This is a genomic window from Deltaproteobacteria bacterium (genome assembly GCA_019912665.1).
In the GTDB taxonomy this organism is placed as follows: domain Bacteria; phylum Desulfobacterota; class GWC2-55-46; order GWC2-55-46; family GWC2-55-46; genus UBA5799.
Window position 1 is genome coordinate 403,373 of record JAIOIE010000006.1, and the last position, 98,008, is coordinate 501,380.

Sequence of the window (98,008 nt, forward strand, 5' to 3'; positions counted from 1 at the left end):
TCCTCAGGAACGACAGCTCCATCCGCTCGCTTGAAGGCCTGCCCCTTGAGAAGAAGGTATTGAAGGGCTCTATCGACCCCCTGCCGAGGCTCGAAGAGGACGGGGCCGTGCTCGAAGTGGACCCCATGTCAGGGCAGAAGACCGGTTTTTTCCTCGACCAGGCCGAGAACAGAAGATCCTTCGCTTCTTTCGCCACCGAAGGCGACGGGCTCGATCTCTTCTGCTACACCGGGGCCTGGAGCATTTCGCTCGCGGGGTCGGGCATGAGGATGAGGGGTGTAGATTCCTCCGATTACGCAATAGGCCAAGCCAGGAGAAACGCCGCCCTCTCGGGTCTGACTGAGAGGTGCGAGTTCATAAAGGCCGATGTCTTCGAGTTCATGAAAGAGGAGGCCGAAGCGCAGAAGAGATACGACTGCATAGTGCTCGACCCCCCGGCCTTCGTCAAGTCAAAGGCACGGACAGCCGAAGGGCTGAAGGCCTACACGGATACGAACGCCGCGTGCATGAGGCTACTACGGCCGGGCGGCCTCTTCGCCACGTCCTCGTGCTCTTACCATGTGGACAGGGCCATGTTCCTGGAGATGCTACGCGCGGCAGGGAAAAAGGCAGGCAGGCAGGCCCGTATAATCGAGATACGCTCGCAGGCAAAGGACCACCCGGTCTCGCTCGCGGTCCCCGAGACCGAGTACCTGAAATGCGTGCTGATGGAAGTGATTTGAGGTAAATTGCGCGTAAGCGTCGTAATAAACGCCGGAGCATGGAATGACGTCAAAAAAAACAAGTCAAAAACCCTGGATTGCAATCGTTTGGTTTGGGTTATGGGGCATTTTTCAAACCTATGTTGTCTTTTCGGTGATCAATGGGAGTTGGGAAAGGCCGGCCGCTTTTCCCGAAGAGGCGTACAATGCCATTATCTACCCCGATATGTTCTTCATACCTCTTTATCTGATCGCTTCCATACTGTTGTTCCGTGGACATTTCATGGGAAATATAATCGGTTTGATAGCGGGCGGCGCGGTAATCTATATAATGATTTATCTGATCGCGCTATCAGGCCTGAAGGGAATTGAAAACCTTTTTTTCGACACTCTCTTCCTGGTTGCCAATCTTTTGGCGATATTGCAAATCATGAGAATGGCCCTTATGACAAGACCGGGACAAGAATGAAATAGACCTCCGGCTGCGGCATACTGAAACGAAAACGGAGGTGCAAGGCAGCAGATTCAACTCAAGATCAAGACTCACGTATCTGCCGGAATAGCTTAACCCTGCTGCGCCTCTGTCTTCTTTCTCGGCCTGCCGCGCCTCTTTGCGGGCCTCGTCTCCTTTACCTCGCTCTGGAGTATCCTTATCGCGATATCCAGGTTGTCTCTTCTTTCCTTAAGCTCCTGAAGAACCTTCTCGATATTCTTGCTCATCCAAGACCCCATCCGATTTTTTGTACTCACAATATCCGAAAAAAGGATTTTGTCAAGCTGGTATATGAAGGATAAGCTCGAAATACGCCCAGTAGACGGCGGTGTTGGCGATTGTAAGCGGCACGCCCACCCTGGCAAAATCGAGAAAGGATAGGCCTTCAACACCGTTCTTCTCGGAATTCTGGATAACTATGATATTGCTCGCCGCGCCGAGTACGAGGAGGTTCCCTGCTATGGTGCTCCCGGCGGCAAGGGCCATGAGGTCGGTTAAGGCCCCCCCTGCCACGTCGAGCACAGGTAGGTAAAGCGCGACAAAGGGCACGTTCGAGAGTAGCTGGCTTAGTAGGACGCTCAGGGCCAGTATCGAGACGTGCGACCCGGCCCCGGACCATCCGGCCGCAAGCCGCTGTATGAGCCCCGAATCCCAGACGCTCGCCATGAGGACGAACATGGACGCGAAAAAGAAGAGGGTGTGCCAGTCTATTTTCCTTAGTATATCGAGGCGCCTTGGGCTTGAGATCATGACCGGGGCGGCGGCAGCCAAGGCTATGTAGGTGAGCTTCAGCCCGAAATCAAACTCCAGGAACACAGAGCCGACCTTTATTGCGACCATTATGAGGATCACCGCAATAGAGAGCCTGCAAAGCCAGGCAAGCGCCCTGTCGCTCACCTCCTCCGCGGGGTGCAGCAGCCTTACGGCATGGAACTCCTCCCTGAAAAATATTCTCAGGACGAAAAACGTCAGGAAGAGGTTGATAATTGTCGGCACTGCCAGATATTTGAAGAATGTAACAAAGGGATTCGCGATGCCGCCGTGGAGCGCGATAAGGAGGTTCTGCGGGTTCCCGATGGGGCTTACTACGCTTCCTATGGTTATCGCGAAACAGAGCGTTAGCAGCAAAAGCTTATGCTTGATGCCGTGCTTTTTCGCGAACGAGAGCATAAGAGGCGTGCCTATAATGGCGACCGTATCGTTCATGAGGACCGCCGAAAAAAAGGCCATTATGAAGAGTATGTAGAGTACGAGCGCGCTCGCGCTCCTTGCGCTCCTGAAGAGCCTGTCGGCAATATGGTGAAGGTATCTGCTCTCGACCATGGCCTCTCCGACCACGAACATGCCGAAAAGGAAGACCATTACGTCGATATCTATGGAGGAGAGAGCGCGTGAAGGGCCTATCGAGCCTGAAAGGAGGGCGGCAAGCGCGCCGCCGAGCATTATCTGCCAGATGGCGAGCCTCAGTGTGCCCACCTGCCTTACGGCGATGAGCGCGAAGACGGCTAGAAGAATTATCCCCGGCACGGGGTCGAATGGAGGCATAAATAATGGGCAGCGGCATTTAAGCCGCTGCCCCCATGATAAGCTATCTTGAAGCTACCCCGAAGAATCAGTACGAAAGGAGCGAGAATACCGGGTGCGGGGCGAGCTTCTCCCTTCCCTTGAGCTCGTCGAGCTCGACTATGAAAGAGCACTCTACTATGTTGGCCCCCATGCTCTTAACAAGCCCTGCGACGGCCGCCGCCGTCCCGCCGGTAGCAAGGAGGTCGTCGGCTATTATTACGTTCTGGCCCGGCTCGATAGCGTCCTGGTGTATCTCAAGGCTGTCAGTGCCGTACTCGAGCGCGTAGCTCGCCTTGTGGGTCTTGTGCGGGAGCTTCCCGGGCTTCCTGACAAGTATTACCCCTGCCCCGAGCTTGTAAGCGAGGGCGGCGCCCACTACGAACCCCCTCGCCTCTATGCCTACGACGAGGTCTATGCGTTTCCCGACGTACCTGTGGCCCATGAGATCCACCATGCGCTGGAAAGACGAGGCGTCCTTGCAGAGGGTAGTTATGTCCTTGAAGAGTATCCCCTTCTTCGGGAAATCAGGAACGTCGCGGATGGCCTGCTTGAGCTGGTCTACCATTCTCGTCTCCTTGGAGTTGTTTAGGTCGCGAAACCGGGACATTTTAGCACAAAAGCTCAGAGCGCATCAAGGGAAGCGACCTTGTCCCTGTCCCTGGCTAGGCTCTTAAGTTTCCCCAATGCCTTTACCTCTATCTGGCGCACCCTCTCCCTCGTAACTCCGAAGGCCTTGCCTATTGCTTCGAGGGTCTCCGGGCCGCCGTTCCCTATGCCGAACCTGAGCTTTATGACGCTCCGTTCGTTCTCTTCGAGGGTGGCGAGCCAGGCGTTCACCCTTTCGGCCTTGCGCTTACAGTCGAGAAGGTCTACCTGGGGGAGCGTTGCCTGGTCCTCGAGCCTGTCGAGGAGCGACTGCTCGCTTCCGTCCGGGAGGAACGCTTCAAGAGAGTAGCTCTTTTTTCCTATTGAGTCGAGCTTCTTGACATAGCGCCCGGAAAAACCGGTCCTCTCGGCAAGCTCGCTCCAGTCGGGCTCCCTGCTTAAGGCCATCGTAAGCTCCCTTGTTGCCCTGCAGAGCTTCGAGATATCTGCGGTGACATGTATGGGGAGCCTTACGACATTGGCCTGGTTGGCGATGGCCCTCTCGATGGACTGCTTAATCCAGTAGGTCGCGTAGGTTGAGAATTTGCAGCCCTTGGAGGCCCTGAACCTTTCGACGGACTTTATAAGCCCGATATTGCCCTCCTCGATAAGGTCCTGCAGCGGGAAGCCCCTGTTCATGTACTTCTTCGCGATATTGACCACGAGCCGGAGGTTCGCCTCTATCATTCGGCGCCTTGCCTCCTGGTCGCCCTTCATTATCCTTTTCGCGAGGAGCTTCTCTTCGGCGGGTTTTAGGAGCGGGAACTTCTTGATGGTATTGAAGTAGAACTTTACAGAATCTGTTGAAAAGCCATCAGAACCTTCGCTGCCGTTCCGGGCGTGCTTCCTGATGAAATTGCCCGGATTTGACCCATCATGCTTCTCCATACGGCCTCTACCCCTTCCCTAAGGATTAGTCCGGGACAAAGAAGCATTATCAGGTCGCGTTTCCGGTTTTAAACCTTTTACAACAATTCTCGGGTCATGGCAAGAAAAAAAGCGGGTTCCTTACGGTCTTCCCCTGGCGGATCTCGAAATGGAGGTGCGGCGTTGAAGCGTTCCCGGAACGCCCGACGGTCGCTATCCGGGCGCCTTTTTCCACCTTTTCACCGTGGTTTACAAGGTTTTCCCTGTTATGCGCATAGACGGAATAAAAATCATCCGCGTGCCTTAGTATGATTATCCTCCCGTACCCGCGCATGCTAGTATCGACGAAGACGACCTCGCCCGCATCCGCGGCGAAGACAGACGCCCCCTCCTCTGCCTTTATGTCCATGCCGCCGTGCCGCACACCGTTCCTCATGCCGAAATGCGAGATGACACTCCCTTTAACGGGCCATATGAACCGCCCCTTTTCCACTACTATGCGTCCGGTCTCTTCCTTTGCGCCGGAAGCCGGCGGCGAATAGGGCTTGACCTTTCTTACTTTCGATACTCCGGGAATGAATATCTTCGCGCCTGCCTTGATATCCGTGGGGTCTTTGATATTATTTATCTCGGCGACCTCCTGTAGCTCCACCCCGTAAGTCTTCGATATCCTCCAGAGGGTCTCTCCCCTGTTAACGGTGTGATATACGCCCGGACCGGCGCAGCCTTGAATGGAGAGAAGCGCGAAAGAAAAAAGGAGAAGCAGTGAAACGATTCTGTGGAAGGGAGTGCTCAAAAAAAACATCAGGACTCTTTTTTCTAAAAGTTGCTGAAAAACTAAAAATCTTATCAGGCCGCTCAAAAAGCTAAAGTTGCAAGGAGTCGAAAAATGAGGATGAGGCGTACTTTGTTTGTACGCCGGATTGTCCAATTTTGAAGACGACGCAGCAGATTGGGTTTTTTCAGCAGCCTGGCTAAAAGCCGCCCGCCTTAAGCGCGAGCCTAACAGCCTCGACCGGGCTTTCCGTTTTAATCACTTCGGCGGATACGTCCCACGTCTTTATGCCAATGACCTGCTTCCCGGACTTTAGCGCAAGGGCTATCTCCGAAAGTGTGCCGTAGCCCCCGCCTATTGCTATGAGCGCCGAGGCCGCCCTTACTATAAGCGCGTTCCTCATCTCGCCCATGCCAGTTGATACAGGAATGTCTATGTATTCGTTGGCCTCGCCCGGGTCGAGCCCCGGGAGTATGCCGACCGTGAGCCCTCCCTTTGACCTGCAGCCCCTTGCCGAGGCCCTCATGACGCCTCCGAGGCCGCCGTTCACAAGAACGCACCCGGCTTCGGCTATTAGCGCCCCGGTCTTCTCGGCGAGCTCGTTCAGAGCCTCATCCTCAAGCCCGTAGCCGATGACCCCTATGACCAGCCTTCTTGCCGGACGGTCAGGCACGGTCCTTCTCTTCCCTCCAGCCGGCCTTGCCTATGAGCTTTACGAACCTGCACGCGCCGAGCGTCTCCGTTGCCGCGCCCCCGGCCTTTCTGGTGATCCTCAGTAGTTTCTGGGAGTCCTCCCCCCCGACCGGGATTATGAGCCTTCCGCCGGGCTTGAGCTGGTCTACGAGGGCCTGCGGCACCTCGGGCGAGCCCGCTGCGACGACGACGGCATCGAACGGGGCCTCGTCAGGCCAGCCCATTGTGCCGTCGCCTACCCTTATGACGACGTTACGGCAAAGGAGGCTATCAAGGAGTTTCCGCGCCCTGTCGGCGATCTTGGATATCCGCTCTACCGAATATACCTTCCCGGCAAGTAGCGAAAGGACGGCCGCCTGGTAGCCGGAGCCGGTCCCAATCTCGAGCACCCTCTCGGTCCCGGCAAGCCCGAGCGACTCGGCCATGAAGGCGACCATGTAGGGCTGGGATATCGTCTGCTTCTCTCCTATGGGGAGCGGGTAGTCGGAGTATGCCTGCGAATGGAGGGCCTCGTCCACGAAGAGGTGTCTCGGGACGGCCAGCATGGCGTCAAGCACCGCGCTGGACCTTATGCCGCGCGGTATGAGCTGGGTATCGAGCATGTGCCGCCTCGACCGCTCGTATATGTCCCTCTTTATCCTCAGCGCCGCCTGTCCGGCCCCGGCCTTTTTCATCTTATCTTCCAGCCCCGAAGCTCCGTGAGGGAACGGTAGTTGGTCATGTCGAGGTGTATGGGCGTTATGGAGACATAGCCGTCATGCACGGCCCTGAAGTCGGCGTCCGCGCCCCCTTCCCACCTTTCGAGGTCGCCGCCTATCCAGTAGTATTTCTTGCCCCTGGGGTCCACCTTCTCGACCACGGCGTCGCTGAAGAACCTCTTCCCCTGCGTCGTAATCCTGTATCCCTTGGGAGCCTCGGCCGGGACATTGACATTAAGTAGCGTGTCCCTGGGCATCCCTTGCTTGATCACGTGCCTTGCAAGCCTCGCGGCAAAGGCCGCGGCATACCCGAAGTCGTAGCCGTCCTTCTCAAGGAGCGATACGGCTATCGACGGGATCCCGAGAAGGGTCCCCTCCATTGCGGCGGAGACCGTTCCGGAATAGGATACGTCCTCGCCCATGTTGCCGCCCTTGTTTATGCCCGATACGACGATATCGGGCCTCTCGGGGAGAATGCCGTTCACGGCAAGCGTAACGCAGTCGGTAGGGGTGCCGTCGACCGCGAACATCCGCGTCCCCGCCCCCTCTACCCTCAACGGCCTGTGGAGCGTAAGGGAATGGCTTGCCGCGCTCTTTTCCCTGTCCGGGGCGACCACATATACAGTCCCCACGCGCCGTAGCGCCGAGGCTAGCTTAAGTATCCCTTCAGAGCGTATGCCGTCGTCATTCGAGACCAGGATGACCTTCTTTTTCATTTCTGCCATTATACAATTTTAGCAGGGGCATGGGCGCCCCGTCCTCTCTTTCGGGGATTGTAGCGGATAAAAAAATATAATGTAAACTGCCCATGATTTCAACAGTATATTGGGCGGCCCCGGAGCCTCTAAAAAGGCGATCAGACTAAATATCCTCAAAGCGCACTGAAATGTGCTATATTAATCATGGCGCGGGCGCGGGTATTTTGATGATGACCCTTCAGTCCCGGACTTTACTTTTTTCAATGCTGAAATCAAAAAAGTCAGTCTGTTCAAAAAGCTCAAAATGCAATGAGTTCGAAAAATGAGGACGAGGCGTACTTCTGTAGTACGTCGGAGTGTCCAATTTTGAAGACGACGCAGCAGATTGGGCTTTTTCAGCGGCCTGACAGGGGGTAGCTGGTTCATGAACGGGGTAACATTTCCTCTCGTATTTCACGACGCAAGCCACGTAACCGACCACGACATATATTTCTTCAAGGAAGGGAACCATTACAAGCTATATAACAAGCTCGGCGCTCACCTCTCCGAGGTCAACGGCGTAAAGGGCGTCCACTTCGCGGTCTGGGCGCCTAACGCCGAGTCCGTTTCTGTAATGGGGGACTTTAACGGCTGGAACACCGAGACGCACCGGCTCAAGGTCCGCGACGACTGGTCGGGAGTCTGGGAGGGCTTCGTCCCCGGAATAGGCCATTCAACCCTATATAAGTACTTCATCAAATCGAGATTTCACGGCTACAGGGTGCAGAAGGGCGACCCCTTCGCCTTCCACTGGGAATGCCCGCCCAAGACCGCCTCTGTAGTATGGGACCTCTCCTACGAATGGGGCGACCAGGAATGGATGCTGAAGAGGAGGGAGCGTAACGCCCTGGACAAGCCCATCTCGATTTACGAGGTGCACCTGGGCTCGTGGAGAAAGGTCCCGGAGGAGGGCGGCCGGTCCTTGAGCTACCGCGAAATGGCGGTCCAGCTCGCCGATTATGTAAAGGAGATGGGCTTTACGCATGTCGAGTTCCTCCCGATCATGGAGCACCCGTTCTATGGCTCATGGGGTTACCAGACCCTCGGCTACTTCGCGCCGACCAGCAGGTTCGGCACGCCTCAGGATTTCATGTACCTCGTCGACTATCTACACCAGAACGACATCGGGGTCATACTCGACTGGGTGCCCTCGCATTTCCCCGGCGACGAATACGGCCTCTCTTACTTCGACGGCACGCACCTTTTCGAGCATTCCGACCCGAGGAAGGGCTTTCACCCGGACTGGGCGAGCTACATATTCAACTATGGACGTCACGAGGTGCGCTCATTCCTCATAAGCTCAGCGCTCTTCTGGCTCGACAAGTACCACGTGGACGGAATAAGGGTGGACGCCGTCGCGTCCATGCTCTACCTGGACTATTCGCGGGAGGAAGGAGAGTGGGTCCCCAACGAGCACGGCGGCAGGGAGAACATCGAGGCCATAGGGTTTTTGAAGCGCCTTAACGAGGCCGTATACCACGAGTTTCCCGACGTGCAGACCTTCGCGGAGGAGTCGACCGCATGGCCCATGGTCTCGAAACCCACATGGCTCGGCGGCCTGGGTTTCGGCATGAAATGGAACATGGGATGGATGCACGACACGCTAAAATATTTCTCAAAGGACCCGGTCTTCAGGAAGTACTACCATAACCAGCTCACCTTCAGCATCTGGTACGCCTTTACCGAGAATTTCATGCTGCCGCTCTCCCACGATGAGGTCGTGCACGGCAAGGGCTCGCTTATCGGGAAGATGCCCGGAGACGAGTGGCAGAAGCACGCGAACCTCCGGCTCCTTTACGGCTACATGTACGGGCACCCCGGGAAAAAGCTCCTCTTCATGGGCGGGGAGTTCGGGCAGGTAAGGGAATGGACTCACGACGAGAGCCTGGAATGGCACGTGCTTGCATACGGCTGCCACGCGGGCGTAAAGAGGTGGGTAGCGGATTTGAATCGCCTCTACCGGACCGATCCGGCCCTTCACGAGCTCGACTTCTCGGACGAGGGGTTCGAGTGGGTGGACTTCCACGACTGGGAAAACAGCGTGATAAGCTTCCTCCGTAAAGGCAGGGACCTTAAAGATACAGTGCTTGTCGTCTGCAATCTTACCCCGGTCTACCGGGAGCGGTACAGGATAGGCGTGCCCGAAGGCGGGTGGTGGCAGGAGATACTGAACAGCGATTCGGAAATTTACGGCGGTAGCGGAAAGGGGAACCTCGGCGGCGTGGACGCGGAAGAAATCACGTCGCACAAAAGGCCCTTCTCGCTCGATATTAGCCTCCCTCCCCTATCGGCTGTCTTTTTCAAGAGGAAGGGTTAATGCAAGTCAGGGTTTTGGCTTGTATGTTATCCTGTACACCGCCCCTGCCCTGTCGTCTGACACATAAAGCGCGCCGTCTTTGCCCACTACCGCGTCTACCGGCCTTCCCCATGCCTCACCTTCCACGAGCCAGCCGGTCACGACATCGAACGGAGCGCCGGAAGGTTTTCCCTTCGTAAAAGGTATTGCCGATAGCTTATAGCCGGTCGGAACTTCCCTGTCCCATGAGCCGTGGAAGGCTACATAAAGGGCATTTCTAAGCCTATTCGGGAAATCCAGGCCATAGCCGAAGGCAATCCCCAGGGGAGCGGAATGGGCCTGCATCTCAACAACCGGGGGTATGGTATCCTTGCACCGCTCAGGGCTCCCCAGCTCCGGGTCAGGCACCCGGCTCCCATAGCAGAAAGGCCAGCCGTAATCCCCGCCTTTCCTTATGAGGTTAAGCTCCTCGGGCGGGATGTCGTCTCCGATGCTGTCCCTCCCGTTATCCACGCCCCAGAGCTCGCCCGTTTCCGGGTGGAACATGATACCTACGCTATTTCGGAGACCGGTCGCGAATATCTCCGCTTTCGAATCCGTAAACCTCAGGACCGCCGCCCGCCTTTTGTCCGCCTCCATGCAGGCATTGCAGCTCGATCCGGCTGACACATAGAGCGAGTTGTCAGGCCCGGCCACGACGGTCCGCGTCCAGTGGCCGCCGCCCGCGGGCACGTCCTGGCTGAGTATCCTTTTCACATCGGCTTTTAGGTCGCCTGAAGCGTCCTCAAGGGCTATGAGACTCCCGGTCTCGGCGACTATGAGCGTGCCGTCCCTGAAGGCAAGGCCGTGCGGCCTCTTGAGGTTCCTGGCGAACACTATGATTTCGTCCGCCACGCCGTCTCGGTCTTTGTCAGGCAGCGCCAGGACGTTGCCTTCCGAAGGGGAGCTAAGGAATATCACTCCGTCGGTCCTTACTGCCATGAACCGGGCTCCTGGAACCCCGGCCGCATATACCGAGACCTTTAGCCCCGGAACGGCCTCAAGGGTCCTTTCAGTGGTGAATATGCCCTTTCTGAACTTCTCAGGGACTTCGAGACGGACAGGAGCGAGTGTTTCCCCGAAAAGGGATGAAGGGAGGAGGGCCGCCAAAAGGAGGACTGATATGTGGGCAAGCTTAAGCATCTTTTTCCTTACAAAAAAAAGGTGCGGTGCCGACAGGCTCTCTAACGAACATTCTACTTTGAAAAGCGGCCAGCCGCAACTCTTTACGGCCGTTTTGACTGAATTGGATTGGAATGCGAGGGACTGGCACTTACGGGAAGGCGTTATCTTGACAAGGGCTTTAAATATTTCTTAAACCATCTGGCAGCGAGGCTTGCGACCTCCTCCAGAGCGCCGGGTTCCTCGAAAAGGTGGGTAGCGCCGGGGACAATGACCATCTCCTTTTCCGCGGCTATCTTCTCGTAGGCCTTCCTGTTGAGCTCTATCACGATATCGTCCCTTCCGCCTACGATGAGTAGCGTCGGGGATTTGACCATTTGCAGGGCGTCCATCGCGAGGTCGGGCCGGCCTCCCCTGGAGACGACCGCGCCTATGGCGTCTCCGGTCCTTGCGGCACTCCGGAGTGCCGCGGCAGCGCCGGTGCTCGCGCCGAAGTACCCTATCCTCAGGCTTTTTGTCGCGTCCTCTTCGGCGAGCCAGGTTGTAGCCGCGTCTAGCCTTTCCGCAAGGAGGCCGATATCGAACCGGGTCTCGTAGTCGATGTCCTCATCCCTCGTAAGTAGGTCCATGAGGAGTGTCCCGAGCCCGGCTTTCCTCAGGACCCCGGCCACGTAGTTGTTCCTCGGGCTGTGGCGTGAGCTGCCGCTCCCGTGCGCGAAAAGGACTATGCCTTCCGCGCCGTCGGGGACGGCAAGCGCGCCCTCGAGTCTTACCCTGCCGGACGGTATGTATACTAGAGATCCGGAATCGCTCACAAGCCTCATTCAGCACCGTTTTTTTTACAAGTCAGGACGGATTTTCCCTATTTGTAAGTATTGCCGCAGGGCCGGGACATGTCAAGAAAAGGCAGGGCCGGAATCTCCCCCTCAGAGCTTATTCAGGCCGTTCAGGGCAGCCTCCTTGTAGGCGTCCGAAAGGGTCGGATAATTGAAAACCGCGTCCTTGAAGTAATCTATGGGCCCGCCGTAGCACATGACCGCCTGGCCGAGGTGTATGAGCTCGCTTGCGCGCTCGCCGACGATATGGACCCCGAGGAGCCGCCTCGTATCCCTGTCGAAGATGAGCTTGAGCATGCCGTGGGTGTCGCCTATTATCTGCCCCCTCGCGACCTCGTGGAAGTACGCGGAGCCGGTCTCGTAGGGTACTCCCTTCAGCATCAGGCTCTCCTCCGTCTCCCCGACCATGGCTATCTCGGGTATGGTGTAGATGCCGTAAGGCAGAAGGCCGGGAAGCTCGCAGGTGATCCCCTCCTTGTGGAAGGCGTGGCAGACTGCCCTCCTACCCTGCTCCATCGAGGTAGAGGCGAGCGACGGGAAGCCTATTACGTCCCCTATGGCGTAGATGTGCGGGACGGTCGTCTGAAAGTCCTCGTTAACGGATATGAGCCCCCTTGAGTCGGCCTTGAGCCCTGCAGCGCCGAGGTTCAGGGTATCGGAATTACCGGTCCTCCCCATTGTGTAAAGGAGCTTTTCCGAGGCGAGCATCTTTCCGCTCTTAAGGCGCGTCACCACCCTTCCCGGGCTTTCCACCACGATGTCCACCACCTCTTCATCCAGCCTCATTGTCACGCCCGAGTGCCTCATCCTGTAGGTAAGGTTCTCAGCCACCTCCTCGTCCACGAAATTGAGGAGCCTCTTCCTTTTCTCGACGAGGTTCACTTTAACTCCGAGCGCAGCGAAGATGCACGCGTACTCGCAGCCGATTACGCCGCCGCCGACGATCGTGAGGTTCCTGGGGATCCTGTCGAGCTTCAAGATGGTGTCGCTGTCGTAGATGTGGCCGGAGTCGAAGGGTATTTCAGGCGGGCGCGCGGGCCTTGAGCCGGGGGCGAGCATTATGACTCCGGCCTTGAAGACCTCCCAGCCTCCCCCTTCTCCTCTCGCCTCAAGCGTATGGCTGTCCAGGAAGGATGCTGTCCCGTAAGCTATCGCGACCCTGTTCCGGCTGAACTGGTCCATTACCACTTCGAGCTGACGACGTATGACCTCGGTCTTACGGTGGAGTATCTCGTTCAGGGTCAAATCCCTGTCCATTATGAGCTGGAGGCCGAATATGGCCCGCTCCCTGAAACCCGAATAGAGTAGCGCCATCTCCCGGAGCGTCTTGCTCGGGAGCGTCCCGGTGTGTATACCGGCCCCGCCGAGATACGGGCTCCTCTCTACTATCACGACCCTTTTCCCGAGCTTCGCGGCCTGCAGCGCCGCCTTCTGCCCCCCCGGGCCCGAGCCCACGACTAGGACGTCGTATTCCCTCATGAACGCACCCCTGGATTAGACGATTAGACTAGCCTTGATTATACACTGGATACGCCGAAACAACGCGAAACTCTTCTTTAGAACTGCCTTCTTGACAGGAAGCTTATGTCAAAATCTGCGAGTGTTCTATTTTATTAAAATGATAGCCCTTCCTGCTATGTATTGCGCTTAAATTTTTTCTTGCAAATCCAAAAACCTCTGATATATTGATTTTTAGGGGCTCACGGATGAAACAACTTGCGCCAACTATGCACAAGCCATGCTTACACCTTGAAAGCACCAGTTGAGTTCCCTTCTAAAAAATTTAAATATTTTTTAAGCCAGCCGAAATAATATCGATACTAATCAAGTATCCTACTATTTTTCCTGCAATTTTCCCGCTTTTTCTTTATACGCTAGGAGCTCTGCCTATTTTATGAAAGAGCTGGACCATATACTTTTTCGAATTGTGACAATTCGAAAGGTGAAGGGGTATTCTCAGGCGGATGTGGCGGAAAAGCTGGGGATTGAGCGCTCTACCTATGCCCGTAAAGAAACGGGACATATACCGCTTACTTTGAACGATTTGCTATTAATAATGCAAGTTTTAGACATCAGACCTGAGGCCCTCTTCAGGTCTGATTACCAAAGTAATAGAAAACCTTAATGAGCCTCCTGGAGCCCATGCTCCCTCATTTTGTTTAATAACGTATTCCTGTGAAGCCCCATTTTTTTAGAAGCTTCCGTTCTGTTCCAATTGGTTTCCTGCAGAACCTTTATCAGGTACTCCTTTTCAAAGGCTTTCATTGCATCTTCATAGGTGACAGCAGGCTTGTTTACATTTGATTTGAAAAGTGTTTCAGGCAAAAAATCTGCGTCTATTATACTATCCTCAGCCGCCAGGACGACAAGCATCTCTGAGAGGTTCTGCAGTTCGCGCACATTCCCAAACCATGAATATTTTGTCAGAATATCCAGTGCCCTGTCTGTAATCCCGCCAATCCTTTTGTTGTATTTTTTACCGTATTCCGAAAGATAGTGCTGGACAAGCAAGGGGATGTCTTCCCTTCTATCCCTCAGCGGCGGGATATCTATCGGCAGTACATTCAGTCTGTAGTAAAGGTCCTCCCTGAAACGCCCCTCCTTGACTTCATTAAGCAGATTGACATTTGCGGCGGCTATGAATCTCACGTCTACCTTGACGGAAATAAGCGAGCCCACAGGCTCAAAAGACTTTTCCTGTATAACACGGAGCAACTTGACTTGCAGATGCGGTGGAAGTGTCGCTATTTCATCGAGGAATATGGTTCCACCATTGGCGAATTCTAATTTACCTATCGCCTTCTGGTTTGCCCCTGTAAAAGAGCCCTTTTCATGTCCAAACAGCTCCCTTTCCATCAAGTCAGAAGGGATTGCGCCGCAGTTGATGGCAACGAAAGGCTTTTGTGAGCGCGTACTGGTGTGATGTATCGCCTGGGCTACGAGTTCCTTGCCTGTTCCAGTCTCTCCAGTCAAGAGCACAGTTGTTGATGTTTTTGAAATAGCTTCCATAATTTGAAAGACGTGTTTCATCTTCGGGGACTCAGTTATTATCCCGTACTGATACATCGGACTCCTATTTAAGGTATGGGATAAGCTATAACAATCATAACCGATTTTACTGTGCGCTACAAGCACTTTGTAACTTTTTCTTTTAGCAGATTCAATAACGAAGTCCAACCTACTGCAGTGGGTTAATTGGAGAGGAACAATAATTTTCCTTATAAGCCTTTAAATTGTAATCGAATAACGATTCTCGATAGGAAGAATAATTGGCATTCCAAGGGAGCATGTTTTTTAACGGGAATCTCACGAGGACAGATGGCCGATAGGTGTTAATCAAATTCCACCTTTTCGCTTCTTCTTCGATATCAAGTTGCCAGTTGTCGTCCCGATGCAGCATTACACCAAAACTCTTATCATTCCTTTCCGACTCTCTTTTAAACTCACGAATATAAAATTCAAGGTTTGCCTTTATCGGAGGATAAGTCTCGCAGACAACCGTTTTGATATGTGGCGAAGCGCTCATTTTTTCCAAATCAACGCCGCGCTGTCTACCCCAAGCACCCCATCTATGGATTTCAGGCACTGTAAAATTCTTGTCCTTAATAATCTCGAAAGGCAGGCTCCAGTGATGTAGGCCGAAATATTTAACTCCTCTCCATTCCGTGGAACTATCTTCATTAACCTTGTTTGCAAGCTCGGCTATCTGATCGATCCAGATGGATTGAAATCGCTCTGTAACGAAGTCATCCCAATGTTTCCACACCCCTTCTGCCTTTGGAAGCTGGCTAAACGACTGGCCTGGATAGATAACCTCCGGGACGTTGTAGCCGGGGAAATACTCTGTCAACCCTCCTCCGTTAGCAGCCATCTCAGGCGTATGGACAGGGAAGCTATTTACGATTTTCCCATCATGAATAATCATATTTGCCTTACAATATTCTCGCCAGGCCTTTAAGACGGCGGGGCTGAAAGTCGGGTTGTTCCAATAGTCATATCTGTTATTGTTCCCTTTTCTTTCTCCAAAATAAGCCAGGACATCCTCGTTGAAGAAGTACCCGCTTAGTAATCCTTTAAACGGCTCAAGATATTTCTCCCTGTATTCTTTCAGGAACCAAGCCATAGCCTCCCCGTTCAACACGTCAAAAAGCGGCTTTCCATCGACTTCTGCCAGGATTATTGTCCCATCCGGCAGCATTCTATACGCCTGGTATTCTACTGGTATCTTGCCAAATGACCTTATTCGGTCCCTGAGCCTCCATGAGGTTGCCCATAGCTCTATCCCGTACCTCTTTGCGGTTTCAGCTATCTTATGATGCACTTTCAAATCCTCGTCATTATAGTATAACGTTTCGAACTCGAGGCCATGGACGCGATCCTTTATTTCCTCAAAAATTCTTTCAGCTTCCTCGACCGTGCTTATGGCACCAAAACTGCTGGTGTTGTACGTACTGAGAGATTGAACCAGCAGGTAAACGCTCTCAGTGCAGGCGGGTTTCTCTATCGGAGCATTATTCGATACTTTATTATTTGGTGTGTCCGGAGGCCTTGAGTCGAGAATGGATATCGCTAGCATTTTCCCCTTAGCCTCTATGTGAGCCGTGCCATCACCTATTTGTTTGAGTATGCCGAGGCCAAAAACATTTTCGCCAACGGTGAAACTTCTCTGTTCGTTAAATTTCTGGCTCTCAAAAACAATATAGCTCTGGCCACTACTGGTTGTAACTGTGCCGACCAGGGCAACGTTGTCAGCAAGATTGGGCGAACCAAATTGCTCGCTAGCAAATGGATGTGAAATACTTTCTTTAACAGGACCTTCGCCCTCCGAGAAATAATTGACTGGAACAAGAGGAATTAATTTGACTGGCTCAGATTTAAGGGGCTGTGCGGTATTAGTATTTACTTCAAAAGAAGGCCCATATTTCCAGGCTATAGCCTCCCTTAAGAGACTTACAAAAAAGACGGTTATTATAGCCCCTACGATGAATTTTTTAGAGGCAATGACTCTCATATTTTCGCTTTCCTGACGCCTTATTCCCTTGAATGGCTCAGCTGCGAAAACTAGCGATACTCTCAGGCTTTCAAATGGGATGGATTAATACAGCGCAAAGGTGGTCTTCTCTTAAAAGCGGGGAGGCAAATTCAAGGTGCAGTAAAAATCGGCAGCTAGGAGTTGTCGGCTTATTCTGCTATAAGTCTTCGGCTTATGTCCTTCGGACAGCCGCTCCATCCATCATACGGGAGCTGGTGTTATATGCGGCAAATAATCTTGAAGGACTGAAAAAAAGTGTTGACTAGCTTATCTCGCCGATTATCCTTGCGAGCTTCTCGTGCATCTCTTTGGCGATTATCGCGAGCGCCGGGTTCTCTATCATGGACATGACCACGACAGGGTCGACGGCCGCAACAGTGGCCCCGCCCTCGTCGTTCTCGTATATTATGACATGGAACGGGAGGAGGAGCCCCGCCTCGGTCTCAACCGTCACGGCCTTGTGCACGAGCTGCGCGTGGCAGACCGAGAGGACCCTGTACTTCCGGAATTCCTTCCCGAGCCTCTGCCTGAAGAGGCCCGCCATGTCGAGCTCGTCCATTACCCCGAAGCAGTCCGTCTCAAGGGCCGCGCGCACGCTCTCGACCGCCAGGTCGAAATCCGAACCGAGCTTCTTGGATATGGAATACTTGCCCATGGCCTCTCTTCGAAGTGATTCACGGGCTTTTTCATGGGGTCCACCCGCGTCCAGCCGTCTTACAGACACGCCTGCTTTATTCCAGTTACCTCTGTCGTTTATATAGAGAGGTCAATCCAGAGAGAAGAAATCCGGCGGAAACTCCGGGTCAACGACCAGGCCGTCCATCCGGACGCGCTCGACGAGTTTGCCGCCTGCGTCGTAGGCCTCTACCTTGACAGGGAGGCGGGTCTCCTGGTCGAGCCATAGCCGGTACATGTTTATCCCGTCCACCTCGCGGCCGTCCCGGCCTTCGACCTCGACGAGCAGGGCCTTTTTCCCGTCAACGTCCTCTTCGCCCAGGACTTCGAGGGAACCGTCTTCCTTGAGCTCGCTTACATTTTCGAGGAGCGTCCCTATTGAAGACTCATCGACAGTGTGCCCGCGCGAGCTCCTTATAAGCCTGTCTTCCGGTTCAAGCCGCATCTTGAACGACTGGAGGAACCTGAACGGACGGAGGAGCACTTCCCTCTCGAGCGGGTCATAGATGAGGACCGCCCCCCTGTGCGGCTCTTCGAACTCCATCCTGATATATCCGGGCTTTTTGTAGAAATACCTGATGACTTCGGTCCTGTCGGACTCGGCCCTGAGCGTGACGCTATAGGCCTCAAGACGCCGGAAGCTTTCAAGGGCGGCATCGACCGGGTCTCCGGCCGAGAGAGCTATGGAAACGGCAAGCAGTCCAAAAAGCATCCGGTGCCCTCGTTTTGGGCGCTACGGGACGATTCCGTTCTCTTTGGATTATAGCCGCAACCGTGCGGATTGCAAGGCAGGCTCAGCCCTTCTCGCGTTCAAGGACCGGGTAGGCGACGTTTGTTATATAGGAATTTATCCTCTTGAGGTTCGTAAGGACGTCAAGATGTATGGCGCTCGTGTCAATGGATTCCCTGAAACCCTTGTGGAGCCTGTCTATGTGGTTCTGCCTTAAATCCCTTTCGAGCTCGGAAAGCCTCTGCTTGTGCGTTATAAGCCTCCTTGCGAGCTCGAGGTCGCTCCCGGCAAAAGCGGCTACTCCCATCTCGAAGTCCTCGACCACCCTCCTGTGGAGTTCCTTGATCTCCCTCATTCCGTCAGCCGAGAAGGAGAGGCCGCCCTTTATCTTCTTCCGCGCAAGCTCCATGAGGTTCTTGTCTATGACGTCGCCGATGTTCTCGATGTTGTCGGAGAAGAGCATTATCTCGATCTCCCGTTTTGCCTGCTCCTCGGTGAGGCTTTCCCTCGAAAGCTTCGTTAAGAAGAGCTTCACCTCCCTGTCGAGTAGGTCGACGTCGTCGTCCTTCTCCTGTATCTCTTCGAGGAGGTCCTGGTCGTCATATTCGAAGACCCTGATCGATTTTTCGAGCATCTCCTGGACTATGTCCGCGGCCCGGAGAGACTCCCTGGAAGCCTGCACGAGCGCTAGCGTCGGGGATGAAAGGACTATGGGGTCAAGGTACTTGGCCCCGAACTTGGCCGGGGCCTTGGATTCAGGCATGAGCCTGGTCACGAGCCGTGTGAACGGGCCTGTAAAGGGGAGGAAGATGGCCGCTATACCAATATTAAAGAAGGTGTGCGCGTTCGCCACCTGCCTGGCCGGGTCGGCAGTCGAGGCCCCGACTAGCATGGCGAAATAGTCGAGAAAAGGGAGGACTATGACGACGCCGAGCGCCTTAAAGAGCGTGTGCGCGAGCGCGACCCTTTTTGCCTCAACGCCCGCCCCTATGGAGGAGATGACGGCCGTGAAGGTCGTGCCTATGTTCGCGCCGAGGACAATGGGGACGGCTGCCTCGAGTGAAAGAAGCCCCGAGAGAGCGGCAGTGAGCGCGATGCCGAGGGTGGCGGCGCTGCTCTGGAAAAGCGCGGTAAGGAGCGCGGAGACGATTATCCCGGCAAAGGGGTCCTTGCTCAAGCCCACCAGGAACTCCCTGAAGAGCGGGTTAGCCGATACCGGCTCGAAGGTCTCTATGAGAATCTTCAGGGCGAAAAAGACCAGGCCGAAGCCCAGCACGGCCTGGCCGACGTCCTTCCATCTCCCCCTGCCGAGCGAGATCATGACCACGCCGAGCCCTATTACGCCTATGGCGTAATCGTACACCTTGAACGCTATCACCTGGACGGTAATGGTCGTCCCGATGTCGGCGCCGAGGATGACGCCCATGGTCTGGCCGAGGGTCATCAGGCCCGAGCCCACGAACCCGACGAGCATGACGGTCGTAGCGCTCGAGCTCTGGAGGAGGGCCGTTATTGCCGCGCCGACCCCGACGCCCTTAAGTCGGTTGTCGGTGGCCGTCAGGAGAAAGCCCCTGAGCTTCGCTCCGGCGGTCCTCTGGAGCCCGTCACCGGCAAGCCTCATCCCGAAAAGGACGAGAGCTACGCCGCCGAACAGGCTGAGTATAAGTATTGTGGTCACGTTATAAATTAACCTTTTGAAAAATGGCGGGTTTTGTGAAACCAGGGCTACACAATCTTATCGCCCTGCGGGCGCGGGCGCAAGGGTTTTCCCCTTGTCCGGAGGCGTGCGGGGCCGGATTTGCCTTGCAATTTTTCAAACTAAAAGTATAATTACGGCACGCTTGGATGGGCTATGAAGCATATATCCGCCTTACTCGGGCCCTGAAAATCCGCGCGGAGCACCGCGCCAAAATATTGCTCTGGAGGAATGATGACCAACATAATCGACGTTATCGCGAGGGAGATACTCGATTCGAGGGGGAACCCGACCGTGGAGGTCGAGGTCACCCTTGACGGAGGATTCAAGGGCAGGGCCGCTGTCCCGTCCGGCGCATCGACCGGCAAGTTCGAGGCGGTGGAGCTAAGGGACAACGACAAGAAGAGGTATCTCGGGAAAGGCGTACTCAAGGCCGTAAGGAACGTAAACGAGAAGATATCGAAGGAGATACGCGGACTGGACGCCTCCGACCAGCCCTTGATAGACCGGACCCTCATAGCCCTCGACGGGACCGATAACAAAAAGAGGCTCGGCGCGAACGCCATGCTCGGCGTCTCCATGGCGGTCGCGAAGGCGTCAGCAGCAGCCTCCATGCTCCCACTGTACAGGTACATAGGCGGGGCGAACGCCAGGGTCCTCCCGGTCCCCATGATGAACATCATAAACGGAGGGGCGCACGCGGACAATAACCTCGACATACAGGAATTCATGGTCGTTCCAGCGGGTTTTAGCTCCTTCAGGGAAGCGCTTCGGGCCGGGGTCGAGGTCTTCCACAGCTTGAAATCCATACTCAAGAAAAAGGGGCTTTCGACTGCCGTGGGCGACGAGGGCGGCTTCGCCCCGGCGCTCGGAAGCAACAGGGAGGCGCTGGAGGTCATTATCCAGGCGATAGAGAAGGCGGGCTACAAGGCCGGGCAGGATGTCATGCTGGCCCTGGACTGCGCGTCGAGCGAGATGTACAAGGACGCGGCCTACATGCTCGAAGGCCAGGAGCTTTCGGCAGACGAGATGGTCGACTATCTCGCAGGCCTTGTGAAGGATTTCCCAGTGATATCTATTGAAGACGGCGTTTCGGAGGACGACTGGAAAGGCTGGGCTCTACTTACGAAGAAGCTCGGCGAAAGGGTCCAGCTCGTGGGCGACGACCTCTTCGTAACGAACGTAGCGAGGCTCAGGCGCGGCATAGACGAAGGCATAGCGAACTCCATCCTCGTCAAGGTGAACCAGATAGGCACACTTACCGAAACCCTGGAGGCCGTGCAGATGGCCGTCAGGGCCGGGTACACGGCAGTCATCTCTCACAGGAGCGGGGAGACGGAGGACGCGACCATCGCCGATATAAGTGTAGCCACGAACGCCGGGCAGATAAAGACCGGCTCCGCTTCCAGGACCGACAGGACCGCCAAATACAACCAGCTTCTCAGGATAGAGGAAGAGCTAGGGACCGAGGCCGTATTTCCCGGCATGGACGCCTTCAAGGTAAAGAGGGCGCACTTATTATAAATCGGAAAACAGGCGGGGGCCGGGCAGAACAGGCCCGCTCCGCCTTATTTCCCGTTTTCCCCGGCATTATGTTATAATTTCAGACGGCCCGGATAGCCCCCCGTTATCCTGCCGTTTTTTCCACGAAACCTTGGAATGAGTCCCATCCTGCCAAGGCCCGTAACCGCGAAAAAAGTCCCGCGGGTTCCCAGGATAACCCGCTTTCCCGTCAGGTGTTACACTCGACTGCCGGCGTCTTTTTTCGTCAACCCTCAAACTGGAGGTTTTGTGTCGTTCGAAGGCCTTGTGATCGAGGCGATAATAATCCTGGCGCTTATAATCTTTAACGGCTTCTTCTCAAGCGCCGAGATAGCCATAATATCCGCAAAAAGAAGCATAATCGAAAAACTCGCCAAGGACGGGAACCTTTCAGCCGAAATCGTGAGCCGGATGAAGGAAAACCCGGACAGGTTCCTGGCTACCGTCCAGGTAGGAGTGACGGTCGTAGGCACCACCGCCTCGGTCATAGGGGGCGTCATAGCATCGGAGCACTTCAAGCCCCTCCTCCAGTCTATTCCGGTAATACCCCAGCAGGTGGCAAGCCTCCTTGCGCTCGGCGCGGTAGTAGCCGTAATCTCCTATGTTAGCCTCGTAGTCGGCGAGCTAGTGCCCAAGCACCTTGCATTGAGGTACGCCGAGAAGATAGCTCTTTTCTCCGCCAAGCCGCTCGACTTCATATCGAGGCTCACGGACGTGCCCGTAAGGCTCCTTACCGGCTCCACCTCGGCGGTCATGAGGATGCTCGGCGTAAAGGACACGGCCAAGCAGGTGTTCATATCCGAGGAGGAGATAAAATACTTCATCAAGGAAGGCCGCGCGACCGGCATATTCGAGGAGACCGAGGCCCAGCTCCTCCACGGCATATTCGAGTTCGCGGACAAGACCGTGAGGGAGGTCATGGTCCCCAAGCACAAGATAAGCGGGATAGAAATAAACACGCCTCCCGACGAGGTACTGAAGTTCATATCCGAGTCCGGGTTCTCGAGATATCCGGTCTACCGCGACAGCATAGACAGGATTGTGGGAGTGCTTTTCAACAAGGACGTATTCAGCTCCCTGGAGAAGGGCAGGACTCTGGATTTGAAGTCCATCATACGGACGCCTTATTTCGTCCCCAACTCCATAATGATCAGCAAGCTCCTCCGCGAGCTCCAGAGGCGGAAGTTCCACATGGCAATTGTCGTCGACGAGCACGGCGATATCGACGGGCTTGTAACAATCGAAGACATACTTGAGGAGATAGTCGGGGAGATCGAAGACGAGTATGACGTGGGCGCGGGCGGCCCCGTCGAGAAGCTACGGGACGGCACCATGATAATAGACGCCTCTGCGTCGCTAGGCGACCTCTCGAACCTCGGCATCGAGATAGAGGAAGAGGCAGAGGAGTACAATACCCTCGCCGGCTTCATGCTCGCGAAGCTCCAGAGAGTGCCGAGAGGCGGGGAGTTCGTCATCCACAAGGACATGCGGCTTACCGTGGTGGACGTCGAGCAGAACCGCATAATAAAGGTAAAAGTCGAGCCGCTTGAGGCCGGGAAAAGGAAAAAGGCCTGACTTCATCTATAAGAGCGGCCGGGGCTTTCTCCCCTGCCGCTCTCATTTCATCCTGCTTACGCCTGCCGCTTCAAAACCTTCATAAGCTCCTTCAAGGGCCTCGCGTTGAGGACGTCTTTCTTCTCAAGCCAGCCCCTTCGGGCCGTGTGTATTCCGTAGACGATATTTTCGAGGTGGTGTATGGAGTGCGAGTCGGTCGAGACGGCCACCATCACGCCCTTCTGTCTCGCGAGCAGGCAGTGGACGTCGTTAAGGTCCAGCCTGTCCGGGTAGGCGTTTAGCTCCATTGCGACGCCGTGCCCCTTTGCCTCGTCCATGACCTTCTCGAGGTCTATCTGGTATGGCTCCCTCTCGCCTATGAGCCTTCCGGTCGGATGCCCTATTATGTTCACGAGTCCCGTACGGATAGCCTTTATGACACGGGTAGTCATCTCCTTCATCTCCATGCGGAAACCCGAATGGACCGAGGCGACGACGCAGTCGAGCTTCCTTAACGCCCTTTCCGGGTGGTCTAGCGAGCCGTCAGCCCGTATGTCCACTTCCGTTGCCTTCAATGCCCTGAACTTCTTCCGCTGTCTTTTCATCCTGTCGTTGAACTCGTCCACTGCCCTCAACTGGGCGTTGAGGCGCGCCTCGTCGAGCCCCCTTGCTATGCCCACCGCCTTCGAGTGGTCGGTGACGGCCATGTACTCGTAGCCCATCTTCATGGCGGCCTCGGCCATCTGGTCGAGCGTGTACGTGCCGTCGCTCTCCTTCGTATGCACGTGGAGGTCGCCTTTAATGTCGGTCCTCTCTATAAGCCTGGGAAGGCTACCCTCCTCTGCCGCCTCTATCTCGCCCCTGTTTTCGCGTAGCTCCGGCGGTATCCACGGGAGCCCCACGGCCCTGTACACGTCCTCCTCCCTCTCGCCCGCCACCCATACCTCGCCCTTTTCCCTGAAGACCCCGTACTCGCTTATCTTGAGGCCCATCCTCCTGGCCCTCTCCCTCAAGGCCACGTTGTGCGCCTTGGAGCCGGTAAAATACTGGAGCGCCGAGCCGAAGGAGCGCTTATCGAGCACCCTTATATCCACCTGGAGCCCGGAGGCGAGCACCACCGTTGATTTGGTCTCCCCTTTTGACACCACCTCGGCTATGTCCGGGTGTTTCACGAAGTGGTCCATTACGGCGCGCGCATCCGAGCAGGTGACAAGGATATCGAGGTCTCCTACGGTCTCCTTCCACCTCCGGTAGCTCCCGGAGGGGGCTACCTCCATGATGCCCGGGACCTCGCTCATGTATTTCGTGAAGGACCGTTCGTAGGGCACTACCGCGGATAGCTTGAACTGCCGGGACCTGGTCTTCATCTCCCTTATGCCGCGGAGTATCTTCTGCTCGGTTACCTCCCCGAAGCCGCGTATCCCCCGTATGTGCCCGGCCTCTGCCGCCCGCTCGAGCCCCTCGAGGCCGCTTATGCCGAGTTCCTTATGGAGGACCGCGGCCTTTTTCGGCCCGAGGCCGGATACCTTTATCATCTCGAGCATCCCGTGTGGCATCTCTCCAAGGAGCTCGCGGTGGTAAGCGCACCTGCCGGTCGTAAGGAGCTCGATTATTTTATTCCTCGTGCTCTCCCCTATGCCCGGGATTCCCTTAAGGCCGTCCTCTCCACCTTCGGCGTAAAGGGTCTTAAGGCTCTCGGGCAGACCCTCCACCACCATCCCCGCGTTCCTGTACGAGCGGATCCTGAAGGTATCGCCCCCTTTTATTTCAAGGAGGTCCGCTATCTCGAAAAAGACCTTGGCAATCTCGCCGTTCTCCAATTTTCCCTCGGTAAGGTCAAGTATTTTGTGTCAAGCAGGCAATTAGCCGGCTTCCATAAAAACGTACCAGGCGAATTTACCCGTTCGGCGAGGACCCCAGCCTCCTTTCAAACTGTAGCGGCATATTATATAATATACAATGTTCCGCACGGGCAGGCCAGCCGAACGGAATCCGGCCTCGCCAAATTTGGAATTGACACAGGGGGCCGCTTTACCTAAACTTAGCAGGACACAGGGGTTTCAAAGACGTAGGATCGGAAGGCCGTATACAAATGAAGCGCAACCCAATAGGCGTATTCGACTCAGGAATAGGAGGGCTTACGGTCCTTCGCGAGATAACCTCGCTCCTGCCGAACGAGTGCACGGTCTATTTCGGGGACACCGCCAGGGTGCCTTACGGCAGCAAGTCGCGTGAGACTATCGAAAGGTACTCCTTCGAGATAGCGGCTTTTCTCGCAAAACATAATATCAAGCTGCTGGTAGCCGCCTGCAATACCGCCTCGGCCTTCGCGGTCCCGAGGCTTGCAAGGGAGCTTGCCATTCCGGTCCTGGGCGTCATCCTACCCGGAGCGCGCGCGGCAGCGGCCGCGACACGGACCGGCAGGGTCGGGGTCATAGGGACCGAGGGCACCATAAGGAGCGGCGCCTACGTCTCGGCTATAAAGGCCGAGAACCCGGCGGTGTCGGCCTTCGTAAAAGCCTGCCCCCTCTTCGTGCCGCTCGTTGAAGAGGGCTGGGCCGAGGACGAAATAACTGTAAAGGTCGCAGAGCGTTATCTTTCCGGGCTCAAGGAGGCCTCCATAGACACCCTGGTGCTCGGCTGCACGCACTACCCGCTCCTTAAAAGGACCATCGCTTCGGTCATGGGCGAAGGCGTTACGCTCATAGACTCGGCTGCCTCGACAGCCGCTGAGGTAAAGAGGACGCTTGCGGAAAGAGGGCTGCTGAACGATTGCGTGGGTGCGGCGTCACTCAGGTTTTTCGTTACCGACTCGCCCGAGAGGTTCATGGTCGTCGGCAAAAAATTCTTCGGCGACAGGCTCTCCGATGCGGAACTTGCCGTCCTTACAGAGGCTCAGGATGCCCAGAAGACGTAAAGGCGGTAAAAACACCCTTCTTATAACTGCCGCGGCCGCTGTAACGGTCGTTATCGGCGTTTTAATCCTCGTCTGGCTTTCCGGAAAACCTCCAAAGGACACGCGGGAGATAGACGTCTACTTCAGCGACGAGGAAGGGCTTTACCTAAAGGCCGAGAAGCGGAGCATAGATAAGGGCCCACTCCTCGCGGAGGCCAGGGAGGCGCTCGGAGAGCTTATAGAGGGGCCTGAGAGCGCTCAATTCGCCTCGGCCCTGCCGAGCGGAACGAAGCTCCTTGGCCTTAGAATAGATGACAAGACCGCAACCGTCGATCTCAGTAGAGAAGTCGTCGAGAACCATCCCGGCGGCTCGTCTTTCGAGATACAGACGGTTTATTCTGTAGTGAATACTCTCGCGCTCAATTTCCCCGAAATAGAAGACGTACAGATCCTCGTGGAAGGCAAAAAGACCGACACCATTGCCGGCCATATCGACGTGACCCTGCCGCTCGGGCCGGATCATAAAATAATCAGGAACTGACCAGAATGCCCGGAGAACGGACTTTCAGGCTGGAGAGGGATTCCCTGGGAGAAAGGGAAGTGCCCAAGGGAGCCTACTACGGCATACAGACGCTACGCGCCTCGGAGAACTTCCGGATAAGCGGCTTGAGGGCCCCCCGCGCCTTCATCAGAGCGACCGGGATCGTGAAGCTTGCCGCCTGCCGGGCAAACTTAAGCCTCGGCCTCCTTGAAAAGAGACTTGCCCGCGTCATTGAGAAGGCGGCGGAGGAGGTCATCGATGGCGGGCTCGATGGCGAGTTCATAGTGGACGTCTTTCAGGCCGGGGCAGGCACATCCCATAACATGAACGCCAACGAAGTCATAGCGAACAGGGCCATAGAAATCCTTGGCGGGAAGAAGGGCGACTACAGGCTCGTCCACCCGAACGACCACGTGAACATGAGCCAGTCCACGAATGACGCCATGCCCACGGCCCTCCGCATAGCCGCCCTTTCAGAATCTAACAGGCTCGTAGAGGCCCTCGGCGGCCTTGAGGCCGCGCTTAGGGCAAAGGCCAGAGAGTTTAGAGATGTAATCAAGTCCGGGAGGACGCATCTCCAGGACGCTGTGCCCATTACTCTCGGGCAGGAGTTCGGCTCATGGGCATCCGCCGTGAAAAGCTCGATCGAGAGAATAGCGCAGGCAAGGGAGCGGCTTAAGAGGATAGGGCTCGGCGGGACCGCCGTGGGGACCGGCATAAACACGCACCCGAGATACAGGGACACGGCACTTCGCGAGCTCTCAAAGGCGAGCGGGATAAAGGGGCTCAGGAAGGCTGAGGACTTTTTCGAGGCGCTAAGTAGCTTTACCGACTTTTCTTCCTTTTCCGGCGCGCTCAGGGACGCGGCGCTCGACCTCATACGGATAGCGAACGACTTGAGGCTCCTCTCTTCCGGGCCCATGACAGGGCTGGCTGAGATAAGGCTTCCGCCTGTGCAGCCAGGGTCGTCGATAATGCCTGGAAAGGTCAATCCCGTGATGGCCGAGATGGTGGACATGGTCGGCTTCCAGGTAATCGGCGCGGATGCTGCCATAGCCGCCGCAGCGCAGGAGGGCCAGCTTGAGCTTAATGTCATGCTCCCTGTCATAGGCCATAACCTGCTCCAATCCATAGACATACTGACAAATGCGGCCCTCGCCTTTTCCGAGCGGTGCGTAAAGGGCATAAAGGCGGACCCTGAGCGCTGCAGGCGGTATTTCGAGGCCTCTGAGGGGTTGGCGACCGCGCTAAATACCATTATAGGATACGAGAGGGCAGCCGAGGTGGTTAAGGAATCCATGAAGACCGGAAAGACGATAAAAGAGACTGTGCTGGGAAAAGGGATCCTCACCGGGACGGAGTGGGACCGTCTCCTGGACCCCAGTAGGATAACCAGCTCTGCGAAAACCTCCATCCCGAAAAAAGGGAGGCCGGGCAGATGACGTCCTGGTTCTTTCTCTTCATGGCCGGTTTTTTCGAGGTCGTCTGGGCAGTGGAACTCAAGCTCTCGCAGGGCTTCACCAGGACCGTCCCGACCATAGCTACCATAGCCGCCCTTGGCCTCAGCATGGGCTGCATGGCCCTTGCGTTGAAGACCATACCGATGGGCACCGCCTATGCCATATGGACCGGCATCGGCGCGGTCGGGACCGTGATAATCGGCATGACCCTCTTCGGCGAGCCACGGGAGGCGCTGAGGATAGCCTGCATCGGCCTAATCGTAATCGGCATAGCCGGACTTAAGCTGACCTCATAAAAACGGACTCACGCGAAAGGAAAAAGAGATGAGCGGAACGGACGACGCCATCGAGACATGGGAGATATCGGAGGGGGATTTCCCTTCCGGCGGGTCCATGCGGGAGAGACTCTCCTTCCTGGTGAACTACGCCGTTCTTGCGCCGTCGAGCCACAATACCCAGCCCTGGCTTTTCAGCATCGGGGAGGCCGGTGTGGACCTCCTCGCGGACAGGACGCGCGCCCTTCCAATAGCAGACCCTGACGACAGGTCCCTGACCATAAGCTGCGGCGCGGCCCTCTTTAATCTTTTTATCGCAGCGCGGCATTTCGGGCTTGATGTCTCAACTACGCTCCTTCCCGATGAAGCCACACCGGACCTTCTCGCAAGTATCTCGGTCAGGGGGAGGAAAGCTCCAACTGACGAGGAGAGCAGGCTCTTCGGCGCGATAAAGGCGAGAAGGACCAATAGGATGCCTTTTGATAAGAAAGCGGTCAGAAAGGACCTCATAGAGAAGCTCAAGAAGGCGGCAAGGTCGGCGGGGGCATGGCTCCATATCGCCGAGAGCATGGATGAGAAGGAGAGGATAGCCGCGCTCGTCGCCGAGGGGGACAGGATACAGGCGGCCAACAGGCAGTTCCGGCGGGAGCTTGCCGCGTGGATACACCCGAACCGGAGCCGGAGCAGGGACGGCATGCCTGGGTACGCCTTCGGCATGGGCGACCTCGCGTCAAGCGCCGGTCCCTTTCTCATCCGCACCTTCGACTGGGGCAAGGGCCGCGCGGCAAAGGATAAGCAGCTAGCATCGGGCTCCCCTCTCCTGGCTGTCCTCGGCACAAAGGGAGACTCTGCGGGGGACTGGCTCGTTGCCGGCATGGCGCTTTCGAGGGTCCTCCTCCTTGCCCGGTCCGAAGGCGTCTGGGGCTCGTATCTCAACCAGCCCATAGAGGTGGCCGAATTGAGGCCCAGGCTCGGCGAGCTTGTCGGAGAGGGATTTCCGCAGCTCCTCATGAGAATGGGCTACGGCCCCGGAGTGCTCCCTACCCCCAGACGCCCCGCAAACGAAGTGATCCTTTGATATTCACGGCCAGCGGTCGGCATATCTCCCAACCTCCCCTTTTCTGGCATACTCTAATCATGGATGCCATTCGTACACCTTGAATCCTAAGGGGGGATAAAATGGGTCTATTAAGGCTTGAGCGGACAAAAAACCTTTTAAGGGAGATTTCCGGGACGCTCAAATCGAGCGCCACTGTCCGGGCGGCTTACGGAAAACCGGTGAGGACCCCGGACCGGACGATAATACCGGTTGCGAAGGTCACTTACGGCTTCGGCGGCGGGGGCGAGGCGGAAAAAGGAGTTGAGAAAGGCAACAGGAAGGCCGAACGGGAAGAAGGCGGAGGAGGCGGGATGATGGTAAGGCCAGTCGGGGTCATCGAGGTCACCGGCAAAAAGACCCGCTACATACCCATCGGCTTCAGGGCGAGGCTACTCTTCTTCCTGGCCGCCGGTTTCCTTTCGGGCTGGGCCTTCTCGCAGAGGCATCACGCACACCAGGCACACGCGGAGAGGTAGGCTACTTCCAAGCTCGCGCATCGGGCCCCGGCCCGATGCGCTTTTTTCTCTTTTGGAGCCTTCGACCTACTTTTCAGAAATTTCTATCATATCTATTTCGGTAGAACCCGCGCCCTTTTCCTTTATCTCTTTGAGCGCGCGCTCGGAATCGCCCGGCTCAAGGTCCACTCCCTTGACCGCGTCCAGAAGGACCGTGACCTTGAACTTCATCCCGAGGGCGTCGAGCGTGGTCTGCCTCACGCAGTAGTCCGTCGCAAGACCCCCGACGTAAATCTCGGTTACTCCATCGTCTTCGAGGATTTCCACAAGGCGCCTTCCCTTCTCGTCATGGCCGTCAAACGCAGAGTAATTGTCCGCATTCGGCGTATCGCCTTTTGAGAGGACCAGTGCGTCTTCAGGGACTTCCAGGTCAGGATGGAATTCCGCGCCCTTTGTGCCCATCACGCAATGGGGCGGCCATGTGCCGCCGAATTCCTTGAAGTGGATGGTCACGGGCGGGTGCCAGTCGCGTGTTATGTAGACTGGGAGCCCGGCTGACTTGAAGAGCCTTATGTACCTGTTTACGACAGGGACTATCCTGTCCCCCTCTGGCACGGCGAGGGCGCCAGATGGGCAGAAATCGTTCTGCACATCGGCTATGACAAGCGCCTTTTTTCCGCGTCTTTTTTCCTGCATAAAGAGAGAATAACAGGTTATGGGGCGGTGTCAAGGAAGCGAAGCTCTTGACTTTTCGAGCTTTTTTGCCGCATGGGGGTTGCAAAAACATCGCTTTTGTTTTATTCTTTTCTATGCGTCCGGGGCTTCTCTCCGCCGGGGGCGCAAGCCAATGGACATAAGGAGGCCTTGATGGTCGTAAAAAGGATACATGCCCTTCTACTCGCTTTCGCCGTCCTCTTCACCATGCTCGCTGGCGCCGCATCCGCAGAGCCGTCCAAGCTCTACAAGCACGAGCTCGATAACGGGCTTACCGTGATAATAGAGGAAGAGCACTCGGCCCCGGTAGTCTCGATTCAGATGTGGGTGCGGGTCGGGAGCGCGGACGAGCCGGACCGCTTAGCCGGTATCTCCCACGTATTCGAGCACATGCTCTTCAAGGGCACGGAGAAGAGAAAGGTCGGCGAGATAGCCGGGATAATCGAATCCGTGGGCGGCGACATAAACGCGTATACCTCATTCGACAACACCGTCTACCACCTGACAGTCCCGAGCCGCCATTTCCCGACCGGGCTTGACGTCATAAGCGACGCTATACAGCGCTCTGCCCTGGACGAGGGGGAGCTCGCGAAGGAGCTCGAGGTCGTCCTCGAAGAGATACGGATGAACGAGGACAATCCCGGCAGGAGGCTCTTCAAGTCGGTCCTCGGCACCGCCTTCGAGGTCCACCCGTACGGGAGGCCGGTCATCGGCTCAATCGAGACCGTAAAAGGCCTTACGAGGAAGGACATGGTCGAGTTCTTCGGGAAATGGTACGTCCCGAAGAACATGGTGCTCGTCATAGTCGGCGACGTCGACCATGGCGAGGCGCTCAAGGAAGTGAAGGCCGCCTTCAAGGATATGAAGAAGAAGTCGCCGCCAAAGCGGAAGAGGCCGGCTGAACCCGCGCAGAAGGGGCTTCGGACTGACGTCTTCACAATGCAGGTCCAGGACGCACGGGTCGGCATGGCATTTCACATCCCGCCCGTAAAGGACGAGGACACCTATGCTATAGACGTCTTCCAGATGGTACTCTCCGGGGGCGAGACATCGAGGCTCTACAGGAAGCTCAAGATAGAAGACGAGCTCGTTCACAGCGTCTCAGGCTACGCCATGTCTCTTAGGGACCCTGGCATATTCTTCATCACATCCGTACTTGAGCCGGAGAAGGCCGAGAAGGCCGTCGGCGAAACCCTGGACATAGTCGAGAAGCTCACTTCCGAGGGGCCGGACCACCAGGAGCTCCAGAAGGCCAAGTTCAATCTCGAGAGCGACTTCGTCTACTCGCGCGAAACGATGGACGGGCTCGCAGGAAAGCTCGGCTACTTCGAGGCGACGCTCGGCGACCTCGATTACGAGAAGAAATACATTGAAGGCATAAGGAAGGTGTCGGCCGAGGACGTAAAGAGGGTTGCGCGGGAGTATTTCACGCCCGGCAACATGACGGTAACCGCCCTCCTTCCTGCCGCAAAGAAGGACGCGCTTACGAATGAAATGATCGCCGCCTCGGTGAGCGCCGCGGCTGAAAGGGCGAAAGCCGAGGCCGCGCGCGAAATAAGGAAAGAGGAGCGGACCACCCGCTTCGAGCTTGAGAACGGCATAACATTGATAATAAAGGAAGTCCACTCGAACCCGACGGTCGCCTTTTACGCGGCCTTCCCCGGCGGCCTGAGGTTCGAGGATGAGGCCAAAAACGGCATCGGGAACTTCACGGCCGGGATGCTTACCATGGGAACGGTAAAGAGGACCAGGGAAGAGCTATCGCGCGAGATGGAGGAGATGGCAGGAGGCGTGGGCGGCTTCTCTGGCTGGAACTCGACCGGAGCATCCGGCAAGTTCCTCTCGATCTTCTTCGACAAGGGTCTGGGAATGCTCGCGGACGTGCTCCTCAACCCGACGTTCCCGGAAAAAGAGATAGAGAAGCTAAGGGCAGACACCCTTGCCGCCATACAGAGGCAGGAGGACAACCTGCCCGGCTATACCTTCAAGCTCCTTTACCGCGAGCTCTTTTCCGCCCACCCCTACGGCCTGCCGGTCATAGGCACGAAAGAATCGGTAAGCTCGATTAAGAGGGATGACCTCGTAAGGCACCACATGGAGTTCTTCGCGCCAGGGCGCATGGTGCTTACGATCGTCGGAGACGTGGATACCGGCCAGGCCCACGAGAAGGTCAAGGCCCTTTTCGGGGGATTCAGGAACGATGCGCCTCCCCTGCCCGCGCCTCCTGAAGAGCCAGCAAGGAAGTCGATTGAGTCGACCGGGGCCGTAAAGGAGAAGGAGCAGGCCCATGTCGGGATAGGCTTCCTCGGAACCACCATAACCGGCGAGGACAGCTACCCTCTCCGGGTAATGACGGAGGTGCTCTCCGGGCAGGGCGGCAGGCTCTTTGTCGAGCTAAGGGACAGGAAATCGCTCGCGTACAGCGTGAGCGCCTTCTCGAGGGAGGGCGTAGACCGCGGCATCATCGGGGCGTATATAGCGACAGCGCCGGACAAGAAGGACGAGGCCCTGAAGGGCATACTGGCCGAGTTTGAGAGGATAAAGACGGAGCCGGTCACGAATGAGGAGCTTAACAGGGCGAAGCGCTCGATAATCGGGAGCTACGAGATAGGCCTCCAGTCCGTATCGAACCAGGCCTCGGACATGGCAAACAACGAGCTCTACGGCCTCGGATACGATTTCCACAAGGAATTTCCCGGAAAGATAGAGGCCGTAACAGCCGAGGACGTAATGAGGGTTGCGAAAAAATACCTGGACCTCGATTCCTACGCCATATCGGTCGTGGGGCCGGAAGCGGCGGTAAAGGATTGAGAAAGGTGGGCGCGGAGTGATACGCCGCGCCACAGTTCCTGTTTTGTTTCGAAAAACACGGGGCATAAGGCGTTGCGAGCATAAGGCTGGGGGAAGGGCGAGCGCGGCGAGGGAGAGGAACTCAACCAAGGGCCGAGCGAGGAGGATGGGGGAGGGTAGCGAGAGCCTTATGCCCAAAAAAGCGCGGCAGCGCGCAAAAGGCCTTTCACGACGGAGCTTGCATACGAGATTCTTCGCCGCTTAGCTCCCTCAGAATGACAGAACACCGAACATTATCGGTTCCCCAAAGAAAGCCCGGCATTTTTGCCGGGCTTTCTTTTTAAGTACGATTGCAGTAGCTTCAGGGCATCCATACGTACATGAACTCCATGCCGAACCTTCTGGTAAGCCCTGTATCGATGTTCACTATGCTTATCCCTGCCTTCGGCGGCTCGGCAAGGGAGTAGATGTTGTGCTTATACGCCCTCGGCGCGGCGTAAGTTACGACCTTTGCCTCTTTTATGCCGGCGGCCTCCTTTGCGGCCTCTATCGCGTCATCGAGATAGCCTATCGAATCGACGAGCTTATGCTCGAGCGCCTGTGACGCGGTCAGTATCCGCCCGTCCGAGATGGCCCGGAGCTCCTCGCGGGTGAACCTTCCGGGCCTGCCCTCGATGACCTGGTCGAGGAACCTCTCGAAGAGGCCGTCTATGACCGCCTGCAGGACCCTCCTCTCCTCCACTGTCATGGGGCGTATGGGCGAGCCCAGGTCCTTCATATCGCCCGATTTAACGGTCTGGTTTGTTATGCCGAGCTTCTCCATGAGCCCGCTCGCGTTGACGCTCAGAGCGACTACTCCTATGCTCCCGGTTACTGCCGTGGGCTGGGCGATTATCCTGTCCGCCGACGAGGCGATGTAATAGCCTCCCGAGGTCGCGAGGTCCATGAGGCCGGCAACGATCGGCACCTTCTTCTTCTCCTTAAACCTCTTTATCTCGTGGGCGATGATATCGCTCGTCGTAACCGAGCCGCCGGGGGTATTTATCCGGAGCACGACGGCCTTTACCCTTGGGTCCGCAGCCGCGAGCTCAAGCTCCTCCCTTATCCGGGCCGTGAGGTTGGGTTCGGTCTCAAATCCCAGCACCCCTCCGGGCTTCTCGTCCGTGAGCATCCCCGATATGTCGAGGAGGAGGACCTTGTCGTCGCCCTTCCCTCCGACGACCTTCTCGGAAAGGGGGCCGGGCCCCGGAAGCGTAATGAAGACGCACCCCGGCACGAGAATGAGAAGGAATACGAGAAAAAGGAATGACCGCTTCGGCATCGGCGCGCCCCACATAGCGTTGTAAATACTCTGGATAGTATATCGGTACATCAAAAGAGGTCAAGGAAGAGAAATGTAAACGGCTATGGAGGCAGCGCGGGAAGCCGACCTTATAATCCCGGAATCCCGCAAAAGGTTGCGGAAAACTGCAATATTCTCTTAGGCTGCTCAAAAAGCTCCAGAGCGGAGCATATTTGATAAATATGTGAGCATTTTTATTACCGGACTGACACGGAGTCCGGGGAAAAGATCAATTTTTAGAGATTGCCTCAGGTCATCTTGCCCATCTTGGTAAGGAAATGCCCGACAGCTACCCTGAGCATGGCGCTCAAGTCCCAGTCCTGGCCGAGCTTTTCCCTGTACTCGGCGGCCATCTCCTCGAGGGCCTCTATCTGCTCCTCTTCGAGGGTGACCGTCACCTCCCGGAGCTCCTCCTCATGGCCGTGGCCCCCGCCGTGTCCGTGCTTATGGTCGTGTCCAGAACCCATATCAATTCTCCTTAAGGCACCGGCTTCCTGTTCTTTACCTTGCTCAAGCCCTCTTCCTTCTCGGATGCCTTTGAGCTCTTTATGAGCTTCATCTTTTTCGCCATGTGCCTGTTTATGATGGCGAGGACCTCTTTCGGGTCGTCGGTTATGTCGATGTAGTCCAGGTCCTCGGGGTCGATGGTCTTGTGCTTGAGCATCGTGCTCTTTATGAAGTCCATCAGGGGCTCCCAATACTCCCTGCCGAAGAGTATGAGGGGAAAGGGGTATATCTTGTGGGTCTGGATGAGGGTGAGCGCCTCGAAAAGCTCGTCAAGAGTACCGAAGCCGCCGGGCATACAGACGTACCCGATGGCGTACTTCACGAACATGACCTTCCTTGCGAAGAAGTATTTGAAGTGGAGGGCCCGGTTCTGGTACCTGTTCGGCTTCTGCTCCCTCGGTAGCGTAATATTGAGCCCTATCGAGAGGCCGCCGTCCTGGGCCGCGCCCTTGTTGGCCGCCTCCATTATGCCGGGGCCGCCGCCGGTTATGACCGCGTAGCCGTTCTTCGAGAGGAGCCTTGAGACCTCAACGCACTGCTTGTAATATTTCTTGTTGTTCTCAATCCTCGCCGAGCCGAATATGGATACCGCCGGGCCGACGTCCGAGAGCTCGTCGAACCCCTCGATGAACTCGCTCATGATCCGGAAAACTCGCCACGTCTCCTTGCCCTTGAGGTCCTCTACCATTCCCGGCTACTCCCATTCGATGGTTGATGGAGGCTTGGAGCTTATGTCGTAGACGACGCGGTTTACGCCCCTCACCTCGTTTATTATCCTTCCGGATACGCGCTCAAGGACGCCGTACGGGAGCCTCACCCAGTCCGCGGTCATGCCGTCCACGCTCTCTACCGCCCGGAGGGCCACGGTGTTCTCGTAGGTCCTCTCGTCGCCCATTACGCCCACGGTCCGCACGGGCAGAAGCACTGCAAACGACTGCCACATCCTAGCGTAGAGGCCCGCCTTTTTTATCTCCTCGAGCACTATGGCGTCCGCTTCCCGGAGTATGCCGCACCTTTTTTTCGTGACCTCGCCGAGTATCCTTATGGCGAGCCCGGGGCCGGGAAAGGGCTGGCGATTCACTATCTCCTCTGGCATGCCGAGCTCTTTTCCCAGGAGCCGCACCTCGTCCTTGAAAAGCTCCCGGAGCGGCTCGACGAGCCCGAGCTTCATCTTCTTAAGGAGACCGCCGACGTTGTGGTGGCTCTTTATGGTGGCGGAGGGGCCCTTGAACGAGACGCTCTCTATGACGTCCGGGTAGAGCGTGCCCTGCGCGAGGAACTTTACATTCCTAATCCCCTTGGCCTCCGCCTCGAAGACCCTCACGAACTCGCCGCCTATTATCTTCCTCTTCCTCTCGGGTTCGGTTACGCCCTTGAGTTTCTTAAGGAAACGCTCGGAGGCGTCCACCCTCCTGATGTTCATGTGGAAACTCTTCTTGAGGGTCGCCTCGACCTTGTCTGCCTCGCCTTTCCTGAGCACGCCGTTATCCACGAATATGCATACGAGGCGGCTCCCTATGGCCCTGTGGACGAGGAGCGCGGCCACGGCAGAGTCAACTCCGCCGCTTATGCCGCAGACCACCTTTGCGTCCCCGACCTTCTCGCGTATCTCCCTGACAGCGCCTTCTATGAAGGAACTCATGGTCCAGACGGGCTTGCAGCCGCATACCTTGAGGACGAAATTCTTTAATATGGCCTCGCCCTTCGGCGTATGCGCTACCTCGGGGTGGAACTGGACCCCGTAGATAAGCCCTTTGCTATCGCGCATGGCGCAGATGCCGGAGTTGCCGCTTGCGCCTATGGAGACGAAACCGGGCGGGAGCTTCCTTACCTTGTCGCCGTGGCTCATCCATACCCGGACAGGGCCCTTGCCGAGCCCCCTGAAGATGGCGTCGGGCTTTTTAATCTCAAGGTCTGCTGCGCCGTACTCCCTTTTCCCGGACCTCTCGACCTCGCCGCCCAAAGCCTTCGCGGTAAGCTGCATCCCGTAGCAGATGCCGAGAAGGGGGACCTTTAGTCCGACGAAAAAAGACTTGGGGAGGACGGGCGCGCCCTTGTCATACACGCTCGAAGGGCCGCCGGAGAGGATTATGCCCCTGGGATTGAACTTCCTTATGAAATCCGGGCCGCAGTTATAGGGGTGTATCTCGCAGTAGACCTTTGCCTCCCTAACCCTCCTCGCTATGAGCTGGGTGTACTGGGAGCCGAAATCGAGTATCAGTATCTTCTGGGAATGTATGTCCATTTTCAATTACAGGCCGATAACGACCCGAGCCAGCCTGGGAACGGCAAGGGGCGACGGCTTTAGACCTCCTGCTTGTAGTTTGGGGCCTCTTTGGTGATGGTCACGTCATGCACGTGGCTCTCCCTCAAGCCCGAGGGGGTTATCTTCACGAAACGCGCCTTCCTGTGGAGCTCTGCAATGGTCTTTGCCCCGCAGTAGCCCATGCCGGCCCGTAAGCCGCCCACGAGCTGGAAGATGGTGGCGGCAATGGGCCCCTTGTGGGGGACCCTGCCCTCAATGCCCTCGGGAACGAGCTTAAGGTCGCTCTCAACATCTTCCTGGAAGTATCTGTCCTTGCTGCCTTTTTTCATAGCCTCAATCGAGCCCATGCCCCTGTAGAGCTTGAAGGTCCGGCCCTGGTAAAGGATGGTCTCGCCGGGGCTTTCATCGGTCCCGGCAAAGAGGCCGCCTATCATGATCGAGTCCGCTCCTGCTGCCATGGCCTTGGTGACGTCCCCGGAATACTTTATGCCGCCGTCAGATATGACGGGTATGCCTTTTTTCCTCGCGACCTTAACAACGTCCGCGACCGCCGTTATCTGGGGGACTCCTATGCCGGTGACTACCCTTGTCGTGCAGATGGACCCCGGCCCCACGCCGACCTTTATGGCGTCGACCCCGGCCTTTATGAGGGCCTCGGCGGCCTCGGCTGTCGCCACGTTACCGGCTATGAGCTGGCAATTGAAGCTCTTCTTGGTGGACCTTACGGCGTCGAGAACGCCCTTACTGTGGCCGTGCGCGGTATCGATTACTATAACGTCCACGCCTGATTTCAGGAGGGCGTCTATCCTTGCTTCCCTGTCAAACGAGACCCCGACGGCAGCGCCGACCCTGAGCCTGCCCTGCCCGTCCTTGCAGGAATTGGGGAACTTCTCCCGCTTAACGATGTCGGTGACGGTAATGAGGCCCTTGAGCCGCCTTTTGGAATCCACTACCGGGAGCTTCTCTATCCTGTGCTTGTGGAGTATGGCCTTGGCCTTTTCTATGGCGATGCCGTAGGGCGCGGTTATGACGTCCTTCGTCATTATCTCGGATATCTTCCGGGACGGGTTCGTCTCGAAGCGGAGGTCCCTGTTCGTGAGTATGCCCACGAGCACGTCGTCCTTCACGATCGGGAATCCGGAGATGTTCTCCTTTTTCATTATCTCGAGGGCGTCGGCGACGAGCTGGTCAGGGCTAAGCGTGAGCGGCTTTGTGATGACGACCGACTCGTATTTCTTTACCTTGTCGACCATCGCCGACTGCTCGTCTATAGAAAGGTTCTTGTGTATCATGCCTATGCCGCCTTCGAGCGCTATGGCTATGGCCATCCTCCACTCGGTCACGGTGTCCATTGCCGCGCTTATGAGGGGCATGTTGAGCTTAATTTCGCCCGTAAGCCTCGTCGAGATGTCGACGTCCCGCGGGAGCACCTGCGAGAAAGCCGGCTCCAGGAGCACGTCGTCAAATGTAAGGGCAGTCCTTACCTTGATTGATTCCATCTATTTAAAACCTCCTCCCATTTCATAAGGAAGCCGAAAGCTCCCTTACTGATACTTTATGGAACTTACGCCGGGCTTGAGCCTGTCGATGATGATGCCTTCGAGGAGTCCGGCGTCGCTTACCCTCGCCTCGTTGAAACCGAACGCCCCCATTACAAGGAGGGTTATCGCGGTCCCGGGTATTATAAGGTCCTCCCTCCCCTTCTCAAGCGAGAGTACCTCTTCGCGCTCTTTAAGCCGGAGGCCCGAAAGCCTTCTCAGGATTTCGGCAACCCTCTCTTTTTTGAGCGTGTGCCTGTTTATCCTGGACCTGTCGTATTCCTTGAGGTCCTGGTCTATGGAAGCCAGGGTGGTTATGGTGCCTGCGGTGCCCACGAACTCGGCCCCGCTTCTACCCGAATACTCCCCGGGGTCGACTCCGTCCGCCCTCATGCGGGCCTTGAGGTCGTTTATCGTCTTAAGGGCCTCCCCTGCGACGAGCGCAAGCTCGCTTTCAGCAGGAGGATCGCTCTTAAGATACTTTTCGGTTAAATGGACGACCCCAAGCTCCATCGACCACGCGCCTATTTCGACCCCGTCAGACGAGGCAATGAACTCGGTCGAGCCGCCGCCTATATCCATAACGAGCTTCCTGCCATTGGTCCCGTCCAGGACCGAAAGCACTCCCAGGAGAGAGAGGCGCGCTTCCTCGTTCCCTGATATGACGGTCACGTCGATCCCCGTCCGCCTCTTTGTCTCGTCGATAAACCAGCCGCGGTTCACCGCCCTCCTTACAACGCTCGTTGCGAAGGCCATTACGGCTGAGACGCCTTTTGAGTCTATCTCGTCCTTAAACTCCTTGAGGGCCGAGAAAGTCCTCTCGGCGGAGGCGGCGTTTATCCCTGATTCTTCCTTATATCCGCCGCCGAGCCTCGTTATTTTCCTTTTGTAGACCAGAGGCCGGAGGTCCCTGCCGGAAGGCTCCGCTATAAGGAGCCTAAGGGTATTCGTCCCTATATCAATGGAGGCGTATCTCATGGACGTCAGCGCCTGTCCTGTTCCGTTGCTATTGAGAGCCTTTCCGCTCCGGCTTGCCTCGCGTTATCGAGGACGTTCACCACGACACCGTGCCTTACGCCTCTGTCGGCCCTTACTATCACAGTCCTTTCGCTATCGTGGCCGAATGCGGCCTTGAGGGCATCTTGAAGGCCGTCCATCCCAACGGCCCTGCCGTTTAATGTAATCTCCCCGATTTCGCTCACGGCCACAACCGCCCCCTTGCCCGGTTCGGCTTCAGAGCTTATTGCCCTCGGGAGCTTCACCTTGAACGAGTCGGTCATGATGAGCGGGGTCGTGACCATGAATATGACGAGGAGCACGAGCATCACGTCCGCAAGAGGCGTGATGTTTATCTCCGAGATGGTCCTCTCGTTACCTTGCCTCAGTTTCCAGCCCATGCCTGCCTATGGGGTCCGCGAACTCCGAGGCGCACGACTCGAGGTCGAGCATGCGCCTGGAGGCTGACCTGACGAAAAGATTATACGCAACCACCGCCGGGACGGCCACGAAAAGCCCCGCAGCGGTCGCTACCAGCGCCTCGGCTATGCCGTCGGCGACGGCCGCCGGACCAGCGCCGTCCGTTACTGCAAGATCGCTGAAGGCGTGAATTATGCCGAGGACCGTTCCGAAAAGGCCTATGAATGGGGCGGTAGAACCTATAGTGCCGAGGATTCCCAGATAGCGTTCAAGCCGTGAGAGCTCCCTCCTTCCGGCAAGCTCCATTGCCTCCGCGACCTCCTCCTTCCCTTTCCCCGACCTCTCGAAGCCGGAAAGGAGTACCGGGGCAAGCGGCGAGCTATTAGCCTTGCACATCTGGTAGACAGCGGATATGCCGCTTTCACGGGCCGCCCTCTTGAGGGCAGGGAAGAACTCCTCGACGCCCCTTGAGAACTTCCTGTGCGCCCAGGCGCGCTCTAATATTATGGCTATGGAAAGGACGGAAAGGAGCGCCAGGACGGCTACGGTCATTCCGCCCTTTTGCATGAGGCCGATGAATGAGAGGTCTTCGAACACTTGGTAAGTTATCTCTCCGAACGCGTCTTTTCGGCCTGAGGCGCACTCTCTAGCGCGTCCGGGCCAACATAGTTCCTGGTGTATTCGATATAGTTCTTAGCCGACCTCAATATCCGGGCTTTTTCCTCGGGCTTAAGCTCCCTCACGACCTTCGCTGGCATCCCGAGAACGAGCGAGCCTGGAGGGACTTTCGTCCCCTCGGTAACGAGCGCCCCGGCGCCGACGATACAGTCCTCCCCTATCTCGGCCCTGTCGAGCACTATCGCGCCCATGCCGATAAGGCACCTGTCCTTTACGGTGCAGCCGTGGAGCACCACGCTATGTCCGATAGTGATGTCGCTTCCGATTATGAGCGGGCAGGTGTCCTTGGTGACGTGGAGGGTGGAGTTGTCCTGGACGTTGGTCCTGTCGCCGATCCTGATATAATTGACGTCGCCCCGGACCACGGCATTAAACCAGATGCTCGAGCCCTCGCCTATCCACACGTCCCCTATGACCTGGGCGCTCTCCTCCACGAATACGCTTTCATGGAGTCTGGGCCATATCCCCTTGTAAGGCTTGAGCATTTCCAACCCCGCGGAAAAAAGCCTGGTAAATTCTATTAATATACCAAAAAAGACCGGGAACCACAAAGGGAAAATGGGTCCTCGCCGGACTGGCAATTGCACCTGCACGCTTTATTGTAGCCGGAGCCGCTGCCTTCCGTACGTAAACATATCGACATTACCCTGTTCAGGCCGGTATGAACTCTACCCTCAGGGCCCTAAGCGCACCCTTTTCGACCCTGTAGAGGCAGGATCGCCTCAAGCCCGCGACCCAGACGATATCGCTACCGGCCAGGACAATGGGCGTCCGCCGCCTCTCTCCAGGCGGGATTTTCATGTCTATGAAGAGGTCCTTAAGTTTCCTTCGCCCCTTCATGCCGAATGGCACGAGCCTGTCCCCCGGGCGCGCCTGCCTCGCTACGAGGGGTCCTCCGGAGAGCACCTTGGGGTCGAACCAGGCCACAGCCTCGCCTTCCTTAAAGTCCCCTGCCGGAGGCTTTTTCAGTTCGGCCCTGAACTCTCCAATTCCCTCGATAACGGTACTTCCAGGGACATTGATGGCCGTCTCGAAAGCAGGCGCTTCCGGGGCCTCCTCGACGGTCACGACTACCCTGTCATATACGCGCTCCGCCCGTATCCCGCCAGGCAGCGAAATAGAGGCGTTCGGCTTTTTTCCCCTCGCCATCTCCGTGAAGGCCTCGACATGGGCGCTCCCGAGCTCAAGGCCGTCTTTCCCGAGAGTTCTTCCGGCAAGGAGAAAGACCCTGGCGATTATCGCCCCGTGGGCTCTCAGAAGTTTAAGCCTATCTAGCGTTATTGAACCGGTGCGCACCTCAATAGAGACGGAGCTAAAGGCCTTGGCCGCAGCCTTTTCGATGTACTCGTCATCGGTTCGCAAGAGCGCGGCTGTCCGCGATAGCGTATCCTTGATATTGGGGTTATATTCCCGCTCAAGTCCGGGGATGAGGTCGAGACGTATGCGGTTCCTGAGATATTTGCGTTCGAGGTTGGTAGAGTCGGTGACGAATGAAAGGGCCTCAGCCGAGGCGTATCCCTCGATCTCTTTCCTGCTAACGGAAAGGAGCGGCCTTATGTATTTATCCCTCTTCGCCGGGATCCCCGCGAGGCCTGAAAGGGATGCGCCCTTCAGAAGGCGCATAAGGACCGTCTCGGCCTGGTCGTCGAGGGTATGACCGAGCGCTATCTTTCCTGCCTTGTGGAGCGAAGCGACCCTTTCAAGAAACTCGTATCTCATCGTCCTCGCGGCCTCCTGGGGCGAGCCCGGAACCTTCTTAAGCTCTCCTGGTTTCAGTCTCCCGCCCTCGAACTGCAGGCCGAGGCTTTTCGCAAACCTTTCCGTGAAAAGGTAGTCCCTCCTGGATTCGGGGCCTCTTAGCCCGTGGTCAAGGTGGGCGACGATTATACTGAGCCGGTATTCCTTACTCATACTCCATAGGAGATGGAGCATGACTACCGAATCGGCCCCGCCTGAAACGGCTGCGACAATGGTATCGCGAGGCGAAAGCATCCGGCTTCGCCTTATCTCTTCCCTTAATCGGATGAGAAGATCGGACATTCTTTTTAGCCTTAAATGAATGAGTGCCGGTTCCGGCATCTTTGTGTAATACCGGAAGCCTGTCTGATTATACTTTCATGGAGGTGCTTAAGACAAGGGAATCCCTGAGGTGAAATGGAATCGAGCCGGGGCAGATGAAACTCCCCGGCCTCGATCGCAAAAGCGCACTGGGCAAAGACCTTTTAATCAGCCCTTCAGCCGGTCTGCCGGCTGGGCCCTTAGGCCAAGGACGAATCCTCGCCTTACCCTTCCTTGTCGCACCCGGTCGAGCAGCCCTGGCAATGGCCCTTCTTTTTCCAGAGCGAGCGGTAGAGAACATAGAGCGCTCCGCCTATTATGGCAACTGCTATGATTATGTCCGCAAGTCCCATGACATACCCCCTTTCTAGGCTACCCGAGCCCCAGGAGCCTGCCGCCCTGGTAGATGACGAACGCGGCGGTCCACGCCAGGGCACTCTGGTAGGCGAACGCTATACCGAACCACTTCCAGGTGCCGAACTCGTGCCTCATGGCTATGGCGACAACCACGCACGGCATGTAAAGGAGCACGAACACCATGAAGGCGTAGGCGGTAAGCGGGGTGAACGCACCCTGCACGACCTTCCTCAACGACTCGCCGCTTTCGTCCTCGGCCGAGATGCTGGCTATCCCGAAGGTGGAGAAGACGTTCGTCCCGGCGTCCCTCAACGCCCCGCCAAAGGAGGTCACGACCTCGGCAAGGTCCTCGCCGAAGGTAGGCGGCTCGCCCTCTTCCTCCTCCGCGGCCTCCGATATGTATATCTCTCCCATGGTCCCCACGACTATTTCCTTGGCGATAAGGCCGGATATGAGGGACGAGGCGGCCTCCCAGTTCCCGAACCCTATGGGGGCCAGCACCGGCGCTACCGCCTGCCCCATCTGACCGAGATACGAGTCCTTCTTCTGCTCGACGCCCCACGGCAGGTTAAGGAGGAACCAGATGAGTATCGAGACCGCGAGTATGTAGGTGCCGGCCTTTATGAGGAAGTGCTTGCCCTTCTCCCAGGTGTGTATCATGAGGCTTTTGAAAGACGGCATCCTGTAGGGCGGAAGCTCCATTATGAAGACCGGCGCCTCCCCCCTGAAAAGGGTCCTCTTGAAGACCATGCCAGCGAGCACGGCAAGGACTATCCCGAGGACATAAAGGGACCAGAGGACGGTCCCGGCGCTCGCCGCGAAGAAGACCCCGACGAACAGCACGTATACCGGGAGCCTCGCGCCGCAGGACATGAGCGGAATCAGGAGGGCCGTAAGGGCCTTGTCCCTCGGGTTCTCGAGCGTCCTCGTCGCGTATATGGCCGGGACGTTGCAGCCGAAGCCCATGAGCATCGGTATGAAGGACTTGCCGTGGAGCCCCATCGAGTGCATGGCCCTGTCCATGACGAACGCCGCCCTTGCCATGTAGCCGCTCCCCTCGAGGAAGCTTATGAAAAAGAGCATGGCGAAGATGACCGGCACGAATACGAGCACGAAACCGACTCCGGCGATTATGCCCTCGGTCACGAGCGAGACCGTCCAGTCCGGGGCGGATATGGCCCCCATGACCGCAGCCGCCCACCTGCTGAACGGCCCCGCCGTGACGCCGTCGATCCAGTCGACAAAAGGCGTGGAGATATCGAACGTAAGCTTGAACATGACCCACATGGCCGCGAGGAATATGGGTATGCCGAGCACGCGGTTAAGCACTATGGCGTCTATCTTTTCCGTAAGCTCCCGCTTCCTCGTCTCGGGTTTCTTCAAGACCTCGCGTGAAAGGCCAGCGGCCTGCGCGTATCTCGCGTCCGCCATGAGCGACTGCATGTCAGGGCCGTGCGCTTTTTTGAGGTGCGCTATTCCCTCATCGTTCGACAGGATGCCGCCGATAGCGGCTTCACCCGCAACTTTTTCATCGCCCTCCAGGAGCTTGAAAGCGAGCCAGCGCGCCGGATACTTCTCGGCAAGCCGCGGGGCCGACTCTTGCATCTTCGAAGATAGCGACCTCACGGCGGCCTCTATGTCCTCTCCGTAGTTGAGGGCGCGGGGCCTGTGCGCTTCGGGGTCCTGGGCAATGGAAAGCGCCGCCTTGAGGAGCCCGTCCAATCCTTTTTTCCTGGTGGCAACGGTCGGGACGACCATGACCCCGAGTAGGTCGCTGAGCTTATTTATGTCGATGCTCATGCCCTTCTGCTCGGCTTCGTCATAGATATTGAGCGCGATTACGACCGGGATGCCTAGCTCGAGGAGCTGGACGGTCAAGTACAGGTTCCTTTCGAGGTTGGTAGAGTCGACGACGTTGATTATGACGTCCGGTTTCTTGTGGACGAGGTAGTCGCGCGCTATTATCTCTTCCTGGGTGTACGGGCTCAGGCTGTAGGTGCCGGGGAGGTCCACAAGCTTAAGGTCCCGGCCCTCGAATGAGAAGGCGGCCTCTTTCTTTTCAACTGTGACGCCGGGCCAGTTGCCTACATGTAGCCTTGTACCGGCTATCGCGTTTATGAGCGTCGATTTCCCGGAGTTCGGGTTACCGGCGACCGCGATCGCCACCTTCCTTTCGAGCGCCCGCGCACCCGGCGCCTTGCTCTCGGCAACTTCTACTGAGCTCATCTCAGCACCTCCACGCTTATGCCCTCGGCCTCTCTTTTTCTCAGGGAGAGCTTGTAGCTCTTTATGGTCACCTCAATGGGGTCTCCGAGAGGGGCGACCTTTTCGACCCTCACCTCCTCGCCGTGCACGACACCCATGTCCATGAGCCTCCTTTTGAGCGGGCCTGAGATTCCGAGGGCGATTATCTTCCCCTTTTCCCCAGGTTTCAGCATGGAGAGGTTCATATCTATATCCTCCTCAGGAATATCCTCATCGCCATGCCCCTGGCGAGCGCTATCCTCGATTCGTCCACCTTGATGAGCATGGGCCCGCTGCCTTCGTTCCGCAGCACCTCCACGACCTTGCCGTTCCTTATGCCCATGTTCTCGGCATGGCAGTGGCTCTTCTCCTTTTCACGGCATTCCGCCCCGGCCTGGAGCTCCGCCGCATTGGCCTTTATCTCCAGAACCTCACCCCTTTCGCCCGACATGAAAAGCCCCAAAGGCATCATGGCTGCCTCCTTCCTGATTGCGTGTGCCGGCTTCCGCGGCTCAGAACTGGACCGCGAGCTGGACTGTTACAAGGTCCCTGTCCCCGGCGTTATCAGCGAACTCGCCATGAAGGAACTCGATTGACGTTGATACGTTCTCGAAGAGCGCGTACGAAGCGGCTGCCCCGTACTGCCTCTTGGGGAAGCCCGCGAAATCGTCGCTCCCCTCGTATTTTGCGGCTACTTCAAGCTTGTCCGAGACGTCGTAGGCGACCTCTAAATTGTAAGCCATTGGCTTGTCTCCGCCCGCATTGACGGAAGCGAGATCTGCAGGATCGAACCTTTTTACGGCGGAGATATATTCAGCGCTGGCCTGGACAGCGCCTTTAGTGATGCTGGCGAATGCGCCCCATCCGGCCACGGTGTCCGTCATGAAAGGGGTTATATTGGTATCGAAAAGGCCTGCGTCGCTGTCGGCGATATCGGAAAGATAAAAGGCGCTGAGGACGATATCCTCGTTCGGGGCATAAGATGCTGAAAGGACATAGTCCCTGACGTTATCCTCGTCGCCCTGTTCGGCTACCGAGCCCCTGAACGCTCCGGCGGAAAGCCCGAGCGGGCCTGCCGAATATGAAACGAGGAGCGCCGTCTCGTTAGTCTCGCCGAGCTCGAGCGTGAGCGGGTCGGAGATGAAATGGCTCTCGAATACGCCGAAGGGCAGGTACATCTTCCCGGCAGTGAGGCTCACGCCCTCGGCAAGGTCGATGATGATAGTGCCCTCGTCGATATCTACGAAATCCGTTTCGTCCTCCTCCCATAGGAAGAGGACATGCGTCCTTACCCTGTCGTTTATCTTCGCATCGATTGCGAGCTCGAAAGTTGCAAGCGTTATGTCCGAGGAGTTTCCGTCAACGTCGTTGCTGTCGACGTGAGCCTCGACCTCCAGAAGCCCGCCTAATTGTATCCTGTCGGATATCATTGCCTTGAGCCCCGGCTCTTTCTTCTCTTCGAGCGTGTGGTACAGTTCTGCCTGGGTCTTTTCGATCTTGAGTACCCGCTCGTTGAGATCGCTCAGCTCGTCGGCATCGGCAAGCTGCGGGGTAAACGCAAGCACGCCTGGAACGAGCGCCAAAAACGCAGCTTTAGAAAGTCTATTCAGGAATGAACGCATTGCAAGCCCTCCGGACGTTTATTTTGATTCTGAATATCATTTTCAAAATACCGTGTCAACAACTTTCTTTGGGGACAGCGGGGGAAGATGCCGGAATATGCACGGGCGGACTCACGGGAGACTACGCCAAGCGGCGGATAACATTGAGAAAACTACCTGGGCTTTTAACGGGCGGCTTTACGGGAGAATTTAACAGGATAGAGAGATGCTTGTGCTGTGCTGCGCGGCGGGCCGGGCGCGTGGCGCCCTCCCCTCTTACGGCTTGTTCTTCTCGCTCCGGAGCATCTGCCTCTGGCGTGCGAAGATGTACTTTATTATCTTGTCGCGGGTCGTGTCGTCAATATCGGTGTACCTGACCACGGTCTCGAAGCCGTCCGCCGCTGGGACCGACCTCACGACCTCGCATTTGAGCTTTATGACATGGGCGTAGGTGGGGAGAAAGGTCTTAAGCACGAGCTTGTCGCCCACATCGAACTTCTCCTTGGCCAGGAATCTCAGGCCCCCGCCGCTTATGTTGACCTCCCTCGCCTCGGGCATGTTGAAGCCGTTCTTTTCCGAGAGGTGGTTGAGGAGTATATTGAGCTTCTGGTTTATGTCGAAAAGGAGCTCGTAAAGCTTCGGGTTCTCCTCGGGCTTGGGCTCTATCTCGTCAAAAAGAAGCTCCCAGTCGAATACCGTCTTCGGCTCCTCGGCCCCTTCGTCGAGCGCCTCGTAGTATACCGGTATGACGTCGTTCGTCCTTACGAACTCGCGCCTGGGGTCCTGTTCCATCTCTTCTTCGCTCATGTCTACGCCTTCAGTATTTCGCTTTCAAGGAACGCGTTCACGACCTCAGGGTCGAACTGCGTGCCCTTGCACCTTGTGATCTCTTCCCTTGCCACTTCTATCCCGAGCGCCTGCCTGTAGGGCCTAGTGGAGGTCATGGCGTCGAAGGTGTCGGCGACGCTGAAGATGCGCGCAACCAGGGGTATCTCGCAACCGGCAAGACCCATGGGGTAGCCGCGCCCGTCCCACCTCTCGTGATGGTAGAGGACGACCGCCTTCTCGGAGTTCAAGAGGTTCAACGGCCTCAGTATCTCCTCGCCCCTGACCACGTGGCTCTTCATTACTTCCCTCTCCTCGACGGTGAAATTCCCCGCCTTGAGGAGTATGTCGTCGCGGACCCCGATCTTCCCGATGTCGTGCAAGGGGCCGGCAAAGCTTATGCTGTCTATTACGTCCTGGGGGCAGCCCATGGACTTCGCGATCATGACCGCGTACTGGGTGACCCTGTGAGAATGGTCCTTGGTGTAGGTATCACGGGCGTCGAGGGCGTTCAGGAGCGAGTTCATTGCGGCTATGATGCTCAGGAATATGTTCTCCGAAAGGGCTATATTCTCGAGCTTGAGGGCAGCCTTGGCCGTGAGGTTCAGAAGGAGCGAGAGCGCGTCGTTCGTAAGCTCCTGCCCGCCGGCCTTTCCGGCAAGCCCGAGTATCACCACCACTTCCCTGTTTATGACGAGCGGCGCAAGGAGCACCGGCGCGGTGCCGATGCCGGGAAGCAGGCTTCCGAGCGCCCCGCCCCCGGAGGCGAAATACGAATAGGACTTGCTGGAGATGACGTCGCGGAAGGGGCCTTCCTTCGTGCTGAGCTTCATGCCGACGATAGAGGGGCCGTTTTCGTATCCCGCGGCCCCCCTGACCACGAGCTCGTTAGTATCGTGCTCCGCAACGAGCACGAAAGCACGCTCGGAGTCGGCGATTATCTGGGCGATATCCATGGTCTTCCGGAAGATGTCCTCTTTTTCGTTAACATCGTCCAGCGATTCGCTTATCGTGTGGAGGATCGAGAGCTCTTTTATCTTGTCCTCGAGCCTCTTCCTCGCGAGCTCGGGAAGGGTGCCTATGGCCCTGGTCTTGTCGACAGGCCTGCCGGCGGCCTCGTTCCCGGCGTTCCTCACGGCCTTTCTTACGATTATCTCCAGCTCCTCTGCCTTGAAGGGCTTGGGCAGGAAATCCACCGCTCCGAACTTGATCGCCTCGACCGCGAGGTCTATGGAGGGGTATCCGGTTATCATTATGACCGGCACCGCGGGGGCGGACTCCTTCGCCATGCGGAGAAAGTCCATTCCGCCGAGCCCCGGCATGTTGATGTCGGCCAGGACCGCGTCGAAATGCTCGTGCCTCAGGGCCTTTATCGCCTCCTCGGCGTTCCCGAAGCCGGATACCTTCCAGCCCCTCCTTGAAAGTATTTCGGATAGCGCCTCGCGCACGCTCGTTTCGTCGTCGACGAGCATTATCCGGAGCTGCTCTATTTGCAATAACCTAGCTGCCTGCAACTTGAAATCCCCTCCAGTCAGGTCTTTGGCGCGGTTTTCTTTGCGAACCTGTCGGCTTCCCTCAGGTACTCCTGGTACTTGAGCGGGTTAAGCCCGTCCTTTTGGGCGGCCTCGGCAGCCGCCTCCCGGTCCCGCCCGTATCCGGAGGTCTCGGCGCCGGTCCCGAGCGCCTTCTTGAGGACGGCTATCTCACCGTAAGCGGTCCTGAGCTCCTCCAGAAGGGTCCTGTTCTGGAGCATGAGCCTCAGGCGCTCGCACGCGTTCTTAATGACTATCATGAGCTCGTCGAGCCTGAAGGGCTTAGCTATGTAGTCGTACGCGCCCGTCTCTATGGCCTTTACCGCCGTCTCTATTGTGGCGTAGCCGGTTATTATGATTACGAGTATGTCGCTGTCGAGCTCCCTTATGCGCTGAAGGAGCTGGAGGCCGTCCATGCCCGGCATCATCAGGTCGGTTATGACCATGTGGAAGTGGTCCATCCTGAGCTTCTTAAGCGCCTCCTCGCCGTCCCTGGCGAGAGACACGTCATAGCCCCAGTTCCTGACCGCTTCGACAAGGAGCTCCCTCAGATCGAGGTCGTCGTCCGCTATGAGTATCTTGAATTTCTCTTCTGACATTTCGTCCAGCCCGCGTATTTCCGGAGCGGGCGCCGCGCGGCGCCCGGCCCGGCCCGGAATTATAATCCGGGCAGAAGGTAATAATATTCAAAGAAATAAAATCAGGATAGTCTTTCGGAACCTGCTGTAGCGCCTTGCTGTCGTTTCGACGGCACGAAACAGCCAGGTCAGTACCCTCTGCCCGAAACCTGCCCGGAAATCCTGGCCTGTATCTGGGAGAGTATGTGCTTTCTCTTGCCGTCTTCGGAAATATCGACCTTGTCCACCGCTGCCGCAGTCTTTTCAGGCTCCTTACGGACGCCCTTTTCCATCTCCGGCAAGCCCAGCCCCGTGATAACAGTCCTGTCGACTTTTATCATGTTCCCTCCCCGCAATTCCGACAAGGTCATATCGTCCGATAAACCGGTATACTTGAGCCATTTTTTATCATTTTAAGGGCTTAAGAAGGAAGAAAATTCTGAAGGGGACGAAGGGGCTGCCAGAAGGCCCCGGACGGCTCAAATCACTTGGCGTAAGCCTTAAGCGCGCTACGGCCTGTTTTGACCTGAGTAAGTTTTGAGGATATCCCGCCCATAAGGGCCTGGACCTCTGATGTAAGGAGATTATCGGCCTCGAGGAGTCTTTCCGCCAGGAGACGGACCTCCGGGGCCTTGCCGCCAGGGCCTGAACGTCCCAGGTCCATGAAAAGCCTTTCTCTTTCGGCCTGGCATGCGACAAACTCTTCGATTCTTTTTTCCCTGATAAATCGAAGCTGTAGGGTCGATATTTCAAGCAGTCTATTAAGTTTCTCCCATGCTGGACCCCGGCTATGCTCCACAGCTCAAGCTCCTCGGCTCCGCGCCCTCCTGCCTATGAGTCGAGATGGCTTCCCATCCGGCCTTAAGCTCGGATATTACCCTGTTCACGGGCTCTATCCTGGAGGCGTCGTTTTTAAGGTTCGCCTCGGTAAGGGCTATGGTGCAGAACTCATACAGCCTTGCGAGGTTCGAGGCGATCTCGCCCCCGCCGTCGCCATCGAGGGCCGTTGTAAGCTCGCCGATTATCGCAAGCGACCTGTTGACATACCTGCCCCTCCCGCCTATGTCGTTATTGCCGATGGCCATCTGGGCGAGCTTGTTGAAGCGCAAAATCCCGTCATAGAGCATTATGATAAGGCTGACCTTGTCGGCCGTCATGACCTGCACGGTCTGGTATTTGGCTACGCTCAAAACGACCCCCCGCCTAAATAGTTCAAGAGAGTGGCCCCCTGGTTCTTGAGACTCGCGAGCATGGTTTCAAGGGACATGAACTGCGCCCTCAGCTGCTCCTCGTAGGTCGCAAGGTGGGCCTCTTTCCTCAGTATGTCTTCCTCTATCCTTTTTATGCTCTTGTCTATGCCGCTCTGGCGGTTCTTTATCCTGCCGTCCACGATGTCGTTTATACCGTTCGCCACCTCGTGGATGAGCTCGCCGAAGCCGGAGACGTCCCCTTTCGTGAAGAGGTCCACTACCCCTTCATAGTTATCCGAGAGGGCGCTCGTGAACTTCGAGGAGTCGAGCGTAAGGAGACCGTCCTCGCCGGTCTTTATGCCGACGTGCATAAGCCTGTTCATGTCCTCGGGAAGCCCGCTTATGGCGGACCCGAATACCCTTCTTAAGTCCTCCCAGACGCTCCTCGCGACGCTGTCGCCGAAGAAGGGGCCCCCCTTCTTTGTCTCGCTGTCATACCTGTTGTTGGACTTGATGTAGCTTACGACCCCGTTGTAGGCGTCTATCAGGGCCTTTACCTTCTTCTCGGCCTCCTCCGTGTCCCTGTCGACCGAAAGCGTGACGGCGGCCCCAGGGTCTGCCGCCTTGAGGTCAAGAGTGACCCCGGTAATGAGGTCCGATATCGTATTAGAGGACCGTGTGACCGAAAGGCCGTCCACGGTAAGGGTGGCGTCCTGGGCGGCCTGGAGCGTGGTCGAGAAGACGAGGTCCGTGTCGTTCTGGGTGATGTTTATGGCGCCTGCGGTCCCGGTCGTATCGCTCTTGAGGACGAGCCTGTAGGAGTTTTCGCCCGAGCCGTCGTCCACGATGGAGGCCGTTACCCCGGCATTTAGCGCGTTTATGGAGTCCTTCAGGCCCGCAAGCGTGGTTGTCGAGTCTACCGGGATGGTCTGCGCTTCGCCTCCGGCCACCTGGAAGCTGAAGGAGCCCCCGGACGAAATTACGGCCGTATCGGAGCTCACTCCGTCCGCGGCGATCTTGTGAGCCTTGGCAAGGGTGTTTATGGTTATCTCGTGGGTGCCGGCGTCTGCGGACTGGCTTGCGGACGCCGTGAAGTACGTGCTGTCGCTTACGGTCGCCTTGAAGGAATTGAAAGCGTTTTCGGTCCTTAGCGCGTTCGCGGCGGTTACGAGCGCCGACACTTTGCTGCCAAGCTCGGAATACGCGGATTTTGCCTTGTTGAGTGCGGTCTTGTCGTACTCAAGCTGGTTTATGGACTGCTTTCTTATGCTTACCAGCTGGGTTATGAGCGACTGGTATTCGATGTTGCTCACGACACCCGAAGTGGCGCTTATGCTCATGGTGCCCTCCCGTCCGGGCCTTTAGGCTTGGTTTTTATTGAGCATCCGTAGAAGCTCATCCATCCTCTTCCTGATGGCGATCATCTCCTCGGACGGTATCTGCCGTATCACCTCGTCTGTTTCAGGGTCGATGATCTTTACGAGGACCTCCTTCAAGCGGCTGTCGGCCTCGAACCTGAGTTCGGTGTTCATCCTCTTCAGGTAAATCCGTTCATCCGCTGCGGCCTTGTCGAGCTCGTTTGCGCTCTCGGCCTTATCCGGGCCGGACCCGGCGGACGCCTTCTCCTCTTCGGCGGGCCTTGGCGGCTCGGGACGCCTCGTGTGCTCCAGATCAAGTACGCTCAGGCCTTTGATTTTTTCAATGCTCATATCGTGCCTCATAGCGGGCGGGGATGGCAGACCCATCCCCGCCCCTGCTACGGACCCGCTGATTTACGGGCTGATTACCTCAAGAGACCGAGTACGTTCTGCGGCAGCTGGTTCGCCTGCGCGAGGACCGAGGTGCCGGCCTGGACCATTATCTGGTTCCTCGTGTACTGGGCAGTCTCCATCGCGAAGTCCGCGTCCCTTATCCTCGATTCCGCGGCCTGGAAGTTGGTGTAGGTGACCTGCAGGTTCGAGAGGGCGGCGGTGAGCCTGTTGCTGGACGCACCGTAGATGGCGCGGGCGTCGTTTATGGTCTTAAGGGCACTGTTTATGGCGCTCAGGGTCTGGAAGGCCTCGTCCCTGGTCGATATCGCCCCGGACACAAGACCGAGAACGCCGGTCGTGAGCGCGTTGAGGCTTACGCTCAGCTCGTCGTTCGTGGTGTTCTTGAAGCCGATGAACATCGTGAGGGCAGCGGTGCCGCCGTCGAGGATCTTGTAGCCGCCGAATTCCGTGGTGGCCGCGATCCTGTCGATTTCCTTGATGAGGGTGTTGAACTCGTCGCTGTAGTAGGACCTGTTGTCGTTGTCCAGGGTGCCCTGGGCCGCACTGGCGGCGAGTTCGCCCATCCTGGTGACGATGTTGGTTATCTGCTCGGCAGCCTTGTCGCTTATCTCCATGGCGCTTATGCCGTCGTTGATGTTCCTGATGGACGCCTGTATCATCCTGGACTGGCTGCGGAGCTGGTCCGCCCTGCCGAGGCCTGCGGCGTCGTCGGCGGCGCTGTTGATCCTGAAGCCTGACGAGAGCCTGGAGACGCTTACCTTGAGCTGAGAGTTGGTGACTGCGAGGTTCTGCTGCGCGACAAGAGCGGATACGTTGGTATTGATTACGAGTGACATTATGATACCCTCCTTAGTGTTTGGTTCGGCATCCTTGCCGTTTTTTTTTCGGGTCCTGCCCCGGCCTTTTCCGACCTGCCTCCCTTTCGGCCTGTCTCGGGCTGAAGCCCTCTTGATAGTTTTATCGGAAAGCCGCCTGGAATCCTTTAGGGGAAATCAGGCGTTGAAGTGAAAAAGTTTCTCCTCCATTTCCTCGACAAAGGGGCAGAGCTCGTATTCCATGAGGTCGGCGAGCGTGACATGGTCGCCGGATTCCCTGGCCTCCTTCATGGCCTCGAGGAACTTGACTATGGGTCCGAAGTAACCGGCCGGGTTGACGTTAAAAAGGTCCATATTATACTTCTCTCCCCCTTTGACCAGGGCGTCTATGGTCCTCACGACCTCGATAAGGCCGTCAAAGACGGATGCGAACGACGCGTCCGCCCTGCTGTTGCCGGTCCTGAGATCGCTTATGCAGAGCTTCACATTGTCCCTCGTGACCCGCAGGTATTCCTGCGCAAGGTCGAGGCCCTCGAGCGCCACCTCCTCCATCGAAGCGGTCTTGAGGAGAAAGCCCTTGTGCACGGAAAGGGGTTTCTTGAGAACTTCGCTCCCCCTCCATCCTGAAAGCCTCTCCCCGTCGACCCAGAGCTCCATTACGAAGCGCCTGTGGGACGTAAGGTCCCTTTCAACCGCCTCTATCAGCTCCCCTATCGTCGAGCCCCTGCCGCGGTCTTCGAAATCCAATCTGATGTCGTCCAGGTATACCTCTGTCGTCATATAATTCTCCTCAGGTTCGTAAAGGGACGTCCTTGCGGCAATGCTCCTTGACCGGGGCCTTCAGCGCTTGAGAGGTGGCAAGGAGGACCGGCCTGTATCTGCCGCAGACCTCCGATATCATCCCGTAGGAAGAGGCCATTGATTCGAGCTCCTCCCTGATCTGCTTTTCCGGATCGCCTTCGTCCGGGCCGCTACGCAAGCGCTCCTTCAGTCTGTACGTATATTCCATCAGCGCCTCCCATATGAAAGGCGAGCTCTCGGCGGACTTGAATAGCCTCTCCTCGAGCCTTTTTATTCTAATAACGCCCGCCTCGATCTCGCGGGGGTCCAAATGGTCTCTCAGGAGCTTTCTCACGGAAGACACTTCCTTGAGTATAGAATCGGCAAATCTGCCAGCTTCCTTTAGCTTCATCTGCATGGCCTCAAGTGATAATGAAAGCCCTTTGAGGTCGGCCGTTTTAGCGGAGGACCTGGCCGCATCTATGATCTCATCGAGGCTGACTTCATTTTTTACATATCTTTCAAGCACTTGGGAAAGAGGGACGTGCTCCATACCTTCGATATAGGCCCCGCCCTCTGTCGCGTTTATCACGTTCAGGGGAATACCCTTTTTTTTCATCACAGCCAGGTAGTTCTCGAACCACTGATGGAAGGTCACCCAGTCGAACTTGCTCGGCACTGGCTTGCCACCAACGCCCTTCAGCCACATGAGCTTGAAAGCGCTCCTTGCCTTTTCGCTCAGGGTTACATAGTCCTCCTCTATAACCACCTCGCCTTTTTCCTCGTCTATCCTGACGTCCTGGGCAACGTAGACCCCGCCCTCCGCGTGAGTTCCGCTTTCGCCGAAACAGAGGTCCTGGCCTATGAAGACTATCGGGCTGCATCCCAGCATGACCCCGATATCGAGCGCGGCTGTAGTGACGCTTCCGCCGCTCGCCGGGAAGTAGTCCGACCCGAAAAACCCGGCATGCTCGCTGCCAAGGGTCATGAACGGGCTGAAAAACACGTACTTCTCCTTTACCTCCCTCGTGAACATGCCGGGGTGCGAGACCTCTCCGAGTATGAGCCTGGTCTCCCGGTCGTTTTCGTCGTACGCGAAATACTCGGGCAGGTCGACCTTCTCGGAAGCTATTATGAAATCCGGCACCACGCCGTACTTGAGAAGGGGCTTGTACGCGGTGATGGCCGCTATGATTACAGCCTTGCCCCTGGCCTCCCTGAGGAGATGGGCGTTCTTATGGAGCGACGGCCCCGCGCCTGCGATGACCAGCGGCACTCCTTTCAGCCTGTCCCTGAGGGCGTCTACGGGCGTGCAGGCCAGTATCTGCGGGATGTTCGCGAGGTAGTTCCTGATCCAGGCCTCCCTTGAGTCCACGTCAGTCCTGATGTTGACCTTGTTGCTTACCTGCGCGTTATTGACCTTGTTTAAAAAATCAAGGTACTCCTTCGGGAAGCTCATCTTGTAGGGGCTGGTCGTATAGCAAAGGAGATCGTCGAAGCCGTCCATGCTTCTTACCGCGGCGACCACGCCCTGCATGTCGTCATGAACAAAAACATCATCGAGCGCGAGGATATCGGAGAGGTCGGCCTGCCTCAGGACCCCGTGAAGGATCTCCGGCGAAGGCTCGTACACAACCACCTTTTTCTGCCCTTTTTCCACGAGCGCTTTAAGGAGGTGCCCGCAGCCCAAACCGAAAATGAGCACCCAGTGCGCCTTTTTCGAGGCCAGCTCCTCGGCCTGCGCCCCGGCCTCCTTTGCCGGGTCGTACGCGCTATGGAAGAGGCGGCCCATGTGCCTGAAGGTCGGCTCCCCTGATTTGGCGGCCTCGACTTTGACAAACTCGCCGTTCCATCCGGTTACGCGCTCGGCGAGGGCCCTGTCCTTCTTCCCTATGGCCTCGATGTTTTTTTCAAGCAGCCCCATATCCGTCAGCTCCTCACAGCCCTTATCGTGAAGACGGCCTCGTTAAAGCCCCTCCAGACCCACCACGCGGTGTCGTCGAACTCGCCTAACGAATGATAGACCCGCAGGAAGAAGGAGTCTTCGCCGGGGAGTTCCATGTATCTCAGCATGGGGACCGTATAGAGCCTTGCCTTATCAGTCGAGATCTCTATTGCCTTCTCCCTGTCACCTATCCTCAACCAGCCCTCGGTCGCGCCGAGACATGAGCTTGCGGACACTCCCTGACTTACAGGCTCCTCGTGGGTGATCGAATGCCCGCCGAGGATGAATCTCTCGGGGCCCCGGCCGCCGTTTACGGTCTCGAACCAGAGGCTCCCGCGATCGAAGCTCGAAGGGACGAGAGTGAATATGCCGGCCCGGAGCGACGATGCCGCGAGGCCGTTCACCTTGAGCCTGTAGCTTATCCCGACCTCCGGCTCCGTCTTCGAGATGTCGTACCTTTTCCAGAGGACCCCGATGTCGAGCGGGCTTCTTATGAGGACGCTTACCTTCTCGCGCTCATCCTTTACATCCACGTGCGAACGGCCGAGGTCGGCCGTCTGCTTACCTTCGCGCGAGGTATGTATCAGGTGGCCGCTGAAGTAGTCGGCCCCGAGCCTCATGTCCTCGTAATGACCGTGCGGAAGAGTTCCAAGAAGGGGCGAATTTGAAATAGACGGGAAGACGAGGGATTTTATCGCATAGCCCTTGTTAGGTATGAACTCGGCGATAACGGCCGGTGTCGAAACCTTCAGCTCGCTTTCGGAAGACCGGATCCGGGAGCGCCCTTCTGCGCCCATTGAGGCTCCGTCCACGCGCCCCTCCTCTCCGTCCAGTGCGAGCGCCGGAGATACGAGGTTTCCGCCGTAGACCCAGGCAAGGAGCGGGGTCCTGTGCTGATGGTTTCCGAGGAGCCTCTCCGTCTCCATCTTGAGCCACCCGAGCCTGTTCTGGAACCAGGCGTATTTCTCGTCTATCGTGTTGGTCCTGTAATCGCTCCCCCATAGATCGCAGAGCACCTCCTTGAAGTCCTCTATCGATTCCCTCTCAAGGGCGCCCTGCCTTATAAGGGCCTTCAAATTATTGTAGACCCTGTGGCATTCGGTGTTCACGTGTATGCTGTCCCTGCCCGAGGCGGCCCAGCGTAGCGGGTTGTACTTCTCCTGCTTCTTGCATACTACCGGGGTCTCGACCGACTCGAGCCGTATGAGATTCCCGGCGCCCTCGCGGCCCCTGAGGGATTCGAGCATACGGCCGGGGGTCGTTAGCCTTACCCTCGGGTCTTCAGCCGCCTTCCTGAGCAAGCCCGCCATCCTGGCGTGCTCATCCACTGACGTCGGCTCGCCCCCGGGCCTGTATCCGAAGACCTCGGCGTCGTTAGTGTACGCGGTGAATCCCCTCTCCTCGCCCTTTGACGCGTGGGAGAAGAGATACTCGAAATACTCGGCCTCGGGTATCTCGCCGTGCACGCACCTCTGGAACTTCTGGAAGGCGATGGAATGGCTCCATATGACTTCTATTTCAGTGGAAAGTCCGGCTGCCCTCTGCGGGAGGTATTTGTATTGGAGAGGGTACCTGTTATGCTGGAACGAGTTGTTCCAGTCCATGATTATCGCATCGTATCCGGCCTCTTTATATAGGTCCACGATGCCCCTTGAAAAAGTCTGCTCGTTCACGAGGGCTATCTTCGGCCTCCTCCCCAGGAGGTCAAGATAGTATTTGTTCCCCAGCTCCAGGTTCCACCTGTTGACCTCAGCCGGGACGAGCGGAAATATCGACTGCGAATACCCGGAGCCGATGAACTCGCATCTTCCCTCATCCCAGAGCGTGCGGAGCCTCTCGATGAAATAGGGGTCGATGGTGTTGACCTCCTTAAGCGTCCACGCGGTCATCTCGATGGCGACCGGTATGCCGCTCTCGGCAAGGCCAAGGAGCGGGGCATAGCACCTCTCGACCACGAGCGGGAAGTGCTCCCTCGGGATGGAGGAGAAGGCGAGGTTACAGTGGAACATCGTGTACAGGTTAAGCATTGGCTAAGCCTCGAGCCATTTGAATTTCGGGTCCGTATTGGGCCGCAAGGTCCTGCCCTCCCCGGCAAGGAACCAGAGATAGTAAAGGGAATGTCCGGGCATGGCCGAGACCGGGTGATAGCCCCAGGGTATCGTCACCGCGTCGTAGTCCTTGACCATGAAGGAATGGCTCCCCTGGTCGCCGTATATGGTCTGTGTGCCGAATCCGCTTGCCGGGTCGAGCCTGAAAAGATATATCTCCTCCATCCTGGCCTCTTGTCCGGGTATTTCGGTATCGTGCTTGTGGGGCGGGAAGCTCGACCAGCCTCCGGGAGGGTTGAAGGTCTCGCCGAGGACTATCCTGGATGCGCCCTCCTCCTGGCCGATTATGTCTACAACCTTCCTCTTCCATGCGTCCCTGCCTACGGTCTTCTCCCTGCCTGAAGGCACGTGGAAAACGGCCCTCTTTTCATCCGTCCTGGCCTTGCACATCGCAAACTCGCTATATCTTTCGGCCCTGATCGCCGCATTCGAATCCCTTGGGATGCACAAGGCTGAAGCGGGGGTTTTCCAGACACTCTCCCTTTGGAGCCTGTACGCGCCGCTCTCGGAGGAAAAGACAGCATCGCCCGTAAGCGGGACTATCGCTATTTCGTACTCGCCTGTTTCAAGTGTAAAGGTGTCTCCTGGGCCTAGCACAAGGAGGTCAAGCGCAAGATTATTAAGCTCCCGGCCGCCAAAGACCGTATTGAGCCCCTTGCCTTTCGCGGTTCTTTTCTTTATCGGGCTAAGCATAATTCCTCGCGGGAACGGTTACTATCCTCAATGTCCTTGCCGCCTTCTCCCAGTTCTCCAGCGCTTCGGTCCTGGTGCTGCCGGTCGCGATGATATAACAGACCCTGTGGCCGCAGTTCCTGTATGGAAGGACCTCATCCCCGGGCCTTACCATCAGGAAGACCTCCTCTACCCCGTGTAGCGTTTTCACTTCCACAAGGCCCTCGACCGAGCTCACAATCCCCGGCTCGGGGAATACAGCCTTGCAGACCGCGGCCCTGTCGTGGGAGGGCGTGAAATACTCATCCTTGACCGGAAGCCCCGTTGCGAGGGCTATGGCCATCTTCTGCGGCTCCAAACCGGTTGCGAGCGGTGTAGTATACTGCGAATGGAAGCCTCCTGAAAGCCTCGCCGGAAGCTCGAGGACCATCGGCCCCTTTTTTGTCATTATGGTATCGGCCTTATACGGGCCGAATTCGATGCCAAGGGAAGTTGCGGCCCTTGTCACGAGTTCGTAAAGGCCTTCCTGGGCCGAAGCCGGAAGGGCCGTGGGGTTCGTGTGGCCGGTCTCTATGGGGAAGGGCCGGAAACCGAAGTGCCTGTCCACGATGCCGAACCTGTAATGCCTTCCTTCGTGAACGATAAGCTCTACACTCTGCTCGTCCCCCTCGACGAACTCCTCAATAAGGGCGGTCCGAGTAGATGAATGTTTTTTTGCGTCCTCAAGGGCCTCGGGAAGCTCATCAAGTGAATCTATCCTCCGCGAGCCCCTTGAAGCGGCGTTGTCTATGGCCTTTACCATGCATGGAAAGCCGACCCTCTCAGCCGCAGTCCGGGCCTCTGAAAGGCTTACGACCTCTTCGGCGTAAGGTGTCGGGACCCCGTCCGCAAGCCACCGCTTCTTCATGAGCCACTTGTTATTCGACCTCTCGGCGACCTCGACGGGTATGCCGGGAAGGCCGAGCGCGTCCGAAACAGAAGCCGCCGTTATGGCTACGTCAGCGCCAGCTACGACACCGCTCAGATTGAGACGTTCTCGGTTCTCAAGCGCCCACTGGACGTGCGCTTCAGGGTCTTTTATATCCAGCACGAGCGGCAGGTCGGCCTCTTTAAAGCCCTCAGCCTCCGGGTTCTTGTCCGAGGCGATCGCAAAAATGCCCATGCTCCTGGCCTTTTTAATAAGAGGCACCTGCATGGGACCCGCGCCTAGTATCAATATGGATCTCTTTATCGTCATATGCCCCAGGCGAGAAACCCGCCGTCAACCGGTATTACAGCGCCGGTCACGAAATCGGATGCCGCGCTCGCGAGATAGACCGCCGTGCCTGCCAGCTCCTCGGCCCTGCCGAGGCGCTGCATGGGGGTATTCGCGAGTATCCTCTCAAGCCTCTCGCCAACAAGCACCTTCTCGTTAAGGGCGGTCCTGAATACGCCTGGCGCTATGGCGTTCACCTGTATGTTGTCAGGGGCGAGCTCTACCGCCAGGTTCATCGTAAGGAGCACAAGGCCCGCCTTTGATGAAGTGTACGCGGCTGCATCCTTTAACGCCCTGAAAGAGCCGAGCGAGGCGATATTGATTATCTTCCCGCCGCCCTGCTTTTTCATTATCGTCCCGACCGCCCTGCAGACCCTGAACGCGCCTGTGAGGTTGGTGTCCAGCACGCGGCTCCACTCCTCCTCGGTCACTTCGAGCGTCGGTTTTTTAAGGTGCACTCCTGCCGAATTGACGAGTATGTGTATGCCTCCGCCCTTTTTCGCGGATTCCTGGACGGCCTGCCTGACCGATTCCCCGTCGAGGATATCCATGCGGACCGGAAAGGCCGACCCGCCGGAACCCGCTATGAGGCGCACGGTCTCGTCAAGCTTCGATACGTCCCTGCCCGCCACCGCAACGGATGCGCCCGCCCTGGAAAGGCCGACGGCTATGGCCTGCCCGAGGCCGCTTCCGCCCCCGGTCACGAGCGCGGTCTTGCCTGCGAGGCTGAAGAGTCCTGTCAATTGTCCACCTTCCTTGCCCTGAGGGCTATGGTGTCGCCTATACCCAGACGCTTCGCTATTGTGTCTATGGCCCTTTTATTCAGGTCCGGTATGGAGCCCTTCGGGTTGCAGCTACCGAACCTCACCCAGCTTACGACCGCGAAGCCCGTCTCCGAAAGGAGCCTGAAGAGCGACTCCTGCGAGAATAGGTGCAGGTGCTGGACCGGAAGGTAATACAGCCACCTGTCGCCAAAAAGCTCCGATATCATGCCTGTGCACGGGGTCTGGATGACCACCTCTCCATTAACTGTAAGGAGAGAACATGTTTTCTCGAGCATCCGCCTCGGGTCCGGCACGTGCTCTATCACATCCCAGAAGGTGAGCATGTCATATTCGCCTTCCATATCGAACAGGTCCTTTACGACGCAGCGGAGTCCGCTCTTCCTGGCGGCCTCGACCATCTCCACCGAGATGTCTATGCCGGAGCCGTCCATGCCGAGCCTGTTCGCGTACTCGATGAACTGTCCGTTCGCACAGCCTACGTCAAGGAGCCTCCTGCCCCGTAGCGCCGCACGGTCCAACTTGAGATCAGCGAAGGTCAGGTCCTTTTCCGCGAAATAGGTCTCCCTGTACTCCGGCGCAAAATGGAGATGATGCCCCAGGTTGTTGAATTCCTTCACCATGTAGCCGGACTCGTAAAACCGACTGCATTCCTCGGCTGAAGGGTACACAGCCATCCGCTCCACACCGCAAGAGGCGCACCTTACGTACCGGTATCCTGAAACCATCGCGGTTGCCGCTGCTTCAGCTCCGCCGCATATCCTGCAACTGTCCAGTCTCATTCCTTGACCCCGTATATGACCATTTCCCTGCCTATGCCGTGCCTGGCCATGAGCTCGTACATCTCCTTTTTAAAGCCGGCGAGGACAGGCTCGTTGAGCATCAGGTCGAGCTTTTTTCTCCTCGCGTGGCATTCCCTTCCGAGCTGGTCGTTACCGACGTAGTTGTCTCCCATGAGGAGGAAAAGGTCAATGGGGAACATGGAGGTCCTCCCGACCACCCTGAACCCGGACCTTTCAAGGAGTGTCGACAAAGACTCGAAGCTGAAATAGTTTACATGGTGCGGAGGGGCGAGCCAGTAGCGGCCGAACCCGAGCCTGTCGGTCAATACCTTCTGGACGGGGCTGAAGTCGTTGGGGACGACGCAGCAAATGATCCCGCCCTTTGAAAGGAGCCCTGAAGCCGTCCGAAGGAGCGCCTCCGGCTGCGGCACATGCTCAAGCACCTCTGAGAGGTGGAGCGCGTCGAACCTCCTCTTGATACCGGAGGCCGTCTCCTCGTTGAAAAAACCGTTTATGACCTCGACGCCGAGCGTCATGGCGTGCGCAGCGGCCTGCCTCGAAGGCTCTATGCCAAGCCCGCTCCAGCCCCGCTCCATGCCCCTTTTGAGGAAATATCCGGGGCCTGAGCCGATGTCGAGTATGGAGCGCATGCCGTCCCCGAGCCTCGATTCAAGAAAATCGAATCTCTCGTCGTAGACCGACCTCCACCAGTCCAGGTCCTCTATGACGCGCTCGATGAAAAGCGGCTTTTCATCCCTGTAATATTCCTCGGCGTAGACCCTCTCAAGCTCGGAGGGTTCAGGCACCGGGTCCATGTGTATGAAACCGCACTCGGCGCAGTCGATTATTCCGTAGCCGTTCGCGTTTCCAACGACTTCTCCCGCGTGAATTATTTCAGCCATCTACATCTCCCCCGCTTCACGGGCCCCGTCGAGGAGCGACCTTATGAGCGATGCTATCCGGAAAGCGCCCTTTCCGTCGGTAAGGCTCATCGCCCTAGCGGACATCTCCTCCCACTTCCGCCTGTTGGTTTTAAAAAAATCGACTGCATCGGCTATGCTGTCCGCGCTTACTTCCGCCTGGTAGCCGAGGCTCTTCGATATCCCGAGCCTTTCGATTGCGGCTAGGTCCTCCCTGTCGCCCTCGTAATTCCCTATAAGGACCGATGGCACGCCCATGTACGCAAGCTCGAATGCCGTCGTGCCCATTGCCGTGAAGGCCAGGTGCGCCTGTTTCATGAGAGGCGCCAGGTCCCTTACGTTATGCGCGAATCTGAACCTGCCGTCGCAACCGGCCATGAATTCATCCAGGGCGCCGCCGGTCCTGAAGGCAGGCCCTATGACGGCGGTTACCTCTATGTCCTTGATCTCGTAAAGGCCCTTGAGCGCAAGCTCGGTGAGGTTGAAAGGGTCCGAGCCGCCCATGGTGACGAGCACCTTGAACGGGATGGAGTGGCCGGGCCTTTTCACGTCCCTTGCCCGCCTGAAGTTCTCGCCGATGATTATGTATTCGTTCCCGGAAAGGAGGTTGCTGTTCACCCCTCCCCTGTAAAGCGGCGTCGGCATGACTACCGCGTCGGCCTCTCCGGAGGATACGTTATCGATGAGTACGACCTTCTTGCCTTCGCCCTTGAGGGCGTGCACCTGCTCGCAGACGTCCCTCTTTGTATCTATCACCACGACACCGCCTGTAAGACGGCTTGCGTGCCTGCCCGTTATGGGATAGGTGATATGGAAGAGCGCCTCTGAGTTTAGCCTGTCTATGACGGGCCGTTCGTTATTCACGAGGAAATGGAGCGGGAGCTCTTCTGACTCGAGCGCGTGCGCTATGTTGATGCAGCGCATCACGTGCCCCATCCCGACGGAGGAGCCTCCCTCGGTCCAGAAGGTCACGCCGTTTTGCACCGGGCCTCCCTCCCCTCGACGAGGTTCCTCGAGCCCTTCACCCTTAGCGCCAGTTCGAGTGTCGCTATCCCGTCGCGCACGCCGGCGCGCGGGGTAAGCCCCCTCTCTATGCATTCGAGGAAATGCCTCGATTCGGCCATGTACATTTCATTGACCTCGAAGCCGATCCTCCCCGAGTACCACTTGCCAAGCTCCGCCGAATAGGTCTCCACCGTACCGTCCAGCAGGTCAGCCCTTATGGTCCCCCTCGAGCCGGCTACGACCAGCCTGTGCTGGTTGGCCCTCTGGATGAAATCGGTCTGCCAGTTCACGTACGCCCCGCTTTTAAGCCTCATGACGCCTGTGACGATGTCCTCGACATCCATCTCAAGCCCGCTCACCCTGTCTACGAACGCGAAGACCTCGTCGACCTCGCCGAAGAGCCACCTGATGTTGTCGAGCCCGTGTATGCTCGTAAGGACTACCCCTCCGCCGAGTTCCTTCCTCGCCGCGTACTCAGTCCTGTAATCGGCCTGGGGGTGCCAGTCCGGGAGATAGTGTCCGCCGTAGTAATTGACATGGTGGACCTTGCCGATGACCTCGGACGCAAGGAGGCTTTCTATCTGGAGGAAAACGGGATGGAACCTATAGCACATGGCCATCATGGCCGTTATGCCCTTCTCCTCGACGAGCCTTGCAAGCTCAGTTACTCCGTCCAGCTTGTCCGAAAGGGGTTTTTCTATGAGGATGTGCACCCCGCGCCTGGCGAGCTGGAGCGCCATATCGAGGTGCATGGAAGACGGCGTGCATATGACGGCCGCGTCCGGCAGCTTCGCAAGCGCGTCGTTGAAGCTCGTAGTCATGATCGGCCTCTCAAGGCCCCTCACTGCCCTCTCGAGCGTGGCAGTATTCGTGTCGCAGAGTATGAAATCCCTTACGCCGAGCGACGCAAGGTTCTTAATGTGCCGCTTTCCTATTGAGCCGCAGCCCACTACAAGCGTTTTAAGGCTTTTTCCCATCAATCCGATTCTCCTTGCCGCGTTCTGATTCAAAAAAAACTCGTGCTCAGTTCCTCTGCCTGAATACGACGCCTATCGGCTCGCCTACCAGAAATCCCGCAGGGTTTCCGCTCTCGACCGCCTTCTTGAGGACCGAGAGCGCCTCCCTTGAGGCCTCTATGGTCTTTGCTATGTCCTCGTCGGTATGCGAGTAGCTTATGAAGACAGGCCCGCCGTAGAGCACTCCCCTCTTCACGGTCTCCTGGAGGAATATGCTCTTTAAAAGGAGGTCTTCCTCGCCTCCGGAATTCCTCGCTGATATGCCTCCCCTCGGCGGCTTACCGGTTATGCTGAAATCCGCGCCTATCTCTTTTGCGAATCCGTTTATGCCATCATGGAGCCTCTTGCCCGCCTCCCAGATACGTTCTATTACGGGCTTCGTCATAAGCTCGTTTATGGTGGCCTTGGCAGCGGAAAGGCCTATCGCGTCTCCCGAGTAGGTCATGGAGAAGAAGACCTCGTTCAATTCCTTCATGAACTCGCGCTTTCCGGCGATGGCCGATATAGGGAACCCGTTCGCCATGCCCTTTCCGAAGCAGGCGAGGTCAGGGACGACCCCGTAATATTTCCCCGCGCCCCCGAGCGAATACCTGAAGCCGGTCACTATCTCGTCGAGCACGAATAGCGCGCCGTTCTTGTTCGCAATCTCCTTTGCGAGCTGAAGGAAGTTCCTTCCGGTCTCCGGGTCCACGAGCGGGTCGGTTCCGGGGACCTCCATTATGACGCAGCCGATCTTCCCGGGGTTTTCGGCGAACACCCTCTCAAGGGTCTCTATTTGGTTGTATTCGAATTTGTGCATGTAATCGGCCAGATTGCGCGGGATGCCCTTGTTACGGGGTGTCACGATTGCGTACCAGTCCTGACAGCCGTGGTAGCCGCAGTACGCGATGTGGTCCCTGCCCGTAGAGGCCCTGGCGACCTTGACAGCGGCGCTCGTGGCGTCGGCGCCGTTCTTGCCGAACCTGACCATCTCGGCGCACGGGATGATCGAGCGCATGAGCTCGGCTACCTCGACCTCAAGCGGGTGCATGAGGGTGAAAGTCGTTCCCTCCCTGACCTGCCTTATGACAGCCTCGCTAACCGGCGCATAGTCGTAGCCGAGGAGTATCGGCCCGAGCGCCAGGGGGTAGTCTATGTACTCGTTCCCGTCCAGGTCCCATACGTGGGCGCCCTTGCCGCGGCAAAGGTACTTGGGGGTTACGCCCCTGACGAACTGGTCGGGCCCCTTGCTCAGGGTCTGGGTCCCGGCCGGTATTACCTTGACCGACCTTTCCCACATGGCGTCGGATGCGGGGAAAAGGCTCACTTCATTATTTTTTTTAAGCGCCGGTTCCATTGTCGTCCACCTCTCAAAATAATTTGTTGGGCAGCTCTTTCATTGAGGAACACCCTCTAAAAATATGTGAGCATTTTTATTCACGGCCTGATACAGAGTCCGGAAAAAAATCAAACTTTTAGAGGTTGCCTATTATATCGCCTCGTCTTCCCTCAAGGACTTGGCATAGCCCTCGTTCCGATCAATATCCGCATTTATCTCCAGAAACGAAGGATGAGCCTCCAGAAATCTCAGTATCTCGTCCATGTGGAAAATCCTGCCGTTCGCGCCGATGCCGTCGTATATGGCGTTCACGAGCGTCAAATCACGTTCGTCGTCGACGGTCCAGCGCATCTTCGATAGATCGCTATCGCACCGTATCTTGCATATCCTGAAAATGGTGTGGTTTTTCCAGATGTACGGGGTCACGTGCTCGCGCTCCGAGGAAAGCGCGGCCTTCATATAGGCCTTCTCAAGGGCCTCGAACGAGAAGACCTCGGCGTCGAGCCCGTCAGGGAAGCTCGGGTCTATGCTTACGTAATCGAGCCCTCCCTCGCTGAACCTCCTTATGGCCCTGTCCACCAGCGCCGGGTCGAGCAATGGGCAATCCGAGGTTATCCTCACGACCGTCCTGGCCCTGGATGCCAAAGCGGCATAGAAGTACCTGTCCAGGACGTCGTTTACGCTCCCCCTGTGGCAGCACACGTTGTTTTCGGCGCACCACTCCGCGATCCTGTCGTCCGACCCCTCCTGGGTCGTCGCGACCACGATCTTCTCTACGAGTTTGGCGGCGGCGAGCCTCGTCACCACGTGCCACAGCATGGGTTTTCCGCCTATCTCCCTCATTACCTTCCCAGGGAGCCTGGTAGAGCCCATGCGGGCCTGCACTATTCCTACTACCGGGCCTATGGCCGCTTTGACGTCCTTATCCGTTATCTGCATAAGTCCTCGCTCCTTACCGGCATATCCTTATGGAGGTCCCTTGCCGCGACGCTCCCTATGATGCGCCCCAGTTCTTTAGGCTCAAGCCCGTATGCGTGGCGGACGAGCTTCACTTTATCCGAGGTGACGACCTCGCCTTTCGGTATGTCGGCCTTCGCGTATATGGACCTCCTCGCGCCGGTCCTTTCGGCCATCTCGTTAGGCGACGGAATCTTAATGCCGTCACCGAGCGCCTTTTCGAGGTTCCTTACCTCGGATACCATCGTCCTGAACTCCTCGACCTCCATTGCATACGGATGGTCAGGGCCTTTAAGATTTCTATCGAGAGTCAAATGCTTTTCTATGATCGAGGCCCCGAGCGCCACTGCCCCGAGGGCCACGCTGCTCCCCGGCGTGTGGTCGGATATCCCGACAGGACAGGCGAATTCCCTCGCGAGCGCGGCCATGGCCCTGATGTTAACGTCCTCGTATGAAGGCGGGTAGAGCGAAGCGCAGTGGAGTAGCGCGACCTGGTGGTTCTTCCGCCCTGTTACGAGCTCGACGGCCCTCCTTACCTCTTCCATGTAGGCCGCGCCCGTGGATAATATGACCGGCTTTCCAAAGGAGGCCACCTCCTCGATGAACGGCTCGTTCGTAAGCTCGCCTGACGCGAGCTTGAATGCCTCGACCCCTATCTCGCTCAATAACGCGGCCCTCTTGCTCTCGAACGGCGCGGAAAGGAAGGTTATCCCTACGGAGGCGCAGTGCATCATCAGTATTCTGTGCCATTCCTCCGGGAGCGTAAGCCTTTCCAATACAGGGTACGCCGGGTGCGGCGCCCATTTTCCGCTCCCGTCGGGCCTCAAGGGGTTCAGGAGCCCCTCGGCCGTAAAGGACTGGAACTTTACCGCGTCAGCGCCGGCGTATTTCGCCGCCTCTATGAGCTCCCTGGCCCTCCCGAGGTCAGCATCGTGGTTCGAGCCTATCTCGGCTATCACATAGGCCGGGTATCCCGTGCCGACCGGCCTAGTTCCTATATTGATGACGCTTCTCATAATCCCGCCTTTCAGTCAGTATTCCCGCCCTCTCAGGCGGCTTCACCGCGTCTCGCGGCGTTCTTGCGCGCGTCGGCCTTTCCGGCGTCCTTTTTCTCGGTAAGCTCGCCTTCGCACTCCGGGCACGAGTCCCTTCCGGACCTTATCATGTATTCGGCGCCCCAGCCGCAGTATTCTTTTTTGCATTTCCCGCACACGTATGTAGGCATCATAGGCGCACCCCCTTTAATTAAACGGCAACCGGCCTTTTAGCCTGGACCGAAAGGCAGGCCAGGGACGAAAGGAGCCCCTCGGCAACGGCCCCGGCCTCCTCGTCCGAAAGGAGCGGGTATATGGGGAGGCTTACCTCCTCGGCGTAGAACCTGAGCGCCCTGGGGAAGTCCCCCGGCTTGAACCCCATGGACATGTAATAGGGCTGCGTATGGACGGGTATGTAATGGACCTGGAGGCCGATGCCTATCTCCGACATGAGCCTGAAGAGGTCTTTCCTCTCGACCCCGAGCTCGTCAAACGGTATTCTGGCAGGATAGAGGTGCCACGCGCTCCTGGCGCCGGCCGGTACGTTTGGGGGCTTCATGAACGTGTACTTGGAGAAGAGCCTTTCGTAGAGGGCTGCGATCCCGGCCCTCCTCTCGACGAAGCGGTCGAGCTTTTTAATCTGGCTTATGCCGAGAGCGCAGTTGATGTCCGGAAGCCTGTAGTTGAAACCGAGGTCCTGCATTTCGTAATACCAGGGGCCCTCGGCCTTCGAAAGCCTTGCTGGCTCCTTCACTACACCGTGGCTCCGGAGCGTCTTGAGCTTTTCATAAATTGCTGGATCGTTGGTCGTGACCGCCCCGCCCTCGCCTGTCGTTATGGACTTTACAGGATGGAAACTGAAGACGGTCATGTCCGAATGGCTGCACGAGCCCACCCTGCGGACCTGCCCGTTTGAGTCGGTCCACTCGGCCCCGAGCGCGTGGCAGGCGTCCTCGATGACAGTGAGGCCGTGCTTGAGGGCGGTCTCCCGTATCTCCTCCATGCGGCACGGGACCCCGGCAAAATGGACCGGTATGACGGCCTTTACGGCCCTGTCCTTTTCGGCCTTTATCCTGACGCTTTCGGGGTCTATGTTCATGCCGTCCGCCTCTATGTCGGCGAAATCAGGCCTCGCGCCCGCGTAAAGCGCCGCGTTCGCCGAGGCGAGAAAGGTTATCGGGGAGGTCACGGCCTTGTGTCCCTCGCCGAGCCCGGCGGCCTTCATCGCGAGATGGAGCGCGGCGGTCCCGTTCGAGCAGACGACCGCGTATTTTGCTCCGGTGTATCCGGCGATCTCCGCCTCGAAGGCCTCGACGAGCGGGCCCTGGGTAAGCATCCCCTCGAGAGACCTCGTGACAGCCTCTATGTCGGAAAGGTCAATTGTTTGCCGCCCGTAGGATATGGCTGTCTTCTCCATTCGAGAACTCCTGTATTATATTCTTTATCTCGAGAACGCTCAGCACGTGATCGTTCCTCTCGCTCGAGTAGACGAAGCCCTCGGCTACTGGCTTGCCGCCGTTCTTCCTCTCCTCCCCCCACCACTTGAACTGGGGCTGTATGACGAAGTAGTCGTCGTATTCGAGGGTGAGCCTGCCGTCGTCCTCGGATATGAGCGTTTCATGGAGCTTTTCGCCCGGGCGTATGCCTACGACATCTATCGAACATTCAGGGGCGATTGCCTTGGCCACATCCGTAATCGCGGCGCTCGGTATCTTCGGGACGAATATCTCTCCGCCTTTCATCCTTTCGAGTGACGCGAGCACGAACTCGGCGCCCTCGTCGAGGGTAATCCAGAACCTTGTCATCCTGGTATCGGTTACGGGGAGCACGCCCTTATCCTTCAACCTTAAAAAGAGAGGGATAACGCTGCCGCGGCTCCCGACGACGTTCCCGTACCTGACTACCGAGAACCTCGTGGGCTTGGACCCGGCATAGGAGTTGCCGGCTATGAAGAGCTTATCCGAGCAGAGCTTTGTCGCGCCGTAGAGGTTAATGGGGTTTGCGGCCTTGTCGGTAGAAAGCGCGACGACCTTTTTGATCCCCAGGTCGACGCATACGTCTATGACGTTCTGCGCGCCGAGGACATTGGTCTTTATCGCCTCGAACGGGTTGTACTCGGCTGCCGGGACCTGCTTAAGGGCCGCCGCATGGACGACGTAGTCGACCCCGTCAAAGGCCCTGTAAAGCCTCTCCTTATCCCTTACGTCGCCTATGAAGAACCTCAAAGACGGGTCGTTGAACGCCTGCATCATCTCCGACTGCTTGAGCTCGTCCCTGCTCAAGATCACGAGCCTTTTGGGCCTGTACCTCGAAAGTATCTTCCTGGTGAGCTTCTTTCCGAGGGAGCCCGTGCCGCCGGTAATGAGTATGGTCCTGCCGTTCAAGTCCATGAATAAGCTCTCCTTAAGTTTTAAGGTGCGGATTGATATCGCAATAAATACTTAGCAATATGCGTGCCACCTTAAAGAGAAAGGGGTTACTTTGAAAAAAATTAATTAAATCAGCGTGTTATAAGAAGAAGCACTACATGCGGGTTGGGTTAAGGCAGAATCGGGACAGCGAAAGTCAAATATCTGACAAGGCATGGAATGAATAAGGAAAAGATTTCCCTGTCAATGAATCTCATTCCATACAAGGCATTTGCGTAGGCTGACCGGAAAAGAGAGCGGTCTTCTTTCCGGGGTTAGACCTTGATTGGGAAATTGGAAGGGTAATCGTCCCTGTCAATTACGCACTGTATGGCGTTCATGGTCTCGGCGTTGAAGACGACCGGGCCCTTGAGGTTGAGGCTCAGTTCCCTCGCATCGCGGGCAACACAGACCATTACGAGCGTTACGAGGCCGTCCGGGCTATCGGCCCCCAGCTTTTCCATCTCCCATTTCTTGAGCGGGACCGAGTAACCGGGCTTGAAGGCGTTCGGGTCCGTAAGGAGAAAGGCCACTCCCGGCTCGTCGACCGACTGCATCCACCTGAACGTGCCCTGTTCGTCGTGGTCTATTATTATGAACCTCTTAAGCCTCTCGAAACCCGGCATGGCCTGTACGAACCGGATCACCTTATTCTCAGCGACCGATATCTCGCCGAAGCGGGTCGTCGCGAAGCTTACCATGTGCGAAGGAGCCTTTACTGTCGCAGTGTTCATTTTTTCCTGAATCCTTTCAAGTTTTCAGCCACTTCGCTCGGAAGCCCGGCGGCCTTCATGTTCGCTTCCTGTATCCTCAAGTAGATCTCCTCGCGGTGCACCTGGCAGCTCTGCGGGGCATCTATCCCGAGTTTCACATGGTTGTCCTTGACCTCGGCGACTACGAGCTTGATATCGTCGCCGATCCTTATCCCCTCTCCCGACTTCCTTGTCAGTACCAGCATTTCGCCCTCCCTGGCTTACTTGTTTTCCGAGCCGGTTGCCCGGTTATCCTATTTTCACGCAGCGCTGTCAAGCAGGCTGAAAAGCCCCCGGTCCTCCCGTTCTATCATCTTTGCGATCGCGTAAAATAGCCTTCTCGTCTCCTGCATGAACCCGGCGGGATTCGCCCGAATTGAGCCGGGATCGCCCCACCTAAGCCTGTATGACGTGAAGGACGCGAGCATCATTTCCATCTCGTCGATGAACCTGCGGGCGTCGGCCCTGTGCGAGGCCATACTCTTCCGTGAAATTGCCTCTCTGAGAGAGCATACCTCGGATTCGACATGCACCGAGAGCTTTCCAGATAGCCGTGAAAGCCTCTCTTCAGCCTTTTCGACGTTATTTTTCAGAGCCCCGGCGTTAAGGGATTTTACAAGCTCCGTAATTTCCCTCAGGAGCTCGCCGTGCTGCCTTCTCAGGTTTTCCGAGGTTGCCATATCCACCCCAGGCTTGATCAACGCAGGTAATCGAATATGCTGAGGCTAAAGACCCTTCCGGCGGATGCGAGCGCGGCCTGCAGGGCCACCTCGCCGGCCTTGAGGTCGGTTATGAGCTCCGCCATGTCCGCGTCCTCGAGGATGGATACGGTCGACTCAAGCTCGAGCTTGTAGACCGAGAGGTCCTGCTCGGCGGCGTTGAGCCTGGAGACCCTGCCGCCTATGTCGGAGACCCCTTTTGACAGCTGCTGAAGGCCCGCATCGAGGCCGTCTATGGCCGCGCGCACGCCGTCGCCGTCGTCCGCGGCCAGCGCGGCTGAAAACGCCGCGACCGTCGCCATTATGTCGGTACCGCCGCCGCTCCCTCCGAAGACTTCCCCGCCGTTAAGCGCCATGTCGACCGAGGCCGAAGAGCCTATCTTGATCGCCTGCACGTTTGCGTCGCCCTGGTAGGCGCCGGCAGAGTCGAACGCAGGTGAATCGGACCTGTATCCCGCGAAGACATACCTGTTGTCGAACCTGGTATTCCCTATGCTGACGAGCTCGTCGAAGAGGTTGTCGACCTCGGCCTTTATCATGGCCCTTGTCTCCGTGGTCGTAGTGCCGCTGGCGGCCGTGACCGCGAGCTCCTGGAGCCTTATGACCGCGTCCTTGGCCCTGTCCAGCGCCTGCTCGGTAATCCCCAGGTGCGAAAGGGCATAGCCGATGTTCCTATCGTATTGGCCGAACTGGGATATCAGGGACTTGGATGTCAGTATCTTGTGCGCGTTCACCGGGTCGTCGGAGGGGGCGTTGACCTTCCGCCCGGACGATATCTGCTTGTTTATGTTGTATATCTTCTCCTGGCGGAGAAGCAGGTCGCTAACGTACCTGTCATATGAAAGCTTCTGGGTGACCCTCATTTTACCGCCTCCTATCTGATACTGAGGAGTGTCTCAAGCATCTGGTCGACCGTCGACATGACCTTTGCCGCCGCCTCGTATGCCCTCTGGAGCTTCACGAGGTTTATGGCCTCCTCCTCTATGGAGACCCCGGATACCGAATCCCTGGCGGCCCGGAGCTCGGACATGTATATCTTCTGCGCCTCGGCCCTGGCCTTCGCGTTGCTGGCGCTGGTCCCCAGATCCGTGACCACCCTGTTGTAGAAGCTCCCGAACGAAGCGCCGTTTATAGACCCCTTGTCCCTCAGCTCTGCGAGCGCAGTGGCGTTCGTGTTGTCGCCGGGGATGCCGGCGGACGTGGAAGAAGCCGCGATCTTGTCAGGGTCTGTGACCGCTACGGAGAAATCCCTGGCCGCGTTCTCGGTGGCGCTGACCATGAACTTGTCCCCCGCCGCAGGCGGGCGCGTGCCGTCGGTTATGGTGACGCTCAGGCCGTCGAAACCTATCGCCGAGCCCGATGTATAAGCGCCGGTCGCTACAACGCTATTTTGCCCGATATTGAATACCGTATACGCGCCGGGCCCGGAAAACCGTATCTCATAGTCGTCGAGCGTAACCTGGCTCAAGTCGGTTATGGCGCCCCCTGATATGACCGCGCCGCCCTGGTTTGTGCCCGCGGACCTCGTGGACACGGAAAGGGGGGTGAAGAAATCGACCCCGGTCGAGCCGTCAAGGCCCCATCCGGCCGAGTGCTGAAGATTGACCTCCTTTACGAGAGATGCCGCAAGGAGGTTTATCCTGGAGTGGGCGTCCTTGAAATACGCGTATCCGTCGATGTCGCCCTTTATGCTGCCGCTCGAAATCCTCGACTCGATGGACGCGCCGTTCAGGTAGAGCTTGAAGGAATCAGTGGAGTCCGGGTCGGTCCCTGCCGTCATCTCCGAGCTCTTTACGCCCGCGACTATGAAGGAGCCGCCGAGGAAGACGTCTACCTGGCCCTGCTCGTTCTCGGCTACCGATACGTCAACGAGCTTCGAGAGGTCCTCCAGGAGGACGTCCCTCCTGTCCCTTAAGTCGTTCGCGTCCATCCCGGAAAGCTCTGTAGCCGATATCTGCTGGTTGAGGCCAGCTATCTCGGAGGCTATCCCGTTTATCTCGCCGACCTTGGCCTCTATAGAGCCCCTTATATTCGATATGTTGTCCCTTATCGCGCTGTCGACGGAATTTATCGTATCAGCGAGGACGGTGGCCCTTGCAATGAGAGACGACCTCTCGCCGTAGGACGACGGGTTCGCCGCCAGCTCCTGGAACGAGTTGAAGAGGGCGTCGAGCCTGGAGCTCAGGCCCGAGCCGTCGAAGTCGTTCAGTATCGATTCGAGCGCATAGAGGTGGCGGCCCGCGGTCTCGTAGTTCGAAAAGAGCGATACCGCGCTCCTTAACTGGACCGTCTGGAAGGAATCATAGACCCGCTCTATGGCCGTGACGCTTACACCCGTGCCGAACTGGAGGCCCCCGAAGGTGACCGGGTTATTCGCCGCAAGGACGGCCCGCTGCCTCGTATACCCTTCAGTGTTGGCGTTGGAAATATTGTGTGAGGTGACGTTCAGGGCCTTCTGGCTGGTCATGAGGGCCGATTTGGCAATATTGAAAACACCGTTCAGGCTCGACATGGTCAGGCCCCCTTGCTGAGGCGCGAGCCCTTGAAGGCGAAATCCTCGGCCTTGCCGCCGGGCTTGTACGCGCTCGGCTGAAGGAAATTGCCCAGGAATCCAAGGGTCTTCTTGATGTTATCGAGAGAACTCCGGATGGCGAGGCTGTTGAGGTCGTTAAGCTCCTTTATGCTCGCGGCAAGGGCGGCGAGCGTCTTAAGGCACTCGCCGAGTTCGGCTCCGCGCTCTCCCCCGCGCTCAACGATGCCATCGAGCGCTGTCCCGTTGTCTGCCGGGATGCCAAGAGAAGCGCACGCCTCTTCGATGTGCCTTGTCCTTGCCCCTGCCGTGGCGTTGACCTTTCTTACGAGCCCCTCTTTTTCACCAGCGGCCTCATAGAGCGCCTTGTAGTCCCTCGCCACTATGGACTCCGTCTCCCTGTGGAGAACGGCTATGAGCTCCTTGCAGAGCCCTATCTCTTTTTTAAGGTGTCCTATGAGCCCGTTCATGTCGTCCTATTTTTTTGCTTGCAGTGCGTCCCTGACCGCCCGCTCTATCATCTTTTCGGCTACCTTGCCGGCGTCTACCTCGTAGCTCCCCTGGTCCACTTCGTTCTTGAGCTTTACAACCTTCTCGACCCTCATGTCAGGTACCGAGTCAAGGAGCGACTTGGCCCTCTGGAACTCCCTTGCCTTGGGGGATATGTCTACGCTGTCACCGGAAGCAGCGCCCCCGCTATTTCCGCCTTTTTTGACATTTCCGCTTTCCCCGGCCTTCTTTACGTAATTGTCAGTCCCCACGCCGCCGGGCTTTTTGCCGCCGATTTTCATGAAATCCTCCTAAAGTGCCTTTAAAATCAACTTACGTCCATATCGGCGGCGTTTTTACAAAACTTTAGGAGTGTGGGTCCTATTTGCGTCAATATTCCGGACAAGCCCGGGCTGAAACAGACTCAGCCGTAAAAAGTGTCAGGATTCAGGGCTATCCCGTTCATCAAGACCTCGAAATGGAGATGGGGCCCGGTAGACCGGCCGGTCGAGCCGACATATGCTATGGGCCTGGAGGTATCGACCCTGTCCCCGGCCTTTACGAGGTTTTCGGCATTATGCCCGTACCTGGTAATATGGCCGTCATCATGGAGCACCTCGACTAGGTTACCGTAACCGCCTTTCAAGCCGCTGAATACTACCCTGCCCGGAGCGGCAGGGAATACGGGCGTGCCCTCAGCCGCCGCTATGTCGATCCCGTGGTGGAATCTCTCCTCTCCGGTCATGGGGTCTGTCCTCATCCCGAAACCCGAGCTTACCCTTGAATCTCCCCTGACCGGGAACCGGAATTCCATGTTCCTTGCCGGGGCTTCAGGCGCAAAGGGAATTTGAGCCTCCGGCGCATGATTCGGGGAATACGCCCTCAAGGGAAGGCTCTTATCCAGGGGAAGAGGCCCGGCACTCGTAAAGTCACGGAGTAGTATCTCACCGAGCCCTATGCCGCCGGCCTGGGCCATCGCCCTCGAAAGCTCGGCGTCAAGAAGCGAGGTATATATCTCCTCGCCGCTTCCGCCGTGGAAAAGGTCGCCTTTTTTTACCGTCTCCCTCATGGTCTTAAGCATCTGGTTAATGAACAGGGCCTCGAAATCGGCTACAGCCTTCCTGAGTTCCGTCTGGGTCTCATTCTTTCCGGCCGCCATGCCTTCCCGGGCTCCGCTTATCGGACTTACGACATTCATTTAGGCCTTCCCTAAAGCCCGACTTTTTCGAGGTCGCCGGCTATGTGGATTATGGCGCCCTCGAGCTCCTTGAGCGCGCCGGGCTCTTCCTGTATCCTCATCGCGAGGCCCATGATGGATACAAGGCCGTTCCTCACATGGTGTGAGATATAACGTTTGCATTCATTCGGTATCCTGTGCGAGTTCCTTATCGCCAGTTCCTCGCCTACGACGTCCGCGCCCATTGTGCTCTCACCCGCCTTTCAGATTATTTCAAGAGTAGCCTGCAGCGCTCCCGCAGCCTTTATCGCCTGGAGTATGGCGACGAGGTCGCGCGGGGTCACGCCTATGAGGTTCAAGGCCCTCACCACTTCCCCGAGCGTCACGCTCTCAGGTAGGACTATGAGCCGGGATTTCTGCTCGTCAACCCCGACCTCGTCAAATGGGACTACGACCGTTTCGCCCTTCGGTGAGAAAGGCTCCGGCTGCGATATCGCGTACTGCGTCTTTATTTCTATCGAGATGTCACCGTGGGAAACGGCGACAGTCGATATCCTGACGTTTTCGCCCATTACTACCGTGCCGGTCCTCTCGTTCACGACTATCCTGGTAACCGTATCGGGGTTTACGTCTATCACCTCGACCTTTGAGATGAAGGCCACGGGGTTCTCGAACCCCTCGGGGAGGTTTAGCCTTACGCTCCCGGGGTCGACGGCGGTCGCCACTCCTTTCATGCCGAAATACTCGTTTACAGCCCTTGCCACCCTCTCGGCTGTCGTAAAGTCCGGCGAGCGGAGAGAAAGAAAGAGCTCCTGCCTGCCCGCGATGGAGAGCGGGACTTCCTTCTCTATTATCGCGCCGCCGGGTATCTTGGCGGCGGTCTGATGGTTTTTGGTTACCCTTGCCGTCTCGGTGCCTGCGGCGAAACCCGCGAGCGCAAGCGGGCCCTGTGCGACCGCGTAGACCGCGCCGTCATGCCCCCTTAACGGAGTGGCGATGAGCGTGCCGCCCTGGAGGCTCGTCGCGTCCCCGAGCGAGGAGACGACGACGTCTATGCCGGAGCCGGGCTTCGCAAAAGCCTGAAGCTCGGCCGTTACGAGGACCGCGGCGGTGTTCTTCACCTTTATGCTGCCGGGGTCGAACTTGAGCCCGAGCTTATTCAGCATGTTCGCGATGGACTGGGTCGTGTACACCGCGCTCGACTTATCGCCGGTGCCGTTAAGCCCGACCACGAGGCCGTACCCGATAAGCTGGTTTGGCCTTACGCCCTCGACATAGGCGATGTCCTTTATCCGGGCGGCGCCCGCGTCCTGGGCCGCCATCAGAAGGAACGCGATGAGCGTTATGAAAACCCTAAAAAGGCCAGACATTGTCAAGTATCCTCCTGAGCCATCCCGGCGATTGCCCGTCCGCGACGACGCCGCTTCCGGAATACTCTATCTTCGCGTCCGAAAGGAGTATGGACGGGATCACGTTCTCCTCGTTTATGTCCTCGGGCCTGGCTATACCGCTCAAGACTATGTACTGCTGCTCGTTATTGACTATCGTGTCCTTCCTGCCTTCGAGGACCAGATTGCCGTTCTGGAGGACTTCCACTACCCTTGTCGCGATGACCGCGCTCAATTCGCCGCTCCTGCTGGTCGTGCCGGAGCCGTCGAATTCCGCATCGTAGCTCGACTGCACCTCCGGGCTGAACGGCTGCCCCTGGCCGAGGAAGTCCCTCATTCCGAAATTGAGCGGCATGCCGAAGAACCTCGATATGCTTATGTCGTTCGATGAGGCCCTGGCGGTAGAGGTATTGGCCCCGTTTATGGCGCTCGTCTTCTCGATTATCCTGACGGTCACTATGTCGCCCACGTTCTTGGCACGGAGGTCCTGGAAGAAAGCGTTCCTCGATGTCTCGCCAGGCCATATGGAGCCTGTCGTCGCCGGGGTATTGCCCCCCTTTACGGGTATCCGGGTCAGGTCTATCTTCCTGGGCTGCGGTGTTGCGCATCCAGCGACCAGGGCCATAATGATCATGATTAAAACTTTTTTCATATCCACCTTAGAATTTTATGACTACCCTGCCCGGTCCGGCTACAGTGCCGAGCACCTCTCTCCCGTTTGCGGTCTTGACCGATATCTTGGAGCCCTTGTGCCCGTCCTGGGAGGCGATGCCGGTAGACCTAACGGTTATATTCTCGCCATCGAGCTTAAGAAGGACCTTTTCACCTCTTTTAACTACCACCTCCGGGCCCACGTGCGTCTTCTTTACGACAGAGCCGGCCGTAACCGGCCTTATTGCCACGAGGCCGGCAACCTCGCTCGCCGAGGCAAAGGAATCCCTGGCCTCTTCGAGCTCTACCCTGGCCACCTTGAGGTCGCCTTCGCTTATCTTCGTACGCACCTTCAAGGGCTTAAGGGCCAGGACCGCGTTCCTGAAGACCCTTACCCTCGCGCTACCCCAGACCGTCCTCGGTTCCTGCCCCGTCCTTTTTACTTCAAGCTGGTAAGAGACCTTGCCCGGCTGGGATATCCTCTTCGGGAGCACGAGCCTCATCGAATCGTATTTTGCGGGGCCAAGGCCTGATATATCTATCCCGTCTATCTCGATCGCTTCCCCGTCCCAGGGAAGCCCTTTCGCCAGCTCGGCCTTCACGAACGAAATAGCGTCCGCGTTGCTCCCTGCTTCAGCAGGATAAGCGAGGAAGAGCGAAAGGAACGCGAATATGAGGAGCCTTAGAATCATCTCTTATCTCTTCATGGATGTGGCGGTCTGGAGCATCTCGTCGGTCGTCTGAATGGACTTGGAATTTATCTCGTATGCCCTCTGCGCGGCTATCATGCTGACCATCTCCTCGACCACGCTAACGTTGGACATCTCAAGGAAGCCCTGGGCGAGCGTGCCGAGGCCGTCGGTCCCTGGCGCGCCGACCGTCGCCTGCCCTGACGCCGCGGTCTCCTGGTAGAGGTTCCTTCCGACCGGCTGCAGGCCCGCGGGGTTCACGAACCTCGCGAGCTCTATGGTGCCGACCTGCGTGGGTATGGCTATCCCGGGCTGGGTGGCTGAGACGATGCCGTCCGCACTTATGCTAAGGGCTATCGCGTCAGCCGGTATGGTTATCTGAGGCTCGACCAGGTACCCGTCCGAGGTGACAAGGCGCCCTTCGCTATCGACCTTGAACTCGCCGGTCCGGGTGTACGCCGTGAGGCCGTCAGGCTTCGCTATCTGGAAAAACCCGTCGCCCTCTATCGCCAGGTCGAGAGGGTTCCCGCTCTGCTTGAAGTTCCCCTGGCTGAAGACCTTCTCGGTAGAGACGGTCCTTACGCCCTGGCCCACCTGTATGCCTGTCGGGACCATGGTAGATGGCGAGGACGAAGAGCCCGCTGATTTCATCTCCTGGTAGAGGAGGTCCTGGTAGTCGGCCCTGCTCCTTTTGAAGCCCGTTGTGTTCACGTTCGCGAGGTTGTGGGCGATTATGTCTATGTTCATCTGTTGGGCCTCCATTCCGGTGGAAGCCGTCCAAAGAGCCCTTATCATCGTCAGATCCTCCTTTTTCCTGCCTTGTTAGGACGTCCTGCCTACTTCATCAATGGCCTTTTTGGTCATCTCGTCCATGCTCTGTATTAGCTTGGTGTTGGTCTCATACGACCTCATGGCCTCTATCATCGTTGTCATGGCCCTTACTGCGTTCACGTTAGAGCCCTCGAGAAAGCCCTGGTCCACCTGTGTGTCGGGGCTTGCCGGCATCTCCCCCGCGCCGGGCAGCCCCACGAAGTAGTTGCCCTCTCTCCTGAGCTCGGCCGGGTTCGCGAACGAGACGAGCTTGAGCCTCCCGATCGCGGCCCCGTTCACGTGCATGCCGCCGTTTGAGTCTATTAGCACATCCGGTCCGGTGAGCGTTATCGGACCGTCCTCGCCCATGACCCTGTGCCCTTCCTTCGTTACAAGCACGCCCGCGGGGTCGAGCACGAAACTGCCGTCCCTCGTGTACCTTGTGCCGGTCGGGGTATCGACCGCGAAGAACCCTTCGCCCCTTATGGCCACGTCGAGCTTCCTGTGCGTCATCTGCGACGGCCCCTGGCCTATGTCCGTCACCACGTCATCGAGCCTCCCGAAAGTACGGACGCGGAAGGCGTCCGTCATCGAATCCTCGAAAAGCGGCTTCTGTGCCTTGAAGCCGGTCGTATTCACGTTCGCGAGATTGTCGGTCAGGACCTCCATCCTCCTTTCCTGGAGCACGGCGCCTGAGAGCGCGACGAATATCGATTTATCCATCAGATGACTCCTTTTGATACGATGACGTTGCAACCGCCGTGCCAAACCGAAAAACCGTGCGTCATTTGAAAAACCGCGCTTCTACCAGCGATAAAGGTGGACTATTTTTCCCGTCACGGAACTTTTTTCCGCTCTATCAGCTGTTAAAAAGCAGCCTGACAGGCAATCCATGGACGGATTGCCAAATTGCGAGACTTGAAAAATCGAGCAGTTTGTCAGATTTGGACTGATTCATTCAGGCCAAAATCTTAGTTGAAAAAGTCCTGGATGGATTTTTTCAACATCCTGCTAGAGCCGCTTAAGCGAGCATAAAAGCTCGGCCTCGCCGTTAAAGAGCCCCAGCACCTTCGCTATCTCATTCACAGGGACTCCGGAGCTATGCATCATGAGCGCCTTTGAGTATACGTCTTCAGTCCGGCCCTCCTGGGTTCCGCCCCGGTATTGGAGAGCGCTTAACGGTTCAGCCTCAAGCGCGGCCCTTTTCCCTGAGAGGCCCGCCTCGGTTCGCTTTATCTCGGAGCCTAGCGCCAATGCGGTCCTCCGCATTTCAGTAAGTTCTGTCCTCAGCTTTTCAAGGTCGGCCGTCCCGGTATGCGCGGCAGGCGCCGGCACGGCGCCCCTCCTGCAGAGCAGTATGTAGAGTATTCCGCCCATGAAGGCGATATTGATTACAAGGAGGACGACTGCCCAGATGAACATGCGAGACCTCTAACCCGATTGATTTTGCGGGGCCGGACACCGGTCCCGTAAGCCGGTTCGGTAAAATTGCAAAACCCGTGCCCTTCATCTTTCAGGTGTGATTGTGCCGGATAAGAGGTAATAAGCCTGAAATGAAAAAAGGGGCCGTAGGCCCCGGGAAGGTAAAGAAAACTATTGATAAAACAGGCTAATACAAGTCCGCGCTTTCGGCGAAGGCGAGTCTCACTTTCTCTTCGATCGCCTCTAAACCTTTCTTTTCAAGACCGAGCGATTCAGGCAGTCCGCCGTAGGATATCTCATCTCCGCCAGGTTTCCTCCATCCCATGCCAAACTTTTGGCACATGATGTCCGCCAGGGCTATCGTATTGACGAGGTTCAGGATGTTTTCATCATCAGAGGAAGCCCTCTTGACGTCAAAGCCGCGAATCAGATTTTCGAGGGACTCGGGAAAGCCCCACTTCTTGACTATATGGGCCCCGACATCCCTCTGGGAAAAATCAAAGTGCTCTTTCTCCGCGGCTTCGAACGGGACCGCATCGTTATACACGCTCTGCATCATGAGCGCGAACTTCTCGGGAAACTCGTTATTCAGCACCACTTTGCCCACGTCATGGAGTAGGCCACCTATGAACGCGTCCTCCGGGTCTGAGCGGCGCGTATCCCTGGCTATGATGCTCGCCGCAACGGCGGCCCCTATCATCTGCTCCCATATGAGCTTCTCGGTGAGTCCGAACCTCTTGTAGACGTTTTTCATCGAGGTTGCTACGACTATGTTCCTGACCGAGTTGAGCCCGAGCCTGAGTATCGCCTGGGTCGGGTTCTGGATGTTACGGTAGCTCCCGTAGAAGGCTGAATTGGCCACCTTCATTATCTTTGTGGTAAGCCCCGGGTCGGTGCTGATTATCTTCTTTATCTTCTCTATCGAGACATCCGGGTCGGCCATCATCCCGAGCACCCTCTGGGTCGTAGCCGGCAGGACCGGCAGGTCAAGGGTCCTGTTAATGACGTCTTCAAGGTTCCTGGATGATTGCATTGCGCTCTCCTTTTTATCCATGTTAGATCGTCCCGGCGGCCTTCAGTTCACTGCTGAACTGCACGAAACTTCCGTCCGGCGCCTCTCTATTGTCGCCTGTCCTGGACGAGACCCGGAAATGCGAGACGAGCTCATTCAAATCCCCGGCGAGCCGGGCCATTTCATTGGTCGCTTTGGTCACCTCTTCTATCGCGTATGCGTTGGACCTTGCGACTTCCGCGATCGAATCCATGTTCCGGGCTATTTCGTCGGCAGTCGAGCTCTGCTCCTCGGCCGATGTGGCTATATGGGCGATACGGTCCGTGACGTTCTCCACCCCCGTGACAATCTGCTTTAGGGCGCTTCCGGCGCTGTTCGCGAGGGAGACCCCGTTCTCGACCTTCTTAGAGCCATCGGACATGGCCGAGACGGCCTTGCCAGTCTCTCCCTGTATAGCGCTTATCATCCCGCTTATTTCCTTGGTGGCCTTTGTCGTCCTTTCGGCGAGCTTCCTAACCTCGTCCGCTACCACGGCAAAGCCCCTGCCCTGCTCGCCGGCCCTCGCCGCCTCTATCGCCGCGTTGAGCGCAAGAAGGTTAGTCTGGTCGGCGATATCGTTTATGACCGATATTATGGTCCCTATGTCCTCAGAGCTCCTGTCGAGGCTTTTTATGGTGTCTGAAGTCGCCCTGGTGGCCCGCGCTACCTCCATCATGGCCGAAATGGCATTTGAGACGATGCTCCCTCCCTCGAGCGCTATTTCCTGGGCGGCTTTTGCCGATTCCGAGACTTGCTGTGAGTTTCGCGCGACTTCGATTACGGTGGCGTTCATCTCCTCCATGGCGGTCGCGACCTGCGTTGTCTGAGAAGACTGCCTCCCAGCGCCTTCCGACATCTGTGCGGCCGAGACGGAGAGCTCTTCGGAGGCCGAAGCCAGGTGGCTGGAGGTCTCGGCTATTTTGCCGATGAGGGCGGATATCTGCTCGCCTATTCTATCAGTGCTCCTGCCGAGCGCCAATACCTCATCCTTTGCCTCCATTCCCATGAAGGCCGGTTCCAATCCGGTCCTTCTCGTGAGATCGCCAGCGGCAAAATTTTCGATTGTCCCGGCAATCTTCCCGAGCGGCTCAAGAACGCGCCTGTTTATCGCCCACATGAAGAAGGCTCCGCAGGCTACTGAAATCAGTATCGAGGCTGCGATGAGCGCCATGCCCTTTAATGCGCCGCTCCATGCGCTTGAGACTATCGCACCCGAAAGCCTTTCGCATGTGCCAGCGACTTGAGGAAGGTGCCTGGAAGTGATGACTTTCGACAGGGCAGCGAATTCGTCCTTGCTCCTTACCGCGCCGGCGATAAGCCCTTTCCTTTCGGCCCAGAGCGAGTCTATCTGGCCGAATATCCGGTCAAGCTCCCTGCCTGAAGCGGGCCTGATGCCAAGTGAAGCAGAGCCGTTCCGGAGGATATCGAGTTCCTTATCGAACTCGTCCGATGCGGCTTCCAGCTCCGTGGCTATGTGCTGCGTGTCGTAGTCGGCCCTGGCGTAGCGCTCGATGAGAAACGCGAGCCTCGCGTTTATTTCCCTGAGCGAGCCCGCCATTTCGATGTGTCTTGCATACGAAGTGTCGCGGAGGTGAAGCAGTTCGCTTCCGAGCTCTTTAAGCATCCCGGCGGCCGGGCCGGTCCCGTCCTCAATCTCCACCATTGCCGAGGCGAGCCTTTCGCCGCTCCTTGCGGCCTCGTCAAGTGCGGCGCCCATGGAGCGCCATGCGTCGGAAAGGGACTTAAGCTCCTCACTTTCAACTCCAGGGCTTTCGTCCTTGAGCGCGCCGAGTAGCTCGCCAAACTCCGTCTTTTTGGAATTCAGGAGCCGCTCAATGTCATCGCCGCCGCGGAGGGTGCGCCTGTCAAGGAGCTCCGCCATCTCGACGGCCCTGGTCTTCAAGTCCCCGGCGATTTCCACCTGGGCATATTTGTTGCCGAGCCCGTTCACTACGAAGTAGACGACAGGCAGCTGAAGAAGGAGCACGAAAAGGAGGAAGGCGTAGCTTCCGAGGAACCTCGACCTTACGGTTCCGAAAATTTCAAGCACCTTTCTCATGCAACCGCCGTCAAAGCGTCCTTTTCATTCCTTGAAAGGACTTTCTCGACATCAAGCAGGATAAGGAGCCTTCCGTCCAGCTTGCCCACCCCTTTGATGTACTCGGATTCAACGCCGGTAACCATCTCCGGGGGCGCCTCGACCCTGTCGGCCGGAAGCCTCAGGACCTCGGAGACCGCGTCGACCTTTAGCCCTACGGTCTTATTATCGACCTCGACGACTATTATCCTGGTCTCGTTCGTCATCTCGTCCGTCCCGAGCCCGAACCTTTTCCGGAGATCCAGGACCGGTATGACCTTGCCACGAAGGTTTATCACTCCGTCGACGAAATCCGGGGTCTTTGGGACCCTTGTAAGCTCCATGTGCCGGATTATCTCCTGCACCCGGAGAATGTCGAGTGAAAACTCCTCTCGTCCGAGCCTGAAAGTGACCAGCTGGAGCACCTCTCTTGCGTCGAGATCCTTTTTCGCATCCATTTGAACCTCCCATACGGCCGCTTTAGCGCGCACCCTTCTAATCGGCTGGTGTTTGCGGAAACTTGAGGCCCCTTGCGGGGCGCGGGTTATAACGGCTGCAGGTCCGGGCTGTGCACCATTATGTCGACCCTCCTGTTTTTCAGCCTGCCTGAGGGCGTGTCGTTCGTGTCTATGGGCCTGTACTCGCCGAAACCTATCGCGGAAAGCTTCCTCGGGTCGTGGTTGTGCTTATCGATGAAGTACTTGAGTATCTTGAGCGACCTGGCGCTGGAGAGGTCCCAGTTGGAAGGGAAGCGCTCGGTGGATATGGGTATGTTGTCCGTATGCCCCTCTATCCTCATGCTGTTGGGCATGTCAACCAGCGCCCTTGCGACCTCGTCTATTACCGGAAGGCCCTCGTCCAGGAGCTTGTCGCTGCCGGGCTCGAAAAGCATCCCCTCGGAAATCCTGATGGTCACCTTCTGCTCCTCGAATATGAGCGTGAGCTTCTGGTTCTCCTGCAGCTCCCGGAGGGCGGCCTGGATCTTTTCGTAGTTGTTGGTGTGCATGTCCTTGAACTCGTCCCTGACCTGGGCGCGCTGGTCCCTTACGAACTTCGGGCCCTCCTGCATGCGGGTCGAGGTGAAAAGGGTAGGGTTGAAGGCGATGGCGAGGGATTCGCTCATTATCCTGAACTTGCCCTCGTTCACGGAGGAGATGGCGTACATGCTCGTGAAAAACGCGAAAAGGAGCGTTATGAAGTCCGCGTAGGAGACGAGCCAGCGCTCGTGGTTCTCATGCTCCTCGTGTTTTTTCTTCCTGGCCATCCTATTTCCTCTGGGACTCCCTCAGGAAGCCGACAAGCTTCTCCTCGACCCTCCTCGGGTTTTCGCCTTCCGAAAGGGATATGAGCCCCTCTACAGCCATCTCCTGCGCGATCACCTGCTCGCGTATCTTCATCTTTATCTTGCCCGCGACAGGCAGGTAAACGAGGTTCGCGGAGGCAACACCGTAGACCGTGGCGACGAAGGCGACCGCTATGCCGGCGCCGAGCTTCGAGGGGTCCGAGAGGTTCTCCATTACGTGGATGAGCCCGAGCACGGCGCCTATGATGCCGATGGTGGGGGCGTAGCCCCCGGCCGACTCGAACACCTTGGCGGATGTGAGGTTATATTCCTCGGTATGCGCTATGTCTATCTCCAGTATCTCGCGGGTCAGCTTGGGCTCGGCCCCGTCCACCACGAGCTGCAGGCCCTTCCGGAGGAAAGGGTCATCGACCTTCTTTATGCTCGACTCGAGCGCAAGGAGGCCGTCCTTGCGGGCGGTAGCCGAAAGGTCCGCTATGAGCTTGATTACCGTGTAAGGGTCGCTAGTCTTCTGGAATAGCGCGAGCCTTGCGTTCTTGAGCGCGAGGACAAAGACGTTTAGCGGGTAATTGACGAGGACCGCGCCGAGGGTCCCGCCGAAGACGATGACGGCCGCCGCCACCTGCGCAATCGAGCCGAGGTGTCCGCCTTCGAGCACCATGCCGCCGAGTACGGCTCCGAAGCCGATGACGAGCCCGATTATAGTCAATATATCCATTAAGCCGGTACTCCCGTCAGATCATATTTATTATTTCAGCTGCTATGAGCTCGAGCGGAACGACCTTGTCGGCCAGCCCGGCCTCGATTACCGATTTCGGCATCCCGTAGACCGTGCAGGTGTGCTCGTCCTGGGCAATGGTCTTTCCGCCCTTTTCCTTTATGAGCCTCATGCCCTCCCTGCCGTCGCTCCCCATTCCGGTAAGTATCACTCCGAGCGACCTCCCCGGATAGCTCTCGGCGACCGAAGACATGGAGATGTCGATGGAGGGCCTGTACATGGCGTCCCTGGGCTCGTTATCGACCTGGAAGAAGAACTCCGTAAGCCCCTTCCTCCTTACCCTCGTCTGAAGGCCTCCGGGCGAGATGAAGACCTTGCCAAAGCCGACGCTCTCGCCGTTTTCGGCCTCCTTGACCGGGAGCTTGCAGACCTCGTTCATCCTCTCGGCGAAAGCCCCGGTGAACATCCTGGGCATATGGACCGAAACGAGTATGCTCGTGTCGAGGCCCGCCGGCAGGTTCGCAAGGACGGCCTGGACGGCCCTCGGCCCGCCTGTCGACGCCCCGATCGAGATAAAGCCGATCTTCAGGCTCGCGAGCCCCTTTTTCACGACCGGGACGGGCGGCTGGACCCCGGGTTTTGCGGTCCGGAGCGAGACGAAATGGTGCTTCCTCCTCGCTATCGCCTTGACCTTGGTGATGAGCTCGTCCTGTATTTTCATGAGGTCCAGAGCGGACGTGACGAGGTTTTTCGAAATGTAATCGGCGGCGCCCTTGTCCATCGCCTCAAAGGTCGCCTTGGCCCCTTCCTTCGTAATCGAGCTCACCATCAGAATAGGGACCGGCATCCTTTCCATGAGAGCCTCTGTCGCCTCGAGCCCGTTCATCTTCGGCATCTCGACGTCCATCGTGACTACGTCGGGCTTAAGCTCAAGCGCCATCGAAACGCCCTCTGCCCCGTCCCGCGCGGTCCCGGCGACCTCGATGCCGGGGTCGGTCTCGAGCATCTGCTTCAAAACGCGCCTCATGAAGGCGGAATCGTCTACTACGAGCACCCTTATCTTGGACATTTCACTCCCTCAATGGACATAGGCGCCCTTGGCCGACGTCAGGAGTCCCGCCATGTCGAGTATCAATATGACGTTGCCGTCGCCGGTGATGCAGGCCCCGGCAACTCCTTCTGTGCCCTTAAGGTACTCGCTCATGGACTTCATGACTATTTCCTCCTGGCCGTGGAGCCTGTCCACCAGGATCCCGAAGGACTTTTCGCCTATGCCTATGACTACGATGTATTTCCATTCGGACTGCCTCGGCGTGTCCTTGCCGGAGACGAGAGCCCCGAGCCTCACAACCGGGACGACCTTGTCCCGTATATTTATGGCCTCCCTGCCCTCTATGGTCTTTATCTCGTCGCCGGTAACCCTTATGTTTTCTATCACGTTTGAAAGCGGTATCGCGTAGACCTCTCCGCCCGCTTCGACCGTAAGCGCCTGTATTATCGCCAGCGTAAGCGGGAGCCTGAAGACTATCCTCGTACCCTTTCCAACCTCGGAATCGATGGATATAGTGCCGTTTATGCGCGAGATGTTCGTCTTTACCACGTCCATCCCAACGCCGCGGCCGGAGATGTTGCTCACCTCTTTCGCGGTCGAAAAGCCGGGCAGGAAGATAAGCCCAAGCGCGTCCCGTTCGGAGAGCCGCTCGGCCTCATCCGCGCCGATTATGCCCTTCTCGACAGCCGACCTTTTTACCGCCTCGGGGTCTATGCCCTTGCCGTCGTCGGAGACGGAGACGATGATGTTCCTCCCCTCCTGGTATGCTGAAAGGGCAATCGTGCCGCACGGGGGCTTTCCTTTCGCGGCCCTCTCCTCGGGGAGCTCCATCCCGTGGTCCACGGCGTTCCTTATGAGGTGGACTAGCGGGTCGCCTATCTCCTCGATGACGGTCTTGTCCATCTCGGTCTCCTCGCCGCTCAAGACCAGTTCCGCCTGCTTTCCCGTCTGCCTCGCGAGGTCCCTGACCATTCTCGGGAACTTGTTGAAGACCTTGGCGATCGGCTGCATCCGAATCTTCATGACGCCGAGCTGGAGGTCCGATGTCACGAGGTCCAGCTGGGCTATCGCTTCGCCAACCTGTGATTGCAAAACGCCATCGATTCCGCTCTCGGAGAGCTTCGCCCCGAGCCTCATAAGCCTGTTCCTCGAAAGGACCAGTTCGCCGGCAAGGTTAAGGACCGTATCAAGCCTGTCTATGTCGACCCTTATGGATCGGCCCTCGTCTGCTTATGGTCCTCGTCCGCTGCCTGCTTATCGGGAAGAGCGGGCGCGCTTTCATCCTGAGGGACCGCAGCCTCCCCGCTCAGTATGCCTCCAAGGAGAGCCATGACTCCGCTCGTGTCCTCTTTTTTCCCGTTCTTCTCGCGTATATTGGCGAGTATGACCCTTATCATGTCAACGGCGCGCAATATTGCGTCCATTACGGCCGGTGTCACTCTCATCTCGGATTTCCTGAGCTTATTGAGGACGTCCTCTGTAACGTGCGTGACCTCGACCATCTGGTCGAAACCAAGGAATCCGGCGGCGCCTTTTATCGTGTGGATGGACCTGAATATGTCGTTCAGGAGCGGCAGGTCGCCCGGATTTTTCTCGAGCTCCACGAACTTCTGGTCAAGGGTCTCCAGCGATTCCGCGGACTCGGCGATAAAATCGTTTATAATGTCGTCCATCTCATCCGTGGGGAAGGACACGGCTCATCCTCTCTCTTTAATGCCTTAAATTTCTGTTGTGACCAACTTGGGCTTTTATAGCTTGCGGTTTATGGCTAGGAGCCGATCTCCTTAAGAAGCCGGTCCACCATGTCCTGGCTCGCAGGCGCTTCCTTCGGCTTCCTGGGCTCGCTTGCCTTTGCTGCCGCGCCGGTGTCCTCGAATCCGAAGCTCATTGCCACATCGACTATCTTCTGCTCCACCACCGAGAGCGATTTTATGACCTTCGCCAGCTTCTGGCCGGTCAAGTCCTGGAAGGACATGAGGGCGAAGAGCTCGACCATCTCGCCCTTGCTCTTTGCGTTTATCATCTGCAGCTCGCTTATGAGGGCCGCTCCCTTGCCCGGGTCGGCTCCAGGCGCGACGGTCCACTCCGAGAGCGACTTCAAGGCAGTCCCTGCCTTGTCCTGCTCTGCCATGAGCCCCTCGACTATGTTCATTATCTTGTTGGCTGCGGTCTCCAGGTCGCCGGTAACGGACGAGAGCTGTGTCGAGGCCTCCGGGAACTGCTCGGACCCCATCTTGACCGTCGTCTCGATGGTGTCAATGCCCTGCCTTGTCTTGTCTATGAACTTTGCGAGGCCCGTAAGCTCCTCGCGTATCTTGTTCATCACGCCGCTCCATTCCCTCTGGGTCATCTCATTCCTCCGTAGTAAATATTATGCGCCTAGGGCGTTTATTGCTGGTTTACCTTCTGAAGGATAAGGTCTATCCTCTCCTTGAGCGCAGCCGCCGTAAATGGTTTCACTATGTAATTATTCACGCCGGCTTGAACGGCGCTCACGATGTTCTCCTTCGCCGCCTCCGCCGTCACCATCAGGACCGGGGTGTCCTTGAGCGCGCCGTCCGACCTTATGGCCTTCAAAAGCTCTATCCCGGGCATGTTCGGCATGTTCCAGTCCGTAACGACGAAGTCGAATTTGGCGGCCCTCAGCTTCTCAAGGGCGGTCGTGCCGTCGTCGGCCTCCTCGACGTTGTTATAGCCGATCTCCCGCAGGATGTTCTTTATTATCCTCCTCATGGTGGAGAAGTCGTCCACTACGAGTATTTTCATGTTCTGGTCCAGCATCCGGCCCTCCTCTTTATATCGAAATGGAATCAGTTCATATCAGTTTTTCGATCTCGTAAAGAAGCCTTTGCGGCGATATGGGCTTGGAGAGATAGGTCGTGACCCCCGCCTCCAGGCCCATTTTCCTGTCCGCCTCGCCGGCTTCCGTGGTTATCATTATTATCGGGATTTCCCTGTAGGCGTCCTGCCCCCGGAGGCTTTTCGAGAGCTCGTATCCGTCCATCTGGGGCATGTTGAGGTCTGTGACGATAAGGTCTATGGGGCTCGTGGCCATGAGTTCCAGCGCCTCTATCCCGTTCGACGCGCTTATTATCTTGTACCCCTTCTCCTTGATGATGTAGGACAGGAGTTTCCTCGTCGTGTCGCAGTCGTCGACTACAAGAATTTTCTTCTCCATGCTACGGCCCCTTGAATCAGATTTTTTTATAGACTACCGAGCGCTCCACGCTCACCGGCCTGAAGAGCCTTGTTATGCTGTGAAGCGATTCCGAAAACCCGACGAGCAGGTACCCGCCTTTTTCCATGCTGTCGTAGAGGTGGCCAATCGCCTTTTTCTTGGACGCGTCGTCGAAATAAATGAGCACGTTCCTGCAGAAGACTATGTCCATGCCTCGGACCATCCTGGTCTCGTTCGCCTCGACAAGGTTTATCTTCTTGTATCGGACGAGCGAGCGCGCCTTGCCGTTTATCGTGTACGTGTCGCCGTTGCCGGTAAAGTACTTCCTTATGTACTCCTCCGGCGTGTTCCTGAGCGAATACTTTTCATATACCCCGGCGGCGGCCTTGAGGACGCCGTCGCTTATGTCGCTCCCGAGTATGTCGACGTTCCAGCCCCTCAGCACCACCCCGTCCTCGTGGAGCATCATGGAGATGGTCAGCGGCTCCTCGCCCGTCGAGCAGGCGGCGCTCCAGATCCTGATGTTCCTGTCGGAGGTCCTGGACTTCTCCTCTATCACCTTTGAGACCACGCCTTTTCTGAACGCCTCCAGCTGGGGGCCGTCCCTGAAAAAACTCGTCTCGTTCGTGACGATCGAATTGCATACCGCCTGAAGCTCGCGCTCCTTTTCGGCGTCGTATGTGAGGAAATAATAGTAGTCCTCGAAGGTCTTCAGGTCCTTCAGCTCAAGCCTTCTCGCGAGCCTCGTCTCCAGGAGATACTTCTTGTTCTCGGGGATGAAGATCCCCGACCGTTTGTAGACGATATCCCTGAGGAGAAAAAAAGTCTCGTCGGAGAGCTTTGGCTTATTTATTCCCAAAGTCAGCATCTAAGCGTTTCGATGGCGCTCTCGACCGCCCCCCTTACGCTGGGGTCCGGATGGTTTACGAACTGCTCGAGCGCGCCGACGGCGGCGGTTGCGCCGAGCCTCTCAAGGGCCCTGGCCGCAGCGGCCTTCACTGGCGCCTCGTCCTTTATGAGCTTTTCTATTATGAGGTTCTCGATATCGTGCTCGCCCAGTTCCCCGAGCAGCAGAACCGAGTGGTACCTCACCCATATGTTCCTGTCCATGAGCGACCGGACCAGCGCGGATTTTATCTTTTCTCCGCTCCAGCCGTTGAGTCCTTTCAGGACCGAAAGCTTCACATCGTCGCTGTCGTCCGCAAGGCCCTTTATGAGGACGTCGGCCGCGTACGGAAACCCGAGCCTGGCCATGGACTTGTAGGCGGCCTTCCTGACGCTGGGGCTCCTGTCCTGGGCCGCGGCCTTGAGCGAGTCGAGGGCCTTCTCGTCCCCGATAAGGCCCAGGCCCCTTGCCCCCATTTCCCTCATCTGCTCGTTCGGGTCTTCGAGAAAGGACGTGAAGCCCTTTCTTACCGAGTCGGCCGGGATGAGCGCAAGGCTGTCAGTTATCTCCTCCATGACGTCCCTGTACGATTCTTTCCGCACCGCGTCGAAAAGCCTCGTGACGGCCGCCGGCCCGGCAAGCGAAGCGAGCGCCCTGGCCGCGACCTTCCGGGTATGTCCGTCCGGGCCTTCGAGAAAATCGTAGAGCACCTCGATCGAGCTGGTCGAACCGATGGATTCGAGTGCGGCGACCACCTCGCGGAGCTCGTTTTTGCCGACCCTGCTCACCAGCTCCTTCAAGACCGGGACCGCGGAAACGGCCCTCATCTCGCCGAGTGCCTTCACTATGACCTTGAGGCTTTTGCCTCCCTTAAGCAGCTTCTCCTTAAGGGCCGGCAGGAATCTCCGGCCGGATACGCTTACCGTCGAATCGACCAGAAGGGCCTCAGTCTCCTCATCAATGTCGTTCTGGTCATCTATGTAGCTGAATATGCAGTCCAGCGCCTCGGGCATCTTCAGGAGCGAAAGCCCCCTTATGGCCTTGAGCTGCCCGGCCCTGTCGGTCTCCTCTTCGAACTTCCTTGTGAGAAAGGCGAAGTAAGTCTTCCTGAATTCCGGGTCAGGCCTGAAGTCCGAGCCGGCCGAGAAGACCTTTTCGAGTAGTTCGACTATCGCGCCGGTGCTGAAGTCCTTTCCCTTCCGCACCATGGGCTCGAGCTTCTGCAGGACCGCCGACGCGTCGACGGCGGAAGCCATCTTCGCGACTGCGTCGATAGCCGCCTCCTTTATAAGCCCGGAGTCCGTCTCCGTCATCCTCATGAGGGGCTGAAGGGCCCTCCTGTCCTGCATGAGGCCGAGGCCTTCAATAGCTGAAAACTTGACCCATTCCTCCTGGTCCTCAAGCGCGCTAAGGAGCGCCGGGACAGACTCCTGGTCCCTGAGCTTCCCGAGGCAGACCGCGGCCGAGGCCCTGACGTTCGGGTTTTCGTGCTTGATGAGCGGGTAAAGGAGGTTCAGGAACTCGTCATTCCTGGTATTGGAAATGATGTCGATGGCGAACTTGACCACGTCCTGGTCGCTGTCCTTCAAGAGGGTCGCGAGTGCCGACGATGCGTCCTGCCCCAGGAGCTCGAGTATCTCTATCCCGATGTTCCTTATGGCGGCGCTCGGGTCCTTAAGGAGCGGCACCATGGCCTCGGCGACCTCCGGGCCGCCGATGGAGGTAAGCGCATTAAGGGCCGCCTCCCTCACTCCCGGGTCCGCGTCCCTCAACGCCTCGGTAAGGGCAGGCACAAACCCGTTGAGCCTGCCCTCCTCGATCCTCTCGCAGGCGTCCCTTCTCAGGCAAGGGTCCTCCGAGGCGAGCATGTCCCTCAAGGAATCGATATCGACGTTTTCCATAACCACCCCTTCATGTTATCGGGTAAAAGGCAGTTTTTCTTTAATCCATTTGAAAATGGCGACTTCTAAAATTTGAGATTTTTCCCGCTTTCCCCGGTAGCCCGGAATAAAAGCGGAGCATGTATGTGAATATGCGAGTATTTTTATTCACATCCGAAGCAGAGTCCGGGGAAAAGATCGATTTTTTGGATATTGCCAAATGGGTTATAGGGTCCTCTTAAGCCTCCCCTTAAGCCTGTGCATGGTCTGACTGTGGAGCTGACAGACGCGGGACTCGGTTATATCCAGTACCTTGCCGATTTCCTTCAAGGTAAGCTCGTCGTAATAATACAACGATATTATGAGCTTTTCCTTGTCCGGGAGAGTCTCGACCGCCTCGGCCACCTTCTTTTTAATCTGCTCGAGCTTGATAAGCTGCATGGGGTCGGTGCCGTCGGGGTCCTTTATGCATTCGAGTATGTTCATCCCCTCGTCGTGGCTCATGCCGAGGTCCTCGAGGTTCAGGACGCTCACCGCGCTCACCTGGCTTAACATGCTGTTAAGCTCGTCCGTGGAGATCTCCAGGAACCTGGCCACCTCCTCGGTCTCGGCGGGCCGCCCGGTCTTCCTCTCGATCTGGTCATAAGCCTTCTCGAGCTGGTTCGACTTGTCCCTCATGGACCTGGTCATCCAGTCCATGCTCCGGAGCTCGTCCATTATCGCGCCCCTGATCCTTATGGAAGCGTAGGTGTTGAACTGGACGCCCTTCGCGGAGTCGAACCTGTCGATGGACTCGAGGAGGCCGATCGTCCCGGCGCTTATGAGGTCGTTCACGTCGATGTGCGGCGGGAGGTTCACCGCGACCTGGTATGCTATTATCTTCACCAGGTGAATGTTCTCCTCAAGCAGCCTGTCTCTCTCCGTCTTCACGTTCTGCATGGTAGTCATATGCCCTGCCCTTCTTTTCAGATATTCCGGTCCAGGAACTGCCTCCAGAAAAACTGCATCCCGCCCTTTATGGCGCCCTCAGCCGGGGCGTCGCTTATCTCCCTCGCTATCTCCTCGTAGCACTGGCAGGCCTTGGAGCCCGGATATAACTCCATGACCGCCTTTTGCCTCGCGACCGACTTCTGTACGTTCTCGTCCAGGAGCACGCAGCCGATATACTCAACCGATATGCTCAGGAACCTTTCCGCCGCGAGGCTTATCTTCCTGTAGACCTCGAGCCCCTCTTTCCTGTTCCTTACCTCGTTCACCAGGAGCTTGAACTTCCTTTCCCCGTGCTTGTGGAGGAGGACCTTCATGAGAGCGTAGGCGTCGGTGATCGAGGTCGGCTCCGGGGTGACCACCACCATTATCTCCTGGGCCGCCATGTTGAAGAAAAGGACGTTATCGGAGATGCCGGCCCCGGTGTCTATTATCATGATGTCGAACTCGGACTCGAGCGTTTCGAGGTGGGACGCGAGCGCAAGCCGCTCCTCCGCGGCAAGGCTCGTAAGCTCCTGCACTCCGGAGCTGGCCGGAAGTATCTTTATGCCGCCGGGGCCGTCGGCCAGGACCTCCTTTATGTTCCTTTCGCCTCGCAAAAGGTGCCCGATATTGTACCTGGGCGCGAGCCCGAGCAGCACGTCGAGGTTCCCGAGCCCAAGGTCCGCGTCGAGCAAGAGGACCCTCTTCCCCATACGCGTAAACGCTATCGCAAGGTTCACCACCGAATTAGTCTTCCCGACGCCGCCCTTTCCGCTGCTGACCGAGATGACCCTGGTCTCCCTGGCCGCCGGGTTCGCCTGGGCGAACTTCCTTAGAGTAACTGCCTGGTCCATTCAATCCTTCTCCTTAATTCGGCATGATGAACTTCACAAGATTTTCCCTGGAGGCGGGCTCCAGGTCTTCCGGCACCCGCGATCCGGTCGAAAGGTACGCGACCGGTTTCCTGGCGAGCATCATAGCATTCAGTATCGGCCCGTGGGCCTCGCCCTCGTCGAGCCTCGTAAACGAGAGCGAATCTATCGGCAGGGCCGAAAAGCCCTTCACGGCATCGTACATGGCCTCGTCCCTGGTCTGGGAATTCAGGACGAGGTTGAACCTTATCGAAGGCGAAGCGGAGGTAAGCTCATGGAGCTCCTTCATGCGCGCCTGGTCCTTCTGGCTTCTCCCGGCGGTGTCCACGAGCACGAGTTCCTTGTCCCTGTGCACGCAGAGGAGCGCCTTGAGCTCGCCGGGGTCCCTGGCAACGTCCACGGGCACGCCCATGAGCTTGCCGTAGATGCGGAGCTGCTCCGCTGCGGCTATCCTGTATGTGTCCATGGTCACGAGGGCCATGCTCCTTTTTTTCTTAAGCGCGTTAAGCGCCGCAAGCTTGGCTATGGTGGTAGTCTTCCCGACTCCGGACGGTCCGACGAAGGCCACAACGCCTTTCTTCGAGAGCGGGTCCGCTACCGACAGCCTTTCGTACACCCTCTCCCTTATGCAGGATTTGAGGTAAGCTATGTCCGAGGCCTTCTCCTTGGTCACGCCGCTAAGGGTATTGAGGAGTATTTTTTTCGCGAGCCTTCTGTCGATGCCGTTCGCGGCAAGGTTCTCCTCTAGCCTCCTGAAGACATCGGAGACCGGGTTTTCCGATTTCGAGACAACGGCCATGCAGAGCCTTTTAAGTTCCTTAAGCTCCCTTAGCTCCTTCCTGAGCTCTTCACCCAGCAGATCGGAGCCTCCGTCCGGGGAGGAAAGGTTTCCGCCTGCCGGGGCCTTGCCAGGGCCTGCGCTCACATCTTCCTTTTCCATGTCCAGCGAAACCGGGCTTGAAAGGTCGTAGTCGACCGCGGCCACGACCTCGTGGCGCCCGGCGCCGAGCCGCTTGGTGCCGAGTATCAGGGCGTTCTCTCCGAACTCCTCCTTTACGGACTTCATCGCTTCCCTGACGGTTACGCCGGTGAACCTTTTTATCCTCATGCTACAACCTCACCACTTTTAATGTCTGGACCTTTGCGTTTCCGGCAATCTCGTTATGAGAAAGGATGGCTACCGCCGGGAAGACCCTCTCGGTAAGCCTCCTTACGAACCTTCTCGTCTGGTGCGAGACGAGGAGCACAGGCTGGTGCCCCTTCGACATCGTCTCCTCGAGCCCCTCCTTGAGCCTCGAAAGTATCCTCTGCGCGAGCCCCGGCTCTATGGTGAGGAACGACCCCTGCGGGGTCTCGTGGACCGACTTGGTTATCGCCTCCTCTATTTCGTGGCTCAGTGATATGGCCTGTATCGTCGAATCGCCGGATATGTGGCTTTTAGTAATCTGCCTCGCAAGCCCCATCCTCACGTACTCGGTGAGGAGGTCGGTGTCTTTAGTTATCGGCGCGTAGTCGGCCAGGGTCTCTAGTATGGTCTGGAGGTCCCTTATGGATATCCTCTCCTTCAAGAGGTTCTGGAGCACTTTCTGGACAGCCCCGAGGCTCAGAAGCCCGGGCACCAGCTCCTCAACTACCTTCGGGTGGGTCTTCGCCACCCTGTCTATAAGGGACTGCACCTCCTGCCGCCCGAGTATCTCGTTCGCATAGCTCCTTATGACCTCGGTCACATGCGTAGCCGCGATAGCCGAGTGGTTTACGACGGTATAGCCCATGAGCTGCGCCCTCTCGACCTGGGCGTCAGGGACCCAGATCGAAGGCAGGCCGAAGGCGGGGTCGGTAGTTGCGACGCCCTCGAGGCCGGGCTGCGCGTTCCCCGGGTCTATGGCGAGAGAATGCCCGGCCAGGAGCTCGCCTTTCGCCACCTCCACGCCTTTTACGAGGAACACGTACTCGGAGGGCTTAAGCTGCAGATTGTCTTTTATGTGCACCGGAGGCACCATTATGCCCATGTCCTCGGCGAACTGCCTTCTGATGGCCTTTATCCTCTCCAGGAGCTCGCCGCCCTCGCTCGAATCGACGAGCGGGATGAGCCTGTAGCCGACTTCGAGGCTAAGAGTGTCTATGAGCGGCACCTCGTCGGTTGCCTCTTTCGCCGCAGGCTTGCTCTCGGCCGCTTTCCTCTCGGTCTCTTCCGCCTTCTTCTCCTCCGCCGATTTGTAGACCAGGTAGCCGATAGCGCCGGTTATCGCCGAAAGCGTAAGGAAGGCTATGTGCGGAAGGCCTGGGACCAGGCCGAAGACGAAGAGTATGGAGGCTGCTATGAAGAGCGGCTTGGGGCTCAGGAGGAACTGCCTGCCGATAGAGTCGCTCAGGCCGGACTCCGAGCTTACGTTAGTGACGACGATGCCGGCGGCCGTGGATATGATGAGGGCCGGTATCTGGGTGACCAGGCCGTCGCCGACCGTGAGGAGCGTGTAGGTCATGGCCGCCTCGCCGACCGGGAGCCCCTGTTGAAGCACCCCGATGACCAGGCCGCCCGCGATGTTTATTATGGTTATGAGGATGCCAGCGACCGCGTCTCCCCTTACGAACTTGCTTGCGCCGTCCATGGCCCCGTAGAAATCCGACTCCTGGGAGACCTCTTTCCTCCGCCTCCTCGCCTCCTCGTCGCCTATGAGTCCGGCGTTCAGGTCCGCGTCGATGGCCATCTGCTTGCCCGGCATGGCGTC

At 57.4% G+C, this 98,008-nt stretch carries 103 protein-coding genes (1 of these 103 only partly in view); 13 read left to right on the forward strand and 90 right to left on the reverse strand.

All coding sequences use genetic code 11. From position 1 onward, the window contains the following. Window positions 1-722 carry the 3' portion of a class I SAM-dependent rRNA methyltransferase gene (locus tag K8I01_01910; protein ID MBZ0219178.1) on the forward strand. 442 nt of this gene lie to the left of the window's left edge, so the window shows 722 of its 1,164 coding nt (coding positions 443-1,164); its start codon lies beyond the left edge, outside the window; it ends in the stop codon at window positions 720-722. A gap of 43 nt (window positions 723-765) precedes the next feature. Beyond that, window positions 766-1,170, forward strand: a complete 405-nt coding sequence (locus tag K8I01_01915; GenBank protein ID MBZ0219179.1) for a hypothetical protein — start codon at window positions 766-768, stop codon at window positions 1,168-1,170. Between the two features lie 95 nt (window positions 1,171-1,265). Here K8I01_01915 and K8I01_01920 read toward each other — a convergent pair whose 3' ends face one another. From K8I01_01920 to surE, 8 genes are all read right to left on the reverse strand, one after another. Further along, a complete protein-coding gene (locus K8I01_01920) occupies window positions 1,266-1,421 on the reverse strand; it encodes a hypothetical protein (protein ID MBZ0219180.1) in 156 nt (51 codons plus the stop codon). Between the two features lie 52 nt (window positions 1,422-1,473). Beyond that, window positions 1,474-2,739 carry an anion transporter gene (locus K8I01_01925; protein MBZ0219181.1) on the reverse strand — a complete coding sequence of 422 codons (1,266 nt, stop codon included), beginning with the start codon at window positions 2,737-2,739 and terminating at the stop codon, window positions 1,474-1,476. Between the two features lie 67 nt (window positions 2,740-2,806). After that, window positions 2,807-3,325, reverse strand: a complete 519-nt coding sequence (locus tag K8I01_01930) for an adenine phosphoribosyltransferase (protein ID MBZ0219182.1) — start codon at window positions 3,323-3,325, stop codon at window positions 2,807-2,809. Between the two features lie 56 nt (window positions 3,326-3,381). Further along, entirely contained in the window at window positions 3,382-4,293 is a 912-nt protein-coding gene (locus K8I01_01935) for a sigma-70 family RNA polymerase sigma factor (protein ID MBZ0219183.1), read from the reverse strand. A gap of 94 nt (window positions 4,294-4,387) precedes the next feature. Then, complete coding sequence (locus tag K8I01_01940) at window positions 4,388-5,077, reverse strand: M23 family metallopeptidase (protein MBZ0219184.1); 690 nt, start codon at window positions 5,075-5,077, stop codon at window positions 4,388-4,390. A 169-nt stretch (window positions 5,078-5,246) separates the two neighbouring features. Beyond that, on the reverse strand, window positions 5,247-5,696 hold the full coding sequence (locus K8I01_01945) for a TIGR00725 family protein (protein MBZ0219185.1): 450 nt from the start codon (window positions 5,694-5,696) through the stop codon (window positions 5,247-5,249). Window positions 5,697-5,712: 16 nt separating this feature from the next. Then, window positions 5,713-6,414: a protein-L-isoaspartate(D-aspartate) O-methyltransferase gene (locus K8I01_01950; GenBank protein ID MBZ0219186.1), complete on the reverse strand. Its 702-nt coding sequence runs from the start codon at window positions 6,412-6,414 to the stop codon at window positions 5,713-5,715. Further along, window positions 6,411-7,154 (reverse strand): 5'/3'-nucleotidase SurE, encoded by a 744-nt coding sequence (surE, locus tag K8I01_01955; protein MBZ0219187.1) that lies wholly within the window; start codon window positions 7,152-7,154, stop codon window positions 6,411-6,413. The genes K8I01_01950 and surE overlap by 4 nt, the downstream gene beginning before the upstream one ends. Before the next feature lie 406 nt (window positions 7,155-7,560). On the opposite strand from surE, the gene glgB reads away from it, so the two are divergent. Continuing rightward, on the forward strand, window positions 7,561-9,492 hold the full coding sequence (glgB, locus tag K8I01_01960; protein ID MBZ0219188.1) for a 1,4-alpha-glucan branching protein GlgB: 1,932 nt from the start codon (window positions 7,561-7,563) through the stop codon (window positions 9,490-9,492). Window positions 9,493-9,498: 6 nt separating this feature from the next. On the opposite strand, the gene K8I01_01965 is transcribed toward glgB, so the two are convergent. From K8I01_01965 to sthA, 3 genes are all read right to left on the reverse strand, one after another. Next, window positions 9,499-10,653: a PQQ-dependent sugar dehydrogenase gene (locus tag K8I01_01965; GenBank protein ID MBZ0219189.1), complete on the reverse strand. Its 1,155-nt coding sequence runs from the start codon at window positions 10,651-10,653 to the stop codon at window positions 9,499-9,501. A 143-nt stretch (window positions 10,654-10,796) separates the two neighbouring features. Beyond that, window positions 10,797-11,456 (reverse strand): dienelactone hydrolase family protein, encoded by a 660-nt coding sequence (locus K8I01_01970; GenBank protein MBZ0219190.1) that lies wholly within the window; start codon window positions 11,454-11,456, stop codon window positions 10,797-10,799. A 102-nt stretch (window positions 11,457-11,558) separates the two neighbouring features. Beyond that, complete coding sequence (gene sthA / locus K8I01_01975) at window positions 11,559-12,947, reverse strand: Si-specific NAD(P)(+) transhydrogenase (protein ID MBZ0219191.1); 1,389 nt, start codon at window positions 12,945-12,947, stop codon at window positions 11,559-11,561. 415 nt (window positions 12,948-13,362) lie between these two features. Here sthA and K8I01_01980 point away from each other — a divergent pair, with 415 nt between their 5' ends. Beyond that, entirely contained in the window at window positions 13,363-13,593 is a 231-nt protein-coding gene (locus tag K8I01_01980; GenBank protein MBZ0219192.1) for a helix-turn-helix domain-containing protein, read from the forward strand. Here the strand turns inward: K8I01_01980 and K8I01_01985 are convergent. From K8I01_01985 to K8I01_02005, 5 genes are all read right to left on the reverse strand, one after another. Continuing rightward, window positions 13,590-14,534, reverse strand: coding sequence for a sigma-54 dependent transcriptional regulator (locus K8I01_01985; protein ID MBZ0219193.1), 945 nt, complete (start codon window positions 14,532-14,534; stop codon window positions 13,590-13,592). The two genes, K8I01_01980 and K8I01_01985, sit on opposite strands and share 4 nt — an antisense overlap. A 112-nt stretch (window positions 14,535-14,646) precedes the next feature. After that, the gene (locus K8I01_01990; protein MBZ0219194.1) at window positions 14,647-16,479 is read right to left on the reverse strand and encodes a hypothetical protein; all 1,833 of its coding nucleotides are present in this window, start codon (window positions 16,477-16,479) and stop codon (window positions 14,647-14,649) included. A 283-nt stretch (window positions 16,480-16,762) separates the two neighbouring features. Further along, window positions 16,763-17,155 carry a DUF302 domain-containing protein gene (locus tag K8I01_01995; protein ID MBZ0219195.1) on the reverse strand — a complete coding sequence of 131 codons (393 nt, stop codon included), beginning with the start codon at window positions 17,153-17,155 and terminating at the stop codon, window positions 16,763-16,765. A gap of 111 nt (window positions 17,156-17,266) precedes the next feature. Then, on the reverse strand, window positions 17,267-17,887 hold the full coding sequence (locus K8I01_02000; GenBank protein ID MBZ0219196.1) for a DUF1571 domain-containing protein: 621 nt from the start codon (window positions 17,885-17,887) through the stop codon (window positions 17,267-17,269). Window positions 17,888-17,969: 82 nt separating this feature from the next. Further along, window positions 17,970-19,583, reverse strand: a complete 1,614-nt coding sequence (locus K8I01_02005) for a Na/Pi cotransporter family protein (protein ID MBZ0219197.1) — start codon at window positions 19,581-19,583, stop codon at window positions 17,970-17,972. A 252-nt stretch (window positions 19,584-19,835) separates the two neighbouring features. On the opposite strand from K8I01_02005, the gene eno reads away from it, so the two are divergent. Both eno and K8I01_02015 read left to right on the forward strand, forming a co-directional pair. Beyond that, entirely contained in the window at window positions 19,836-21,125 is a 1,290-nt protein-coding gene (gene eno, locus K8I01_02010; protein ID MBZ0219198.1) for a phosphopyruvate hydratase, read from the forward strand. A gap of 267 nt (window positions 21,126-21,392) precedes the next feature. Further along, a complete protein-coding gene (locus K8I01_02015) occupies window positions 21,393-22,718 on the forward strand; it encodes a hemolysin family protein (protein MBZ0219199.1) in 1,326 nt (441 codons plus the stop codon). 56 nt (window positions 22,719-22,774) lie between these two features. Here the strand turns inward: K8I01_02015 and polX are convergent, their stop codons facing one another. Continuing rightward, on the reverse strand, window positions 22,775-24,517 hold the full coding sequence (gene polX / locus K8I01_02020; GenBank protein MBZ0219200.1) for a DNA polymerase/3'-5' exonuclease PolX: 1,743 nt from the start codon (window positions 24,515-24,517) through the stop codon (window positions 22,775-22,777). A gap of 272 nt (window positions 24,518-24,789) precedes the next feature. Here polX and murI point away from each other — a divergent pair, with 272 nt between their 5' ends. The 6 genes from murI to K8I01_02050 all read left to right on the forward strand — a co-directional run bounded on the left by murI (window position 24,790) and on the right by K8I01_02050 (window position 29,444). Next, window positions 24,790-25,614 (forward strand): glutamate racemase, encoded by an 825-nt coding sequence (murI, locus tag K8I01_02025; GenBank protein ID MBZ0219201.1) that lies wholly within the window; start codon window positions 24,790-24,792, stop codon window positions 25,612-25,614. Beyond that, the gene (locus K8I01_02030; GenBank protein ID MBZ0219202.1) at window positions 25,598-26,134 is read left to right on the forward strand and encodes a GerMN domain-containing protein; all 537 of its coding nucleotides are present in this window, start codon (window positions 25,598-25,600) and stop codon (window positions 26,132-26,134) included. Before murI ends, K8I01_02030 begins: the two co-directional genes overlap by 17 nt. Before the next feature lie 5 nt (window positions 26,135-26,139). After that, the gene (locus tag K8I01_02035) at window positions 26,140-27,576 is read left to right on the forward strand and encodes an aspartate ammonia-lyase (GenBank protein MBZ0219203.1); all 1,437 of its coding nucleotides are present in this window, start codon (window positions 26,140-26,142) and stop codon (window positions 27,574-27,576) included. Further along, the gene (locus K8I01_02040; GenBank protein MBZ0219204.1) at window positions 27,573-27,890 is read left to right on the forward strand and encodes a multidrug efflux SMR transporter; all 318 of its coding nucleotides are present in this window, start codon (window positions 27,573-27,575) and stop codon (window positions 27,888-27,890) included. Before K8I01_02035 ends, K8I01_02040 begins: the two co-directional genes overlap by 4 nt. Before the next feature lie 28 nt (window positions 27,891-27,918). Continuing rightward, complete coding sequence (locus tag K8I01_02045) at window positions 27,919-28,947, forward strand: nitroreductase family protein (GenBank protein MBZ0219205.1); 1,029 nt, start codon at window positions 27,919-27,921, stop codon at window positions 28,945-28,947. Window positions 28,948-29,048: 101 nt separating this feature from the next. Continuing rightward, window positions 29,049-29,444: a hypothetical protein gene (locus K8I01_02050; GenBank protein ID MBZ0219206.1), complete on the forward strand. Its 396-nt coding sequence runs from the start codon at window positions 29,049-29,051 to the stop codon at window positions 29,442-29,444. Between the two features lie 66 nt (window positions 29,445-29,510). On the opposite strand, the gene K8I01_02055 is transcribed toward K8I01_02050, so the two are convergent. Next, window positions 29,511-30,119, reverse strand: a complete 609-nt coding sequence (locus K8I01_02055) for a nicotinamidase (protein ID MBZ0219207.1) — start codon at window positions 30,117-30,119, stop codon at window positions 29,511-29,513. A 171-nt stretch (window positions 30,120-30,290) separates the two neighbouring features. Between K8I01_02055 and K8I01_02060 the strand changes: the two genes are divergently transcribed. After that, window positions 30,291-32,948, forward strand: coding sequence for an insulinase family protein (locus K8I01_02060; GenBank protein ID MBZ0219208.1), 2,658 nt, complete (start codon window positions 30,291-30,293; stop codon window positions 32,946-32,948). 340 nt (window positions 32,949-33,288) lie between these two features. On the opposite strand, the gene sppA is transcribed toward K8I01_02060, so the two are convergent. The 72 genes from sppA to K8I01_02420 form a co-directional block, all read right to left on the reverse strand. Then, entirely contained in the window at window positions 33,289-34,248 is a 960-nt protein-coding gene (sppA, locus tag K8I01_02065) for a signal peptide peptidase SppA (GenBank protein ID MBZ0219209.1), read from the reverse strand. Between the two features lie 269 nt (window positions 34,249-34,517). Next, on the reverse strand, window positions 34,518-34,736 hold the full coding sequence (locus tag K8I01_02070) for a hypothetical protein (protein ID MBZ0219210.1): 219 nt from the start codon (window positions 34,734-34,736) through the stop codon (window positions 34,518-34,520). Window positions 34,737-34,747: 11 nt separating this feature from the next. Next, entirely contained in the window at window positions 34,748-35,464 is a 717-nt protein-coding gene (locus K8I01_02075; protein ID MBZ0219211.1) for a TIGR00730 family Rossman fold protein, read from the reverse strand. 6 nt (window positions 35,465-35,470) lie between these two features. Further along, a complete protein-coding gene (guaA, locus tag K8I01_02080) occupies window positions 35,471-37,021 on the reverse strand; it encodes a glutamine-hydrolyzing GMP synthase (protein MBZ0219212.1) in 1,551 nt (516 codons plus the stop codon). A 59-nt stretch (window positions 37,022-37,080) separates the two neighbouring features. After that, on the reverse strand, window positions 37,081-38,541 hold the full coding sequence (gene guaB / locus K8I01_02085; protein ID MBZ0219213.1) for an IMP dehydrogenase: 1,461 nt from the start codon (window positions 38,539-38,541) through the stop codon (window positions 37,081-37,083). 45 nt (window positions 38,542-38,586) lie between these two features. After that, on the reverse strand, window positions 38,587-39,558 hold the full coding sequence (locus K8I01_02090) for an exopolyphosphatase (protein MBZ0219214.1): 972 nt from the start codon (window positions 39,556-39,558) through the stop codon (window positions 38,587-38,589). Between the two features lie 5 nt (window positions 39,559-39,563). Further along, entirely contained in the window at window positions 39,564-39,977 is a 414-nt protein-coding gene (locus K8I01_02095; GenBank protein ID MBZ0219215.1) for a biopolymer transporter ExbD, read from the reverse strand. Then, on the reverse strand, window positions 39,952-40,563 hold the full coding sequence (locus tag K8I01_02100) for a MotA/TolQ/ExbB proton channel family protein (GenBank protein MBZ0219216.1): 612 nt from the start codon (window positions 40,561-40,563) through the stop codon (window positions 39,952-39,954). The genes K8I01_02095 and K8I01_02100 overlap by 26 nt, the downstream gene beginning before the upstream one ends. 38 nt (window positions 40,564-40,601) lie before the next feature. Beyond that, window positions 40,602-41,159: a gamma carbonic anhydrase family protein gene (locus K8I01_02105; GenBank protein MBZ0219217.1), complete on the reverse strand. Its 558-nt coding sequence runs from the start codon at window positions 41,157-41,159 to the stop codon at window positions 40,602-40,604. 166 nt (window positions 41,160-41,325) lie between these two features. Beyond that, a complete protein-coding gene (tilS, locus tag K8I01_02110; protein ID MBZ0219218.1) occupies window positions 41,326-42,714 on the reverse strand; it encodes a tRNA lysidine(34) synthetase TilS in 1,389 nt (462 codons plus the stop codon). A gap of 242 nt (window positions 42,715-42,956) precedes the next feature. Then, the gene (locus tag K8I01_02115) at window positions 42,957-43,085 is read right to left on the reverse strand and encodes a FeoB-associated Cys-rich membrane protein (GenBank protein MBZ0219219.1); all 129 of its coding nucleotides are present in this window, start codon (window positions 43,083-43,085) and stop codon (window positions 42,957-42,959) included. 19 nt (window positions 43,086-43,104) lie between these two features. Then, window positions 43,105-45,315 (reverse strand): ferrous iron transport protein B, encoded by a 2,211-nt coding sequence (feoB, locus tag K8I01_02120; protein ID MBZ0219220.1) that lies wholly within the window; start codon window positions 45,313-45,315, stop codon window positions 43,105-43,107. Continuing rightward, the gene (locus K8I01_02125; protein MBZ0219221.1) at window positions 45,312-45,539 is read right to left on the reverse strand and encodes a ferrous iron transport protein A; all 228 of its coding nucleotides are present in this window, start codon (window positions 45,537-45,539) and stop codon (window positions 45,312-45,314) included. Before K8I01_02125 ends, feoB begins: the two co-directional genes overlap by 4 nt. Window positions 45,540-45,541: 2 nt before the next feature. Continuing rightward, window positions 45,542-45,805 carry a ferrous iron transport protein A gene (locus K8I01_02130; GenBank protein MBZ0219222.1) on the reverse strand — a complete coding sequence of 88 codons (264 nt, stop codon included), beginning with the start codon at window positions 45,803-45,805 and terminating at the stop codon, window positions 45,542-45,544. Between the two features lie 40 nt (window positions 45,806-45,845). Beyond that, on the reverse strand, window positions 45,846-46,955 hold the full coding sequence (locus tag K8I01_02135) for an LbtU family siderophore porin (GenBank protein ID MBZ0219223.1): 1,110 nt from the start codon (window positions 46,953-46,955) through the stop codon (window positions 45,846-45,848). 255 nt (window positions 46,956-47,210) lie between these two features. After that, a complete protein-coding gene (locus tag K8I01_02140) occupies window positions 47,211-47,741 on the reverse strand; it encodes a PilZ domain-containing protein (GenBank protein ID MBZ0219224.1) in 531 nt (176 codons plus the stop codon). Window positions 47,742-47,743: 2 nt separating this feature from the next. Further along, on the reverse strand, window positions 47,744-49,273 hold the full coding sequence (locus K8I01_02145) for a response regulator (protein MBZ0219225.1): 1,530 nt from the start codon (window positions 49,271-49,273) through the stop codon (window positions 47,744-47,746). 17 nt (window positions 49,274-49,290) lie between these two features. Next, a complete protein-coding gene (locus tag K8I01_02150) occupies window positions 49,291-49,890 on the reverse strand; it encodes a response regulator (GenBank protein MBZ0219226.1) in 600 nt (199 codons plus the stop codon). A gap of 167 nt (window positions 49,891-50,057) precedes the next feature. Then, on the reverse strand, window positions 50,058-50,249 hold the full coding sequence (locus tag K8I01_02155; protein MBZ0219227.1) for a hypothetical protein: 192 nt from the start codon (window positions 50,247-50,249) through the stop codon (window positions 50,058-50,060). 143 nt (window positions 50,250-50,392) lie between these two features. Then, entirely contained in the window at window positions 50,393-50,707 is a 315-nt protein-coding gene (gene fliT, locus K8I01_02160) for a flagellar protein FliT (protein MBZ0219228.1), read from the reverse strand. Beyond that, the gene (gene fliS / locus K8I01_02165) at window positions 50,697-51,098 is read right to left on the reverse strand and encodes a flagellar export chaperone FliS (GenBank protein MBZ0219229.1); all 402 of its coding nucleotides are present in this window, start codon (window positions 51,096-51,098) and stop codon (window positions 50,697-50,699) included. The genes fliT and fliS overlap by 11 nt, the downstream gene beginning before the upstream one ends. Further along, window positions 51,095-52,438, reverse strand: a complete 1,344-nt coding sequence (gene fliD / locus K8I01_02170; GenBank protein ID MBZ0219230.1) for a flagellar filament capping protein FliD — start codon at window positions 52,436-52,438, stop codon at window positions 51,095-51,097. The genes fliS and fliD overlap by 4 nt, the downstream gene beginning before the upstream one ends. 21 nt (window positions 52,439-52,459) lie before the next feature. Continuing rightward, on the reverse strand, window positions 52,460-52,807 hold the full coding sequence (locus K8I01_02175; protein MBZ0219231.1) for a flagellar protein FlaG: 348 nt from the start codon (window positions 52,805-52,807) through the stop codon (window positions 52,460-52,462). A gap of 74 nt (window positions 52,808-52,881) precedes the next feature. Then, window positions 52,882-53,706 (reverse strand): flagellin FliC, encoded by an 825-nt coding sequence (locus tag K8I01_02180; GenBank protein MBZ0219232.1) that lies wholly within the window; start codon window positions 53,704-53,706, stop codon window positions 52,882-52,884. A gap of 156 nt (window positions 53,707-53,862) precedes the next feature. Beyond that, window positions 53,863-54,465, reverse strand: coding sequence for a hypothetical protein (locus K8I01_02185; protein ID MBZ0219233.1), 603 nt, complete (start codon window positions 54,463-54,465; stop codon window positions 53,863-53,865). Between the two features lie 10 nt (window positions 54,466-54,475). Further along, window positions 54,476-56,389 (reverse strand): DUF115 domain-containing protein, encoded by a 1,914-nt coding sequence (locus tag K8I01_02190; GenBank protein MBZ0219234.1) that lies wholly within the window; start codon window positions 56,387-56,389, stop codon window positions 54,476-54,478. A 5-nt stretch (window positions 56,390-56,394) separates the two neighbouring features. Beyond that, window positions 56,395-58,437 carry a hypothetical protein gene (locus K8I01_02195; GenBank protein MBZ0219235.1) on the reverse strand — a complete coding sequence of 681 codons (2,043 nt, stop codon included), beginning with the start codon at window positions 58,435-58,437 and terminating at the stop codon, window positions 56,395-56,397. 3 nt (window positions 58,438-58,440) lie between these two features. After that, window positions 58,441-59,211, reverse strand: coding sequence for a 5-deoxy-glucuronate isomerase (locus tag K8I01_02200; GenBank protein MBZ0219236.1), 771 nt, complete (start codon window positions 59,209-59,211; stop codon window positions 58,441-58,443). After that, the gene (locus K8I01_02205) at window positions 59,204-60,427 is read right to left on the reverse strand and encodes an ATP-grasp domain-containing protein (GenBank protein MBZ0219237.1); all 1,224 of its coding nucleotides are present in this window, start codon (window positions 60,425-60,427) and stop codon (window positions 59,204-59,206) included. The genes K8I01_02200 and K8I01_02205 overlap by 8 nt, the downstream gene beginning before the upstream one ends. Continuing rightward, window positions 60,424-61,188, reverse strand: coding sequence for a glucose 1-dehydrogenase (locus tag K8I01_02210; GenBank protein MBZ0219238.1), 765 nt, complete (start codon window positions 61,186-61,188; stop codon window positions 60,424-60,426). Before K8I01_02210 ends, K8I01_02205 begins: the two co-directional genes overlap by 4 nt. Continuing rightward, window positions 61,185-62,009 (reverse strand): class I SAM-dependent methyltransferase, encoded by an 825-nt coding sequence (locus tag K8I01_02215; GenBank protein ID MBZ0219239.1) that lies wholly within the window; start codon window positions 62,007-62,009, stop codon window positions 61,185-61,187. The genes K8I01_02210 and K8I01_02215 overlap by 4 nt, the downstream gene beginning before the upstream one ends. Next, window positions 62,006-62,911, reverse strand: coding sequence for a class I SAM-dependent methyltransferase (locus tag K8I01_02220; protein ID MBZ0219240.1), 906 nt, complete (start codon window positions 62,909-62,911; stop codon window positions 62,006-62,008). The genes K8I01_02215 and K8I01_02220 overlap by 4 nt, the downstream gene beginning before the upstream one ends. Next, a complete protein-coding gene (locus K8I01_02225; protein ID MBZ0219241.1) occupies window positions 62,912-63,913 on the reverse strand; it encodes a hypothetical protein in 1,002 nt (333 codons plus the stop codon). After that, complete coding sequence (locus K8I01_02230) at window positions 63,898-64,911, reverse strand: Gfo/Idh/MocA family oxidoreductase (protein ID MBZ0219242.1); 1,014 nt, start codon at window positions 64,909-64,911, stop codon at window positions 63,898-63,900. The genes K8I01_02225 and K8I01_02230 overlap by 16 nt, the downstream gene beginning before the upstream one ends. 46 nt (window positions 64,912-64,957) lie before the next feature. After that, window positions 64,958-66,286, reverse strand: a complete 1,329-nt coding sequence (locus K8I01_02235; GenBank protein MBZ0219243.1) for an aminotransferase class III-fold pyridoxal phosphate-dependent enzyme — start codon at window positions 66,284-66,286, stop codon at window positions 64,958-64,960. Window positions 66,287-66,418: 132 nt separating this feature from the next. Then, window positions 66,419-67,207, reverse strand: a complete 789-nt coding sequence (locus tag K8I01_02240) for a glycosyltransferase family protein (GenBank protein ID MBZ0219244.1) — start codon at window positions 67,205-67,207, stop codon at window positions 66,419-66,421. Next, window positions 67,198-68,241, reverse strand: coding sequence for an N-acetylneuraminate synthase family protein (locus tag K8I01_02245; GenBank protein MBZ0219245.1), 1,044 nt, complete (start codon window positions 68,239-68,241; stop codon window positions 67,198-67,200). Before K8I01_02245 ends, K8I01_02240 begins: the two co-directional genes overlap by 10 nt. A gap of 32 nt (window positions 68,242-68,273) precedes the next feature. Beyond that, entirely contained in the window at window positions 68,274-68,453 is a 180-nt protein-coding gene (locus K8I01_02250) for a hypothetical protein (GenBank protein MBZ0219246.1), read from the reverse strand. 17 nt (window positions 68,454-68,470) lie between these two features. Continuing rightward, a complete protein-coding gene (gene pseC, locus K8I01_02255; GenBank protein ID MBZ0219247.1) occupies window positions 68,471-69,676 on the reverse strand; it encodes a UDP-4-amino-4,6-dideoxy-N-acetyl-beta-L-altrosamine transaminase in 1,206 nt (401 codons plus the stop codon). Continuing rightward, entirely contained in the window at window positions 69,636-70,649 is a 1,014-nt protein-coding gene (pseB, locus tag K8I01_02260; protein MBZ0219248.1) for a UDP-N-acetylglucosamine 4,6-dehydratase (inverting), read from the reverse strand. The genes pseC and pseB overlap by 41 nt, the downstream gene beginning before the upstream one ends. A 293-nt stretch (window positions 70,650-70,942) precedes the next feature. Then, a complete protein-coding gene (locus K8I01_02265) occupies window positions 70,943-71,401 on the reverse strand; it encodes a flagellar assembly protein FliW (protein MBZ0219249.1) in 459 nt (152 codons plus the stop codon). Continuing rightward, window positions 71,398-71,625, reverse strand: coding sequence for a carbon storage regulator CsrA (gene csrA, locus K8I01_02270; protein MBZ0219250.1), 228 nt, complete (start codon window positions 71,623-71,625; stop codon window positions 71,398-71,400). Before csrA ends, K8I01_02265 begins: the two co-directional genes overlap by 4 nt. A 54-nt stretch (window positions 71,626-71,679) precedes the next feature. After that, the gene (locus K8I01_02275) at window positions 71,680-72,099 is read right to left on the reverse strand and encodes a hemerythrin domain-containing protein (GenBank protein MBZ0219251.1); all 420 of its coding nucleotides are present in this window, start codon (window positions 72,097-72,099) and stop codon (window positions 71,680-71,682) included. Between the two features lie 17 nt (window positions 72,100-72,116). Further along, a complete protein-coding gene (gene flgL / locus K8I01_02280) occupies window positions 72,117-73,001 on the reverse strand; it encodes a flagellar hook-associated protein FlgL (protein ID MBZ0219252.1) in 885 nt (294 codons plus the stop codon). An 11-nt stretch (window positions 73,002-73,012) separates the two neighbouring features. After that, window positions 73,013-74,650 (reverse strand): flagellar hook-associated protein FlgK, encoded by a 1,638-nt coding sequence (flgK, locus tag K8I01_02285; protein MBZ0219253.1) that lies wholly within the window; start codon window positions 74,648-74,650, stop codon window positions 73,013-73,015. Window positions 74,651-74,652: 2 nt separating this feature from the next. Further along, window positions 74,653-75,138 carry a flagellar protein FlgN gene (locus K8I01_02290; protein MBZ0219254.1) on the reverse strand — a complete coding sequence of 162 codons (486 nt, stop codon included), beginning with the start codon at window positions 75,136-75,138 and terminating at the stop codon, window positions 74,653-74,655. A gap of 6 nt (window positions 75,139-75,144) precedes the next feature. Continuing rightward, window positions 75,145-75,459 (reverse strand): flagellar biosynthesis anti-sigma factor FlgM, encoded by a 315-nt coding sequence (gene flgM, locus K8I01_02295; protein ID MBZ0219255.1) that lies wholly within the window; start codon window positions 75,457-75,459, stop codon window positions 75,145-75,147. 122 nt (window positions 75,460-75,581) lie between these two features. Continuing rightward, the gene (locus K8I01_02300; protein ID MBZ0219256.1) at window positions 75,582-76,133 is read right to left on the reverse strand and encodes a M23 family metallopeptidase; all 552 of its coding nucleotides are present in this window, start codon (window positions 76,131-76,133) and stop codon (window positions 75,582-75,584) included. Between the two features lie 233 nt (window positions 76,134-76,366). Continuing rightward, window positions 76,367-76,579 (reverse strand): hypothetical protein, encoded by a 213-nt coding sequence (locus tag K8I01_02305; GenBank protein ID MBZ0219257.1) that lies wholly within the window; start codon window positions 76,577-76,579, stop codon window positions 76,367-76,369. 18 nt (window positions 76,580-76,597) lie between these two features. Further along, window positions 76,598-77,704: a flagellar basal body P-ring protein FlgI gene (locus tag K8I01_02310; GenBank protein ID MBZ0219258.1), complete on the reverse strand. Its 1,107-nt coding sequence runs from the start codon at window positions 77,702-77,704 to the stop codon at window positions 76,598-76,600. Then, the gene (locus tag K8I01_02315) at window positions 77,688-78,374 is read right to left on the reverse strand and encodes a flagellar basal body L-ring protein FlgH (GenBank protein ID MBZ0219259.1); all 687 of its coding nucleotides are present in this window, start codon (window positions 78,372-78,374) and stop codon (window positions 77,688-77,690) included. Before K8I01_02315 ends, K8I01_02310 begins: the two co-directional genes overlap by 17 nt. 7 nt (window positions 78,375-78,381) lie before the next feature. Further along, window positions 78,382-79,065, reverse strand: coding sequence for a flagellar basal body P-ring formation chaperone FlgA (gene flgA, locus K8I01_02320; GenBank protein ID MBZ0219260.1), 684 nt, complete (start codon window positions 79,063-79,065; stop codon window positions 78,382-78,384). 3 nt (window positions 79,066-79,068) lie between these two features. Beyond that, window positions 79,069-79,857: a flagellar basal-body rod protein FlgG gene (flgG, locus tag K8I01_02325; GenBank protein ID MBZ0219261.1), complete on the reverse strand. Its 789-nt coding sequence runs from the start codon at window positions 79,855-79,857 to the stop codon at window positions 79,069-79,071. 27 nt (window positions 79,858-79,884) lie between these two features. Next, on the reverse strand, window positions 79,885-80,595 hold the full coding sequence (gene flgF, locus K8I01_02330; GenBank protein ID MBZ0219262.1) for a flagellar basal-body rod protein FlgF: 711 nt from the start codon (window positions 80,593-80,595) through the stop codon (window positions 79,885-79,887). 288 nt (window positions 80,596-80,883) lie between these two features. Beyond that, window positions 80,884-81,294, reverse strand: coding sequence for a DUF2802 domain-containing protein (locus tag K8I01_02335; protein MBZ0219263.1), 411 nt, complete (start codon window positions 81,292-81,294; stop codon window positions 80,884-80,886). Window positions 81,295-81,481: 187 nt separating this feature from the next. Continuing rightward, complete coding sequence (locus tag K8I01_02340) at window positions 81,482-82,327, reverse strand: HDOD domain-containing protein (GenBank protein ID MBZ0219264.1); 846 nt, start codon at window positions 82,325-82,327, stop codon at window positions 81,482-81,484. Window positions 82,328-82,349: 22 nt separating this feature from the next. Then, window positions 82,350-84,404, reverse strand: a complete 2,055-nt coding sequence (locus K8I01_02345; protein ID MBZ0219265.1) for a methyl-accepting chemotaxis protein — start codon at window positions 84,402-84,404, stop codon at window positions 82,350-82,352. Next, entirely contained in the window at window positions 84,401-84,880 is a 480-nt protein-coding gene (locus tag K8I01_02350) for a chemotaxis protein CheW (GenBank protein MBZ0219266.1), read from the reverse strand. Before K8I01_02350 ends, K8I01_02345 begins: the two co-directional genes overlap by 4 nt. An 86-nt stretch (window positions 84,881-84,966) precedes the next feature. Then, window positions 84,967-85,686: an OmpA family protein gene (locus tag K8I01_02355; protein ID MBZ0219267.1), complete on the reverse strand. Its 720-nt coding sequence runs from the start codon at window positions 85,684-85,686 to the stop codon at window positions 84,967-84,969. A 1-nt stretch (window position 85,687) separates the two neighbouring features. Further along, window positions 85,688-86,443, reverse strand: coding sequence for a flagellar motor protein (locus K8I01_02360; protein ID MBZ0219268.1), 756 nt, complete (start codon window positions 86,441-86,443; stop codon window positions 85,688-85,690). A 16-nt stretch (window positions 86,444-86,459) separates the two neighbouring features. Then, window positions 86,460-87,512 (reverse strand): chemotaxis response regulator protein-glutamate methylesterase, encoded by a 1,053-nt coding sequence (locus tag K8I01_02365; GenBank protein MBZ0219269.1) that lies wholly within the window; start codon window positions 87,510-87,512, stop codon window positions 86,460-86,462. Between the two features lie 9 nt (window positions 87,513-87,521). After that, the gene (locus K8I01_02370) at window positions 87,522-88,631 is read right to left on the reverse strand and encodes a chemotaxis protein CheA (GenBank protein MBZ0219270.1); all 1,110 of its coding nucleotides are present in this window, start codon (window positions 88,629-88,631) and stop codon (window positions 87,522-87,524) included. A gap of 71 nt (window positions 88,632-88,702) precedes the next feature. Beyond that, window positions 88,703-89,167, reverse strand: a complete 465-nt coding sequence (locus K8I01_02375) for an Hpt domain-containing protein (GenBank protein MBZ0219271.1) — start codon at window positions 89,165-89,167, stop codon at window positions 88,703-88,705. Between the two features lie 95 nt (window positions 89,168-89,262). Beyond that, window positions 89,263-89,844, reverse strand: a complete 582-nt coding sequence (locus tag K8I01_02380) for a protein phosphatase CheZ (GenBank protein ID MBZ0219272.1) — start codon at window positions 89,842-89,844, stop codon at window positions 89,263-89,265. A 38-nt stretch (window positions 89,845-89,882) separates the two neighbouring features. Continuing rightward, window positions 89,883-90,272, reverse strand: a complete 390-nt coding sequence (gene cheY, locus K8I01_02385; GenBank protein ID MBZ0219273.1) for a chemotaxis response regulator CheY — start codon at window positions 90,270-90,272, stop codon at window positions 89,883-89,885. Window positions 90,273-90,309: 37 nt separating this feature from the next. Further along, entirely contained in the window at window positions 90,310-90,672 is a 363-nt protein-coding gene (locus K8I01_02390) for a response regulator (protein MBZ0219274.1), read from the reverse strand. A gap of 16 nt (window positions 90,673-90,688) precedes the next feature. Then, the gene (locus K8I01_02395) at window positions 90,689-91,531 is read right to left on the reverse strand and encodes a protein-glutamate O-methyltransferase CheR (GenBank protein ID MBZ0219275.1); all 843 of its coding nucleotides are present in this window, start codon (window positions 91,529-91,531) and stop codon (window positions 90,689-90,691) included. 2 nt (window positions 91,532-91,533) lie between these two features. After that, window positions 91,534-93,459 (reverse strand): HEAT repeat domain-containing protein, encoded by a 1,926-nt coding sequence (locus K8I01_02400; protein ID MBZ0219276.1) that lies wholly within the window; start codon window positions 93,457-93,459, stop codon window positions 91,534-91,536. A 204-nt stretch (window positions 93,460-93,663) separates the two neighbouring features. Next, window positions 93,664-94,386 (reverse strand): FliA/WhiG family RNA polymerase sigma factor, encoded by a 723-nt coding sequence (locus K8I01_02405; protein MBZ0219277.1) that lies wholly within the window; start codon window positions 94,384-94,386, stop codon window positions 93,664-93,666. A gap of 17 nt (window positions 94,387-94,403) precedes the next feature. Continuing rightward, on the reverse strand, window positions 94,404-95,261 hold the full coding sequence (locus K8I01_02410; GenBank protein MBZ0219278.1) for a MinD/ParA family protein: 858 nt from the start codon (window positions 95,259-95,261) through the stop codon (window positions 94,404-94,406). 13 nt (window positions 95,262-95,274) lie between these two features. Next, window positions 95,275-96,387 carry a flagellar biosynthesis protein FlhF gene (flhF, locus tag K8I01_02415; protein ID MBZ0219279.1) on the reverse strand — a complete coding sequence of 371 codons (1,113 nt, stop codon included), beginning with the start codon at window positions 96,385-96,387 and terminating at the stop codon, window positions 95,275-95,277. 1 nt (window position 96,388) lies between these two features. After that, a partial coding sequence (locus K8I01_02420) for a flagellar biosynthesis protein FlhA (protein MBZ0219280.1) occupies window positions 96,389-98,008 on the reverse strand: 1,620 nt, incomplete at its 5' end.

Coding starts and splice junctions, on each gene's coding strand:
- K8I01_02050 (MBZ0219206.1), top strand. CDS start 29,049: ATGGGTCTATTAAGGCTTGAGCGGACAAAAAACCTTTTAAGGGAGATT.
- flhF (MBZ0219279.1), bottom strand. CDS start 96,387: ATGAGGATAAAAAGGTTCACCGGCGTAACCGTCAGGGAAGCGATGAAG.
- K8I01_02075 (MBZ0219211.1), bottom strand. CDS start 35,464: ATGGTAGAGGACCTCAAGGGCAAGGAGACGTGGCGAGTTTTCCGGATC.
- K8I01_02195 (MBZ0219235.1), bottom strand. CDS start 58,437: ATGCTTAACCTGTACACGATGTTCCACTGTAACCTCGCCTTCTCCTCC.
- K8I01_02055 (MBZ0219207.1), bottom strand. CDS start 30,119: ATGCAGGAAAAAAGACGCGGAAAAAAGGCGCTTGTCATAGCCGATGTG.
- K8I01_02315 (MBZ0219259.1), bottom strand. CDS start 78,374: ATGAAAAAAGTTTTAATCATGATCATTATGGCCCTGGTCGCTGGATGC.
- flgF (MBZ0219262.1), bottom strand. CDS start 80,595: ATGGATAAATCGATATTCGTCGCGCTCTCAGGCGCCGTGCTCCAGGAA.
- surE (MBZ0219187.1), bottom strand. CDS start 7,154: ATGAAAAAGAAGGTCATCCTGGTCTCGAATGACGACGGCATACGCTCT.
- murI (MBZ0219201.1), top strand. CDS start 24,790: ATGAAGCGCAACCCAATAGGCGTATTCGACTCAGGAATAGGAGGGCTT.
- K8I01_02125 (MBZ0219221.1), bottom strand. CDS start 45,539: ATGAACCTCTCCATGCTGAAACCTGGGGAAAAGGGGAAGATAATCGCC.
- K8I01_01925 (MBZ0219181.1), bottom strand. CDS start 2,739: ATGCCTCCATTCGACCCCGTGCCGGGGATAATTCTTCTAGCCGTCTTC.
- K8I01_02275 (MBZ0219251.1), bottom strand. CDS start 72,099: ATGGCAACCTCGGAAAACCTGAGAAGGCAGCACGGCGAGCTCCTGAGG.
- K8I01_02200 (MBZ0219236.1), bottom strand. CDS start 59,211: ATGCTTAGCCCGATAAAGAAAAGAACCGCGAAAGGCAAGGGGCTCAAT.
- K8I01_01930 (MBZ0219182.1), bottom strand. CDS start 3,325: ATGGTAGACCAGCTCAAGCAGGCCATCCGCGACGTTCCTGATTTCCCG.
- K8I01_02040 (MBZ0219204.1), top strand. CDS start 27,573: ATGACGTCCTGGTTCTTTCTCTTCATGGCCGGTTTTTTCGAGGTCGTC.
- pseB (MBZ0219248.1), bottom strand. CDS start 70,649: ATGGACTTGAACGGCAGGACCATACTCATTACCGGCGGCACGGGCTCC.
- K8I01_02175 (MBZ0219231.1), bottom strand. CDS start 52,807: ATGAGCATTGAAAAAATCAAAGGCCTGAGCGTACTTGATCTGGAGCAC.
- K8I01_02100 (MBZ0219216.1), bottom strand. CDS start 40,563: ATGCAAAAGGGCGGAATGACCGTAGCCGTCCTGGCGCTCCTTTCCGTC.
- K8I01_02335 (MBZ0219263.1), bottom strand. CDS start 81,294: ATGTTCATCTGGGCAGTCGTCCTCCTTGTAATCAATATCGCCTTCATG.
- K8I01_02300 (MBZ0219256.1), bottom strand. CDS start 76,133: ATGGCCCAGGCCGGCGGCATAGGGCTCGGTGAGATACTACTCCGTGAC.
- K8I01_01985 (MBZ0219193.1), bottom strand. CDS start 14,534: ATGTATCAGTACGGGATAATAACTGAGTCCCCGAAGATGAAACACGTC.
- K8I01_02130 (MBZ0219222.1), bottom strand. CDS start 45,805: ATGATGCCTTTGGGGCTTTTCATGTCGGGCGAAAGGGGTGAGGTTCTG.
- feoB (MBZ0219220.1), bottom strand. CDS start 45,315: ATGAGCTCAGTAGAAGTTGCCGAGAGCAAGGCGCCGGGTGCGCGGGCG.
- K8I01_02370 (MBZ0219270.1), bottom strand. CDS start 88,631: ATGAGGCTCGGGGCGAAGCTCTCCGAGAGCGGAATCGATGGCGTTTTG.
- flgM (MBZ0219255.1), bottom strand. CDS start 75,459: ATGAAAATCGGCGGCAAAAAGCCCGGCGGCGTGGGGACTGACAATTAC.
- K8I01_02045 (MBZ0219205.1), top strand. CDS start 27,919: ATGAGCGGAACGGACGACGCCATCGAGACATGGGAGATATCGGAGGGG.
- flgL (MBZ0219252.1), bottom strand. CDS start 73,001: ATGAGGGTCACCCAGAAGCTTTCATATGACAGGTACGTTAGCGACCTG.
- flgA (MBZ0219260.1), bottom strand. CDS start 79,065: ATGATTCTAAGGCTCCTCATATTCGCGTTCCTTTCGCTCTTCCTCGCT.
- K8I01_02180 (MBZ0219232.1), bottom strand. CDS start 53,706: ATGTCACTCGTAATCAATACCAACGTATCCGCTCTTGTCGCGCAGCAG.
- flgK (MBZ0219253.1), bottom strand. CDS start 74,650: ATGTCGAGCCTGAACGGTGTTTTCAATATTGCCAAATCGGCCCTCATG.
- K8I01_01965 (MBZ0219189.1), bottom strand. CDS start 10,653: ATGCTTAAGCTTGCCCACATATCAGTCCTCCTTTTGGCGGCCCTCCTC.
- K8I01_02220 (MBZ0219240.1), bottom strand. CDS start 62,911: ATGGCTGAAATAATTCACGCGGGAGAAGTCGTTGGAAACGCGAACGGC.
- K8I01_02375 (MBZ0219271.1), bottom strand. CDS start 89,167: ATGGACGACATTATAAACGATTTTATCGCCGAGTCCGCGGAATCGCTG.
- K8I01_02245 (MBZ0219245.1), bottom strand. CDS start 68,241: ATGAGAAGCGTCATCAATATAGGAACTAGGCCGGTCGGCACGGGATAC.
- K8I01_02390 (MBZ0219274.1), bottom strand. CDS start 90,672: ATGGAGAAGAAAATTCTTGTAGTCGACGACTGCGACACGACGAGGAAA.
- K8I01_02365 (MBZ0219269.1), bottom strand. CDS start 87,512: ATGTCCAAGATAAGGGTGCTCGTAGTAGACGATTCCGCCTTCATGAGG.
- K8I01_02400 (MBZ0219276.1), bottom strand. CDS start 93,459: ATGGAAAACGTCGATATCGATTCCTTGAGGGACATGCTCGCCTCGGAG.
- K8I01_02205 (MBZ0219237.1), bottom strand. CDS start 60,427: ATGACGATAAAGAGATCCATATTGATACTAGGCGCGGGTCCCATGCAG.
- K8I01_02135 (MBZ0219223.1), bottom strand. CDS start 46,955: ATGCGTTCATTCCTGAATAGACTTTCTAAAGCTGCGTTTTTGGCGCTC.
- sppA (MBZ0219209.1), bottom strand. CDS start 34,248: ATGCCGAAGCGGTCATTCCTTTTTCTCGTATTCCTTCTCATTCTCGTG.
- K8I01_02230 (MBZ0219242.1), bottom strand. CDS start 64,911: ATGGGAAAAAGCCTTAAAACGCTTGTAGTGGGCTGCGGCTCAATAGGA.
- K8I01_02355 (MBZ0219267.1), bottom strand. CDS start 85,686: ATGGCCAGGAAGAAAAAACACGAGGAGCATGAGAACCACGAGCGCTGG.
- K8I01_02215 (MBZ0219239.1), bottom strand. CDS start 62,009: ATGAGACTGGACAGTTGCAGGATATGCGGCGGAGCTGAAGCAGCGGCA.
- K8I01_02250 (MBZ0219246.1), bottom strand. CDS start 68,453: ATGATGCCTACATACGTGTGCGGGAAATGCAAAAAAGAATACTGCGGC.
- pseC (MBZ0219247.1), bottom strand. CDS start 69,676: ATGGAGAAGACAGCCATATCCTACGGGCGGCAAACAATTGACCTTTCC.
- K8I01_02290 (MBZ0219254.1), bottom strand. CDS start 75,138: ATGAACGGGCTCATAGGACACCTTAAAAAAGAGATAGGGCTCTGCAAG.
- tilS (MBZ0219218.1), bottom strand. CDS start 42,714: ATGTCCGATCTTCTCATCCGATTAAGGGAAGAGATAAGGCGAAGCCGG.
- glgB (MBZ0219188.1), top strand. CDS start 7,561: ATGAACGGGGTAACATTTCCTCTCGTATTTCACGACGCAAGCCACGTA.
- K8I01_02095 (MBZ0219215.1), bottom strand. CDS start 39,977: ATGGGCTGGAAACTGAGGCAAGGTAACGAGAGGACCATCTCGGAGATA.
- guaB (MBZ0219213.1), bottom strand. CDS start 38,541: ATGGAATCAATCAAGGTAAGGACTGCCCTTACATTTGACGACGTGCTC.
- K8I01_02305 (MBZ0219257.1), bottom strand. CDS start 76,579: ATGGGCGCGGACGTCGTAGGCGAGGAACTGGCGATAAGGAACTCGCAC.
- K8I01_01995 (MBZ0219195.1), bottom strand. CDS start 17,155: ATGGGCAAGTATTCCATATCCAAGAAGCTCGGTTCGGATTTCGACCTG.
- K8I01_02350 (MBZ0219266.1), bottom strand. CDS start 84,880: ATGGATGCGAAAAAGGATCTCGACGCAAGAGAGGTGCTCCAGCTGGTC.
- K8I01_02405 (MBZ0219277.1), bottom strand. CDS start 94,386: ATGACTACCATGCAGAACGTGAAGACGGAGAGAGACAGGCTGCTTGAG.
- K8I01_01940 (MBZ0219184.1), bottom strand. CDS start 5,077: ATGTTTTTTTTGAGCACTCCCTTCCACAGAATCGTTTCACTGCTTCTC.
- K8I01_02235 (MBZ0219243.1), bottom strand. CDS start 66,286: ATGGAACCGGCGCTTAAAAAAAATAATGAAGTGAGCCTTTTCCCCGCA.
- K8I01_01980 (MBZ0219192.1), top strand. CDS start 13,363: ATGAAAGAGCTGGACCATATACTTTTTCGAATTGTGACAATTCGAAAG.
- K8I01_02090 (MBZ0219214.1), bottom strand. CDS start 39,558: ATGAGATACGCCTCCATTGATATAGGGACGAATACCCTTAGGCTCCTT.
- sthA (MBZ0219191.1), bottom strand. CDS start 12,947: ATGAGGGAATACGACGTCCTAGTCGTGGGCTCGGGCCCGGGGGGGCAG.
- K8I01_02115 (MBZ0219219.1), bottom strand. CDS start 43,085: ATGGGACTTGCGGACATAATCATAGCAGTTGCCATAATAGGCGGAGCG.
- flgG (MBZ0219261.1), bottom strand. CDS start 79,857: ATGATAAGGGCTCTTTGGACGGCTTCCACCGGAATGGAGGCCCAACAG.
- csrA (MBZ0219250.1), bottom strand. CDS start 71,625: ATGCTGGTACTGACAAGGAAGTCGGGAGAGGGGATAAGGATCGGCGAC.
- K8I01_01950 (MBZ0219186.1), bottom strand. CDS start 6,414: ATGAAAAAGGCCGGGGCCGGACAGGCGGCGCTGAGGATAAAGAGGGAC.
- K8I01_02185 (MBZ0219233.1), bottom strand. CDS start 54,465: ATGACGACAGAGGTATACCTGGACGACATCAGATTGGATTTCGAAGAC.
- K8I01_02035 (MBZ0219203.1), top strand. CDS start 26,140: ATGCCCGGAGAACGGACTTTCAGGCTGGAGAGGGATTCCCTGGGAGAA.
- K8I01_01970 (MBZ0219190.1), bottom strand. CDS start 11,456: ATGAGGCTTGTGAGCGATTCCGGATCTCTAGTATACATACCGTCCGGC.
- K8I01_02345 (MBZ0219265.1), bottom strand. CDS start 84,404: ATGAGAAAGGTGCTTGAAATTTTCGGAACCGTAAGGTCGAGGTTCCTC.
- K8I01_02265 (MBZ0219249.1), bottom strand. CDS start 71,401: ATGAACACTGCGACAGTAAAGGCTCCTTCGCACATGGTAAGCTTCGCG.
- fliD (MBZ0219230.1), bottom strand. CDS start 52,438: ATGAGCATAAGCGCCACTTCGGGTGTCGTGAGCAACATCGAATACCAG.
- K8I01_01915 (MBZ0219179.1), top strand. CDS start 766: ATGACGTCAAAAAAAACAAGTCAAAAACCCTGGATTGCAATCGTTTGG.
- eno (MBZ0219198.1), top strand. CDS start 19,836: ATGACCAACATAATCGACGTTATCGCGAGGGAGATACTCGATTCGAGG.
- K8I01_02030 (MBZ0219202.1), top strand. CDS start 25,598: ATGCCCAGAAGACGTAAAGGCGGTAAAAACACCCTTCTTATAACTGCC.
- K8I01_01920 (MBZ0219180.1), bottom strand. CDS start 1,421: ATGAGCAAGAATATCGAGAAGGTTCTTCAGGAGCTTAAGGAAAGAAGA.
- K8I01_02155 (MBZ0219227.1), bottom strand. CDS start 50,249: ATGATAAAAGTCGACAGGACTGTTATCACGGGGCTGGGCTTGCCGGAG.
- K8I01_02150 (MBZ0219226.1), bottom strand. CDS start 49,890: ATGTCAGAAGAGAAATTCAAGATACTCATAGCGGACGACGACCTCGAT.
- K8I01_02070 (MBZ0219210.1), bottom strand. CDS start 34,736: ATGGGTTCTGGACACGACCATAAGCACGGACACGGCGGGGGCCACGGC.
- K8I01_02380 (MBZ0219272.1), bottom strand. CDS start 89,844: ATGACCCAGAGGGAATGGAGCGGCGTGATGAACAAGATACGCGAGGAG.
- K8I01_02410 (MBZ0219278.1), bottom strand. CDS start 95,261: ATGGACCAGGCAGTTACTCTAAGGAAGTTCGCCCAGGCGAACCCGGCG.
- K8I01_02060 (MBZ0219208.1), top strand. CDS start 30,291: ATGGTCGTAAAAAGGATACATGCCCTTCTACTCGCTTTCGCCGTCCTC.
- K8I01_02105 (MBZ0219217.1), bottom strand. CDS start 41,159: ATGCTCAAGCCTTACAAGGGGATATGGCCCAGACTCCATGAAAGCGTA.
- K8I01_02360 (MBZ0219268.1), bottom strand. CDS start 86,443: ATGGATATATTGACTATAATCGGGCTCGTCATCGGCTTCGGAGCCGTA.
- K8I01_02190 (MBZ0219234.1), bottom strand. CDS start 56,389: ATGGGGCTGCTTGAAAAAAACATCGAGGCCATAGGGAAGAAGGACAGG.
- K8I01_02310 (MBZ0219258.1), bottom strand. CDS start 77,704: ATGTCTGGCCTTTTTAGGGTTTTCATAACGCTCATCGCGTTCCTTCTG.
- K8I01_02140 (MBZ0219224.1), bottom strand. CDS start 47,741: ATGAGCGAAGAAGAGATGGAACAGGACCCCAGGCGCGAGTTCGTAAGG.
- K8I01_02340 (MBZ0219264.1), bottom strand. CDS start 82,327: ATGCAATCATCCAGGAACCTTGAAGACGTCATTAACAGGACCCTTGAC.
- K8I01_02240 (MBZ0219244.1), bottom strand. CDS start 67,207: ATGCAGATAACGGATAAGGACGTCAAAGCGGCCATAGGCCCGGTAGTA.
- K8I01_01935 (MBZ0219183.1), bottom strand. CDS start 4,293: ATGGAGAAGCATGATGGGTCAAATCCGGGCAATTTCATCAGGAAGCAC.
- K8I01_02000 (MBZ0219196.1), bottom strand. CDS start 17,887: ATGCTTTTTGGACTGCTTGCCGTTTCCATAGCTCTCTCGGCCGGAGAC.
- K8I01_01990 (MBZ0219194.1), bottom strand. CDS start 16,479: ATGAGAGTCATTGCCTCTAAAAAATTCATCGTAGGGGCTATAATAACC.
- guaA (MBZ0219212.1), bottom strand. CDS start 37,021: ATGGACATACATTCCCAGAAGATACTGATACTCGATTTCGGCTCCCAG.